Origin of the sequence: Paenochrobactrum sp. BZR 201-1, from assembly GCF_044987585.2 — a bacterium.
Taxonomy (GTDB): domain Bacteria; phylum Pseudomonadota; class Alphaproteobacteria; order Rhizobiales; family Rhizobiaceae; genus Paenochrobactrum; species Paenochrobactrum pullorum.
In genome coordinates this window covers 1-95,647 of record NZ_JBJDRZ020000021.1, presented here as the reverse complement: position 1 = coordinate 95,647, position 95,647 = coordinate 1, and the positions used below count along the sequence as shown (strand labels likewise).

Below are 95,647 nucleotides of genomic sequence, written 5' to 3'. Positions count from 1 at the left end.
TTCACTCGTATATTCATGACGCTGCTCAACAAACATGCGAACAGCACGCTCACGAAGTTCGGGCGGATAAGGTTTTGTTGTCTTTTTATATTCCATAATATCCACTCTACTTGGAGCTAAACAATCCGGTAAACTCGGGGTGGTTCAAATGTTTACTTTAAACAAGAAGGGTTAAATACCATTTTACAGTATTTTTAAAGTAAATTCAGGAAAAATGGCGTTTATATAGTACAGAAAATCGCATAAAGAGATAATTTTTAAGCGAGTTTAAAAATGCACTGTATTCCGATTGTCTTGGCAACGACCACAACAATCATGACAGCTGCTGGTGTTCCGATCGTCACAACGACCATAGCAAAAATGTTTGTCGTGCCAGAACCAACATATTTTTTAAGTAATAATTCGACTCTTACAATGAATAATTAACTAACTATATTTTATCTTCAGTTGATTTTTTAGGTATTGATGATCATTATGTAATTTTTTTACCAAAATATATTTTGATTAATTATTTTGAAGAAGACAAGGAATGGTATAACTCTGTAGCTACAACCAAAATCACTTGGAAAAACCACCTGAGTTTAAATATGAAAACCGTTAGGATAAATAAATAAATATCTATATTAAATTCTCTTATCAAGGAGGATTTACTTATTTATAAATATAATTCAGATCAGTTGAGATATTTTCATCTTGCAATTTTCACGAAACTGGATTTTCTTACATATTGACATATTGTTGATGCAGGTAAAAAAATCACCTTTTATTGGTGGTTATTTTTACAGGTATCATGCCTTGCTGCCTTTCAAAAGGACGATGACATATGGCACAGAATGAAGCTGTCGACGATACATCTCCAAACACACCACTTAGAATTAAAGACATTACAGTTATCGACAATGTAAAGCTCAAAAAAGCGATTACAGCTGCCGCTCTGGGTAATGCTATGGAGTGGTTTGATTTTGGGGTTTATGGTTTTGTTGCTTATGCTTTAGGAAAAGTTTTCTTTCCTGATGCAGATCCCGGCATACAAACGATCGCAGCACTTGCCACCTTCTCTGTTCCGTTTTTAGTTCGTCCTTTAGGTGGTGTCTTTTTCGGCATTATGGGCGATCGTTTCGGTCGTCAAAAAGTACTTTCTATAACCATCATCATCATGGCAGCCAGTACTTTTTGTATCGGCTTGATACCTTCACATGATACAATTGGTATCTGGGCACCAATTCTATTGCTCATCTGTAAACTCATCCAAGGTTTTTCAGTGGGCGGCGAATATACTGGTGCAGCGATATTTGTATCAGAATATGCTCCCGATAGAAGGCGGGGCTTTCTTGGCAGCTGGCTCGATTTCGGTTCAATTGCAGGCTTTGTTTTGGGCGCGGGCGTGGTTGTTTTCCTTTCCTCCATTCTGGGAGAGGATACGTTTTTAGATTGGGGCTGGCGGATACCATTCATGTTAGCCGCACCACTCGGCTTGATCGGACTTTATTTACGACATGCGGCAGAGGAAACGCCAGCATTTACCGAGCACCTGGCACGTATGGAAAAAGAAGACCGTGACGCCGTTGAAAATCGTCCGATGGTTTCAATTTCAGAAATTCTCCGTGAATATTGGGGCGCACTGTGTGTTTGTGTCGGTCTCGTCTTAGTTACCAATATTACTTATTATATGTTGCTGACTTATATGCCGACTTATCTGTCACAAAGTTTAGGTTATTCCGAAGACCACGGCGTATTAATTATTATCGTCGTTATGATTGGCATGCTGTTTGTCCAGCCGGTTGTTGGCTTTTTGAGTGACCGTTTCGGGCGCAAACCATTTATTCTTATCGGCAGTATCGGATTGTTGGTTCTGGCCATACCCGCATTCAAATTGATTGCCAGCCGCGAAATTGTTCTTATTTTTACCGGGCTTCTTTTATTAGCAGTCACGCTTAATTGTTTGACGGGTGTCATGGCTTCAACCTTGCCTGCCATGTTCCCTGCCCGTATTCGCTATAGTGCGTTGGCCACCGCTTTTAATATATCGATTATTGTTGCCGGTCTGACACCAACTGTAGCAGCTTGGTTGGTTGAAACGACCCAAAATCTCTATATGCCGGCTTATTATTTAATGGTAGCCGCCCTTATTGGCTTAATCACTGCATTTTTTATGACCGAGACGGCCAACAAACCACTGCACGGAGATACGCCAAACGCGTCCAATAAAGCAGAAGCAAAAATAATTATCAAAGAACATTATACCAATATCGAAGAGAATATAGAGGAAATTAATAAAAAAATTTCGTCACTTGAAGCTGAAATCGCCGATTTAAATGAACAAAAAAATCTGCTGACAGCACAACACCCTAAATTATCTGATAGCGCTTCGTGATGAAGCGCTATCAGAGGTCATTCATTTTAAGCCTGAATGGCATATTGATATATAAACCGCTTAATTAGACAGAATGACAGTTTAGCCATATTTGCGTCTTATTTTAACGATCATTTAAATAGATCAAACGAGCGATAAGCATTCTGCCAATGTACTCCCATCACCTGCCAGCACAACAAAATCAAAAAAACGATGCGTTATATAATTATCCCATCGCTTTGCGCGAGCAGGTCGTTTCATCACCAAAAGCGCCAGGCGTTTATACTTTCCATTCAGACGATTATAATTATCCACTTTATATCGGCAAAAGTATTAATATCAGAGCAAGACTTCTTTCACACTTACGCTGCACAAAAGAAGCTCGTCTGCTTAAACAAACATCCCGGATCAGCTACATTTCAACCGCCGGGGAGATCAGCGCTCTGCTGTTAGAAGCGCAAATGATTAAAGAGCAAAAACCATTATTTAATCGAAAACTGCGCAAAACAAGAGATACATGTTCCATTATTTTTGATGAAAGCGGCTTCAATATTATTTACACAAATGATTTGAATTATATTCCTTCAATTGATCATTTCGGACTGTTCAAAAATAAAAATGCCGCAAAACAACGTTTGCGCGATATTGCTGATCAACACGGTTTATGTCTAAGTATTCTAGGTATTGAACCTCATGTTAAAAACCGCCCGTGTTTTCGTGCAATGATCCATAAATGTCATGGAGCATGTTGCGGAAAAGAGGATATCGAAAACCATAATGCACGTGCGCGCATGGCACTGGACGCATATAGAATTGCCGCTTGGCCATATAAAGGCGCTATAGCGCTAAAAGAAACTTTTGGTCGTTTGAAACAATATCACATCCTTCATAACTGGCGTTACTATGGCAGTTATCGATCTCGTATTTCCTTAAAAAATTACAGTTTGCCGCAAAATACTTTATTTGATGCAGATATGTACAAAATTTTAGTGCGTCCGATTATTTATGAGAAAGCAAAAATCATCGAACTTGAATGACCGTGATAAAATAAGAAATAATTACGATATTAACGCGTATTATAAATCAATCATATTTCCATATGCGCACAAAATTTGTAATTTCATATGACCTTATTGATTCAACTTTGGTATTAATTGCAGAATTCGATTCTATAACTTAGCCTCTTTTTGTGAAGAGCTGCCATGCTCATCGCTCTCCAATTAAGAGCGATCCGAGGAGGAAATAAGTATAAATAAGGATGGACATCCTCAAAATCCGAAAAAACTAAAAGTGTTTATAGCGCTCGTTCATGATACGTGGCTCAATATAATCCAGCGTTATCTGCCGATGTTTCTTCTAAACATCTTGTTTATATTTAAGAATCTGCACAGAAGTTATACCCTCATCATACCCTTCATGGGTGAACACGGCTTTTTTAGTCCTGCTCATAAATTTATGATTAAACAAGGAGAATACCATGACCCGCAAAGCTTTTATAGCTGCATTGCTCGCCACGGTTGTTTCAGCTGGCACTGCCTCCGCGAAGGATATTCGTATCGGTCTCAATGAGGATCCGGATTCTCTTGATCCAGTACGTTCGCGTACCTTCGTTTCCTCGATTGTTTATGAGCCGCTTTGCAATCGTTTGTTTAACACAGATGAAAATATGCAGATCATTCCTGAACTCGCAACCGAGTGGAAATGGTCTGATGATGGGCGCCAGTTAATTTTACAATTGCGTCAAGGTGTTCTCCATCACGACAAAACCCCATTTAATGCAGATTCTGCGCGCCGCGTTCTTGAACGCAACATGAATTTTGAGCTTTCCAATCGTAAAGCTGAATTAGCATCCATTGAAAAAGTGGAAGCAACCGGTGAACATGAACTCACCATCACTTTGAAATCTCCCGATGTCACCCTGATTGCCCAGCTTGCGCATCATGCGGGACGGATGTATTCACCGGATGCAGCCGATGCAGCGGGCGAAAATTTTGGCCAGAAACCTGTTTGCACAGGCCCTTATTCTTTTGTCAGCCGTGTTGAGGGTGATCGTATCGTATTGGAAAAATTCCCGGAATATTGGGAGGCTGACAAATACCACTATGACCGCGTCATTTTGATGCCAATCCCTGACACCACTGTTCGCCTGGCGAATGTGCGTGCAGGTGATCTCGACATTGTAGAGCGTACCGCTCCGTCCGACGTGCCAGCTATCCGCACCGATGATCGTTTGCAATTGTTTGAAGTGCCAAATATCGGCTATCAAGGCATTATGATTAATGTCGGCAATGGCCCGAAAGCCGAAAAACCTTTAGGTTCCAATCCTTTGGTGCGTCAGGCACTTTCATTGGCAATTGACCGTGAAGCACTCAATCAGGTCGTGTTTGAGGGGCTGTATGTTCCGGGCAACCAGTGGGCAACACCCGGTTCGACTTATTATAATGAAAAATTCCCTGTTCCTGCCCGTGATGTTGAAAAAGCCAAGCAACTTCTCGCTGAAGCTGGCGTTGAATTGCCGGTCAATATTGAGATGAGCACTGGTAACGATCCTGTTTCGCAACAGCGTGCTCAGGTCATTCAAGCAATGGCCGCGGAAGCAGGTTTCAACATCTCGTTACGCGCTACTGAATTTGCAACCATGCTTTCTGAAAATGCCGTTGGTAATTTCGAAATGTCGTTGCAAGGCTGGTCAGGCCGTATCGATCCAGATGCCAACATCCATTCGTTTGTGCATAAAACCGGCTCCAACAATGACGTGAAATATTATAACGCGGAAGTCGACAAACTACTTGATCAGGCACGTGCAGAACCCGATCCGAAAGTTCGTAAAGAACTTTATGACAAGACCACCGAAATCTTGCAGCATGATCTGCCGTTATTATACCTCTACCACATCAAGTATTTCTATACTTTGCGTAAAGGTATTGAAGGCTTCGTACCTTATGCTGACGGTATTATCCGTCTGCGTAATGTCACCAATTAATAGACTACTCTGCCCGATGCTAAACACATCGGGCAGAGCTTTAACCAAGGAGACGCAACACAATGCTGCGCTATTTCCTCAACCGTCTTCTGGTAGCAATACCAACGCTTTTTTTGATCTCAATTTTCGTGTTCATGCTGCAAAAGCTTTTGCCGGGTGACCCGATCCTCGTGATGGCTGGTGAAAGCCGTGACGCAGAGACAATTGCATTCTTGCGCGAAAAATACCGCATGAATGATCCGCTGATCTGGCAATATATTTATTGGCTCAAAGATGTTTTACACGGCGATCTCGGCACATCCCTACGCACCGGTCTGCCGGTTACAGAGCTGATTGCGCAAAAACTTCCTGTCACAATCCAGCTTGCTGTAATGGCAATGTTTTTTGCAATCATTTGCGGTATTCCGGCTGGTGTCATTTCAGCTGTCAAAAAAGGCACCGTCTGGGATTATCTGGCAAATTTCGTTGCGCTTTCCGGTCTTTCTGTTCCTAATTTCTGGCTCGGCATCATGCTAATCCTGCTTGTTTCCGTTAATTTGGGCTGGTTGCCTGCTTCCGGTTATGAAACGCCATTCAATGATCCGTGGCGCAGTCTGCAAACAACGCTGATGCCAGCCTTTGTGCTTGGCACCGCAATTGCGGGTTCATTGATGCGTCATACACGTTCTGCAATGTTAAGTGTTTTACAACAAGATTATGTACGTACAGCGCGCGCTAAAGGTTTGCGTGAAAGGATTGTCATCCTGCAACATGCTTTCCGCAATGCATTGCTGCCAATCATTACGCTTTCAGCGGTCATGTTTGGTGAATTGCTGGCAGGTGCTGTTCTCACCGAACAGATTTTCACTATTCCGGGTTTTGGTAAGATGATCGTAGATGCTGTCTTCAATCGCGATTACGCAGTTGTGCAAGGGGTCGTATTGGTAACGGCGACATCGTTTATTCTTATCAATCTTCTCGCCGATCTACTTTATTTTGTTCTTAATCCGCGCATGAGGGCCAGCCTGTGACCACTGCCGTTAATACTGCCGCAGCCCCTGAGCCGCGCAACAAAAGCCGCGTCTGGGCAAAATTTAAATCCAACCGCAGTGCAGTGCTCGGTGGAATTGTTGTCCTGTTCTTTATTTTGGTTGCAATCCTCGGCCCGTTGTTTCCGCTTGCCGATCCGACATTGACAAGCTGGACTGCCATCCGTCAGCCACCATCTGCTGCTCATTGGCTTGGTACCGATGAACTGGGACGTGATATATTTTCACGTATGATTTACGGTGCAGGCGCTTCTCTTCAGGCCGGTGTCATCTCTGTCATGATTGCGGTGGCACTTGGATTGCCGCTTGGTATGCTGGCCGGCTATTTTGGTGGCTGGACAGATCAGGTGATCGCGCGTGTAACTGATGCATTGCTTGCAATGCCGTTTCTCATCATGGCTATTGCACTGGCAGCCTTTATGGGGCCAAGCCTCACCAATGCAATGATTGCGATTGGTGTGTCTGCCATGCCGGTTTTCATTCGCCTCACCCGCGGACAAGCCATGTCGGTCAAAACAGAAGAATATGTTGATGCAGCCCGCGCCATTGGTCTAAGCCATTTGCGTATTATGGCACGCTATATTTTGCCTAATATTTTCGCCCCTGTCCTCGTGCAAGCCACACTGACCATTGCATCAGCCATTATTGCGGAAGCATCATTGTCTTTCCTTGGTCTTGGTCAGCAAGCGCCTGCTCCAAGCTGGGGTTCAATGCTTGCAACAGCCAAGAATTTTATGACACAGGCCCCCTATATGGCCGTTTGGCCGGGACTGGCAATTTTCTTGGTCGTGATGGGTTTCAACCTTTTGGGTGACGGATTGCGTGATGCACTTGATCCGCGTGATAACAGCTAAAATTATCAGCTATTTAGCTGCGCTTGTTTGAATTGCATAAAACAAGCGCAGTTCACAGGAAATGACATAAATCCGCATCCAAGCCTTAAAAAGGTTATCAGATGATGCGAGAGGAGAAATACGATGAAAGGCGCGATTGCCTCCACCCATAATCTGGCAACCCAAGCGGGTGCTGACATACTTAAACGCGGTGGTAATGCTTTTGACGCTGCCGTCACAGCCGGTTTTGTCCTGCAAGTGGTTGAACCGCATCTGAACGGCCCCGGTGGTGATCTGCCTGCCATTTTGTGGAAAGACGGCAAAGCCCAAATTTTATGTGCACAAGCCCCTGTTCCTGCTGGTGCAACTATCGAGCATTACAAAAAAGAAGGGCTCGAACTCATTCCCGGTGATGGCCTGTTGGCAACTGTTATTCCCGGCGCATTTGACGGCTGGATGCTGATGCTGCGTGACCACGGCACTATGGAGCTTGCCGATGTCTTGAAGCCTGCGATCAAGCTTGCCGGTGAAGGTCATCCGATCCTTGATCGCGCTGTTGATACGATTGCAGGTCTTGCAGACTTCTTCCGTAAATATTGGCAGGGTTCAGCGCACCTCTGGTTGCCGGATGGTGAAGCACCCGCAAAGGGCAGCCTTTTTTGCAATCCGGAACTCGCAGCAACATGGCAGCGCGTTATTGAAGAGGCAAAAGGCGATACCCGTGAAGCCCGCATTGATGCGGCACGTGATATTTTTTACCGCGGCTTTATTGCAGAACGCATTGGTGAATTTTGTGCTGAAATGCAAGCGATGGATGCCAGTGGCGCAACCCATCACGGCGTGTTAACAGCACAGGATATGGCCGGTTACAGCGCTTCCTATGAAGAGCCGCTCACCTTTACCTATAATGGCTGGACAATTGCCAAAACCGACGCATGGGGACAAGGCCCTGTTTTACTGCAAACCCTGTCGCTTCTAGCCGGTTATGATTTATCCTCGCTTGATCCGCTTAGTGATGAGTTTGCCCATCTGGTTCTGGAAGCCGAGAAATTGGCTTTCGCAGATCGTGATACCTATTATGGTGATCCGGCAGGTTCATCTGTTCCGATTAAAGAAATGCTGGAACCTGCTTATGTCGATGCACGTCGTGCCTTAATTGGTGACAAAGCCGACAACGACCTTAATCCGGGCACACCAACAGGCTTTGAAGAACAGCGTGCGCGTATGCTTGATCTGTTTGACAGATTGAGCCGTCCGGCCGGAGCGGTTTATGAGCCAACAATGGCGCATTTGCGCCGCACACCAAGCGGCGATACCGTGCATCTGGATGTGATCGACCGCTGGGGCAACATGGTTTCAGCCACGCCGTCAGGCGGCTGGTTGCAAAGCTCACCGACTATTCCGGGTCTGGGCTTCTGCCTTAACTCACGTGCACAAATGTTCTGGCTGGAAGAAGGCCTCCCAACATCGCTTGTTCCCGGTCGTCGTCCGCGCACAACGCTGTCACCAAGCCTTGGCTGGCATGAAGATGGCCGCCGCTTGAGCTTCGGCACTCCGGGCGGTGATCAGCAGGATCAGTGGCAATTACTGTTCTTCCTGCGTTATGTTCACGGCAATATGGATTTAAAAGCAGCGCTTGATGCGCCGATGTTCCACTCAACCCATATGCCTTCAAGTTTTTATCCACGCTCGCGCGAACCGGGTGGTGTGGTTGTCGAAGCAGACCTTCCGGAAGCAACGATTGAGGCACTGAAAAAACGTGGCCACAAAGTTCAAGTTGTGCCTGCAGGCAGTATTGGCCGCGTCAGTGCGGCGCTCTACACGCCCGATGACAAAGTGAAAGCAGCCATTACGCGACGCGGCACTTATGGCGGAGCCATTGTACTCGAATAATGTGCAATAATTTACCTGAAAGTCGCGCAAGCGTCCTGTCATGTAAGACGAGAGAAAAGAAAATGACCAGCCATACCAAACCTGTACTTTCAATCCGTGATCTTAAAACGTCCTTCTTAGTAGATGGCGAATGGAAAGAAGTCTTGCACGGTATTTCTTTCGATGTCTTTCCCGGCGAAACAGTTGCAGTTGTTGGTGAATCCGGCTCCGGAAAAAGTGTCACCTCACTTTCCGTTATGGGACTGTTATCCCGTAAAGGAACACGACTTTCAGGTTCGATCAAACTCAATGGCCGCGAGCTAATCGGCCTTGAGGAAAGTGAAATGCGTAAACTTCGAGGCACTGAAATGGCAATGATCTTTCAGGAGCCGATGACCTCGCTCAATCCGGTTTTCACCGTTGGTCGCCAGATCGGCGAAGCACTGACAGCACATCGGGAAATGTCACCGGCAGATGTGCGCTCCGAAACTATCCGATTGCTTGAAAAAGTACGCATCCCCAATGCGGCACAGCGTCTTGCGTCCTATCCGCATGAATTTTCCGGCGGTATGCGCCAGCGCGTGATGATTGCCATGGCGCTTGCTTCCAATCCGAAATTGCTGATTGCCGATGAGCCGACCACCGCACTGGATGTAACAATTCAGGGACAAATTCTGGATTTGATTAAAACGCTTCAGGAAGAAGAGCATATGGCCGTGCTCTTTATTACGCATGATATGGGTGTTGTTGCTGAAGTATCTGACCGCACCGTTGTCATGTTCCGCGGCAATGCAGTTGAAAGTGGCTCCACCGCCCGGATTTTCGATCATCAGGAAAATCCCTACACCCGTGCACTTCTTGCAGCTGTGCCGCGTATGGGCTCAATGGCCGGACATCCATACCCGCAACGTTTTGGCATTGTCGACAAAGAAACCGGTATCGCGGGTGAAGAAATATCACTCGATGCGCCGGTTGATATGACCGCTCCGATTTTGCAAGTGCGTAATCTTGTGACCCGTTTTGATGTCACCGGCGGCTGGCTGGGTCGTAACACCGGTGCTGTTCACGCGGTTGAAAATGTATCCTTTGACCTTTTCAAAGGCGAAACATTGGCACTGGTTGGTGAATCCGGTTGCGGAAAATCCACTATCGGACGCTCGATCATGCGCCTCACCGACAGTCGTGAAGGTGAAATCTTGCTTGGCGGCAAAAATGTACGAACCATGCACAAGAATGAGCTGACGGCCATGCGTCGTAAAGTTCAGATGATCTTTCAGGATCCTTTTGCAAGTCTCAATCCGCGTATGTCCATTGCATCTGCGCTCACTGAGCCTTTCATCGCCCATGGTCTTGGCACCCGTCAGCAGGCTCGCGATAAAGCTGCCAACTTGATGGAACAGGTGGGGTTGTCGGCCGATATGCTGCGCCGTTATCCGCACGAATTTTCAGGCGGCCAGCGCCAGCGTATTTCAATCGCGCGTGCTCTAACGCTTGATCCAAGCATAATTATTGCCGATGAATCTGTTTCGGCTCTGGATGTTTCCATCAAAGCGCAAGTGGTCAATCTGCTGCTTGATTTGCAAGAAAAACTTGGTCTTTCTTATCTTTTCATCAGCCATGATATGGCTGTTGTCGAGCGCGTCAGCCACCGTGTGGCAGTGATGTATCTAGGTGAAATTGTTGAAATCGGCCCGCGTGAAAGTGTGTTCTCCAATCCGCAACATTCGTATACCCGCAAGCTGATGTCGGCAGTGCCTGTTCCTGACCCAGCCCGCCGCCATTTGCGCCGTCCGGTCAGTAATGATGAAATCCGCAGCCCGATCCGTCCGTTAAGCTACATACCGCCTGCCCGTATTTATCAGGAAGTCAGCCCCGGTCATATGGTGCGCATCGACGAGGCTAAAACTGCCGGAGCAGCTTAAAGCAGAGCCTTGCTCAAACAGCTAAAAGTCTGATTTCTTAAAAAATCAGACTTTTAGCGCTCAATCTCAGGCAGAAAGATGTTTGATTGCCGGATATATGGCACGATAATGCTGATATGCATCTTCATAAGCATGTCTCAGACCGGCCACCGGTTCAACAATCCGTCCAATTAATGGTGACGTACAGACAGCAAGCGGATCAAGCTTATGGGCTGCAATCATGCCGAGACGTGCAGCTCCAAATGCAGCGCCATAATCGCCGTCTTGGGGTATTTCGAGCGGAATATCTAAAGCCGTAGCAATGGATGCAAGCCAGTAATGCGAGCGCGAACCTCCGCCGATTGCAGTGGCGGTTTGAATAATTGTACCAGATGACCGCAAAGCTTCAAAGCTATCGCGAACAGCAAAAGCTACGCCTTCAAGGATGGCTTGTGTGAGATCAGCACGGCCATTATCATGTGAAAGCCCCATAAAATTACCGCGCACCAAAGCATCATTATGCGGTGTGCGCTCACCTGACAGGTAGGGCAGAAAACGGACATTTTTCGGCGCTTTTAGCTCTTCGCCCAATTCAGCAGTCAATTCAGCGGCTTTTTTCTCATTGATTTTAGCAAACCAATTTAATGAATCTGCTGCCGACAAAATGACGCCCATCTGATGCCAAGTGTGTGGCAGTGCATGACAAAAACTATGAACGGCACTATCAGCATTTGGACGATACCGATCATTGGATGCAAATAAAACGCCGGATGTACCGAGCGAAATAAACGCGCCATTGGCATTAACCGTACCAACACCACAAGCAGAAACAGCATTATCACCGCCGCCCCCTGCAACAATCACGCCGGCAGGCAAGCCCAATGATGCCGCCACATCCGCACGCAAGCGCCCTGCCTGATCAGTTCCCTCAACCAATGAAGGCATTTGGGTGATATCCATGTCAGTGCTTGCAAGTAGTTCTTTTGACCATTGACGTTGCGCGGTATTAAACCATGCAGTGCCGGAGGCATCCGACATATCGGATATATATTCACCGGTCAGCCAGAGACGCAAATAATCTTTAGGCAGCAATACTTTGCGGATTTTGGCAAAAATCTCGGGCTCGTTCTCTTTCACCCAAGCCAATTTTGGTGCGGTAAAGCCTGGAAAAACAATATTGCCGGTAATGTCGCGGAATTGCGGATTTGCATCCAATTTAGCGGCTTGAACATGGCTTCTCGTATCATTCCACAAAATTGCCGGGCGCAATATGTCGTCATCAGCATCCAACAGCACTGCGCCATGCATTTGCCCCGACAAACCGATACCCTGTACCATAGCCAATTCTCGGCCATGAGATTTTCTAAGGGATTCCAGCGCCATTTCGGTCGCCCTACACCAATCCTTTGGATTCTGCTCCGCCCAGCCAGCGACGGGACGTGAAACAGACAATTCAGCTGTAGCAGAAGCAATTACCGACTGATCGTCACGGATAAGCAAAGCTTTAATCGCCGAAGTTCCCAGATCAAGACCAAGATACATAAGGAATGACTTTCTTTGATTTATTAAAATGCCCACGATCCGTAAGCACCCTCATTAACGAAGCAAAACACAAAAAATCGCACCCGATTGCCAAGCTTTTATGCATTTTGATTTGTTATCATCATTTGGAAACTGATCATAAAATTTAACAATAATCAGTTATATATTTTAGTAGCAAGCACCACCCTTGATAAAGCTGAAATAAAGTTGAATTTTCCATATCCGACGCAAGGACATTTAATTAATCAAACGGCGGCCAAAATTTTGGAAAATAAACTGACCGATATAAGCAGCAATAGCGGCTTTGATCAGGTCACCTGGTACAAAAATAAGATCACCGATCACGGCATCTCTTGGACTTAATCCCGTATAAGCAATCAGCCAAGCCACACCAAAAACATGGTCAATTATCATACCAACGGTTGCAGCAGCCATCAATCCTGCAAAAATTTGCCAATTGCTTTTAGATGTTAAAGTAATTTTGCCAGCAATCCAGCCGGTCAAAAATGCTGCTGGTAAAAATCCGATCAGATAGCCGGCTGTCGGACTGAAAAAGACAGCTAGTCCACCCCGCCCACCTGACAAGACGGGCAGTCCGATAGCCACAAGCGCAATTAATAAAAGCACGGATAAAGTTCCACCCCGTGCGCCTAAAGCAACACCTGCGAGCAAAACACCTAAACTTTGTGCATGGATCGGCACAGGAATAAAAGCCAGCATAATGGGCGGAATGAAGCCCAATACCACAATAATCGCTGTGAAAAGTGCAATCATGACCAGTGATTTAGTTTGCATGTTCCGTTCCTTGCATATTTTCTTTATTGCCCCGAATATTACGGGCATCAATGGCATCGGCGATATCTTCTGCACTCTGCAACGTACCGATAACCATAGGTACAATGATTGTTGAAAGGCGCAATTTTAAACCGCGCGCACGATGGGCTTCGGCAACAGCGCGATATCTTTCCTGCACATCGGGCACAAAACGTATGACTAATCCAATCGCCAAACCGATGTCACGGGCATTGACCATCCCTGTCCGCTCTAAAGGGCGCGCAAATCGGGTGATTGTATCAATAAACTGTCCAATGCTGGTAGTCACTGTCACTATCGTTGCAAACAAGCTTAAAGTGGCAAGCCGCAATAAAACGATGAGAGCGGCTTGCGTTCCCACTGCATAAGCCGTCCAAAGGACAACAACCGCAATAGTCAGCAACAGCACCCAAGTTTGTATCCATTGCTTAAAGGCAATACGACACATTATAATGGCTGTTACAAAAATTATACCTGCAGTCACTGACAAGACAACAAGCGAATTCGTGGCAAAAAGCAGGATGCTTAATGCAAATAAAAACAGCAACTTATATGAAGCGGGCAGTTTATATAAAAGCCTATGCCCCTGCACCGGCCGTTGAGCTGCAAAATTAGTCATTGGCAATTTTCAGATAGGTTGCAATCACAGTGTCCGCCAATCCATCAGCAACAATCTTTCCTTGATGAAAAAGGAGGACACGCTCAAATCCTTTAAGCAATGATAAATCATGCGTAACGACGATGACATCTTCCGGGAGATCTTCAATAGCGCGCTCAACCATATTGCGATTTTTCAGATCAAGCTGATTGGTCGGCTCATCCAAAATCACAATATCGGGTTGCGTAACCAGCACTGAAGCCAAAGCAGCCAGTTGGACTTCACCACCTGATAATTCATGTGCTCGCCGTTCTGCCAAATGTTCAATGCCAATTCTTTGCAGAATATGACTAACAGCCTGATCAATTTCGCTTTTATTAATGCGCCTTGCCTTTAAACCAAGCGCGATATCATCTTTAATCAACGGCAAGACGATCTGATTAGCGGGATTTTGGAAAACATATCCGACACATTCTCGAACTTTGGTTACATCCTGTTTAGTGTCATATGTATTTGTTATCACTTGGCCACTGCTCGGCAGCACCAAACCATTGATCATACGCGAAAAGGTACTTTTACCTGAACCATTAAGCCCGATAATACCAATACGTCTTTCCGTCAGGCGCAAGGTCAAAGGTGAAATCACCTGCCTGTTTGCAAAACATACCGATGCCTGATGAAAGGAAATATCCAATTTTAATCCAGCTTCAAATATTGGTATTCTTCAAGGATTGAAGGTTTCAGGTGAGCATTCCAGCTTGAGCGAACAGTGACAAACTTTAAAAAATCACTGATTTATTAAGGATTTATATTGCGAACAATAAGTGTCGTTATCAGAGCCCATTGCCGTTGCAATGTCTTTGATTGAAACTATCTGCGCCCCGTCGTAACCATTGCCTTGAGCACCTTCAGCTTCGTATTTATCGCTCAAGCTTTTGTCGGATGCAACGGGAAGAACGGCCACCATTTTTTGAAAGGCGGTCACAGCTTCAGCTGGCAGATGCTCATTTTCAGTACAATATTTGATCAGTCCCAACTGATTTCGGGATGTATTGTAAACCTGATCGCGCTGTTGATCAGCAAAAGAAATGCAACTCATAAGCGGAATGAACACCAAAGCTGCACTTACAGATGCTGTGATTTTCGCTTTCATGACAAATTCCCAGAGTGAAACATAGAACCGTCTTTATTCAGATTTTACGAACTTAGCAATCATTCCGGTTGAGTTGATAAGCGTTAAATTTATTGAAAGACATCAAGAGTGAATTGCAACATTCCATTGATCAAACATTGGCCAGTCGCTCTGCAAGCTGAGGGGGCTGATCGGCATGGTATTTTTTGCCGTAATCCGTAAAGGATTGGAATCTGTCTTTTTCCTTTTGGAAATTTTCCTGCAAAGTGAAAACCATCACGCTCCTCTTGTCGCTTTCCTAGGCCTTGCAGTTTCCTTGAAACCGGAATTTGGAACCATTTGCAGCCGGTGTTTTGTTTTATTATGTCAGCGTCAACAAACCTGAAAACAGGGATGAAACACGGATTAAAATTGAGATGGGCACCAAAGTATGCGACCCGATGATATTGAAAGCTGCGACTGCATTGAATATGGCTTGTAGGAAAAGAATTCGAACGAATATCTCTCCACTTTGCGTGGCAAACTTGGCCTGAACTAATTTATCAAGCTTTTAAAAAACTAAAACGCCACTTTAACAGTGGCGTTTTTTATGCCCACAACAAAAATGCGTCACCGTACGGCAATAATTGCTGCCCATTCTGTTGTTTTTTTATCATAAGCGCTGCCCTGCCATTGATCCAAATTGATTTGAGACCACGCAGCATTTTTTTGCCAAATATCCAGCAAATCGGGAACTGATAAATAATTATAAAACCTTCCCAGAGCATCACTGCCCTCAGCACCACCGGTTTTAAAACTAGCCCAAACAACCCCACCATTTTTAAGTGCTTTATGGATTTTTTGAATGATAACCCCAAGTTGATTGCGCGGCGCATGCGTTAACGCTGCACAGGCATAAATTCCATCATAGGTTTCAATTGCATCCAGCTCATTAAACATCATTTGACGAACAGGTTGTCCGATAAAACGCGATGCAATCACTGCAAGTTCGCAGGAACCATCAGTCGCATCGAGTTGAAACCCAGCATCGATAATAGCCCGCGCATCCACACCAGAACCCGTTCCCATTTCCAAAACATGGCCACCCTTTTTGCATTTATCAAAGAAGATCGACAATTTGGGGTTTGGTGACTGGCCGTCAGCAGCATATGCAGCAGCATTAGCATTGTAGAAATTAAGCGTATTATTTTGCACAATGATACAATCCCTCTGACCGGCAATTTTTGTTCAAGCTTTCACTGATGCCAGTCATCTCAGATGATAGGTCTTTTAAACCTTATTTAACAAAGCTTGTTTCATTCTTGCCAAGGCTTCATCAACAGTCGCGCGCGGACAACCGAGATTAACCCGCATGAAGCCATGCCCTTTTTCACCAAATTTTGGGCCACGGTCAAACCAGACCCGCGCCTTGGTCAGAAAGAACTTTTCCAGTTCCTCCACCGTCAAATTAAGCCCGCGGCAATCCATCCATACCATATAAAGAGCATCATTATTAAAAACTTTAAGCTGCGGAAAAAACTGCTGCACTATGGATGAAAAATGCTGCCTATTGCCACGAATATATGTCAGCAACGCCTCCAGCCAATCCTCACCACCACGATAAGCTGCCTCACAGGCAATTGCTCCAAGCGTATTGACGGCGTTTAATCCTGTCCGTTCTAATGTACGTTTAAACAATTCTCTCTTGGATTTATTGGCGATAAAAAGATTGGAGCAGTGCATCCCCGCCATATTGAAGGTTTTACTTGGCGCAGTACATATAATCGAATTTTGTGCAAACTCCTCGCCCAAAGATGCGAAGGGAATATGTTTAACACCTCCGTTCAAGATCAAATCCTGATGGATTTCATCGGAAATTACCAAAATATTATGCTTCAAACAAATGTCGCCCATCAGGCGCAAGTCATTTTCTGACCAGACATTGCCGGTTGGATTATGCGGATTGCAAAGAATGAAAATTTTAGTTGCCGGTGTGATGACAGCTTCAAACACATCAGGATCAAAACTATAAGATGCGTCATTTTCGGTTAAAGGTGCTTCAGTAATCTGACGGCCATTTTCACGCACAGTACTGAAAAAATGCCCGTAAACGGGTGGCTGAACCAGAATATCATCGCCTTCATTCGTGAATGTCTGGATCAGCATGTTAAGCGCTGTTACCACACCTGGCGTTTGCACCAGCCATTCCGGCTGCACATCCCAGCCAAAGCGACGTTTTTGCCAACCGCAAATGGCTTCATCATAGCTCTGACTGCGCAGACGATAACCAAAAATAGTATCACGGACAGCTTTTTCCAGCGCTTCCAACACCACCGGAGGAGAACGAAAATCCATATCTGCCACCCACATTGGCAGCGGACGGGCCGCGGCCTCGTCCGGCGACAACATGTTATATGCGCTTGACCATTTGACTGAACTGCTCTTGCGGCGGTCAATCACCTTATCAAAGTCTGTAATCACATCCAATTCCTCTCAATTGACTGAGAGGATAAAACAATTTGGATTGGCAATAATAGTCTTTTTTTCAAATATTTATGGTGTATTCGTGACCAATAATAAGCTAAACATGAGGCAATATCCCCACTTATTATACCTCACTGATAAGGTGCCAAAACTATGCATGGTGAATATAAAGTCCACGGCGGCAAAATGGTTGTCATCGATTTGGAAGTTCGGGACAACAGGTTGCATGAAGTACAGGTTGCTGGTGATTTTTTCCTTGAACCTGCAGAGGCACTGGATGACATTCGTGATGCGCTGAACGGATTAACCGTTACCGCATCCGCTGAAGAAATTGCTGAAGCGGTACGAAAGGGTTTGCGTGAAGATGCAATGATGATCGGCTTTAGCCCTGAAGCCGTTGCGATTGCAGTTCGTCGCGCACTTGGTGTTACCAAAACATGGCGCGATTTTGAATGGCAAATCATCGACATTCCGGCTTTGTCACCCGCTATGCATGTAGCGTTGGACGAAGTGCTTGCACGTGAAGTGGCAGCGGGCCGCCGCGCCCCTCTTTTACGTTTTTGGGAGTGGGAGCGCCCTTCGATCATTATTGGCGCATTTCAATCCTTACGCAATGAAGTGGACATGGAAGCCACAAAAGAATTGGGCGTCGAAACCGTGCGCCGTGTAACTGGTGGTGGCGCAATGTTTGTGGAGCCGGGCAACACCATCACCTATTCGCTTTATGCGCCGGGTGATCTGGTGCGCGATATGAGCTTTGCCGACTCTTACGCTTTCCTTGATGACTGGGTGTTAAAAGCACTGAATTCACTTGGTGTTGATGCCTTCTATAAACCACTCAATGATATTTCGAGCTCCAAGGGCAAAATTGGCGGCGCAGCACAAAAGCGTTATGCCGGCGGCACGGTTCTGCATCATGCAACAATGGCCTATGATATGGATGCCGATAAGATGGTAAAGGTTTTACGCATCGGCCGTGAAAAACTTTCCGACAAAGGCACCACAAGCGCGGTCAAACGCGTTGATCCGGTGCGCAGCCAAACAGGCTTACCTCGTCGTGCAGTGATTGATCGGATGATTGAAACATTTGTTGCCATGAATGGCGGCGTCAAAGGCACCATTACACCGGAAGAATTTGCCGAAGCTGAAATACTGGCAGAAGAAAAATTCTCCACAAAAGAATGGCTGCACCACATTCCTTAAAATGCTGCAATTAAAAAAGGAGGGCATATTAATCCATGCCCTCCTGTTGCAACCATGTTTATATCAGCGTAACTGCCCACTCATTTTGGTTGCCATAATCGGAATAATCGTCAGGATCAAAACGCCGAAAATCTGGATCCATGTCGACCAGTACCAGCTCAATTCCGGCATGGTTTGAAAGTTTTGGCCATACCAGTTGACGAGTGCTGTACCGGGCAAGAACACCGTCCACAAAATCGTAAATATCTTGATGACGTTCAAATCACTCGTCGCTACAACTTGCGCGGTTTGACGAGCGTGAAAGCGTTGCCTGTCGACAACAAACTGCACGCGGCGCAACGAAGATTCACCATCAGCAATCAGATCATCCATATTCTGGCGACTGATTTCATCGCTATATTTTGCTTCACGACGTAAAATGCGTGCGCATTGCACTAATTGCCCAAATGCGTGTGCCACATGTGAAAGTGCCTGTGCGATGGTGGTCAGTTTATCATCAAGTTCAGGTAGATCGCTCACGCCATGCGAATTCACCTGATCTAGGCTTAATTGCATATGGCGTACCGACAAACGGATATCGTCAAAATGCGTTTCCACCTCATCAAGAATTTGCGTGGCAGCATCATAAGCGGCTTGAATGGCCACGTAAAAAACGGCCGTTTGCTCTTGCTTATTGAGATTTTGACGGCGCAAACGATCACCCAGATCATTTAAAAACGGTAAGCCATCACCGGTCTCCACCGTGATCAGGTTTTTACCGTCATTGGCAATGATGAGATCGGCCAATTCAATTTTGCCTGAGCGCCAATAGGCCACTTTTAAAATTGCGGGCATGAATAATGGCTGATTGGCATGCGGGCGCAGATCAATGCCGGTCAAACGCTCAGCTTGTGCCAAATCATTGGCATTGGACACAAATATACGTGTCCATGCCCCGTTGGTGATAAGTTTTGCGGTCATCTCAGCCAGCCCTTCTTTTTGATATAGAGCATCGGCACCAGTGCAAAGAAGGCCGTAGCGGCCATAACTGTCCATTCACCCCATGCGAAACCAAGCTCCGGCATATAGGCGAAATTCTGCCCGTAATAAGCGGCAATCAAAGTTGGCGGCGTGAAAACAGCCGTAACAATCGTAAAGATTTTGATGATCTGGTTTTGCTTCAAATCCAGTGTTGTCATCAAAGATTGCTGAACATTGCGCACTTTGGCGTGCTGGAATTGTGCATGACGACGGCTGCCCTGAATATCCGACAAAATGATTGATGTGTCGGTATAATCAGCTTTCATGGTGCGGCGCACCCAGCGTACCGCACGCGCCAGCATCAACTGACCTTCAACTGTATGGGCAATCAGCTCTTCCGCTTCCCCCAAGCCGATCGCCGTATCGGCAATATCTGCAACGCCGACCTGTCGCCCCTGAAGATCAAAGCCGCCACTGGTTGCCAAAGCTTCCTGTGCCAGATTATCCAGCGCCAGCGAAATATGATTAACCGTTTCATGGGTTGTATCAATCAGGGTTTCAATCAGCATCAACACCATATCTTTGCTGCTGATTTCTTCTGATGACAATTTCACCCGCGCTTCCACATCATCAATTGGTGCAATGCCGCTTTCCGGCTCCAATGTGATCAATACATCAGAGCTCAGCGCCATCAAAAAACGCACCGAGCGAAAATGCTCCCCTATCAATACCGGCATTTCAACCGGTAATAAAACAAAACTGTTTTCTTCGACAGCATGGGTGACTTCCTGTTCAAGATCGACACCATAAATCTGCTGCACTTCGGAAAGCGCTTTCCTGTTATGGGATTTTAGACGGATCCAACCTTTTTGCGGTTTTTTCTTATCAGATTGACTGACCGTTGGATTTACAAAATAATTCATATCAATTGCTCACGCTTTTGATGCAATTGCGCATAAATGCGCCTCAGCTATTTCTTTATTTTTGTTTCGTGCCTGCTTCAACCAAGCGCAAAATGACCATAGAGATGAAGACCCGCAAAGGTTGCGATAATAGCGCTATAAAGTACCACAACTGCCCAGATAATTTCGCGCTCGATGCGGGCAGTTCGTGGACGCGCAGCATTGATCTGACGGATTGCCTGTTCGCGTTCATTGACGCCTTCGGCAATAATGCCGTTCATGGTCAGTTTGGAACTCCATGTCAGACCGCGATTGTCCGCAGCGCCCGAATGTTTACCCAAGGAGTGTTGGTTTGGTGTATGCGTGTAAGCCATTTGAAGCCTCTTTAATTTTTGAATTTTGGGAAATTTTTCTGTCAGAGATGCGTGAAAATCAACGCAGCCAGCCACGATGTTTAATGTAAAACAGCGGCATCAGCGCAAACAGGAATGTCAGGATCATCACCAGTGGTTCGCCATATTGCCATTCCAAGATCGGCATATATTCAAAGTTCATGCTGTAATAAGTCGTCACCATCATAGATGGCAGAAATACAGCCGTAACCACGGAGAACACTTTAACAATCTGGTTTTGCTTCACATTGAGCGCCATATTGTTAATCTGCTGCAAAAAACGCACACGATCATGAACAAATTCAACATGTTCTTCGATGGCTTCAATATCTTGAATGAGCGTATCATAAAACACGCGAACGTCGCTACGCTCGGTTGAGATGCGTGCACGCATATGGCGCACAGCACCCACTAACACCATCTGGCTTTCCATGCAGTGAGAAAGCAATTCTTCCATATCGCCCAAATCCAATTGGGTTGAAGCGATATCAGTCACACCAAAGTCACGGCTTTTAACTTCCAGACTTTTCAAAATGGCGTTGGTTTCAATCATCACCTGTTCGGTCATGTCGTTAAGTTGGCCGATGATGTAGTCAGTACGATCGGCAATGGCTTGAAAAATATCGACAACAATCTCAAATGGATCTTCGCTATCGCGTCCGTCACTGTTCATGCGCTGCAAGGCAAGCTCCATCGCAGCAGGTACTTGTTGCGGCTCCAATGACACAACTACATCATCGCTGATCGCAAATATCACCCGCACGGCATTAAATGCCGATGCCGATGTGCTGTCACTTGCTGATGTATCAATGAATGTAATCGGCAAATAGCTGAATTTATTCTGCGCAGTCGCGGATTTATTCCCAGCATGACGAAAATCAGCACCTGTTTTCTTTAAGATGAAATCAAGTGTTTCTTTCTTGTCGCTGCTCACACGCAGCCAACGACCATTGTGAATAGACTTAACACCTTCGAAAAGAACGGCGCTACTCGCTGTCTGTGTTTTCATCGGTTTCTTCCTTGAAGTTAATATGAAAAGACAAGAACCTCTTTCAGGCGCAAACAAATGCTGCACCCGTGATTAACTTGCACGTTGATTGATTATTTATTCAGCGCCCTGATCGGCCTCTTCGTCAGAAGATTCATTGCTGTCCGTGTCTTTATAAAAGCTGGAATGGCTGCCCGATGTGGATGAACTGCGTGTTTCGAGATCGTAATTCCACCAATGCAAACCGGCTGTTACAGCAAACATCACGCCACTGAGCAAAAGCACCGTCACCAGTGATAAGCGCTCATAGCGCGACCAGCCTCTTGAGGTCTTCCGGCCAGCCTGCCCTTTGCCGGTACGCAATTTGATCGACCATGCCGGTTGCAGTGTTTGTGATGACGTGCCTGAGTAATGTGTTTTGTTTACCCTGCTCGCAGGATCAGTAAAAGCCATGATAAGCCTACCTTTTTCAAGTACAGGTAGATGAATGATTAAAACAAAATAAAACTGAATTTCCATTCAATCTTATCTTTTTTAAAACAATCATCAATTTTTCTGTCGGCTTATTGACATTTTACACTGTAAATTAAAAACTGTATTAAGTTCATCAAAGCTATACCTTGGTATATTTTTCAAAATTACTTATAATTCAGCTTCAATATACCAAAGTATATCGACCATATACGATATATATCAATGCATATTCATCACTATGCTGGATTTATCAATCCGTTCTTGCTAATGCCGCTTTATCAATTGTCACATCCAATGATGATGCTGACCAAAATATATGAAGATCAAACATCTTCACATTCAAACCACTAGCTTAAGGACAAACAATGCCTGGCGACCCTTCGAGTTGCAGTCAACAAGCCTTACAAAAACAAACTTAAGCCGGTCTGCCTGTCTCCCACAGCCTACCGGCTGAGGAGACTATCATGAACAATCATTTCGCTATTTCCCATCACAACAATCGCACTTTATCCGTCAACCGTCCGCAGCCAGTGCGCGCAAACAGCCCAAAACTGCGCGATTATATCATTAGTTTTTGCGCTTATATTGCCATGCTCATCATGCTTGGCTTCGTTATTGCTGCTGAAACCAATGCTTTCAGCCTATGAGCCATAGGCACTTTATTTTCAATCATGATATAACAGAGCGGCACGGGCATTGATGCACAAGGCCGCTCCAAGGCAGGCATTTCATGACCTATCTGGCACCCGCAGATAATCTGCTTCATGCAGCTCTATGCCTTGCAGGCGCGTTTCTGCTTGGCGGCATCATCGGAATCGAACGCCAATGGCGTCAACGTATGGCAGGCTTACGCACCAACACATTAGTGGCTGTGGGTGCTGCAAGTTTTGTACTTTTTGCATCCCTTGTTCCCAATGATGCAAGCCCGACACGCGTGGCAGCGCAAGTGGTTTCCGGTATCGGCTTTTTAGGTGCCGGTATTATCTTTAAAGAAGGCATGAATGTGCGCGGCCTCAACACCGCTGCAACGCTGTGGTGCTCGGCAGCAGTTGGCGTCATGTGTGGCGCCGGCTTCTTCTTTCATGCCATGATCGCCAGCTTTTTCATCATTGCGGTCAATGCTTTGCTGCGACCGATTGTCAATTTGCTAGAACCACAAGACCACATTGCCGCAGAAAACGGTTATAATTACGGTATAAGCATTGTATGCCATGGTGATTATGAAGCCCATGTGCGGGCCTTATTGCTGCGTGATCTTGGTGACGAGCTGCATATTCACCGGCTGGAAAGCAAAAATATTGAAGATTCCAACCGTGTTGAGGTTAGTTCCGTCATTCATTCCGCCAAAAAGAATGAACGTAAATTAGAACATATTATCGGTCGATTAAGCCTTGAGCCTATGATTACCTCCGTTCGCTGGTATATTACCGATCCAAAATGGATGAATGCTTCAGACTAAAATCTTCTATTTCCTATGCAAATTTATGTCAGGCCATTTCAATGAAAGACTTTTTACAAAGCCGCTTACGCGTCAGCCAAGCTTCATTGACGGTGTTGATTTTGATTACAGTTATGCTTGGCATTTTTGTCTTCGACACTGTCACCGATTACGCTATAGCAGCGGCCAGCTTTCATATTTGCATCATATTGATTGCGGTACGTCTGTTGTCGCGCCGCACCGTGATCTGGTTTGCATGGGCTTGTGTTTTTTTGACGATTATCAGCTTCTATCTCACCAGATCCGGTGATTTTGAAGTGGGTTTAATCAATACAGTCATCAGTATTATCGCCATTATCATCACCACTTATTTAGGCCTGCTGGTTGTTTCTGCGCAAGCTACAGCCCATAAAACGCGCGAGCATTTGCTGCGTCTTGCACGTGTGACAACACTTGGCCAGCTGACAGCTTCCATTGCCCATGAGATCAATCAGCCGCTTGCAGCCATTGCCACCAGTGCCAATGCCTGCAATCGCTGGCTTTCATTTGATCCTCCCAATGTCGAAAAAGCCCAAGCTGCCGTCGAGCGCATTGCCGATGAAGCCCATCGCGCCAGCGAAGTGCTACAACGGATGCGCTCACTGGCACGCGGCGAAGAAACCAAGAAAACAATCTTTGATTTAAACCAATCAATTGTAGAAATTGTCAGCCTTTCGCAACGCGAAATCGATAATCTCAAAATTGAAACAGAATTGTCGCTGCCGCAAAATCTTAGCTTAGCCTATGCGGATAAAATCCAAATTCAGCAAGTATTGGGCAATCTCATTCTCAATGCGCTGGAAGCGATTGCACAGCACAATCCCGAACAAAAACTGCTGGAAATTATGGTAGCGCAAGAAAATCAGCGTTTTTTATCCGTGACCATCAAAGATAATGGCACCGGCTTGTCACAAGACGCACAAGAGCAACTTTTTGATGCATTTTACACGACAAAAGCAGGCGGCTTCGGCCTTGGCCTCACCATTTGCCGCTCTATCATTGAGGCCAATGGCGGCCAGATCAATGTTTCTTCAACGTCTGGCCACGGTACTGAAATGAAATTCACTCTACCCGCCGTCAAAGGATAAGATCATGAGCGAACATGGCACAAAACCAATCGTCTTTGTCATTGATGATGATGCATCAATTCGTATTGCTATAGAGGACCTGCTGGCATCCATCGGGCTGGAAGCAGTCACCTTTGCATCTGCTTCGGAATTTCTGGAATATAATCGTGAAAAAACACGCCCGTCCTGCCTGATATTGGATGTACGGATGCCTGGACAAAGCGGCACCGATTTTTATCGCTATACGCGTGAAAACGGCATCAATATTCCAGTTATTTTCATTACCGGCCATGGCGATATCAGCATGGGGGTCAAAGCGATCAAAGACGGTGCGCTCGAATTTTTAACCAAACCCTTTAAAGATCACGAATTGATTGAAGTCGTGCAACGCGGCATTGAATTGGAAACCACTAAGCTTGCCACAGAAGAGGCGCAAGCACAGCTTATCAACAAAGCGAAAACTCTCTCCCAAGGCGAGAGCGATGTTTTCAAGCTAGTGGTGGCAGGTCTTCTCAACAAGCAAGTTGCCGGCGAACTCAATATCAGTGAGATCACAGTTAAAGTGCGCCGTGCAAAACTGATGCACAAAATGGAAGCCAATTCACTCGTTGATCTGGTACGGATGTATGACGCGCTGCATCAAGAAAAGTAATCACTTCTCCCATTTCGGACGGAACATTTCATAGACCTTATCAGTGGTGGTAAAATCCATATAACCAAGGCGCGAAACTGGTTGTGACTTGGTAATATCGATAAGGCCATCAACCAAAATCGCCTCATCAATATGAACGCCGACAACCTCGCCGATCACCATATAGGATTCTACCAAAGCACCATCCTTGCCGGACAAGCGTTTAACTTCCACAGCCACACACTCCAGTGCGGCATAGGCTTCAGCAACACGTGGTGCTTTGATCATTTCACAAGACGCAGGTGTTAAACCTGCATACTCAAATTCACTGACACCACGTGGTGAGTTTACCGATGTCGCATTCATTTCTTTTGCCAGATGCGCCCCGACCATATTGGCGGTAAACTCACCTGTTTCCTCCACAAAAGCAACACTGTCTTTGTAGCCGGAGGAGCAAAACATCAACAGTGGCGGGTTGTCACAAATGACGTTAAAAAATGAATATGGCGCAAGATTGAGAGCGCCCTCTTTGGAGCGTGTACCAATCCAGCCGATAGGCCGTGGCGTAACAATAGCTTTGAGTGGATTATGCGGAAGCTGGTGTCCGTTTTTTGGTTGATAAAACACTTTAAAATCTCCGCAAGTCTCAAGCCTTCAAAGGCGTTTTGAATTTTCACGGAGTTTTAACCTGATGATCGCAGCATAAGCAATAAGCTTTAAATACATAACATGTGGCGCGTTGATTTCGCGCCACATGCAGATCAAAAAAATCAGAATTTTGCAGTCAAACTTGCACGGAAGGTACGCCCCGGCGACGGCATCAAACCAAGTGTCAGAGCATCCATGTAATATACGTCTGTGAGGTTATCCACGTTGAAATCAAGGGTTGTGTCATCATTGATTTTATAGCTCGCGAATAAATCAACCAATGTATAGGGTTTCCATGCAATCGTGGTTGTCTGACTGCCATTAGTTATATTGAGCAGCTCTGTTGGCCGTTTGCCTGTGTAACTAATACGGGTACCGACATCCAAACTTTCTTCAAACATACGCGCTCCCAATGTAATGGAACCGCTTATCTTTGGCTGGACATGTAATTGCGAATAACCGGCAGGATTACCATCAGAGAAACAATTTTGTCCTTTAAACTCTTCATCCATACAAAATTGTGTATCCGTGTAATAAATGCCTGACGCCTCCGTATAAAACGCCCCCATATTGTAACGACCAGATAATTCAAAACCTTTGAATTTTGCTTGTTTAAGGTTACGCATAGACGTTCCGCCACGTTGATCTGCACGGATTCCACGCGTCAAATAATCATCAATAGTATTGTTGAAATAGACTGCCTTAAGACGCAATTCATCACCGGTATCAAAGACACTATCCATGCTGAGATTGGTACCAAACTCCCAATTTTTTGCATGCTCGGGCTTAATGGCTATAGACGGTAGTGCGCTTACTGAAAAACCTGTCGTAGATTCAAATAAGCTTGGCGCACGGATTGCTTCGGCATAACGCACATAAAACTGCAAACCATCTAAAGGCTCTACAGTGACCGCTACAATTGGGGTGAAACCCGAACTACGTTCCTCTTTATTTTGCCAAGGAGCCGTATCATAATTTTCATCTGGCTTCGGATCCTGGATTGGTTTGCGATCATAAGAATGGGTCTTAGTATAGCGTAAACCTGCATCTAATTTAAGCCAATCCAATGGCTTCCACTCACCGCTGATATAGCCACTACTCTCTTTGCGCCAGCCATCTCGTGCCGCTTCAATAGTGAGGCCGGCATCCAGAACTTTATCAACATCGCTTGGTGGAGCGAGTGTTTCATAAGTATAGGAGCCGCCATAACTGAGTGTTAAATCACCCATGCTGTATCGAATTTGCTTTCATTGGAAAGGTCAAAACCGGTGCGTTTTGCAATATCCCAATAGCCTGTAGGCATCTCCACGGCACCAAATTTATAAGGAGTCATAATGTGGGTGTCTGTTTTCGTGTGCCAGAGATTAGCCGTCAGATTGAAAAACTCGTTATCTTCAGGATTCCAATTATAGCGTGCCGTATAGGTATCTACACTTACATGGCTTAATGGCGCCTGCTCTGCGCCATCAAAACGAATAATCATTGACGGCATCAACTCGCCAAAATCACTTTTATATTTCATAAAACCGAGATTAAGCGAATGACCATCACCAAGCATAAGTTTGCTTTTAAGCATATAAGAAGTGTTATCCTGTGATGTATTCAGCACTTCCTCACCTGTTCTGTAACGGTTTAAACCACCAATACTGATATCTGTCCATTCATTGTAATAATCCGGTTCTCCGGGTGCACCCAGCCATGAATCTCTCGTCGTCGTGGTAATGAGTTTGTCAGGAATGTCACCATGTTTTCCAGCATGATAGTTACCGGTTTTACGTCTGGTATATCCCGCGACAAGCTCCAGATTTTCCCAACGACTGGCAAAGGCCACACTACCGGAACCTGAAGTCGGCTTTAAAAAGCCCGGTCGATCCATCCCCTGCGGCGCACCAAGTTTAGAAATATCGATATTTAAATCTTCCTCCGGAATGGTCTGTGGTGTACATGCCCAGCTACAACCCGTCAGATAAGATTTGGAATATTGATCCAAGCCACCACGCGTACCTTCTGGCGGCGGCGTAGAAGTATTGCCGATCATACTACCACGCACTCGGAAGCCGTAATTCTGACCATCCTTTATAATATCGTCGGCATTCAACGTACGCATGACCGCAACACCACCTGTTGCACCGACACCATAAACGCCAGAAGATGGCCCTTTGACAATTTCCACTCCGCCGATCATATCCGGATCAATATAGTTTCTCGAAGCAACGCCTGAATAACCGCGGTAAACCGTATTTTGCTGCTGGGCACCATCAACAATAACCGGAACACGGCCAAAGCCTTGCATACCGCGAATATTAACATCAATCGCGCCACTGTTGCGGTTGTCGCCGGTCATTACACCTGCTTCGCCTTTGAGAAAATCTCCCGCCGACATACCGCGGAAACGTTCAATCTCTTTTTGTGGAATATAGGTTGTGGAAGCAGCATTCGTGTAAGTCGCATCAAATAGTTTGTTCGCATCATTGGTGACTGTAATAGTATCAAGTATGATCGAACCGTCAGCACTTAGCGACGGCATGGTTGCTTCATTCACATGCGTGACAGATACGGTTGTTCCATTGATAAATGAAAACCGCAGACCTGAACCTTGTAAAATATGTGTCAGAGCTGCCTCTGAACTCATTTTGCCATTGACGCCCGCACTGGTTTTACCTGCAGTCATGGAGGCTAAAAAGCTAACCTGCAAACCAGCTTGCCGCCCAAAAACTGTTAAAGCTAGATGTAAAGAGCCGGCAGGAACCGAAAAGCTGACTTGTGACTGCGCTTGTGCCAAGACGGCAGGTGCATATGCCATATTAAAACCCAAAGCTGTCGACATCATCAATGTCGCAGCGAGCGCCTTGCTCATGTTCATTTCAAAAATCGTTTTGCGCGATTTAGGTCTCATAATCTGCACTGCTCCGTCTGTATTTTTCAAAGTTCGGAGCAGCCATTCCTGCATGGGTAAATGCAACTCCTGTTACTAATACAATCGGGCAACAGATATTTTCACTCAATTACTCAAGTTTTTTTTCATAAAGGTGAAATAATTGTCAGCGTACTGGTGAGCTGGTAAACTTTTCCACCAGCAGGATTAACGACCGCCTCAAGTGCAACAAGCGGATTGCTCAAATCAAAAATGCCGCTGATGCGCTTTCTGCCAATAGACGGATCAGCAATCACAATGCGTCCGTTATGCCACCGGCCAATACGGGCAACCAGTGATGACAATTGCTCTTGTTCGGCAATCAGATAATTATCCCGCCAACTGGCAATCTGGTTAGCACTGCGTTCACTGCGTTCAACTGTCTGCCTTGCCGGATCAAATACAAGCCATTGCCCTTGCTGTAATCTTTCGCCCATGCTTAATTCACCGCTGGCGCGCGCTTCAACAAGACCATGATCGACACCCACAGTGATAATTCCGGCATCATTCGATACTTCAAAAGCAGTGCCCAGCGCTGTAATCTGAGTATTATCGGAATAAACCGTGAAGCTGCGCTGAGTATCGCGCGTCACTTCAAAATAGGCCATACCTGCCAATAATTTGACTACTCGTTGCGATTGTACGTATTCAACCGCAATAGCGCTATCAGGGCCTAAGGTTACCTGACTTTGATCTTCAAGCCTGATATGACGGATTTCTCCTTTGGCTGTGATATAATCAGCGCGCTGCCTCATCAAGATAGAAGGACCCGCAGTATAGAGAAATGTCCCGCCTCCCAAGAATAATAATCCGGCCAATAAAACATTGCGGCGAGACATAACTGTATAGCGTTCAGCACGTCTTTGGTAATTGAGAACCTGCCCACTCGCACCATAAAGTTTTTCAATACGGCGCCATGTCTGCTCATGCAGCGCACTTCGACCACACCAAGCATTGATCATTTCCGCAGTCACTGGATTTTCCGGATCATTTTGCAAACGAATAATCAGATCCACTGCTTCATCAAGCAAAATATCCTGATGTTGTTTGCTCTCGTCCAATTTCATATTTCCTGATGACCCAAAGCTGCAATAAATAACTTTCGCCTATATATATTACAATCGAACAGCTCATATTTTCCAAAAATAAAAATAATTAAAAATCATCCACATGCTTGAGCAGATGTTTATAGGCATCGCGGATCAGAGCCCATGCTCGCGTTGTTGAAATATCCAGTTCCTGCGCAACTTCCGCAAGCGTTCGCTCACCAAGGCGGTGCATCTCGAAAGCCTGTCTTGTACGCTCAGGAAGCTCATTCAACGCCTGATAAGTTTGCTGCAGGCATTGTCTGGAATAAACGATCATTTCCGGAGAAGGTGCAGGATCAGGAACATTTTGACCTGTTTTATCTTCGATATCGATCGTTTCAATTAATGCTTCACGCTTTTGATGATTAATACCAAGATTGCGTGCAATTTTAAACAAATAAGCTTTAGGATTATGATTGCCGCTCGCCTCATGAGGGGGGCGCAACAAAACACGCACAAATGTATCTTGTGTGATATCTGCCGCATTCTCTTCAGTCAAACCACGGCGCTTGAGCGAACCGGTAATTTCGCGCGAATGACGGCGAAATAACATTTGTATGTCCCAGCTCATAAGCTCTCAAACCTTGCTAGAAGATGAAAATCAAAGATGGCCATGTCTAATTCGCGATATAATAAGTACACAATTTGCCTCGATATGCACGAGTCGGACAGCTTTGATGTTGCCTTACATCCTCTACGCTTTATATAACATGATTAAAATTATCAAGTTATAATGAACCCTGATCACGCATAACGTTCGGCCTCAAATTCAAATTTTTAAGGTGTTACTTTTTATATACAGACGATTTACAAATTTTGACGGGCTACTTGCCATTTAAAATAAACATGAGTAATTAAGTCTAGTTAATTCATTATGGCCTCCCATTTCACCCTCAGGATTTCAATGCCCTCCATGAATGTTGTTTTTGAACGGATTTATGTCAGGGAACGACTCCGTCTGAAAAGGCTGGCATCCAGCATTCTGGGAAATGCGCAGGATGCCGATGATATCCTGCACGAAACCTACGTAAAATTATCGAAGCGATCATTGACAGAAAATGATGGCGGCCTTGTTGTACATACAGTCACCACATTGGCTTTGGATCATATCCGCAGTAGAAAAACACGCCCTGACAGGCTCAATTATGGTGATACCTATCAGGTACAAAATGATACGACAGATTACATTCAGCCGGAGAGAATTGTAGAAGCACGCCACGAGCTTTCTGATCTGTTGAATGCGATCAATGCTTTACCTAAACGTCGCGGACAGATTTTTCTTCTGGCAAGAGTTGACGGAATGACCTATCAGCAAATTGCACGCCATTTAAAAATTTCGTTGAGCACGGTTGAAAAAGAAATGGCAGCGGCCATTTCATCTTGTCATAAATGGCAGCAAATGCGGGAGGAGAAATGATTTTGATACGTCATCATCATTTCAAAGGTTTATATTTGGCGGGTGGAAAAAACTGTATTCTATGCTGAAAGAGAAACGCTCTGAAAAGCTGACTGAGACAGTCATTGAAGAAGCTGCGGATTGGTTTGTGCGCATGAACAACCAGCCAGTAAGCAATGCTGTCCAGCGCTCTTTCAACGCGTGGTGCGAGCAAAGTGCACAGCACAAACTTGCTTATCAGCGAACTGCCGATCTGTGGGGCGAGTTAAAAGCGCCAGCTCTTGAGGCCGCAAAAACCGGCTGGCACAGACGTTATGCAACACGCAACTCTTCATTTGGAAAATTTATTAAATGGAGCACGGTTGCAGCCAGTCTGGTAGCAGCAATAAGTTGTGGAGCTCTTTGGCGCGATGCCGGTTTGTTCCAGCGCCATATTTCAGATTATGCTGCTGCACCCGGACAACAATTAGAAATTACCCTTCGTGACGGTTCCCGTGTCTACCTTGATGGTGACAGTGCACTGAATGAATATTTTACTGATCAAGAACGTAAAGTTGAACTCGTACGTGGACGCGCATGGTTTGATGTTGTGCGCAATGAAAACCGCCCTTTTAAAGTTGCAGGAGGCTTGGCAAATATTCAGGTTCTCGGCACAGCCTTTGCAGTCGAACTTGAACAGGATTTAACAAAAGTAACAGTTGAGCGCGGTCTTGTTGCCGTTTATGGCCATGATGCATCGCACGGCATCAATCTGCCTGCAGGTAATAGTGCAGCCGTCTCAAAAGATAAAATTGAGCAGGTTGACGGTGATGATGCAGAAGCGCGCCTTGCATGGCGACGCGGCCTGATCATGATGAACCAAACACCATTAAAATCTGTTTTGCATGAATTATCCAGATATTCGTCAGGACGAATTGTGCTGAATGATCCGGATTTGGAAAATCTTCCAGTATCAGGTGTCTTTCAGGCCAATAATCCCGATGCAGTATTTGATGCACTGCGCAATACGCTCAATCTCAGCGTGGTGCACGTGCCTGGCCTGCTGACAATTATCTCTCGATAAAATTATTTTTACGGGTTTTTCTTGCCGCAAACGTTCTTTCATTAAGGGACCGACATCCTTGCATTTGAACAGGAAACGTCAAGAATGAAGACTATCAGAACCGCGTTCACCGCCAGTGGTGTTTCGCTTATTGCGCTTATGACTGCCTGTCCGGTGGTCGCAATGGCACAAGCCACTCCGACTGCGCAGGATCAAGCCAGTTATAATTTTAATATACCTGCAAAACCTTTGCTGACAGCCTTGGCAGATTTTACTGCCACAACCGGTATTCAGGTTGTGCGTCGCAATGGCAGTGCCATTTCGGGTCAGTCCGCGCCTGTCATCGGTCGTCAATCACCAGAAGCAGCGCTTAAAAGGGTTCTGGGAAATTCCAATCTTCGTTATCGCTTTGTCGATGCCAAAACAATCAGCATTTACGCACCGGAAGAAGCCAATGCTGAAGCTGCCGGTATCAATCCGGCAGATGGTTCTGTTTTGTTGAACACCATCACCGTCAGCAAACCTTCCGGAGCTGCCGCCGTTTACTCAGCTCCACGTTCAACCGTTCATTTATCTGCCGAACAGATGGCACGTTACGGTAATGTTTCACCTTCCGACATGCTGAAAGGCTTGCCGGGCGTACAGGTTGGCGACAGCCGTAACGGTGGCGGCCTTGATGTGAACATTCGCGGTATTCAGGGGCAAAGCCGTGTAGCTGTGACTGTTGACGGTTCCCAGCAGTCGCTCAACGTTTATCGCGGTTATGGCGGTACGCAGCAGCGCAGTTATATTGATCCTGATCTGATCAGCGATGTCACCATCAATAAAGGCCCTGACTTAAGCCCTGCCGCGGCTGGTGCCATTGGTGGCGCCGTGAATATGACCACAATCGGCGTTCAGGATATCCTCAAGGATGGCAAAAACTTTGGCGTGCGCGTCAAAGGCGAAATCTGGGATAACGGTGTCAAACAACCTCATCGCCCTGATTATATGAAAAACGGTAGCGAGCTGGAAGCAAATGTTCGCAGCGATCGTCCGAATATCTTTAATTCAGCAGCCAAATCAGGCAGCATTGCCGCTGCTTATAGCAGCGAATATTTTGATATCGTTGCCGCCTATGCCAAACGCAAACAAGGTAACTATTTTGCAGGTAAACATGGCCGTGAAAAATACCGTGAATTTGATAAATACGGCTATGAGCAAAACAGCGTCGCCAAATCTTATAAAGCCGGCGAAGAAGTTCTCAACTCTTCCGCCGAAACAGACTCTGTCCTCTTAAAAGCGACCATCAAACCAACAGATGAACAATCGCTGGAACTTACCTATCGTTATTATGATGGTCGTTTCGGTGAAGTCATGCCATCCGATATTTTCCGTTTCGGTACTGCAGGTCTTTATCAGTACCCGACTGGCAGCGTTGTTATCAACTCCGGTACGGCACGCTATCATTACGATCCGGCAGAAAATGATCTGCTCGATTTCAAAGCAAATTTCTGGGTTACAGATTCCAGAACAGACCAAATCAACTCCACCAATGGCCCGACATCACAGCAGGTTTATAACAGCCCTGACCGCACATGGGTGCGCATGGATGACGTTCGCGTGGGCGGTGATGTCTCCAACCGTTCAGAATTCAAAACTTCAGCCGGTGCATTTGCTTTTGATTTCGGCGGTTCATTCCAATATGAAGATATCCGTCCTCAGAAGGATGTCTTAATTACAGAACATGATATCAATATGAACCGCCACTTACGTGATGGGCGTCGTTCTGAAATCAGCCTCAGCGGTAAAATTGAATATGAACCGCAGGAAAACTTACAGTTCTGGGCAGGTGGTCGCTATGGCCGCTACAGCTCCCATGACCGTAATACGCCTTCAATCGCCAAGCGTGAAAACCTCTATGGTAAATGGATCGCTCTTTCCCGCGGTCCGGGCACATGGGACAGCATGTTCTGGCGCGCTGATGAAAATGGTGAATTCACTGATGCCACTGATCCGCGTCTGAATAACGGTATTGCCGCTTCAAACACCAACAATCCGTTTGATGGTACACCATTTGATGAATATGGCACACCAACATATATGAGTGTGGGCAATGCTGGTTATTCCAGTGTCGTGACCGGTTTCGAGCGCGGTGAGAAACTCTCCGATAAAAGCAGCAGTTTCACGCCAGCCTTTGGTTTGAACTACGAAATCATGCCGCAGACACTGATCTATGCAAGCTATACGCAAGGCTATCGTTTGCCATCTTTGTTTGAAACCACACTCGGCACATTGCAGGTTGATCCGGCGAAAGGACTACGTCCGGAACGTTCGCGCGCCATTGAAATCGGTGCGAGCACGACCCAAAACAATCTCTTCATGACTGGTGATACGGCGTCATTCAAACTTGCGTATTTTGATAATAACATCAAAAATTACATCACGCGTTACTATGATCCTGAGTCCAATGGCGGCATGACTTTCAGCAATGCTGATAGTTACAAAGCCAATGGTCTCGAGTTCCAGTCGAGCTATGATAATGGCCGGATTTTTGCAGATCTTTCTGCCACTTATTACTTCAAAACAGAAACCTGCGACGCTAATTTTGCCGCCCGCTTGCGTGCAACCGCCGATCAATATCAGAAAACCGAAAACACACCAAATTGCACACCAGGCAGCTTTATGGGTTCCTTTACGAATACCCAGAACCCGCCTAAATATTCGGTCAATCTGACACTTGGCAGTCGTTTCCTTGAAGAAACCCTCACAGTTGGCGGTCGTATGACCTATACAGCTGGTCCGGTTGAAACCATCGACAAGCCATGGCAGACAGGTGCAACAACGCCGCAGATCCACTATAAGCCGGTTACATTATTTGATGCTTTTTTGACCTATAAATTGCGTGAAGATACTGTTCTGAATGCATCGGTTCAAAATATTGGCAACCGTTATTATCTGGATCCTCTGGCGCAGAGCTATATGCCTGCACCGGGCCGCACCTTCCGTGCCGGTCTGACAATGAAATTCTAAAATAAACAAAGGTCGTCTGGTTACGATTCAACCGGAAGACCAAAATTTAGATATAAAAAATGTGCGGTCTGAGTTTCAGACCGCACATTTTTTTTCAAACACTATTATGATCAAATATTTGCATATTCAACAAACCGCGGATCGAAGGTCTGCGAGAATTTCAGATCACTATCGGCCAAATCCGGATCAAGTTTTTTCAACATGTCATACATGCTTGCGAAACCATCCTCTGCCACAAAACCTTTTTCAGAATACATGGCGCGTGATTTCTCAAAGCCTGTCTTATAAAGCTCGCGATCGCCGAACAAATATTCTTCCGGCACGGCATCGGCCACTTCATCAGGCGTTGCATTATGAATCCAGTTCAGCGCTTTGACAAAAGCATTGACGACACGTTGTGTTGTCACCGGATTGGTATCAATAAAACTCTGCTGCATATAAACGATAGCTGCCGGATTTGTACCGTCGAACAAAGCACGGGTGCCTTCTTCTGTACGGGTGTCGAGCAGAATTTTAATGTCACCGTCAACTTCCAGTTTGGTAATCACCGGATCCAAATGTACCAATGCAGCGATGTCGCCTTTTTTAATAGCAGCAACGGCACTGGCGCCACCGCCAACACCAATAATCGATGCATCATCAGCCGCCAGACCATTTTTGATCAGCGCATATTGCAAAAATAACGAGGTAGACGAACCAGGTGCGGTCACACCAACATTGCGTCCTTTCAGATCAGCAATGGTTTTAATCTCGTCGGCCAAATCACTACGCACCGCAATACAAATGCCCGGCAAACGACCTAGCTCGCAAATCGCCTTAATATCCTGCCCGCGGTGCTGCATACGCAATGTATGCTCATAAGCACCGGTTACCATATCAACCGATCCGCCAATCAAGGCCTGCAATGATTTGGCACCACCGCCAAAATCATTCACAGTGACGTTAAGTTCCTGCTCTTCAAAGAAGCCCAACCGCTCGGCAATTGTCAGCGGCAGATAATAGAACAAAGGCTTGCCGCCTACACCCAGCATCAGGTCGGTTTTTTCAGGCTTTGCATCAGGATCTTGCGCAAAAGCCGGTAGCTGTGCAGCAATATTCATCAGCCCAAAAGCAGCTGCGCCAAGCATTAAATCGCGACGTGTTATATGCATGATTATATTCCTTGAATGATAATTTAAGCACCATTTGGCCCGACAGTCTTGGGACGCCAGACAAGCAAGCGCTCTTCTGCAATGGAAACGACCCAATCAATCAACAAGACAAAAGCCGTCAAAACGATCATGCCGGCAAAAACACCGGTGACGTCAAACACGCCTTCAGCCTGATGGATGAGATAGCCAAGACCTGCGGAAGAGCCCAGATATTCGCCAACAACTGCACCAACAACTGCAAAACCAACGGCAGTGTGCAAACTTGAAAACATCCACGACAAAGCAGATGGCAGATAGACATTACGCAACAACTGACGCTCATTCATGCCAAGCATACGGGCATTGGCAAGCACGGTCTGGTTAACTTCCTTGACGCCTTGATAAACGTTGAAGAACACAATGAAAAAGACCAGCGAAACACCAAGCGCAACCTTGGACCAAATTCCCAAGCCTAACCAGAGCATGAAAATTGGTGCCAGCACCACACGGGGCAATGAATTGGCAGCCTTCACATATGGATCAAAAACCGCCGCCAGCATCGGCTTGCGGGCAAACCAGAAGCCGATCAAAATACCACCAACGGAACCAATGACAAAAGCAAGCATCGCTTCCACCAGCGTAATGCCGAGATGATACCAGATCGTGCCTTCAGCAAACCATTTATAAATGCGCACCGCCACTTGTGTCGGTGTTGCAAAGAAAAACTTGGCGTTGGACGGATTGCCGAACAAATGCGTTTCGGTGAACAAATACCAGACAAGGATCACAAACACAGCCACGCTAAGCTGCGCTAAAAATAAGAGAGGCTTGTTCATTTGCGCACTCCGCTTGTCTGCTGATAGCCTTTAAGTACTTCTTCTTTCAGCGCACCCCAAATTTCACGATGGATTTCATGAAATTGGTCATTGAGGCGAATTTCAGAAATTTCGCGCGGACGTTCCAGCGGAATTTGATATTCAGCCAGAATATGAGCGCGCGGCCCCGCAGACATAATCACCACACGATCAGCCAATGCGATTGCTTCTTCCAGATCATGGGTCACGAACATCACAGCTTTGCGATCCTGCGACCAGAGGTCCAGCAAAAGATCGCCCATGATAACGCGGGTTTGTGCATCCAAAGGCCCGAAAGGTTCATCCATCAGCAAATATTTAGGATTGCGGATAAGCACCTGCGCCAAGCCAATACGCTTGCGCTGTCCACCCGACAACATATGCGGATAGCGGTCACCAAAATTAGCAAGGCCTACACGCGCCAGCCAAGCTTGTGCTTCTTCACGTGCTTGTCTTTTCGGTATACCGGCAATTTCCAAACCAATAGCAACATTTTCGAGCACGGTTTTCCACGGCATCAATGCATCTTGCTGGAACAAATAACCAGACTGACGATTTAAACCACTTAATTGCTTGCCGCTGATTTCCACAGTGCCGCTTGCCGGTATCAAAAGACCTGCCACGGCATTCAACAGAGTGGACTTACCACAACCTGTTGGCCCGACGATGGCAACAAATTCATTGTCAGCAACTTTTAGATTGCTTTCAGCCACTGCATCATACCGGCCGCCATTGGCCAGATTGAATGAAATTGCTACATTTTTAAGCTCAATAACTGTTTTTGGGGCATTGTCCGGCTGAACAACATTGGTCGTGGCATTCATTGTCTTTCCCCTTTACAGACAAGACAAAGCACCATGCGAGAATGGTTCATAAATTTCAGTCCTCCGGAGAGATGCTCGGACGGCAGAGCCAGGAATTTTAAAAATCCGCCCAATTTTGCTCGCTAAATTAGTGCACTCTTATAATGCTCTAAGCCGATTACGCAATCAAAAAGCATCCCAAAACGCAAGATTTATCCACAAAAGATCACTTCACGTAATATTATTGCGCGAAGTGATTTTCATGGTTCAAAGCACTCTATACTGGTGAACAACAACCAACCCCAAAACCTTAACTTCAATGGCCAATGCTATGAATAATCACTGATAGATATGATGATAGATTTCCCGTAAAATATTCTTTTGCACTTTACCCATTGTGTTACGCGGCAATTCTTCAACGAAAATAATTCGTTTGGGTAATTTATAACGGGCAAGCTTTTCGGTTAGCGATGCAATCATGTCATCTTCATTCAGATGAGCATCTTTTTGCGGCACAACAATAGCCGTAACACCTTCGCCAAAATCCTGATGAGGCACGCCAATAACTGCACTTTCCACCACACCATCAATCAGGTCGATTTCGCCCTCCACCTCTTTCGGGTAAATATTATATCCGCCGGAAATCACCAGATCTTTACCGCGCCCGACAATATGCACATAGCCTTTGTCATCAATCAGACCCAGATCGCCAGTGATGAAAAAACCATTATCCCGCAGCTCTTCTTTCGTTTTTTCTGGCATGTTCCAATAACCCTTAAAAACATTAGGCCCACGCACTTCCAGCATCCCGGTTTGACCATTAGGCAAAGGTGCGCCCGTTTCCATATCCATAACTCTGATTTCCACGTCTGGCAGAGGAAAGCCCACCGTTCCAGCGATACGCTCACCATTATAAGGATTGGATGTATTCATGTTGGTTTCGGTCATACCATAGCGCTCAAGAATGGCATGACCGGTTTTTTCACGGAATTTTTCATGGGTTTCGGCTAATAGAGGTGCAGAGCCCGAAATAAACAACCGCATTGATACAGTGCTTGGACGGTTAACCCGTTCATCTTGCGCCAAACGTACATAAAATGTTGGCACACCCATAAGAACAGTGGCCTGCGACAGACGTACGATAATCGCGTCCGGATCAAATTTCGGTAGCAAGAACATCGAAGCACCCGACACCAGCACACAGTTGGTTGCCACAAAAAGTCCATGGGTATGGAAAATCGGCAAAGCATGGATGAGCCTATCAGCCGAGGTAAATTGCCAATAGTCACGCAAAGTCAGTGCATTTGACAACAGGTTATTATGGCTGAGCATGGCGCCTTTTGAACGTCCTGTTGTGCCCGATGTATAAAGAATTGCAGCCAGATCATCGGCGTTACAGACAACATCAATAAACGCAGCGGAAGCTTTAAACGCTTTTTCCATCAAAGTGCCATCACCATGATCACCCAAGCTTTCCATCACTGCACCGCAATCAGCGATCAGCGATCAGCGCGGATAATTTCTCAGTATTTTCAGGGGCAACAACAATAAGTGCAGGTTTCGCATCGTTAAAGAAATATTCAAGCTCAGCGACGGTATATCCGGTGTTCAGCGGCAGATAAACCGCGCCACAACGCACACAAGCCAGATAAAGCATCAGGGCTTCAGCGCTTTTTTCCACCTGAACAGCAACACGATCGCCCTTTTTAACGCCTTCATCAACAAGTACATTGGCAAATCGGGCTGAAAGATCAAGCATATCGGCATAGGTCAAAATATGACCGTTTAGCGTCTCAATGAAAGTTGCCCCTGGATTTGACATAAAACCGCGAAAAGCATCGAACAGATGATTAGTCATTCATTCTTCCCCTATTATTTTTATGATTTTATTTGTTGTCTGACTTAGCTGCGAGCTTGATGATTTCAGGTGCAGCAATCACTTCGCCACGTTCGGCATAGGCCTCATGATTGCGCTCGATATCATCCAGCTTGTAGAGATAATTGACCATCAAACCATGTGATTGATGCAAAGCCCTTTTTGATAGATCTCCCATGAAATTAAGCCTCTCCAAACGCGCACCATTGCCAAGATGGAAACGAGCAACCGGATCAAGCACCCGCTCGCGTTTATCGCGCACATTGATAAAATAATGTGCCGCGATGCGATCGAACAAAGGTTCGATCTCTTTGATACATACGTCATCTTCATACCAGTCAGGTCTGGCGATTAGCGTTCGTAGATGATCAAGTTGCAACTTTCCATCTGAATCACCAGCCTGTTTTAACCAATGCGCTAAAGCCGGTACCGGCGAGAGTGTCACAAAAGTTTTGAGTTGCGGCAAATCCCGCCGCAGTTCCTCCACGACCTGTTTGATCAAAAAATTGCCGAACGAGATGCCACGCAAACCGTCCTGACAATTGGAGATGGAATAAAAAACCGCCGTATCGGCATCTTTAAGATTAAGAGGCTCGCGATCATCATCGAGCACATCGGCAATGTTATCCGGTGTCGAACGTGTGAGTGCTACCTCAACAAAAATCAGCGGATCATCCGTCAATTGCGGGTGGAAGAATGCAAAACAACGGCGATCGGCAGGTGCCAATCGACTGCGCAATTCATTCCAATTTCCAATCGCATGCACAGCTTCATATTGAATGATCTTTTCCAGAATATGCGCAGGCGTTGTCCAATCAATCGAACGCAATTGCAGGAAACCACGATTGAACCATGAAGTAAAAAGATGCGTAAAATCTGCATCAACCGCCTCCAATTCCGGTATTTTCTGTTGTAATTTAAGCAATTTCTCGCGCATTTGCACAAGCTTGGCAGTGCCTTTTGGCGCAGCATTCAAACGCCGGATCAGTTCTTGTCGTTTCGGCTCAGCGCAAAGATGTAACCTGGCCAGATTTTTGGGTGTTTTATCCGTTTGATAGCTAGTGATTGCCCGTTCAATCCGCTCATCATCTGCACCAAAGCGCTGCAACAGCATCTGCATAAAAGCAGTTTGTTCCTCGTCATTAAGATTTTGCCATTGGGTTAAAATATCATGGGCTAAAGCGAGGCCAGATGCTTCACCACGGCTCGACAATAAATGCTCGCACTGAGCCGCCAATTCATCGGTTGTTGCATGTTCTTTTGTGCTGCGGGGAGCGATTAAAATCAATCGCTGCCCTCTTTCAGCGATGGCATCAATCATATCGCGGAAGAAAGACAAACTACTCAAAGCTGCTCTCCTGATGTCTGAAGCACACGATAAGCCCTGCGGGAACAGGGCTTATCTGCCATATTTATGCTTTTCCGGCGGCTGGTTCGCCTAAATCCCAATAAAGCCCTGCCATCATGCCAAGCGCTTCACGCGCAATGGATAAAGGCATATGTTCGTTAGGCGCATGTTGCGAGCAGCCCGGATAAGAATGCGGCACCCAAATCGTCCGCATGCCCAATATATCAGAAAAACTGTCATTAGGCAGAGACCCGCCCAGATTAGGCAATAAAGCAGGCTTTTTACCGGTTGTTTTTTCAAGTGAATTAAGCGCCCATGTGACCCATGGATCCTCCGGATCCAGTCTTGTCGCAGCAAAAATCTCTTCCTTCGACAATTCAACTTTCACCATTGAAAGTCCTTGGCGTTGCAAATGTTTACGAACGGTCGGCACAACATTATGCGGATCAACACCAACCACAAAACGCAATTGCAAACGCGCCCACGCGCGCGGCGGGATTGCATTGACCGGCGTGCGTGGATTACCCGCTTCCATGGCAAGCACTTCCAGCGAACACCAACCAAAAACCCGCTCTTCGGTTGTCAAACCCGGCTCCCCCCAGTCGGGATCAACTTCCGGCCCGTCTATACCACCATCAATTTTGCAATCTTTCAGTGCATTACGCACTGCTTGAGGCAGGGCTTCCGGCACCAATTCAGGTAATCGCACTTGGCCCGTCGGCCCCACCAGACTTGCCAAAGCATGTGCCAATTGTACTGCCGGATTTGACAGAGCACCGCCCCAATTACCGGAATGATGCCCGCCCTCACGCGCGTCGATCGTGAGATCAAAAGTAACGCCACCACGAGAGCCTAAAAAAATCGTCGGGCGATCCATATTAAGCCTTGGCCCATCGGATGCGATCAGCAGATCAGCCTTCAGCTTGTCTTTATATTTATGGCAAATTTCACGCAAACCCGGTGAACCGCGTTCCTCACCCATTTCAATCAGATATTTGGCGTTGAACCCTAATTTGCCACGTGTATCGAGAACTGCCCTCAAACCCGCCATATTAATCTGGTGTTGGCCTTTATTATCAACTGTCCCTCGGCCGTATAAAAACCCGTTTTTCTCTTTCATTTCCCACGGAGACAAGCCATCTGCCCACTCATCATCAAGGCCGCGAATGACATCGCCATGCCCATAACCCAAAACGGTAAGCAATCCCTCGCCTTCAATCCGCTCGGCATAAAGAAAAGGCAGATCGAGATTATCGTGATAGATAATTTCGGTCGCAAATCCCATTTCTTGAAAAGCAGGGATCATTTCATCATGCAAATAAGCATGAAGCGCATCCAATCGCTCACTATTCTGGCTTTCGGTCGGGATAGCAACACGACGGGCTAAATCTTCTTTAAACTGACCATTATCAAAATAGTTGGTCGCAGCAGCAATACTGGCTTCACGGCTCATGAGTGCATTTCCTTCATTGATATATGGGAGCGTTGTCCAGCCAGAAAACAAGCTACCTCGCGTCCGTCATGACGGATTAGAGGCGGTTGATCTCTGCGACATTGTTCTGTGGCCAGATGACAGCGCGGATTGAATACGCAGCCCAATGGTGGATTAAGCGGATCGGGAAAAGCCAAACCAAGCCCTGTGTCAGGTATCGGCAGTCCGGGCACCGGTGTCAGAACGGAACCCAACAAAGCGCGTGTATAAGGATGCTGCGGATCGCTGAACAAACGCGCTGTGTCAGACAGTTCAACTACTCGCCCCAGATACATCACCGCAACGCGGGTCGCGATATGCTCGACCACGGCCAGATTATGGCTGATGAAAACATAAGTAAGGTTCAGCTCGTTACGCAAATCCATCAAAAGATTGAGAATTTGAGATTGTACCGAGACATCAAGCGCCGATGTCGGTTCATCACAAATGATCACATCGGGCCGCATGATCAAGGCACGGGCAATCGCTACACGCTGCCGCTGCCCGCCGGAAAGTTCTTTTGGGTACCGATCAGCAAAACGTGCAGGTAAACCAACCATATCCATAATTTCAAGCGTCTTTTTTCGCCGCTCTTGTGTTGTTCCAATCCCATGGACTTCCAGCGGGAAAGCAACGATAGAAGCCACCGTACGGCGCGGATTGAGCGATGAAAAAGGATCTTGAAAAACCGGCTGCACCTGTTTGGCCATCGCTTTGCGGTCCAGTTTGGCCAGATCGGTCCCGTTGAAGGAAATATGGCCGGTCGACGGTGGCATCAGCCCCAACAACATGCGTGCGAACGTGGATTTACCACACCCGGATTCACCCACAATTCCCAGAACCTCGCCCTTTTGCAAAGAGAGACTGATGCCGTTGACCGCGTGCAAAATACGCTGTTTTTTAAACAGGCCGGCGTTGATTGCAAAAGAACGCGTAACATTATTAACTTCAATGAGCGTTTGCATGTACCGCCTCCTTATAAATACAACGCCAGTTATGCTGAGCGAACTGATTGACCGGCGGATTTTGATGACATTCAGTTTGCGCAAAAGCACAACGATCACGAAAGGCACAGCCTTCGATTTCACCGATAAGAGAAGGCACAACACCCGGTATAACACCAAGCTTGCCGCCCGGCGCAGTTTTACCGGGTAGCGGGATGCAATTCAGCAAGCCGTTAGTATAAGGATGACGAGGATCATTGAAAATATCGGCGACTGGCCCCTCTTCAATGATCTGCCCCGCATACATCACCGCCACACGATCAGCGATACGGGCAACCACACCCAGATCATGGGTGATCAGTATAAGTGAAATGCCGAACTCTTCACGCAACTCACTCAACAACAGCAGAATTTGTGCCTGAATAGTCACATCAAGTGCAGTTGTCGGCTCATCGGCAATCAATAATTCGGGCCCGCACATCAGTGCCATTGCAATCATCACGCGTTGACGCAAACCGCCCGATAATTGATGCGGATATTGCGACAAACGCTCACGCGCCGAAGCAATGCCCACTTTATGCAGCAAATATTCCGCCCTCTCCTGCGCTTCTTGCATGCCGCTTTTTCGATGACGCTTATAACCTTCAGTCAGCTGGTCGCCGATAGTATAAGCCGGATTAAGCGCTGTCATCGGTTCTTGAAAAATCATCGACAAACGATCCCCGCGCAAAGCAGCGATCGTTTTCTTTTTGTTATGCAGCTCCATATTATCGAAACGAATTTCGCTGGCATTGCGACTTGCAGCCTTGGGCAATAAATCCATAATCGCCAATGAGGTCATAGATTTACCGCAGCCGGATTCACCAACAATGCAAAGTGTTTCACCCCGTTTGATCTCGAAGGAAATATCACGCACCGCATGAAGCGTACCCGAAGAGGTTCGGATATCCACACTGAGATTGCGCACCGTTAAAAGATTATCTGTCATATCAGCGCTCCTCCGGTGCAAAGATGTCTCGCAAACCGTCACCGGTCAGATTGATCGACAGAACCAGAATACCAAGTAAAGTTCCGGGCAATGCAATCATCCAGAAAGCAAAAAACATGTAGTTTTTGGCTTCTGAAATCATCAACCCCCATGAAGGTATCGGCGGCTGCACCCCGAGCCCCAAGAAGGACAAGGATGCCTCCAGCAAAATAGCACTTGCCGCTTCCAGCGTTGCCACCACGATCAGATGAGGCAACACATTGGGCAGTACTTCTCCGAGAATGATACGAGGCGTGCTGGCACCGATGGCCTGTGCCGAGGTGACATAATCCATCGAGCGCGCTTGTTGTGTTGCACTACGCATCACCACTGCAAATCGATCCCATTTCAAAAGACCCAAAACCAGAATAATAATCGGTAATGAACCACCGAACAAAGCGACCACTGCCAGCGCTACCAGCATCACCGGCATGGCTAGGCGGGTTGTGACAATAAAAGTGACAACGAGATCGGTTCGCCCGCCAAAATAACCAGCAAGAAGACCAAGCGCGGAACCAATAATGCCTGAAATGACCATCACTGACAGGCCGATCAGCAGCGAAATACGCGTGCCGTAAACCAGACGCGAATAATAATCCCGCCCCAGATTATCTGTGCCCAAGATGTGTTCGAATGTGCCTTTAGGATACCAGACCGGCGGCAGGCTTCGCTGCGTCAAGTCCTGCACATAAGGATCATGGGTTGCCAATAGAGGTGCAAAAATTGCGATTAAAATCAGCAGCAATAAAACGCCGCCGCCAAGTAACAGCGAACTTTGTCCGAAGATACGCTTACGTAAACGAGCACCGGCGCTGATTTCAGTGGTTGTTGGCAAAGCCATTGAAGTCGAATTTGTCATATTTATTGCCCCCGCAATCGTGGATTAAGCCACGCATTGGCGATATCCGACAATAAAGTGAGCAGTACATAGACAACCGACAGGATCATTACCACAGACTGGATGACCGGAAAATCTTTATGAATAATGCCCTGATACGCAAGGAAGCCAAGGCCATCGAGGGCAAAGATGGTTTCAATCACTACCGAGCCACCAAGTAGATAGCCGAGTTGAACGGCTGTTAAAGCCACCACCGGCATCACCGCATTGCGTAATGCATGTTTGAAAATCACCGAAGTCGATGAAAGCCCTTTGGCGCGTGCTGTCCGGATATAATCCGATGACAGAACTTCAATCATGCCCGCACGTATCAGCCGCATAAAAGCCGGCGTTACATAATAGCCAAGCGCAATTGTTGGCATGATATAATTCACCCAACTGGCGCTGCCGGAAACCGGTAACCAGCGTAGATTAATTGAAAAAATCATTACCAAAATCAGTGCGAAGAAGAAGTTGGGCAGTGCCTGACCAACAACGGCAATGGAGAGACACAACCGGTCAACCCATGTATTGGAATAAACAGCAGCTAATACGCCAAGCGGAAATGAAATAAGCAAGGCAAAGGCAATAGAAAAAAGGCCGAGGCTCAAGGTAATCGGCATTTTCGCTGTAATTAACGGCAGAACATCTGTTTTATAAAAAACAGACTGACCAAAATTACCTTGCAAAATTTGCCCGAGCCAAAAGAAATATTGCACAAGCAGCGGCTGGTCGAGACCATGACGGACACGCGCCGCCTCGATATCAATATCACGCGCGCCCTCGCCTGCAATAGCAATAGCGGGATCACCTGAAACACGGAGCAGAATAAAAGCGATAGCGGATACAGCCAATGCAACAAGCAATGCCAGTCCCAGTCGCTTTAAAATAAAAAGCGCCATTCTGACCTCATAAAGCTGACAGAGACTTCCGCAGTGATGCGGAAGCTCTATGCGTTAGTGAGTTAAATGTGAAATGCCGGTAAAAGCGGAAATTAATTCCAGCTCATTTCCCAGAAACGTGGCATTTCATCGGGATAGGCTTTGAACTCCAAATCTGCCGTCGTCACATAATAAACCGGCAGGGAATAAAGCGGCAGAACCAGTGCTTTATCTGCAATTAAATTCAAAGCTTGCTTGTAAACAGCTTTTCTTTCTTCCGGATCAATGGTGGTATCACCCTTTTTCAACAGATCACGCACTTCCGGATCACGGACGATATCATCACCCTCAAAGGCCATATAAACCGGCGTTGAAGCGGAGACATCATTGACCGAGAATGAGCCCCATGTCTGATGGGTAAGGCCAACTTTATCACCGCGCACCAGTTCACGCATCGCTGCATATTGCAGGAAATGCAGATTGACATTGATGCCGACCGCTTTGAGATAATTGATCATAGCCTCTGTCTGATCACGTTCACGATAGGCTACAATTTCCAAGTTCAGCCCCTTACCAAATCCAGCTTCGGCGAGAAGTGCTTTCGATTTTTCCGGATCATATTCATAAACAACCGCACCCTCATCTGTGCAGCCAAATTGTGAAGGGAAACAGAAAGTGTTGAGCACACGTGCACCCTTGCCAACTATCTGTTCGGTCATGGTTTTACGGTCAATTGCATGGCTGATTGCCTTGCGTACACGGATATCCTGCAACTCTTTATTAGGTGTCGTTTCACGCGAATTCATCTGCATGAAAGCAATACGCATCGTTTCACCGGATGTTACTTTGAGATGCGGCACAGCCTCCATCTGCTCGGCCTGATCTTTCGGCACATGCATGATAAAATCAACACCGTCGGAAAGTACTTCCGCCGCTTGGGTCTGGCGGTCAGGGATAAAACGGATATCAACCTTTTCGATCACGCCTTGTTTTTTAGGTGAATCGGCAAAATAATCAGTGTTTTTCTCCAGTGTAACAGATTTACCCATATCGTAACTGGTCACTTTAAACGGACCGGTACCCACTGGTTTTTCATTCATTCCCTTTGGGCCAGCCTCGGCATAATATTCATTCGGATGCATGACGACGGGGCCGGAAAGATATTCAATAGCCGCCGGGAACACTTCCTTGGTCACAAGGCGGACGGTATATTTATCAACCTTCTCCGCATGATCAATCCAAGATACATTTTGCTGGGTGATCACGCCATTTTCAGGTTTTGAAACAAAATTAAGCGTGAAAACAACGTCGTCAGCATCAAACTCTTCACCATTATGAAATTTGATGCCTTCACGCAATTTGAACTCAATTGTTTTATCGTCAATCTGCTTCCAGCTTTCAGCGAGTTGACCTTTATACTCACCGGTATCAGGATCACGATAAACTAAAGTATCCCACACATGCTGGCCGATAATCACGCCAATGCGGACATTATTAAAATAGGGATCAAGACTTTCCGGTGCCTGATCATAAGCAAAGCGTACAGTATTATCCGCTTTTCCGGCAAGAACCGGACTGCTTAAAGCTGCAATCGAAATAATGAGACTTGCTGCCGCAATACCAGCTTTTAAAAATCCTGAATTCATCTTTCCCTCCCAATAGAAATATTATTTTTATAATTAATTTAATTCCCGTTTTTTATAGCACTGATCATGTGACAGCTTGCCCCTTGCTGCAATATCAATTGTGAGAATATTGTATTGCTGAAACGGCAATGGACGGGGGAAACATATGCTGCCAAACAGTTTGAAATATTTCTTGGAGGTCGCAAAAACCGGCTCTGTCAATGGCGCTTCAGAGCAATTAAATGTTGCAAGTTCTGCAATCAGTCGCCAGATCAGCTCGCTTGAAGCCAAACTGAAGTTGCAGCTTTTCGAGCGCGGCTCATCAGGCATGACCTTAACACCGGCAGGTGAAAAATTAGCCGATTATACCCGTAGAGCTTTGCTTGATTCCGATGAAATCATCAGTGATCTGAGCAATCTGCGACAAGATTATTTCGGTAAAATCAGGGTTGCTGTCAGTGATGGTATTGCCAATGCCTTGTTAGCGGAAGCTATTTTTAATTATAGGAAACAGCATGCAGCCATAGAGTTTGAGGCATTTGTCGCCTCACCTTCCGATGTTGGCCGCCTGGTACGTGAAGGTCAGGTTGATGTCGGCATTACATTTGCACTTACCAATCTTCCACCCGTCAATATTGTCAAACGCTTCAGCATGCAAACCATTGTGCTTGTACATCCGGAACATAAATTGGCAAACTACGAATATGTAACATTACAAGACATCCAGCCCTATAGTGTTGCACTTCCTGATATCTCGACCTCACTGAGGAAAATCATCGACATCAGGTGCGCGGCAGAGGGCATAAGATTGAATGTCGCTATGACATCGCCGCACAGTGCCAGTTTAATACACTTTGCGCGTTTAGGCGGAGCTATTGTATTCTGTGCCCATATTACCGGCATTACATGGATTAAAGACGGCTATCTCGTCGCCATTCCGTTTCGTGAAAATGCAGGGATGGACCGAAGTATCCTTGCCATCACAATGGCAGAGCGCCAACTACCTAACCGGATATCAGCTTTCATTGACTGCATTGATGATTGCATGCAAGATTATTCTAAAATCAAGGCTGCGGCAGTGAGATGAACCTCTCTGCCACAGCCTTGATTTTTATAGATAAATATGATTACCCGAACATCTGCTTGACCAGCTCATGAACACGCTTGAACGCAGCTTCTGCACCGGCAACAACCTTGCCTTCTTCATCTTCACTTAAGTCAATATCATCAAGTGCTTGCGTAAATGTACGCCAATGCAGGCCACGACCTTCAGGCGCGCCGGCCAAATGACGGGCACCAAATTCTTCTGAGAGTTCAATCTTCTGTGCAGCCTTGAGCAAGAAAGCCGCGCCCATATTGGAGCCTTCAGCAACATAGAGCCAGCCCAAAGCAGTCGGGAGATCTACATCATTGCTATTTGCAAAAGCCGGTGCATCAGATGTTTCAGGAACAGAAACTTCCAAGTCAGCCAAATCTTCGCCAATCAATCCAAAACGACGGCGACCTTTGAGATCAGGCAACAATGCATCAAGTTTTTCATTGTCATAAAGCGCGTCAATATCGCGATGAAACAGATGCTGAACTTTCAAAAAGCGCGAATATCTTTCGCGATCCTTAAATGGTTCACCCGCCATGATCGATTTATCCAGCGTATCGTGCGTGCCGGTTGTTACGGCCTTCAAACGCTTGGAGCGCGGCAAATCTGTTGCGGTTTCAAGAGCAATGGCTTCACTCATAACAAGGCTTTCTAAATTTAAGAATCAACTCGGATAAGAGTTGATACTATCCTCATCGTGCAAAAACTAGATTTATTTTATCACCATTAAAGCAGACATGCCATTTCAGTCACAACAAGATTTTTGTTCGTCTGTTTATCTCATGTTTTCATCTTGATAATTCAAAACTAAACACCGGCAATCCAAGTACGACGCACTTGAAGCTGGTCATCAAGATGAACCAAATCCGCGCGCAAACTTGCCCGCACATAGCCACGATCATTAAGCCTTAAAAAACGAGCCGGATAGGATGTCGCCATGGCAAGTGATGTGGCAAGGCTCAAGTCCAGCCTCTCGACGCCAAATCGCACAGCCGATGCCATATCAAGATCGGAGCCGGCAAAGGTGCCATCATCAAGGGTCAGCTTTGGTAAACCTTCGCCAACACTGCGGCGCACAATGCGACCATGCAGATCAAAACTGTTTTTATCCGAGCCAACCAAGCCCATAGCATCGGTGACGAAAAACAATTTTCCCTCACCCATATTGGCATGTTTGGCACGAATGGCCACCCGCAAACTCATCGGGTCAATATGATGACCGTCCGGAATAATGCCACCCCAAACGGATGGATGGTCAAGCGCTGCACCAACCACACCCGGTGCACGGCTGCCAAGCTGGCTCATCGCATTGAACAAATGCGTCACACCACGTGCGCCAGCATCAAAAAGCTTTGTTGCAGCTTCGGCTGTCGCATCCGTATGGCCAAGGCAAACGATCACGCCATTGGCCGATAGTTTTTCAACCTGCGTAACGTTTACCTGCTCTGCTGCCATCGTGACCAGCAAAGCGTCAATATGGTTTGCAGCTTCTACCATTGCCGCCACATCATCATCGCTGAGAGGGCGCATGAATTTCGGCAAATGCACACCCTTACGGGCTGGTGCAATATGCGGGCCTTCCAAATGCAAACCCACAATACCTGCATCATCATTGGCAAGTGTGATGGCTGCTTCAATGGCTCTAAAAGATTTTTCCTGCACGTCGGTGATCAATGTAGGCAACATGCTGGTCGTGCCGAATTGGCGATGCGCTTTAGCCATAATGCGCATATTTTCTGCGGTTGGCGCATCATTGAGCATGATACCACCACCGCCATTGACCTGCGCATCAATAAAGCCCGGCGCTAAAATGCCGCCATCCAGATTGATTTGCGGCAGGTTTTCATCAATCTCATTTTCAGCAACAATGGCTTCAATGCGCCCATCGCGAACAATGACAGCCTTATGATTAGCCAAGCGTTCGCCGTCAAAAATTCGTGCGCCTTTTAAACTATAAGCATTCATCAGACTGTCTCCGTCATTGTTTTATGCCATCCCTTGTATTTTAAGCGTAAGCGCTTCAAATACATATTGACAGAAGGCGATAAAAGCCGCCTATGCTCTCGCTATTCTCTTGAGCATTAAGCTCATTTTCATTCTTATCGGACAACCGGAATGACCACAGAATTTGAAGTGACCGCCACACCTTCTGCCGATGATCTTGCCTTTGTGGGCCAACAATTATCGGCCTTCAACGATGCCGATGTTGGCGCCTCAGATCGTAAATCGCTTGCCGTTTTCGTGCGTGATGAGAATGGCAAAATACTGGCTGGTATTTCCGGATATACAGCTTGGGGCTGGCTTTATATTCAATGGCTTTGGGTCGATAGCTCCTTGCGCGGCCAACGTATAGCTGGAAAAATGTTGCAGGCTGCAGAAGACGAAGCGCTGGTACGTCACTGCCATGGTGCGCTGATTGATACATTCAGCCCTGTCGCCAAAATTGCGTATGAGCGCCAGGGCTATCAGGTCTTTGGCGAGTTGCCCGATTTTCCAATCGGACGCACCCGCAGTTTCCTTAAAAAACGTCTCGCGAACGCCAGCTAACCAGATGATTAACCGGCCAACCGGCCGCCGGTCATAGGTGCCGGCACGCCGGTTGTGCCCGGATAGCTGATCGGCAGCCCACGTAATGCGCGCACAGCCAGAAATGCAAAACATTCTGCTTCCACAGCATCACCGCGCCAGCCAAATGTTTCCGCTTGCACCGCTTCAACACCTGCACGTTCACCCAGCATCTTCATCATCGCCGGATTATGACGACCACCGCCACTGACAGCCAGACCCTTCGGGCGATGCGGCAATAAATCCAGCGCTTTACCGACAGCACTTGCAGTGAAAGCGGTAAGCGTGGCAGCACCATCTTTCAATTCCAAACCTTCAGCCATCTTTGCGCCAAAGTCAAAACGATCCAGTGATTTTGGATATGGGGCGGTCAGATATTTGTGTTCCAGCAATTTGGCCAGACGTGTCTCATCAACAGTGCCTGCAAGCCCCAATGCGCCATCACGATCCATATCAGCGCCGGTGTGAGCTTTGATAAAATCATTCAGCGGTGCATTGGCAGGGCCGGTATCAAAAGCAACAACTGCATCTACACCATCCCACCAAGTTACATTGGCAACGCCCCCCAAATTAAGCACAGCTGTGTCACCGCTGGCATCGGCAGATTTCAGCAATGCCGCATGATAAACGGCTGAAAGCGGCGCACCCTGCCCACCTGCACGCATATCGGCACTGCGGAAATCATAAACAACTTTAGTGCCGAGCAACTCACTCATCAAAACACCATCGCCAAGCTGGCGGGTGTCGCCCAAACGATCTTTAGTTGGGGCGCGATGCAGCACTGTTTGGCCGTGAAAACCAACCACGCCGATATCAGCCATCGTCAGGCCGCTTTCATTGACCAGTTCACGCACGGCTGCGGATTGTGCTCTGGTCAATGCTTCTTCAGCCGTTTTAAAAATTTCCGGCTCCGGCCCGTCAAAACTCCATTTCAGTGCCTGCGCTAAGGTTTCTTCCAACAGATCACGGATTTCCTGCGGATAAGGTTTAAGCGCATAGGCACCAAACTCGGTGACGGTCTCGCCGTCAGTTTTTAAAAGCGCCACATCCACATTGCCATCAAGAACAGTTCCGGTCATCAGACCAGCGGCCCATACAGGTTGTCCAATAGGTTGCATGGCTTAAACTCCTAGCCTTGAGAGATAAGATCGCCGACAGCAATGCGCAGCGACACAATTTGACTGTCAAAATGACGGGTAGGATGAATACGATTGGTGAGCAATGTCCATGCCCGATTTTTTTCAAAATCAATCCATAAACCAGTGCCGGTAAAACCGGTATGGCCGATTGTTTCTGCCGAACAGGCAGAGCCACCAGACCAGCCTTGATGCGCCCGTTCAAAGCCATGCGTACGGCTTGATGATAAAGGTGTCCGCATCCAGTCAATCACCTGTTTGCTGGCGCCGCGCCCATTCAACAAGCCTTCGCCGAAATCGAGAACGGATGCCGCAGTGCCAAACAGACCCGCATGTCCTGCTCCTTGCAAGGCGGAGCAATTGTCATCATGTACTTCGCCGCAAAGCACACGGTGGCGCCAAGTGCAATCTTCGGTCGCAGCCGCCATATCGGCATCAATCCCCCAAGCAAAACCAGCACCCGATTCCATTTCACGGATAGTTTTGCGTGCAAGACGCTCCAGCACGAAGCCCAACAAAATGAAATTGATGTCGGAATAAACCGGCGCACCGGCCTTCCATTCGCGCTGCATGATGAAAGTGCGCAGTAAATCCGCATCACGACCATAAGTATAAATGGGTTCGACCGCCGGAAAGGGTGTCTGATGCCCCAAACATTGGCGGAATGTTACCTTCCGCTCCCATGCATTGGCATTATATTGGCGCAAATCCGGCAAATGGCTTATCAGAGGCGCATCAAGATCAATGACGCCTTGTTCTGCAAGTTCCAGAATATGCGGCGTGGTGAAAAGCACTTTGGTGAGTGATGCCAGATCAAACCATGTATCTTCATGCATGGCGCGTTCTGACGGCTCAATTTGCGCCCGCCCGATGGCTTGAATTTTGCGCCTGCCATCAGCTTCAACCAGACCTAAAACGGCACCTGGAATCCGGCCGGCAGCAACCGCTTCTTCAACAACACCAAATGCTTGGGCAAAAATTTTGCTCATCTTATGCCTCAGCTCTCGCCTTATGATCGGCACCGTAATTCAGCCAATGAGCCGCTGGCGGTTCATAGCCTAACGGGCGCACCAATGACGGCACCTGACGTGAATCCAGCGTAAAATGCTCGTTGCGCTTGGTAATACTCGGCACGGCCGAAATCAAACGCTTGGTATAAGAATGTTGCGGCTTGGAAAGCACAGAAGACGCATCACCGATTTCAACAATCTGACCAGCATAAACAACCGCAATGCGATGTGCGATACGTTCCACAACAGCCATATCATGCGAGACAAAAAGATAAGCAAGGCCATATTCTTTTTGCAAATCGACAAGTAGTTCAAGCACTTTTGCCTGTACGGACACATCAAGCGCAGAAACGGCTTCATCAAGCACCAGCACGGATGGGTTGAGCATCAACGCGCGCGCAATACACAAACGCTGACGTTGCCCACCGGAGAACTGGTGCGGATAACGCAGCAAACTATCTTCCGGCAATCCAACGCGCTTTAGCAACGCGATCATCTTGGCCTTCACTTCTGGTGTGCGGCTGCCGCCCGCGGCAATAACCGGTTCAGCCAGAATTTCATCAACACGCAGACGCGGATTGAGCGAAGCATAAGGGTTCTGAAATACCATTTGCACTGGCTCATCAGCATTGCCATGCGCTGTTTTCACCACATTGGTTTCAAATGTACCGCGCGTTGCTTTGACAAGCCCCAAAATGGCACGTGCAGTGGTGGATTTACCCGATCCACTTTCACCAACAATGGCCAGTGTTTCACCCGGCATCAGGTCAAAATCGACGCCATCCACCGCGTGTACATTGCCGGTTGTGCGTGAAAAAAGACCGGACTTGACCGAGAAACGAACCGTCAGGTCTTCCACTTTAAGGGCTGGCTTTTCTGTGTCTTCTTGCGGACGATGATAATCGTGGCGTACGGCAGCACCGTTTTCAAAATGCGGTACAGCCTGCAAAAGATGCTGCGTATAGGCATGTTGCGGACGATCCAGTACGTCAGAGATCGCGCCCTGCTCAACCACCTGACCGGACTGCATCACCATAACTTTATCGGCAATTCCAGCCACAAGACCAATATCATGCGTGATGAAAATCATCCCCATATTGGTTTCGCGCTTCAATTCACTCAGCAAGGCCATGATCTGTGCCTGCACAGTTACATCAAGCGCAGTTGTCGGCTCATCAGCAATCAGCAAGCGCGGGTTACAAGCCAGCGCGATAGCAATCATCACACGCTGCAACATACCGCCGGAAAACTGGTTCGGGCTATATTTCAAACGGCGCGCCGCATCCGGAATACGTACCCGATCAAGCGCGTCTTTTGCAGCCGCATGAGCCTGTTTACCCGTCAAACCACGATGAAGACGGAAGGATTCCTCAATCTGCGTCCCGATGCTCAAAACCGGGTTAAGCGAGGTCATCGGCTCTTGAAAAATCATGCCGATTTCCGCACCGCGGATTGTCGTCAGTTCTTTTTCCTGAGCCGTTGCCAGATCAATGATCGAGCCGTCAGCATGCTGGAAAAGCATCGAGCCACCAATGATGCTGCCGCCGCCAAAATCTACCAGACGGTTGACCGAAAGCGAGGTCACGGATTTACCCGAACCACTTTCGCCGACAATCGCCATTGTTTCACCGGCGTTCAAATCAAAGCTGACACCGCGGACAATCTCATTGGCTTTTGGATCACGCCCGAAACCGACGCGCAGGTCTTTAACAGAAAGAAGAGCACTCACGATGCAGTCCTCCGCGTCTTTGGATCGAGAATATCGCGCAGCGCATCACCGAGCAGGTTGAAACCGAGAATGCCAATCATAATGGCAAGAGCAGGGAAGATCAGCAGCCATGGAGCGCTTTCCATCAGGTTTCGCGCATCGGCGAGCATCAGGCCAAGTGATGAGGCCGGAGGCTGTGTACCAAGGCCGAGGAAACTCAAACCGGCCTCTGTCAGCAATGACCAAGCCAATGCCAGTGTGATCTGTACGGTCAAAGGCGCCACCAGATTAAGCAGCAAATGGCGCGTTAAGATGTAAAAACGACTACTGCCAAATGTGCGCGCGGCATCGACAAAATCACGCGAGCGCAGTGACAATGCAGGGCCACGCACAACACGGGTGAAAATCGGCGTATAGACAATCGCAATGGCTGCAATGCTGGTGCCGACACCCGGTCCCACCACGGTGATGATCAGAAGTGCAAGCAAAATCGCGGGAAATGCCAACAGCACATCCATCAAACGCATAACAGAGCCATCCCACCAACGGCCAAACCATGCGGCGGTCAAACCCAGCACCGTTCCTGCAAAAGCAGCAATAGCGACAGCCGCAAAGCCTACCATAAAGGATTGCGTGATACCGGTCATCAAACGGCTCATCACGTCACGACCAAACAGATCAGTGCCCATCCAATAAGCACTATTCGGCGCTTGCAAACGGGCAAGACGATTTTGCAGCAACGGATCATACGGGGTCAATCCGACATAGCCCATCACGGCGACGATCAAATAGACGAGGATAATAATCCCACCGATGCGTCCGCTCGGATGGGAAAAGATCGAACGAAGAAGTTGCATCAGCGTTCCTCCATCCGGATACGCGGATCGAGTGCCACATAGGCAAGATCAACAAGCAAATTAACAATCATGAAATTGAAAGCGATAAACAAAACTGCACCTTGCACCATCGCATAATCACGCTGCAAAATAGCTTCAAGAACCATGCGGCCAAGCCCCGGAAGCGCATAAATCTGCTCGACAAGCACTGCGCCACCCAAAAGATAGCCAAATTCCACACCACACAATGTCACCACCGGTATCAGCGCGTTGGGAAGTGCGTGGCGCCAGATCACTTTGCGCGCAGGTACACCTTTACTGCGTGCTGTACGCACATAATCATCGCTCAAAACATCAAGCATAGCAGATCGTGAAATGCGCGTGACTGCCGCGGCAAATGCAAAACCAAGGGTCAAAGACGGAAAAATCAGTTGACCAAGATTGGATATCGGATCAACCCAGATCGGCACAAATTCACCCATTGTCGGCAAAACACCGAAGCCCGCAGACAATACATAAATTACCAAAAGACCAAGTACAAAACTTGGAGTGGACTGACCAATCATCGCAACAATACGTACAATCAAATCAGATGGGCGCTCATTGTGGGTTGCCGCATAAACACCGGCAGGCAAGCCAAACGCCAAAGCAATGATCATCGACATCAGCGCCAATTGCAGCGTCAGCGGAAAGCGCTCCAAAATGACATCAAGAACAGGCTTACCATAAGTAACCGATATTCCCATATTGCCTTGCAATACGCCGGTCAGCCAATGCCAGTATTGCGCCAGCCAGCTACGGTCAATGCCGAAATATTCTGCCAATGCCTGACGTTGCTGCGGCGTCAGAAGCCCTGCTTCTGTACCCAGCATCGCAGTGATTGAATCCCCCGGCACCATGCGGATGGAGACAAAAACCAGAATAGAGACTCCGACCATGACCAATGGAAATGTCACTAGCCGCCGCGTCAGGTAACTCATAGTGGCAGACCTTATCAATGGGAAGATCACCCGTCCGGTTATCTTTAAAAGACAACCGGACGGGTGATTTTACGTTTATTTGTCCAGTTTAATCTTGGTCACACCAAAAATAGAATTGGTGCGGCGCGGCTCAAAACCGGTTACATTCTTCTGGAATGCAGCATAATTGTTTGACGTATAGAGCCAGATCCATGGCGAAACTTCCGCAATATGCTTCTCAAATTCCGAGAAGATTTCTTTGCGTTTTTCCAGATTGGTCTCTGCACGCCCTTCTTGCAGCCAACTGTCCAGCTTATCATCAGAGAACTGTGCAACCTTTTGCAGGTTACCATTTTTCGTCCAATAACGGTTATACATAGTGTAAGGATCTGCACTGCCAGCGTTGAGCGCGACCGCCATGTCAAAATCACCTTTCAACCAGGTATCGACATAGACGTTAAGTTCCATCATTCGGATATCAAGCTTGATACCGATTTCAGCAAGCTGCGACTGGATAACCTGTGCTTCGGATGCTGCAGTCGGTGGCTCACCGGTTGCAGCAATAACCGTTGCAGAGAAACCATCTTTAAAGCCGGCATCAGCCATCAGTTTCTTGGCTTTTTCCAGATCTTTTTCATAGCAGAAAAGGGTCGACGGATCATTGGCAAAAGCCGGTGAAGTTAATGGACCAGTGACAGCGCCTTCACCAAGAGACGCTGTTTCCAAGACATCTTGACGATCAATAGCACAGGAAATCGCCTGACGGACAGCCAGTTCGTTCATCGGTGCACGCGATGGATTGAGCTGCAAAACATGATATGCAAGACTTGGCGTACGATCGAGCGTCACATTGGCTTCACGATCAACCATGGTGGCGACCATTGGATCGTTCAGCACGGCAAAATCAATTTGCTTGGCGCGCAAAGCTGCCAGAATTGCTGTCTCATCCGGCAGAACGCTGATGTCGATACCATCGATTTCAACTTTGCCGCCAGCCCAATCCGGGTTGGTTTTCAAAACTTCCTTGGAGTTCGGGTTCCAGCTTTCCAGAATGAAAGGGCCTGAACCAACCGTTTTGGTACCAATAGTACCGGCTGCAATTTCACTTGCTGGCAAAATAGCCGCATTAATTGAAGTCATTGCAGTTAGCAGCGGAATATCAGCCTGTTTCAGCTTGAAAATAACTGTTGCATCATCCGGTGTTTCGATTGTTTCAATAGACTGGAAGTTGGCGCGCGCTGCTGCACCGGTTGCTTCATCCAGAATACGCTCGAAAGAAGCTTTCACATCCGCAGAGGTGACATTTTCACCATTCTGGAATTTTGAATCTTTATTGAGCTTGAAGGTCAGTACCTTACCATCATCGGAGAATTCCCAGCTTTCTGCAATGGCAGGTGCTGCCAAAAGCTGTGCGTCGGAGCGAACAAGCGGCTCATAAACCAGCTCCAGCAAACGCTGCGACGAGAATGCCGTCTGCTTGTGCGGATCAAGGCCGGTGGCATCCTGCGACCAAGCCATGCGCAAAGTTTGCGCCATTGCATCACCGGCCATCACCGGCGAATACATTGCCAAAGCTGCAACGCAGCCCAGCAGTTTGATTTTAAATGACGTTTTCATTCATGCTCCCCTTAACGATCCCTAAATCCATCGCGGAATTGTGCTTAGTCTCAAACTGATTTTACATGTATTGCCGGTCTTAAAAAGCCGTTCGCTTCATGCAGTGCGCGTCGTGCTTCTTCAACCCCTGTCTCATTCATTACAACAAGAATCGCAAGCTTGACATCATTGTTTGTCAGACGAAGCGCTTCCTCGGCAGTGCGCTCGTCACAACCACTAGCCTGCATAACAATACGAACGGCACGGGCAACCAGTTTTTCGTTGGTTGCAGACACATCAACCATCAGATTTTGATAGCTTTTTCCGATCCTGATCATGCTCGCAGTGGTCAGCATGTTAAGCACCAGCTTCTGAGCTGTACCGGATTTCAATCGCGTTGAACCAGTGAGAACTTCCGGCCCTACAACCGGCGAAATCGCAATATCGGCAAGCGCTGCAATGGTGGATTGCGGGTTGCATGAAAGCGCAACTGTTACCGCACCCAATGATTTGGCATAATTTAATGCACCAATCACATAAGGCGTACGCCCGCTGACAGCGATGCCGACAACCACATCATACGCACTCAATTGAATATTGCGCAAATCCGCCTCACCTTGTGAAGCATCATCTTCCGCGCCTTCAATTGCGCGCAACAAGGCCTCGTTTCCACCGGCAATCAGGCCAACAACCATGCTTTCCGGCACCCCGAATGTGGGAGGACATTCGGAGGCATCCAAAACACCTAAACGGCCGCTTGTACCGGCACCAATATAGATGAGACGTGCGTTTTTGCGAAAAGCTGCAACGATGGCATCAACGGCTTGCGCCACTTCCGGCAGCACTTTTTCCACCGCCAGCGGCACGATCTTGTCATCATCGTTGATTTTGCGAACAACGGCGAGACTGTCGAGCAAATCAATATCCATTGTCCGCGGGTTGCGCCCTTCGGAAACCAGCCCGTCCAGCTCTGACAATAATTCTCGCTTCAACATGCGGATCGCCTTAAAAATCGCATCTAGAGCATGTCTCCCAAAAGTGGGCCCCGGTTTTGGGACAAAGACATGCGTAAAAACAAACCGCTAGAGCGAGCACAGTGGATACGGTTAAGTACGACACGCTCTAGAATTCACCTGTCCGGCCAGCCATCAGAGCGAGGACACAAATGCAACGCATCCCTCGCCAAATGCCTGACTTCATACAAAATCTAAGTTTAAATATTCCATATGTCAATAAATTATTGGAATTTATTATTCCAATTCACAGTATGTCAGGAATTACTGATTTTTCGCCTCTCCTTCACGCCTGGCTAAAATGATCGCACCTGAAACCGCATCGCCATCAGCAGGCTTCAAACGGCGGCGCACATCAGGCGCGAGCCATGCCAAAAGCGGCGTGGCAAGCCCGCCAAGCAACGAGACGCGCGGCGCGCCACGCTCAAATAGAGCACGCACCAATGCATCCACATGACCGGCAGCCCCTTGCACAATCCGGCGTGCGGCAGCGTCCCCTTGATCTGCATGACGCATCACCATCGGCGCAAGTGTCGCATATTCAGTGGCAGCGGCCTGATCCATCCACGCCACAACTTCCATCGGATCATTGCTAAAACGTTGCATCACCTCCGATAGCAGCGCTGTTTTTTCTAAACGTCCATCATGCGCACGCAATGCATGCTGGATGGTTTTCAGCCCCAAATAAGCACCACTCCCCTCATCGGAAACTGGAAACCCATATCCGCCAACGCGCAAATCTTCGCCTTCAACAAAACCAAGCCCCACCGAGCCTGTGCCCGCAATCACAATGGCTCCATCACGGCCGGAATGCGCACCCAAACACGCCCCCTTGCCATCATTGACAAAAGCAATTGACGCAAATTGATGCGGAATGGCCTGCAAAGCCTGTAACGCGCCCTTGCGACCAAGACCGGCAAGCGCAATACCGACATGAATTTGGCTATATTCTTGAGCAGTTAATCCGGCTTCCTCAATCGCCGCTTCGCTGGCGCGCATGACTGAACCCCATGCCGCTTCTATGCCAAGACGCGTTGTGGCTGGGCCCGATAGACCCTGTCCTAAAACATGACCTAGCGCATCCTCAATCCGCGCACGGCAACCGGTTCCGCCACCATCAACACCAAGAAAATAGGCTGAAATTTGTGACATGATGACACTTACCCTTTCAGCCGTTCAATATCAGCACCGCATTGGCGCAGCTTTCGATCAAGCTGCTCATAGCCACGATCAAGATGATAAACGCGATTAACAATGGTTTCGCCCTCAGCCACAAGAGCGGCCAAAATCAGCGAAACAGAAGCACGCAGATCTGTCGCCATTACCTCTGTGCCGTAGAGCTTCCCGCCGCCACGCACCAAGGCCGACGTACCTTTAAGCGTAATATCAGCACCCAATCGGCAAAGCTCCGGCACATGCATGAAACGGCTTTCAAACACTGTTTCACGGATCAGTGACGCACCATTGGCACAAGTTGCCAGCGCCATAATCTGCGCCTGCAAATCAGTCGGAAAGCCCGGATAAGGTTCTGTTGTCAGATCAACCGGTTTCAATGCGTCGTCACGAGAAATGACAATGCCGCGATCACTCGGCCAGACATTGACACCCATCATTTCCAAAACCTGCACAGCTGATGCCAGATGATCAAGCCTCGCATTGGTGAGTTCCAACTGGCCACCGGTAATGGCTGCCGCCACCGCGTAAGTCCCCGCCTCAATCCGGTCAGGGATACTGTGATGACTGGCTTCACGCCAGGATGTCTCGCCATTAATCAAAATGCGATGCGTCCCAGCCCCCTCAATTTGCGCCCCCATTGCTGTCAGACATGCTGCCAGATCAGCGAGTTCAGGCTCGCGCGCCGCATTGAAAATTTCTGTCTCGCCGTTTGCATAGGTTGCAGCCATCATCGCCGTAGCGGTTGCTCCTACCGATGGTGCCCCTAAAACAATGCGCGCACCACGAAGGTTGCTCTTCAAAGATGCCGCAATCACACCGCGGTCAATTTCCACATGCGCGCCCAATGCCTGCAGCGCTTTGACATGCAAATCTACTGGTCTTGCACCAATGGCACAACCACCCGGCATCGAAACCCTCGCTTGTCCGTTGCGCACCAAAAGGGGCGCGAGCACCAGCACAGTCGCGCGCATTTTACGCACAGTTTCATAAGTTGTATCAACCGCAAGCAACTCGTGAGCTTCAATTGTCGTACCCTGCGCCGTGTGATTGATTACTGCCCCTTGCGCTTCCACCACACTCAACATGGCTTGAACATCGGTTACAACCGGCAGATTTGTCAGTTCCAGCGGAAACGGGCTCAATAGCGAAGCTGCGATTTGCGGCAGTGCCGAATTTTTTGCACCCGCTATGCTGACAGCACCTTGAAGGCGTTTTCCGCCGACTATTCGTAATTTATCCATGGAACAAACTGCCTTGTTGCTATAATGGGCTGCTATGATGGACTTGCATTGACTATGAATTCAGCAGTACCATGTGTCAATTGATTTGGAATAATATATTCCTCACCCCATCCTATTGTGAACAGCAATTAAAAAAAACATAGGATAGCGGCAATAATAGAATAGATTTGGGAGATCACCAGTGTCGGTATTACAGATGATCAGTGTCAGATTAACAGACATGGCACCTGCCGACCAGCAGATCGGTGAGTTTATTCTCGAGCGACCAGAGCAAGTCGCCAAGCTATCTTCTGCCGCATTGGCTCAAGAAACAGGGCGTAGCCAATCAAGCGTAGTCAAATTCAGCCAAAAGCTGGGCTTTGCCGGATATCAGGAACTAAAACGCGCAGTTATTGAAGCCAAAGCGCAAGAATGGCGCGTGCCTGCCGGTGTTATTCACGGTTCCATTGAAAAAGACGATGGCTATCTGACCATTTTGCAAAAACTGATCGGCAGCAAGCTGCAATCCATGCAGCAGACCGTTGCGGTCAATAATGAGGATGATATCGGCAAAGCACTATCAGCCCTTGATGCAGCTCGTCGCATTCATCTGGCAGGCGTTGGGGCATCATCACTTGTTGCGCGCGATTTTTCCTATAAAATGATGAAGCTCGGCCGCAATGTCTTGCACAATGACGACAGCCACATTCAAATGGCCAATGCTTCCACGTTGAGCAGTCATGATGTGTTGGTTGCTTTTTCGCAGTCGGGTGCCAGTATTGAAACATTGCGCATTGCAGAAGCCGCAAAAGAACGCGGAGCAATGGTAATTTCCGTTACCGGTTTGAAAGAAAACAAGCTGGCTTCCAATGCCGATATCAATCTGTATACGGTTGCGGATGAAGAAAAAGTCCGCTCATCCTCGATCACATCGCGCGATGCACAGCTTATTCTGACCGACCTGCTTTTCATCTTGCTAATTCAAAAACAAAGTGACGCTTATGATTATATCCGCAACAGTGAACAGGCCGTCACCACGCTTAAAAATGGTTAAATGCTTTTAAAGCTGATCAGATAAGCAACGGCTTCACCCGTAATCTGGAGGTTACTTGTTTCTTCCACATCGAAACGCGCACAATCTCTGGCAAACAGTTTTTCTTCATGTTGCGCGTTTTGAATACGTACCAATCCGCTCGCAACAAACAACAGGCTCTGCCCTTTAATTTGTAAATGAACTGGCGAACCATCCAGCACAATGCGGGTCACTGTGTGAGCATAAACCCCGCGTCGCGTCATCATATTCAAGTCCGTGATTTTTCCGTCAATCAGACAGGCACTGGTGGGTGCATCACCCGCAAAGCTATAAGGCTCACTTGCTTGCGTGAGTTTCGTCTCCACACCGTCAACGGACAAGACAATACCGTTCCCGTCCAGCACTGCAAGCGTCCGGTCGATATCAGCAAAAACTGAGAAAGCACCGTCTTCAGCCACCTTTGCGGTAGAAATGCGCCAATCGAAATTATCAACTGTTGCATCCGCCGGATGAATGGCAATTTCAACCGTCACACCACCACCGTTTTTCCACGGCATTTGTTTGTGATCATCGCTGCGCAAAATTTTCATCGGTATTGCCTCTTATAATAAATCTCCCGCAAGTGCGATACTTGCGGGAGAAAAGACAAGTTAATTGCCAAGAATTGCAGGCAAGCGCAGCCCCTGCTCTTTTGCCCAATCCAGCGCTATATCATAACCTGCATCGGCATGGCGCATTACACCGGTTGCCGGATCATTCCAAAGAACACGGCCAATGCGCTCGTCCGCATCTACCGAACCGTCACAACAAATCACCATGCCGGAATGCTGGCTGAAACCCATGCCGACACCACCGCCATGATGAAGCGAAACCCATGTTGCACCCGATGCCGTGTTGAGCAGCGCGTTAAGCAACGGCCAGTCGGAAACTGCATCCGAACCATCTCTCATAGATTCTGTTTCACGGTTTGGCGAGGCAACCGAACCACTATCCAGATGATCGCGACCGATCACAATCGGTGCTTTTAATTCGCCATTACGCACCATCTCGTTGAAGGCAAGACCGAGGCGATGGCGATCACCCAAACCAACCCAGCAAATGCGCGCCGGAAGCCCCTGAAACTCAATGCGTTCTTTCGCCATATCCAGCCAGTTATGCAGATGCTTATTATCCGGCAGCAGTTCTTTAACCTTGGCATCGGTCTTGGCAATATCCTCCGGATCGCCGGAAAGCGCTGCCCAACGGAAAGGCCCGACACCACGGCAAAACAATGGGCGGATATAGGCTGGCACAAAGCCCGGGAATGCAAAAGCATCTTCCAAACCTTCTTCCAGCGCCATCTGACGGATATTATTACCGTAATCAACTGTTGGAATACCGGCATTCCAGAAGTCGAGCATGGCCTGAACCTGCACTTTCATCGAAGCGCGGGCAGCTTTTGCAACACCTTTCGGATCGCTTTCCTGTTTCGCGCGCCACTCAGCAACGCTCCAGCCAATCGGCAAATAGCCGTGTACCGGATCATGCGCCGAGGTCTGGTCGGTAACAATATCAGGACGTACACCACGCTTGACGAGTTCAGGATAGATTTCTGCCGCATTCCCGATCAGCGCAATGGATTTAGCTTCTCCCGCCTTGGTCCATTCGTCAATTCTTGCCAATGCTTCATCAAGGCTATGGGTCTTTTCATCGACATAACGGGTGCGAAGACGGAAATCCGCGCGGGTTTCATCGCATTCAACAGCCAAACAACAAGCACCTGCCATCACGGCTGCAAGAGGCTGTGCACCACCCATGCCACCAAGACCACCAGTTAAAATCCATTTGCCTTTGAGGTTGCCACCATAATGCTGGCGACCGGCCTCGACAAAGGTTTCGTAAGTGCCCTGCACAATCCCTTGCGCGCCGATATAGATCCACGAACCGGCAGTCATCTGGCCATACATGGCAAGACCTTTTTTATCCAATTCGTTAAAATGATCCCATGTCGCCCAATGCGGCACCAGATTGGAGTTGGCAATCAACACACGCGGCGCATCTTTGTGAGTACGGAAAACACCAACCGGTTTACCCGATTGTACCAGCAGGGTTTCATTGTCTTCCAGCGTTTTCAGTGTAGCAACAATCTTGTCAAAATCATCCCATGTACGGGCGGCGCGGCCAATGCCGCCATAAACCACCAGCTCATGCGGACGCTCGGCAACATCCGGATCAAGATTGTTCATCAGCATACGCAATGGCGCTTCAGTGAGCCAACTTTTAGCATTGAGTTCAGTGCCGCGCGGTGCGCGGACATCGCGCTCATTATGACGTGGATTGGACATGGTTTCCCCTTTTCGATCTTTATAATTTGGCTGCCGCAGCTTCGATGCGCTGCAAGATAGTTTTCAAATGAACGCGCAAGCGCTCTGCCTTTGCTTCATCATAGGCAAAGGGCAAGTTTTCAGAGACTAAATGCGTCTTTTGCGCCAATTCCATCTGGATGGCATGCACGCGATTTTCCGGCTTGCCGTAATGGCGCGTCGTCCAGCCGCCTTTAAAGCGACCATTTAAAATCGAAGTATAACCTTGCGCTTTGCTGACCACATCAACCGCAATGGCTTCGATTTCCGGTGCACAGGTTTTGCCCATATCGGTACCGATATTGAAATCCGGCAAAATACCCTCAAACAAAAACGGAATATGAGAGCGGATGGAATGGCAATCGTAAAGAATTGCGATGCCGTGGATCTTTTTAACCCGCTCGATTTCAGCAGCCAGTGCATCATGATAAGGCTTGTGAAAACGGTTCAAACAATCTTCAATATCATCTGAAGTTGGCTCTTCGCCTTCTTTCCAAATGGCCAGTCCGTCAAAATCCGTGGTCGGAATAAGTGTCGTCGTGTTTTGCCCCGGATAAAGGCTGACACCTTTTGGGTCGCGATTGGCATCGATGCAATAGCGATGAAAGGTGGCCCTTATCACTGTAGCATCTTCCAACAGTCCACCATAAAGATGATGAATATGCCAGTCTGTATCGGCCAGATTACGACCATTTACATTGAGTCTTGCTTTAATATCATCCGGCATATCTGTGCCGGTATGGGGCAGAGCGATGATCACCGGCGATGAGCCAGATTTCAGTTCAAAGGCTTGCATTTAAGCCTCCAAACTTGGCAAAATGCCGTTGCTGATGCTGATATTGAATGAACCGTCAGCAATGACCATGCTGGCTGCTTCAAGGTCATTGGCCATGTAACGGTCAATCTCCAAGGTCAGCACTTTTGCACGCAGTGCTGCAATGGCCTTCTTCAGTTCCGGACTGGTTTCAAGTGGCTCACGCAACTCCACACCGAGAGCACCAGTAAGTGCCTCGATACCGATAATCGCATTAAGATTATCAGTCATTTGCAACAAACGCCGCGCACCATGACACGCCATCGAGACGTGATCTTCTTGGTTGGCGGAGGTTGGTGTTGAATCCACCGATGCCGGATGCGACATTTGTTTGTTTTCGCTCATCAAGGCGGCAGAGGTCACTTCCGCAATCATTAGGCCAGAATTAAGACCCGGTTTTTTGGCCAAAAATGCTGGCAAGCCGAACGAGAGCGCTGGATCCACCAAAAGCGCAATGCGGCGTTGTGCAATGGCACCGATTTCGCAAATAGCAAGAGCGATCTGATCGGCAGCGAAAGCCACAGGTTCAGCATGGAAATTGCCACCGGAAATCACACTATCATCGGAGAGTACAAGCGGATTATCGGTCACCGCATTGGCTTCAATTTCAAGACTGCGGGCAGCCTGGCGCAAAATATCCAGACATGCACCATCCACCTGCGGCTGACAGCGGATGCAATAAGGATCTTGCACGCGCTGATCGCCCTCTAGATGGCTGTCACGAATAACAGAGCCGTCAAGCAGCTTACGCAGAGCAGATGCTGTATCAATCTGTCCCTGATGACCGCGCAATGAATGAATATCCGGATGGAATGGTGCGGTCGACCCCATGGCAGCATCGGTGGAAAGTGCACCGGTAATCAATGCTGCTTGCAAAGCGCGATGTGCACGGAACAATCCCGCAAGCGCCAGCGCCGTTGAGGTTTGTGTGCCGTTAATCAAGGCCAGACCTTCTTTGGCCGCCAGCACCACTGGTGTCAGTCCTGCTTTTTTCAAAGCATCTGCGCCTGAAAGACGCGCACCTTGATAAAAAGCCTCACCTTCGCCGATCATCACCGCTGCCAAATGGGCAAGAGGTGCCAAGTCACCGGAAGCGCCAACCGAACCCTTGGCAGGGATCATTGGTGTCACGCCTTTTTCCAGCATGCCTTCAATCAGATTAATGAGTTCAAGGCGTACACCAGACGCACCACGGCCGAGCGAAATCAGCTTGAGTGCCATAATGAGACGTACGATTTCTTCGCTCAAAGGCTCGCCCACGCCGCAGCAATGCGACAGGATCAGGTTACGCTGTAGGGTTGCAACATCTTCCGGCGCAATACGAATGGAAGCCAGCTTACCAAAACCGGTATTAATGCCATAAACTGGAGCATCACCAGCTGCAATTTCCGCAATACGATTGGCAGCTTTTTTAATCGCGCCATAAAAAGATGTATCAATACGCACACTCAGTTTTTCGCGATAGATTTTCTCAAGAATTCCAAGAGAAACACTGCCGGGCTTTAGAACGAGAGTCATCTGTTGCTCCATCGGGGACAAAGCCCACGGGTTATGAAAAAATTAAATCTGGCCTTTGAAAATCCGCTTCCACAGCGGATTGAAACCAATGCGATAAACAAGCTCTGCCGGACGTTCGACATCCCAAATGGCAATGTCTGCATCTTTGCCAATTTCCAACGTGCCGGTTTGCTTTAAAATTCCAAGCGCCCGCGCCGCTTCGCGGGTCACACCGGCGATGCATTCATCAACCGTCATACGAAACAATGTGGCGCCCATATTCATGGTCAAAAGCAGCGATGTTAATGGTGATGTGCCCGGATTATTATCAGTGGCGAGTGCCATTTTCGTGCCCGCGGCACGGAAAAGCTCAACGGGAGGTTTTTGCGTTTCACGAATGAAATAATAAGCACCTGGTAGCAAAACTGCGACAGTGCCAGCCTTTGCCATCGCCTTGGCACCTTCTTCATCGGTATATTCCAGATGATCGGCAGACAGTGCCTGATAAGAAGCAGCCAATGCAGCGCCATGCAAATTGGAGAGCTGATCGGCATGAAGTTTGACCGGCAAGTCATAGCTTTTAGCGGCATCAAAAACGCGCGCCATCTCATCCGGTAAAAAAGCAATACCCTCACAAAAACCATCAACTGCATCAGCCAAATTTTCTGCCGCAATACGGGGAAGCATTACATCAATAATTTTATCAAGATAGGCTTGCTTGTCGCCATTCATCTCAGGCGGCAGTGCATGAGCGCCAAGGAAAGTGGTGCGTACCGCAACATCACGTATTTCGCCAAGTTGGCGTGCGACACGCAAGGCTTTTATTTCATTTTCAGTGTCCAGCCCATAGCCGGATTTAATCTCGATTGTCGTCACACCTTCGGCAATCAAAGCATCAAGGCGTGGCAATGTCTCATGGATCAGATCAACTTCGCTCGCCGCTCGCATATTTTTAACAGAAGAAATAATACCACCGCCCGCATGCGCCACTTCTTCATAAGTTGCGCCATTCAAGCGCAGTTCAAATTCATGCGCACGATTGCCCGCATGAACCAGATGGGTGTGGCAATCGATCAAGCCCGGCGTGATCAATCGGCCCTGACAATCAATTGTTTCAAAATCAGTATATTGGTTGCCGAGTTCTGTTCGCGCTCCGGCATAGGAAATTTTGCCGTCTTTTACGGCAAGAGCTGCATCTTCCACCAGACCCAAACCGCCCGCATTTTCTGCAAGCGTAATCATACGCGCATTGGTTAAAACGAAGTTGGATTTTTCTGCCATCAGCATTTTCACTCTTCCCCTGTTTGCATATAATGTATATACATAATAATCGAGCCGCCAAGAGGAAAAATGCTTCAAAATGCATTTTGTTGAAAAACAAACGGGAAAACCAAGCGGCAAGAGGAGTTAAGATTTATGGCGGCAGCGCAAAAAAACACGCAAATAATCCATGCCAAACAAGCGCTTTTACCGAACGGCTGGGCAGAAGATGTGCGCATCACCATTGTCGACAGAAAAATTAACGCGCTTGAAAAGAGCGTTGCCGCTAGAGCCGATGACGAGTGCCATGATGTAATTTTGAGCGGTATGCCGAATATTCACAGCCATGCTTTTCAATATGGCATGGCAGGACTTGCTGAAAAACGCGGCAGCTCCGCTGACAGTTTTTGGAGCTGGCGGGACATCATGTATAAGTTCGCTCTCACCATGTCGCCCGATCAGGCGCGATCAGTTGCTGTGCGGCTTTACATCGACATGCTTGAAGCTGGGTTTACCCGTGTTGGCGAGTTTCATTACCTCCACCACAACCGCGACGGCAGCCCTTATGATAACATCGCTGAAATGGCCGATCAGATTATCGATGCTGCAAAAACTTCCGGCATCGGGCTGACTTTACTGCCGGTGTTTTATGCTCATTCCGGTTTTGGCGGAAGCGCTCCCAATGAAGGCCAGCGCCGCTTCATCAACAATGAGGCAAGCTTTGGCAAACTTATTGAAGGTTGTCAGAAAGCATTATCCGGTTTCGATGGTGCGGTTTTAGGCGTTGCTCCTCATAGTTTGCGTGCTGTCACGCCTGACGAATTAAGTTTTGCCGCGCAATTATTACCGGACACACCGGTGCATATTCACATCGCCGAGCAAGTTAAAGAAGTTGAAGATTGCATTATGTGGTCTGGTCAACGCCCCGTTGAATGGCTGTTGGAAAATCAAAATTTTTCCTCGCGTTGGTGCCTTATTCACGCAACGCATATGACAAATGCCGAGACAACAGCAGTTGCAAAATCAGGCGCAATTGCAGGACTTTGCCCTGTGACAGAAGCTAATCTGGGTGACGGAACTTTCAACGCCACATGTTTTCATGAGCATCAAGGTCAATTCGGCATTGGCTCCGATTCCAATGTGCTGATTGGTATTGGTGATGAATTGCGCCAATATGAGTATTCGCAACGTTTGCAACATCGCGCCCGCAATGTGCTGGCACACAATGAAGGCTCTACCGGCAGAGCCATGTTTGATGGCGCGGTTAAAGGCGGTAACATCTCAATGGGACGCGCAGAAGATGGCCTCAAAGCCGGTGCGTCCGCCGATTTTATCTCCCTTGATACAGCGCGCCTTCCTGACACCAAAGGCGACACCATTCTTGATGCATGGATTTTTGCAAATCGTGCAAAAGTGTCAGATGTCTGGGTACACGGTATCAAACAAGTCGAAAATGGCCGCCATGCTAAACGCGACGAAGCTGAGCGTGCATTCCAGCAGACAATTCGTGAATTGCTGAACTAAGTTCAGGAGTTGACTTGCGGGAAGGAACCGAGATTAGAGGTGAACACACCTGTAATCTCGTGTCCGAGACCGGGATAGATAATATCCACATCGGTAATCAATTCCGAGCGATGCCAAGTGCGCCGGTTCAATTTCAAACAAGCTGCATTGGTCTCAATACCAAGAATGCCCGCCAATGTTGTGTCTGCATTGATCGCGCGAATGGTGTGCTTGGCCTCATTCCACGGGATATGGCCAAGCAGCCATGTTCCAGGCGGCGTTTCTTCAAAAAACTCAACCTCTACTTCCGGTACTTTGGTCAAAGAAATAATACGATCTTCATAAGCTTCCGGCTTTTCATTGACGATATGAAGGCACAAAACGCGCAAAACCATATGATCGGCTTTTAACTGCAATTCTTTGGCTTTTGCAGGTGCTATGCGCTCTTCTCTGCGTAGCAAAATTTCATGCCGATATTGCTGGCCCGTTTCCTGCGCCTCTTTGGCAAAGTCGCGGATTTGCATAAACATCACGCTATCGGCTTGCGGCGCAGAAACAAAAGATCCAGCTTTGCGGCGACGATTAATCAATCCACGTTCAGCGAGGCGCGATAAAACACGATTAACCGTCATGCGGGAGCATTGATATTGCTCCATGAAATCGCTTTCACTTGGAATTTTGTCACCCGGCGCCCAATGTCCGTTGATGATATTATCTTCGATATCTTTTTGAATTTGCTCAGAAAGACTGACCGGAGCATTATTTTCTTGGTTCAAACAGCACCCTTGTCACTTTCAGCAAAATACTGACTTCCCATACAAAATAAAATCACCTTGCATTATGTCGCATAAAAAGATGATCATTTCCTTTTTGTATAGACTTTTATGATTGATGCAAGAGACATCGGATATAGAAAAAGCGGCCCGTAAAGACCGCTTTCAACTTAAAGACCATTATTTGGCGTCAAGGCGATTATATTTTTTCATCACCTCGACCAAACGATCATGCGGGATCGCGAAAGACACATTGTCATCGCGTCCTTTCATCGTTTCCGCTGCAATCATAGCATTCACAATTGCTTCTTCGGTTGCCAAAGCAGCTGCCTGAATAAGCGGATCCATCTTGTTGTTTGATACCATCTCAAGCTTGGTATTTTCTTCACGGCTATAAGCTTGCGGGTTACCGGTTGAGAAGCTGATGAAAATATCACCACTGCCATTGCCGCCGAAACCACCAACACGGCCGATACCAATCGGCACACGACGCGCCAGACGCTTCAACTGCTGTGGCAACAATGGCGCATCCGTTGCAACCACGACAATAATCGAGCCTGCCTCTTCACGCGTCCATGATGTATCCGGCATCATATCGGTGATTTCCTGACCAACCGGAACACCTGCGATCAACAAATCTTTGCGCGAACCAAAATTGCCCTGCACCAGCACGCCAACCGTATAACCGCCCTGCTCATCACTTAATTTACGTGATGATGTACCGGTACCACCTTTAAAATTAAATAGGTTCATACCAGTACCGCCACCGACATTGCCTTCTGCAATCTTGCCGCCGATCGCATTATCGAGAGCTGCATAAACATGTTCTTTTTTGACATGCATGCCGTTAATATCGTTAAGAATTCCATCCCAAGTTTCGGCAACGACCGGCAACAACCAATAGAGATCTCTGAAATGCGGCCCTGTCAGATCGTTGTCCGCAAGCCATGAGACGACAGAATCGCGCACAACACCGACACTATGCGTATTGGTGATGGTAATCGGGCCTTCAAGAAAACCACTTTCCTCCACCCATGTTGTACCGGTCATTTCGCCATTACCGTTGAGCGAATACCACCCGGAAAAAACCGGATTGAAGCTTTTACCACGCGGTAAAATCGCGGTCACACCGGTACGAACAGGCCCTTTGCCAACCTCAATTTTGCCTTCACCTTCAATAATTGTGGAATAACCAACGGTTACGCCTTCTACATCAGTAATTGCATTATTAGGGCCTGTTTCACCTGTAAACGGTATGCCTAAATCACGTGCACGCGGTTTTTCTTGTGCGACGGCAGCAGAAAAAGTACTCACCAAAATAGCTCCATAGACTGCACTTAAAAGTGCAGACTTCATCTTGAACATGGTAACTCCTCCCATTGATGGCTGCACTTTAAAATGAATATTATGATCAGCAGCCACTGCTATTTAGACACTACTGTTGAGTCTGCACAATTGCTTAAATTATAAAAATTAAACCTGTCGCTTCAATGCGTTTACTGCGCATTTGAAACGACAGACCGTAAGCTAAGAATAAGAATAAGAATAAGAATAAGAATAAGAATATTTGCAGCTAACAAGACAATACAAATAATTATGCTCGCCTCAATTCATAGATTAGTTATTTTGCTCAGCCTCAGGCAGGACGACATTAACAGCATCATTTTTTTCGTTTTCAACCGCACCTTGTATCATTTCATCCGTAACACGTAACTCCGCACCAACGGGTGAATAAGGTGTTGCCGGTGCAAAAGGTGCCGCTGGCGTAGACTCCGGACGCGCACCACGTCGCCACATAAAGAAGCCAACCATCAAAAGATTGAGAAGACTTAACGACCAGAAGAGCCCAAGCGGCCCCATCAGTGCCATTACCGGAGAAATAATCACAGGACTGATTGCCGAGCCGACTGAATTGATCAATAACAAACCTTGGATCATACGCACCAATGCGTCAGATGAAGTACTGTCGGCCGCAAAACTAACGGCAACCGGATAGATGGCAAAAATAGCGCCACCCAGCAGAAAGAACACCACGATCAATAATGGCGAAGTCTGGGGCAATGCAATCACCAGCGCTGAAAGCACCACACAGGCAATGCTCAGCGTTATCAGCACAATGCGGCGATCCTGCCTGTCAGACCTGCGACCGACCGGATATTGCAAAACCATTGCACCAAAAATGACGCTCGCCATCATTGTACCCACTTCACTGATGTCACGCCCAGTACGCTGCAAGTAAAGTGGCAGCAATGAATATACCGCAGCAATGGCAATACCCGAACCAAAGCAACCAATCACGCCACTGGGCGTCATACGTAGCAAATCAAAGGGATTGAGTGCCTCGACACGCTCAACAACCGGCGTTACTTTCGGCAAGATCACAATCGGCAAAACGGAAAGTGACGCAAGAATGGCTGCCGCCATAAAGGGAATAACCGCCCCCATAGCATCGACAGTTCCAAGCGCGATCTGACCAAGCATACCAGAGCCATATAAAGCGATCATGTAGAGCGCGAGAATACGCCCGCGAATTTTTTGATCAGCCGCCAATAATAGCCAACTTTCAATGACTAGAAAAATACCAATCGCCGCCCAGCCATAAAGAAAACGCAAGCTCAACCAAAACCAGACATCGAAATACATGCCTTGCAACAAAACAGTTACGGTAATTAGAGAGGCAAAGCTGCTATAAGCACGAATATGGCCAATACGCGCAATCAATCGATCATGGAAAATAGCGCCGACTGTCAGACCAATAAAATAAGAGGACGAAACGAAGCCAATCATCGTCTCCGATACGCCTGCACTATCCAGACGCAAGGTTGTCAGTGAGGACAAAAAACCATTGCCAATGCTGACAATGAACAAGCCTAAGACGGGAGCGAGTATCATCGCAATCACTTGCGCAGACATTTAAACCTCTAAACAGGCATTATGCCTGAAAAATGAACGCTATATTACATGGCAATTGATACAGATCATGTGATAAATCAAGTCACAAACTTTGTGTATGCATATAAAACATTATTGCCTTAGAAACCGAGTTATATCTGCCTGATGAGCGAATTAAGAACTTTCTGCACCAGATTGTTTTTTGGAAGCGGTGAGACAAAAATACCGCATTTTTTTCAACATGCGGTATCCCTGAAACTTGATCGGCAAAAATGACTTAGCTTTGCGAGCCATTGCCCCCGGCAGCAAGATAGCGTTCGGCCAACCGTGCCCAAAGAGCTGCACCAATAGTCAGATTTTCGTCGTTAAAATTATATTTCGGATTATGTAAAACCGCAGAATTCAAACCATTGCCAAGGCGAAAAAAGCTACCCGGTTTATGTTGCAGAAAGTAAGCAAAATCCTCACTGCCCGGAAGAAGAGGACAGGTAGAAACATTACTCTCCCCAATCAATTCACTCGCAACTTCAGTGGCAAATATCGTTTCGTCATCGGAATTGACCACCACCGGATAGCCTAACTGATATTTAATTTCCGCACTCGCACCATAGGCCGCAACATGCTGTTCGGTCAGTTCGCAAACACGCTTTTGCAATAATTCCCTGATGTCGGGCGAGAAAGAACGGATACTGATTGCCATATCCACATGTTCTGAAATAACATTGGAAGCTTCGCCGCCATGAATACTGCCAACCGTAATCACCGCCGTTTCCGTCGGATCGATATTGCGGGAAACAACGGTTTGCAAAGCCATAACCAGACTGGAAGCGACCATAATCGGATCAACTGTCAGATGTGGGCGCGAAGCATGGCCACCTTTGCCAATCACACGGATCAGCGCTGTATCTGAAGCGGCCATAATAGGCCCTGAACGCGTCAACACAGTTCCTTCCGGAATGCCCGGATGGTTGTGAAGTCCGAAAATTGCATCCACCGGAAAGCGCTCGAACAAACCATCGGCAATCATCGCTTGCGCGCCGCTCCCCTCACCGGCTTCTTCTGCCGGTTGGAAAATCAAAGTCACCGTGCCTATGAAATTCTTGGTGCGCGCCAGATATTGTGCCGCGCCCAGCAACATGGTTGTATGGCCATCATGGCCGCAAGCATGCATCTTGCCATCAATCTGGCTTGCATAGGCAAGACCGGTTTTTTCTTGAATCGGCAAAGCATCCATGTCGGCACGGATAGCAATATTGCGTCCGCCGGTACCGACGGTTAAGCAACCGACAACACCGTGTCCGCCAATATTTCGGGTAACTTCATAGCCCCAGCTTTCCAGTTTATCAGCCACATAAGCCGCAGTTTTCTCTTCTTCAAAAGAAAGCTCCGGATTGGCATGCAAATGATGGCGAATATCTTCTAACGCTGTCCGTTGTGGTTCCAAATCAGTGATGCGGGCAAAATTATCTGGCTGGGTCATGCTCTCCACCCCGTCATGATGAAACGGGGACTCCTGTCACGTTATAAATATTTTACATTTAACAGGACTACACAATTATATCAGCTTTTCAATCTTATCTTATTTGATGAAATCATTATGAAATAATAAAATAAATGCAATAGTTTCACCTATATGACCAACAAAATTTTAATCCGGAAACTTTGTCACTTAATTTTCATTCGTGCTGGACTCTTCCGCATTGTAAGGTGCAAATCCCGGCCAATAAAAAGCATCCGCTGTGGGTCTGGCACCAAATATTGCCTGCCCTACCCGTACAACTGTCGCACCTTCTTCAATAGCGATTTCATAGTCGCCCGACATCCCCATCGAAAGCTGGCTGAGACCGGAATGAACCTTTATCGCTTCATCGCGCAAACGTCGCAGCAAACGAAAACATTGCCGTACACGCTCCTGATCCTGACTAAAAATTGCTAAAGTCATCAGTCCTTGCGGCTTAAGGCGAGGATAATCAGATAGACGCTCTACGAAAGCCGTGAGATCATCAGGATGCAGGCCATATTTGCTTTGCTCTCCAGACGTATTGACCTGAACAAAAACATCCAAATCCCGCCCCATATTTTCAAGCCGGCGATTGAGTTCTTCAGCCAAGCGAAAACTATCAAGTGCATGAAATTCCGATGCCAAGCGCACCAGATATTTCACCTTATTGGTCTGTAAATGCCCAATAATGCTCCAATTGATTGCAAGATCACTTAAAACTGCCTGTTTATCACGCGCTTCCTGCAGTTTATTCTCGCTAAAATCATGAATACCGGCGGCATAAGCAAGTCGCAGAACATTCGCCGGAACCGTTTTCGTCACCGGTAAAAGGCGCACATCATCAATGTTGCGCCCGCTACGCAGGCAGGCAGCTGCCATCCGTTCTTGGACGTTGAACAAATTAGCGACAAAGGATGATTTCGGATCATGACCAAAACGGTCTATATCAGCTTGCGACAATGTCTTCTGATCATGCACATTCGCCATCTCCGCCAATTGATCAGGACGTTCAGAAGTCGCAAACATGATATTTCTCCTGCAACAATCAAAGCTTTAAATAAGCAAAAGCTAGCATAAAGCAGACGCAAGCAAATCAGCCACTTGAGAATAAACTAACAGGCCGGCAAGTTGAAAATTAAATCGTTTAAAAATCATAAGATCTTGCTATATCCTATCAGCGAACAGAGACGTTGTGTTAAAAACAACATGCAATATAACGGCTTGCAAAAACTGTCTGGCAGCAATAATTCTGTTACCAATGATACAGCGATGAGCCTTCTGGTTAATCGCTTTTTTTACACATGATAATGCAAGCCTTGGTGCTTTAGATACAGAAAGAAGTTAGACGTGAAAGTTCTCATTTGTCCTGATCGCGATGCAGCGATCGAGCGCGCCAAAGGTATTATTATTGATCACGTTCATGCGCAGCCAAAAGCCGTTCTCGGCCTTGCCACTGGTGGCACCATGGTGCCTTTATATGAACAGCTCGTCAGTGCTTATCATGCAGGCAAAATATCCTTTGCCGATGTGACAACTTTCAATCTTGATGAATATATCGGTATCCCGCCGGAACACCCATGTTCATATCACACTTATATGCGTGACATTCTCTTCCGGCACATTGATATCGACCAATCCCGCACGCATCTACCACATGGTTTACCCGATAATGTTGACGCGGAAGCCGATCGCTATGAAGCAGAAATCGCTGCTGCCGGTGGCATTTCACTGCAATTATTGGGAATCGGCAAAAACGGCCATATCGGTTTTAACGAGCCATCCTCATCGCTTACCTCTCGCACACGCGTAAAAACGCTGACGGAGAACACACGCGCTGCCAATCGCCAATATTTCCCCGAAGGCGAAGAAACACCTCGTTTCGCACTGACCATGGGTATCGGTACAATTTTGGATGCACGTAAGTGCTTGCTGATTGCAACCGGTGCCGATAAAGCGCAAGCAGTCGCTGATATGGTTGAAGGCCCTGTTTCTGCTGTTTGCCCAGCATCGGCGCTACAATTCCACCGCCATGCAACCATCATCACCGACCGTGAAGCGGCCGCTAAACTGCGCCTGACTGATTATTATCAGTATGTGCATCCGGATGGGAAATAATCCTTATTTATATTAACGATAATAAAAATGGCCTGCATGATGAGATCGTGCAGGCCATTTTTATATGTCCTTAATACTATGCCTTATACTCGGCGTTCAACCGCTTCGATACTGGCTTGCAGGAATTCCTGCGTATAAGTGGCACTCGCACGTGAATGACGAAGGTCATCATCCGTCAGTTCTTCCAGAATGACGCCCTTGTGCATCACGCCGACGCGCTCGCAAATATGCGCCACCACCGCCAGATCATGGCTCACCATCAAATAAGTGAGATTTCTTTCACGGCGCAGCATTTTCAAAAGATTGAGAATTTCCGCCTGTACCGAAACGTCCAATGCTGATGTCGGTTCATCCAGCAACAGCACATCAGGCTCGATAATCAAGGCACGTGCAATGGCCACGCGCTGACGCTGCCCGCCAGACAATTCATGCGGATAACGGTATAAAAAGCTTGGACCTAAACCAACCGCTTTCAACACGTCCAGAATACGCTCTTCTTTGCGATCCATTTTGTGAATGGCAAGGCTCTCCGCCAGCACTTTATGCACCTGTTTGCGTGGATGCAGCGAGGCGTAAGGATCCTGAAACACCATCTGTACACGGCGGAAAAAAGCCTTGTCGCGTGTCTGTGGCAATGTCACTTTATCAAAGACAACATCACCCTGATAATGTGGAATAAGCCCTGCAAGCGCACGCAGGATTGTCGATTTACCGCAACCGGATTCACCAATCAAACCATAGGCTTCACCACGTTCAATGTGGAAATTCACCTGTTTGACAACGCGGGCGCGTTTGCTTCCCTTGCCAAAGCTGATGGAAAGATTACGCACATCAACGAAAGGAGCTCGTGTCATATCTGTCATTTATTTGCTCCAGCCAAAGTTGGTTCGGTCAGCCAGCTTGGATCACGCTGCGGCACTTCCAGCATATCAACCGGCTCGTTAAGACGCGGCAGACTGGCAAGAAGCGCTTGCGTATAGGGATGCTGCGCTTTGTACAGTTCTTTAGCGGGCAAGTCTTCCATGATACGTCCGGCATACATCACCAGCACGCGATCACAAAAATCCGCAACCAAGTTCAGATCATGGCTGATAAACATCAAACCTGTGCCTGAACGGCTGACCAGTTCATCCAGAACTGTCAAAACCTGACGGCGTACAGTGACATCCAGCGCCGAGGTTGGCTCATCGGCAATAATCATATCCGGCTCAGGGATCAGCATCATCGCGATCATCACGCGCTGCCCCATGCCGCCGGAAATTTCATGCGGGAACAATTGCATGACACGTTCAGCATCGCGAATATGCACCGCTTCCAGCATATTCAAGGTACGCTGGCGCGCTTCTGCTTTGTTGACCTTGTGATGCAGGCGATAAGCTTCCATGATCTGATCACCGATGCGGATCAGTGGATTGAGCGAATATTTGGGATCCTGCAGGATCATCGAAATCTTATTGCCGCGCACTTTGCGCATGTCTTTCTCGGAAGCATTGAGCAAATCCGTTTCGCCAAAACGCATGGTTTTGGCGCGGATTTTTGCAGCTTTAGGGGTCAGTTTCAGCACCGAGCGGCCAGTCATTGATTTACCCGAACCGGATTCACCAACAATGCCGACCTTTTCGCGGCCAATCGAAAAACTGATACCGCGCACGACATCAAAATCCCGATCAACGCCTGGAAAAGAAACCCACAGATCTTCAACTTCAAGTAAAGGCTTGGTCATTTTATTATCCATTCCGCGGGTCAAGAACATCACGCAAACCATCGCCAAACAGGTTGAAGGCAAGGCTTGAGAGCAAAATGGCGCAACCTGGAACAGCGGCCAGCCACCATGATGTCATCATGAATTCACGGCCACTTGAAAGCATCGCGCCCCATTCAGGGCTTGGCGGTTGTGCACCAAGGCCGAGAAAGCCAAGACCGGCAGCGGTCAGAATAATGGAAGCCATATTCAAGGTGATACGGATCACTACAGAAGGAATGCACATCGGCACGACATGGCGCAAAATAATACGCATGCTGGATGCACCCTGCAATTTGATCGCCGCGACATAATCGGATGAGCGAATGGTCAGGGTTTCGGCTCGCGCCAGACGCGCAATCGGCGGCCAGGAAGCCAGCGAAATGGCAATCACAGCATTTTCAAGACCGGGTCCAAGGGCTGCGGCAAAGGCGAGCGCCAATACCAAACTTGGAAAGGCCAGAAAAATATCGACGATACGCATCAAAGCTGTATCAACCCAACCACCCATATAGCCAGCGGTGGTGCCGACGATCAAACCAATCGGCGCGGCAATAATGGCGGTCAGTGTTACAATATAAAGCGTTATGCGCGAGCCGAAAATCAGACGACTATATATATCACGGCCGATTTCATCAGTACCGAAATAATGCTGCCATGAAGGCGGCTGCAAACGATTGGCCAGATCACTGCTATAAATATCATAAGGCGCGATATAAGGCGCAAAAATTGCAATCAACACCAAAGCGAAGACGACAATCATACCAAACATCGCCGATGTATTCATGCGAAATTTGAGCCATGAGCGATAGGATTGCTGCACCCGTGACTGGAAAGCGGAAGCAGCAACAGGTGCGCTCAGCCATGCGCGAAATGCCGATTGTTTGCGCAATGGTTCAGAAGCGGAATGATTACTCATTGTCATATTTCCTTATCTGGTGCGCGGATCGAAGACGCGATAGAGGAGATCGCTGATCAGATTGATTGCAACAAAGAGAATGCCGATCAGCAATGTACAGCCGACAACCGCATTCATATCACCAGCCATCAAGGCATTGGTGAGATAGCGGCCAAAGCCCGGCCATGCGAATATCGTCTCGGTCAGAACCGCACCTTCCAGCAAGAAAGCATAAGAAAGCGCAACAATTGTCACCACCTGCACAGCAACATTGCGGAAAGCATGTCCCCATACGGTACGCGACCATGAGAGACCTTTGACGCGGGCGGTAATGATATATTCCTGATTGAGCTGCTCAATCATAAAGCCGCGGGTCATACGGCTGATATAAGCCATCGAACCAAAAGCCAAAATCAATGCCGGCATGATGATGTGGCTGAAAGCATTGCGGAACGCTTCCCACTGGCCTTGCATCGCCGTATCCAGCAGCATGAAACCGGTTTTGTTTTCAAACGCATATTCATAAATGAAATCAATGCGTCCCGGCCCACCGATCCAATCGAGCCTGGCATAAAAAATAATCAATGCCATCAGACCCATCCAGAAATTCGGGGTCGAATAACCAAACAGGCTGATAATACGCACGCTGTGATCCAGCGGCGAATTACGATACATGGCAGAATAAACGCCGAGCGGAATACCAAAAGCCGTTCCGATGATGATCGCGACCGTTGCCAATTCTATGGTCGCCGGAAACACGCGGGCAATGTCTTCCAGCACAGGGCGACCTGATGTCAGCGCCTGCCCGAAATCAAACATCAGCGCATTTTTGACATACATACCATATTGCACAATCAGCGGCTGATCGAGGCCAAGTTTACGATACATCATATCATAGGTTTCCTGCGAGATATTGTCTCCCAGCATGGCAATGATCGGATCCAGCGGCAAAAGGCGGCTGATAAAGAAAGTGAGCGTAACCAATCCCAGAAGCGTAATCGCGATGGAAATGATCAGACGCGCGGCGGCGGCGAGAAACTGAAGCGCAGGGCTAAGTTCTCGTTCAACCTCCCCATCTTCAATGATTTCATGCGTCGTCATCGGCAGTTATTCCTAAAAAATAAGAGCAAGATTTTATACAAGTGAGGGCGTGTGCTTGTCATAAACAGGGTTGAAAAAATATCCTGTTCTGCCGGCAAAAGACCGGCAGGACAGTTTTTGAACACTTATTTTTCAGCCAAGTCGTAATAGGCGCGAAAACCATTCCACTGCCAATTTTTCATCGCCTTGCTCAGGCTTGCAGTGGTCAGGCTCTGGAAAATATAGGCATGCGGGCCCTTTTCCAGCATTTCTTTCTGCAACGCATGGTAAAGCTCTTTACGCTTTTCCTCATCACGTTCGAGCAATGCCTCATCCACTTTGGCATTGACTGCTGCATCAAAATAAGATGCGCGCCAGCTCGGATACATCGACTGCTTGGCTTCTAAGCGATTGTCCGGATTGTAAATCTGGCGTGACGCATTACCATGTGCGTCCGGAACTGTGGTTTTCCATCCCAGCAATGTGGTTTGGAATTCACGACCACGAACACGACTGAAAAGCTGCGATGATGCCATACGCTCAATCTTGATTTTTACACCCACTTTGCTTGCCGCATCCTGAATGGACTGTGCAATCGGCGCTGCATAAGGCTGATTGGTAATCAACATGGTTGTTTCGAAACCATCAGGATAACCGGCTTCAACCAGCAATTCTTTGGCTTTTTCCACATCCAGTTTAAACGGCTGACCTTCTTCTGCATCAAGCGCACCAAAGGCACCAAGCTGGGCAAACGAAGCGCGCGGTACACCACGGTTTTTAATAATCGTGTCGGCAAATCCCTGATAATCAATCAGGTAACGCATTGCCAAACGCACTTTTTCATTGGCGAAGACAGGATCGCCATTATTGAGGTTCCAATAGAAGATCGACGGATTGAGAATGCGCGAAACATTAATCTTGTCCTGCTTTTCCAGATCGTCCAGATCTTCAGGTGTGAGATCGCGGGCAACGTCAACATCGCCTTTTTCAAGCAGAAGACGCTGGGTACTTGCTTCCGACACATGACGGATCAGTACCTGCTGCAGTTTTGGCGCTTCACCCCAATAATTATTGGTTGCCTGCATGATGACAACTTCGGCAGGGTTCCAACGCACCAGCTTGTAAGGGCCGACACATTCCGAACGGGTGGTGAGATATTTATTGCCCATATCGCCATCAACCTGCTGTTCCATCAGCAGTTTCTGGTTGAGAAGCGAAGCGACACGATTAGCGGCAATCGCCGACATAATCAAATTGATTGGATAAGCCTTATCAAGCTTCATCACCAATGTATTGTCATCAGGTGCCGAGATGGTGTCATCAATGGTTTCTTTAACAAAGCCATATTCGTTCAAAGTAGCGGCATTACCGAAACCAAGTTTGACCGCACGCTGTAAGGACCAAGCCATATCTTTGGCGGTTGCTTTGTCACCATTTTCAAATTTCAGATCGTCGCGCATATGAAAGGTGATCTGTTTGCCGTCTTCCGAAACATCCCAGCTTTTAGCAAGCTTTGGTACAACCTTGCTTTCATCAGCCGGATCGACATCCACCAACGGATCGCAAATATTTTGAATAATTTCGTTGGTAGCGGCTTCCCCGATCTGCGCCGGATCAAAGGTGCTGATCGCGTCAATATTCCACGCCATCACTAAAGTATTGGGTGGTGAGGCCGCTTCAGCTGCAAAGACTGCGCCAAAGCCTGCGCCGGCCAAACCGGCAGCAATGGCAACTGCACTGCTGCGACCAAGAATTGATTTCATTGTTAAGGTCATGATGTCTCCCACTTTATTTTTTGATTTAAAACTAACGGTTTCATCCAAGCCGCATGTGGAACGAAACCGGATATGACATGTACTTTGCTTATACCGCCCTTTACTCGGCAGGACGTGGCTGCAGAGGCGGATTAACCTCTGGCGGAATCGGACAGGTGTAAGGCATTTTCGCAGTGCGCGCTTTATGGTCTGCTTTTGCCTCCGTCATGATTTTTTCATCTTCCATGACATCAATCGCTGTGCCGGCCATCACCTTGGCGGCATAAACCATACCCTTATGCGCGGCAGGCATTTTGCCCTGCGCCGTAATCTGCCACGAATGCCCCGGTGAGCCGATAGCGTGCGTTGCAACACGAGCCTGTACGGTAGGAACAATCCAGCTGACATCGCCAAGATCAGTCGAGCCAATCATCGGCACGCCTTTTTGTTCACGCGGCAACACATAGTCGCAAAGCGGCGAATTGGCATCATAGTCCTGACCAACGCGCAAATAGTCGGTTTCGATATCTTCCTGCGAAAGTGTCGCCTGAATTTCACGTGCAAATGCACGGTCTGCATCATCAAAAGGCACACCGCCCAAACGATCCATATTGGACTGCATGGCGATTTCCAAAGGTGTGTTGCCAAGCAGATTGGAAACCGCACTCATGATGGAAATATCAACCGTGGTGTCGGTCATCATGGCAGCACCTTGTGCTACTTTTTTAACGCGTTCATTCAATGCAAACATGCCAGCCAGATCGGTTGCACGGATAGCATAACGTACTTTTGCTTTGGCTTGCACCACGTTTGGCGCAATGCCACCGGCATCCAGATAGGCATAATGCAAACGGCAATCGGCAGGCACATGCTCGCGCAAATAATTGCAACCAACGCTCATCAACTCAACCGCATCAAGCGCCGAACGGCCAAGGTGCGGTGCTGCCGCCGCATGGGATGCGCGGCCGGTAAATTCGAAATCCATACGGGTATTAGCCAAAGATTGTGCATCATCGACTTGCGTAAACGATGCCGGATGCCAGCAAATGGCAATATCCACATCATCAAATGCACCGGCACGTCCCATAAAGGATTTGGCAGCTCCGCCTTCTTCAGCCGGGCAACCATAGTAACGCACACGGCCTTTTTTGCCGGTTGCTTCAAGCCAATCTTTAACAGCAGTTGCTGCCAGCATCGCAGCCGAACCCAGCAGATTATGGCCGCAGCCATGTCCATTGGTGCTACCTGCCATCGGACGTGGTTCGGCAATGCCTGCTTCCTGGCTTAAGCCCGGCAGTGCATCATATTCACCCAAAATTGCAATAACAGGGCCGCCTTCACCGGCTTCACCCATCACAGCCGTTGGAATACCGCCAACATTTTCGGTAATGCGAAAGCCCTGCTCTTTCAGCATTGCGGTATGTTCAGCGCAGGACTTATATTCCGTATATGCGATTTCCGGCATCCCCCAGACGCGGTCGCTCAAAGCTTCAAACTCAGCCTTTTTAGCGTCCACGTGATCCCAGATTACTTCACCATTCTTCACGGTGCTCACTCCCAGTCATAATTCCAGATATTAAGATTTTAAAGATTTTCACTCATGAAACGTGCCAGCTCGCTAAAAACCAGACGACGGTTTTCAACACGGGCAAAACCATGGCCTTCATGCGGAATGCGCAAGATTTCAACCGGCTTGCCAAGACCACGCAGACATGAATAAACCTGCTCACCCTCACATGGTGTCACGCGCGGATCTTCCAGCCCGTGCACAATCATCAAAGGTGCCTGCACCTGATCCATTTTATTGATCGGAGAAAAACGCTCTAAATCATCGCGCATGGTTTCCACGTCCCCATATTCGATGGCACGCAGTTGTTTGCGCCAAGGGCCAGTGGTGGTCAGCAATGTGAGGAAATTGGCAATACCGTAAAATTCAACGCCAAGCTTCCACAAATCCGGATATTCGGTCAGCGCTGCCAGCACCATATAGCCGCCATAAGAGCGGCCAAAGACGCCAATGCGGCTTTCATCCACATCTGCGCGTGCCCCTACAGCCATACGCACAGCTTTCAAATCCGCCACACTATCAAGGCGCAGTTCGCGGTCATCCAGATGCTGATAGGCACGGCCATAACCGGTACTGCCACGAATATTGGGCGCAATCACCATGATGCCCTGCGCCAGCATATATTGAATGTCAGCGCGGAAATCCGGTTTCCATTGTGCTTCAGGTCCACCGTGAATGATGATCATCACCGGATAACCGTTCTCATCAGCTGGTACCTGTGGCTGATAGACAAAATAAGGAATATCCAGACCATCAAAACTTGCAACACTCGTGACTGTCGGCTCCAAAAATGCAGGCAAAGCTTTTTTAGCCTTTGGCGCATCGCTCACTCGTGTGAAAACACCGGTCTCGACATCGCAGCTCCAGATGTCTGATGAATGTGCCGCACCTTCAATCGGCATCACCAAAGATTGGCCGTCTTTTGACCAAATGAGTGAACCGACAACACCGGCAACCGGCATCTCATAGCGCTTCAGCACCTCACCTTGACGGCTGACTAATACGATATCATTCCAGCCCTGGCGGTTGAGGACGAGTGCGAACTTGTCCTGTTCAGGCGAGAGCACCAATGCTTCCACATCCTGGTCCTCAAAAGCTGCAACTTCCTTCAGAACATCTTCATTGGCAGGTTTGAACATGACAGAAAGATATTCACGTTCCTGATCGCTGATCATCAACAGCCCGCTGTCATCTTTCAATGAGCGGATAGCCTGATAACGTGCACGTCCCTGATGCGGCAAAATCTTTGTATATGTCTTGGTTACAATATCAAGCAGGCAGAAATCCTGATCGGTCATAGCGCGGGTACAATCATTGACCATCAGCGCCTTGCCATCACCGGTAAATGCAGCAGGGGTGCGCCAGCCAATGCCTTCGTAGACACAAACAGCTTCTGCAGAAGCCACTTCCATTACATATAAATCCATGTCGGATTTGTTGCGATAATTGGCAGCATAAGCGATATGCGTGCCTTCCGGCGACCAGCAACCCCATGCATGCACAACCGTTGTATCGGTGGTGAGCGGGTGCGGCTCGCCCTGCAAATCCTTAATCAGCCACAGCTGATGACGCTCATCACCACCGCAGTCAGTGGTAATGAGCAGATCATTGTTTTTCGGGTTAAAAGCCATTGCACCGACAGGTTCAGGCATATTGGTCAACTGGCGTGGCTCCCCACCTGTCGCCGGCTGCATCCACACCTGCATCATTCCGCTTTGATCACTCAAATAAACCAGCCACGCACCATCGGTTGAAAATGCCGGTTTAACCGCCTTACAAATATCCATGTAATCGGTCATCGAAATCGATTTGTCGCCGCTAGCCATAACTACCCTACCCGTTTTTATAAAATTCTGTTTTGCGGCTTAAACCGCTGCATCTGCATTCGTGGTTTGTATGATATTGACAGCCAGACGTGCTGTTGCTTGCGTCAAAGCCTCCAGCATCGGCCCGACAGTGGCTTGATGATTAGCCAATGTCACAATGGTGAAATTTGCCTCCGGCCACGCTTGTTTCAGCTTCCATGCGGTCATCATCGGCGTCACAGTGTCATAACGCGCTTGTACAATTTCTGCCGGAATGTGACAAATCTTGTCGATATTATCGGTCAGATAATTAGCTGACAGAAAGGCACGATTGATGGAGTAATGCGTGAAAATGCGCGAGACAGCCAAAGCAGCCTTCGGATCAAGCAATTTTGCCACATGATCGGAACTTGGCTCCAAAGTCTGGGTGCGGGCAGAAAATCCGCGCAAAGCTTGCGCCGCCGCCATTTCCAACTCCGCATCACCAGAGGTCAGGCGCTTGTAATAAGCGGTGAGCAGATCGCCACGTTCTTCTTCTGGTACAAATTCCGCAAATTCCTGCCAAAAGTCTGGGAAAATCGCACGGGAGCCATGAAACCACCATGCCACATCTTCATCACCGGCCAGAAAAACACCATGAATGCGAAAGCCCAAACATCTTTCCGGATGTGTAATTCCGTAGGCCAATGAAAGACATGAGCCCCATGAGCCACCGGCGACAACCCAGCGATCAATGTTTAAATGCTCACGAATAGCTTCAATATCGGCAATCAGTTTTTGGGTGTTGTTATTTTCAAGTTCGGCAAAAGGTGTGGACTGACCACAACCGCGCTGATCGAAGGTCACGACATAATAGGTTTCTAGATCAAAACTTTCGACCGAACGCGTAGATGCACCTGCACCCGGGCCGCCATGCAGAAATACCGCCGGAATCCCTTGCGGATTACCATATGCGTAAACAGCCAGCTCATGCCCATCACTGACGGCAAGACGAAATTCTGCATTTGGTAATGTCATTTTGTCCCCCAAAACCGATCTGTAACAACCAGATCTGCCGCATAAATCACTCTTGAGCTTCAAAGCTCAGGCCTCCACCTGAAACAAAGAGTGCCTTGTTTAGTGCCAATAAAATTTTGAGAATACCAATGCAAAATCAGACTAGTTATTCCAATTCGGAATAGTGAGGATTTTAATCCGACAATAGTCATCCAAAGCGAGCTAAATGAAACAATCATGACAAAATTGAAAAATCTGCATTCAATACTCGTGCATGTAACAGGTGGAATTTAAGTATCTTATAATTTAATCAGCAGATATCATTGAGTTACAGTTTTTTGTGTTTTAGATAATTCATTCAAACACCAATATAGCCCGTTTACATATTCTAATTTTGCATGAGTCCATCCGTTCTTTCGCTAAGATCGAAACGAATTGCAATTGTTCACCCATCCACAAAGAATTAAACTGAAAATAGCAACAGTGCCCAAATTGAAGTGAGAAAGAATGGAACTAAAGTGGCTGAAAGATTTTGTTTCGCTTGCACAACATTCCAGTTTTTCCCGCGCTGCTCAGGATCGTAATATAACCCAATCGGCTCTGAGCCGTCGTATCCGCCAACTGGAAAGCTGGGTGGGCATGCCGTTGATTGACCGCAGCAGCAATCCGGTCAAACTAACCGCAGCAGGTGCAAGCTTTTTGCCATCAGCCCATGATGCCATCGACCTTCTGACCAATGCCCGCAAATGGCTTTATGAGCAGTATAATCCGGTGTGGGAAGTGCTTTCCTTTGCCACGCTCAACAGCCTGTCTTTAAGTTTTTTTCCGCTATGGATGGCGGATATGGAAGCATCAGGCGACGAATTTCGTGTGCGTTTTACCGATCCGCATGCTTCATTTCTGGGCAATGTTTCAACGCTTGTACATGGTCAATGCGATTTTTTTCTAACCTATGCACTTGATAATGTTAAACAAATGGAAGACTTGAAAAAGTTTCCTTATTTGTCTGTCGGTCTGGAACGCGTTATTGCCGTCAGCGCGCCCAACCGCGATGGCACGCCTATGCATAGCCTCGTCAATAATTATCAGCCAACCCATTTTTTAAGCTATCGCAGCAACGCCTTTTTCTCACTAGCTTTGCAGCATTTAATCGAAAAACGGCAATATAATCTTCATTCCGTTTATGAAAACGGTATGTCGAGTGCGCTCAAAGCAATGGCTATTTCCGGCCACGGCGTGACATGGGTACCGCAAAGTCTGGTCAGTGATGAACTCAGCCGCAAATTGCTGGTACGGGCTGGCACAGCTGAAGATGACTTGCTGGTGGAAATCCGTATTTACCGCACGCTCAGTTTCCGCAACCAACAAGCAGAGAAATTCTGGCGCCGCGCATCATATTTGACCGCTTTGAAAGCCGCAAAATCGCAAACCAGTAAGTAAAAATCGGGGCGGATCATTAATAATCCGACCCGATTTCATTAATTAAGCCATATTTTCATAGGCTGCATCAAAGAATGCAAGTTCAAGTTTAACAGCGCGCTGGAAAAAATCTGTGCAACGCATTGCATCCTGTTCGCCGACACGATCAAGTTCAGCACGCAAAAAATCAACAAAATCTCGAAAAAAACCGTTGTCATGCAATGTGATCCATTCAGCATGCACAAAATTTTCCGGCAATATTTTCGTGGTCGTTGATGCCCATTCCAGATAAAGCCATTCAGCCACATTCAACACCGATAAAATCACCGGATAGGAACGCGTTTCCGCGGCTTCACGCATGATCGCTTTAAAACCTTTTGTCGGCTCACTATCAGCAATTGCCTCTCTGGCTTGATCGCTCACGCCCAGCGCTTCAAAAGAGCGTAAAAAATAAGTATTCTCGTCACTAGAAACCATACCTGCAAATTGTCCGAAGCGTAAACGCGCTTCAAACCTATCAGCCGTGGCAAGGGCGGCGCCAAGAAGCACCAAAAAACTGTCCAGAAAGCGATGATCTTGTATCAGATAAGATGCCATAACATCGTCTGAAATAGTTCCGGCGCATAGTTCATGTACAAAGCGATGCTCAACCGCATTGTCCCAGACCGGCTGGCTGTTATTTTTCAAAATATCGGTAAAACGATCAGTCATTGCTTTGCCTTTTCATGGTTGGCTGCAAGACCGGTAAATTTCTTATTCATAAAACGGCCTCGCAAAGAGGCCGGCAAAAGGCAGGTTTGTCTTCCCATCCCTTCGCCGGCATGATCCGGATCAGGTTCGAAGGGTCATTGCGCCTTTAAAAAAACAGCAATATCTCAGCCCCTTGACGGGACACCCCTTGGTCTATCCATGAGTAGAGGCACTATGACGGTCAGTCAACTAGCAAGATAAGATTTCGCCTTACTGGGCCGATGGCGGGGTTTGCAACGGTGCGCTGACATCAGGCACCTGATTATCATTGGCGAATGAATTATCATTTTCCGAAGCATTACGCCCATAAATCTCGACGCCGACCCACACAAGCACTGTCAATAAAAGACTGCATAGTAAAACGACAAGCACAGGAACACCTTTGCGTCCTTGTCGTGCATCTTGTGCCGGTACTTTTTTCATCACCATCTCCTGTTTTTACCCCTCAATTTTAAAAATGGCCGGGAAAAGTGCATATTTAACGCGCTCTCTTCCCAGGCCATTTTAATTATTATGCTGGCTCAAGCCATCGATCTCAATATGCAGTTATCGCATGGTGAGAAGTTTTTGACGCTCTAACTCTACGTCTTCCGGCGTATAAGGCGCCGATGTGTGATCAAAGTGCTCCCAACCCTGCTCGCGATAATATTGGCGACGGGCATTAATATCGACACCACCTGAATCGGCCAAAATGCGTTGCGCGACAGGCACCTTTTCATCATCGACCTTAACCGAAACCAGTGCGCCGCCGCGCCGCACGCCTTCCGCATAAACATGTGCCTCCTCATCCGGCACACCACTATCAATCAAGGCGCCAATCAACCCGCCGGCAGCTCCGCCCGCCACTGCACCGCCAAGTGCACCGGCAAGTGTTGCAGACAACCAACCGGCAGCAACAACAGGGCCAATTCCCGGAATGGCAATCATGCCCAAACCGGCCAGCAATCCGCCACCTGCTCCAATTGCCGCGCCAACACCTGCACCGACGCCCGCACCTTCACCGGCTTCCGTTTTGTTTTCTGCATGATGTGAAACAATGCTAATATCTTTATAAGGGATACCCGCTGCTTCAAGTTGAATAACCACACTTTTTGCGGTGGTGTAATTATCGAATAACTGATTAAGTGTTTTCATAATATTCGCCCTTTTTCATTATCCTGAAGTGACATTACCTTGATAATCCATCTTGATCATCACGGGTGTTCCGTCCTTTTCGCCGGCAGCGTGCCAGACACCATCATCGTCAAGGGTCAACCCCATAACATTGGTGAAACCGGCTTCTTCCATCCGGCTTTTTGCCTGTTCTTGGGTGAAACTGTTTTCGCCTTTTACCGGAGCGGACGGGTTGGCTTGATCCGGCATGACAACCGCAGGTTTATCTGTAGTCGGCGTTGTTTGCGCCTGTGAAATCGTAGGCACGCATATACAAGCAGCTACAAGCGTCATCGTTTTGATATTCATGATCAGCTCCTGTGTTTGTCACTGTATTTCAGTGATATTGAATAAACACATGAGAGAGTGAAAACGTTCCGTTCTTTTTATTCACAACTCGTTACATAAACAAAAATATCTTTATTTTATATAGAGTTACAATTTTTATCAAAATAATATGAACCATTTTCAAGTTCTTACGTTGTTTTAGTATCTTTATAAAACAAAGGAGAAGATTAATGGATTGGAACCGTATTGAGGGTAATTGGAAGCAGGTTAAGGGCAAGGTAAAAGAGCAGTGGGGCAAACTCACCGATGATGATCTTGACCAGATTCAAGGTCAGCGTGAACAGTTGGAAGGCAAAATTCAAGAACGTTACGGTGTTGAAAAAGACCGTGTTAAGCATGAAGTAGACAGCTGGTATAACAACCAGAAATGGTGATCAGATGATGTGCGCCTGATGGCGCACATCATCTTTTAAAGGCGAAGCAGATGATTATGACCGTCGATAGAGAGCGCCATGAACTACTCATAAAAAGTGTAATTTTGTCTCATCTCCAGGATCAGACAAAAACAGGCTCTGATGGCTTTAAAATTCTTTCGGATTTTCTTGAAGCAGCAAAATTTTGCCGGATGAAAGATGAGAACGTTTCCTGCAATCTTACTGATGATCAAAATACACATGCCCGCGCCATTAAACTACTCATGAAGCGGCTTCTTCATGATGGGGCAAACCATCATGAAATCAGTGAGCATATTATAAATTATACAGGAGCTTTGCTAAAAACTTATCAAGGTGAATATCCAGAACAATCATAAAATGATGGAACAAAATAAGATAAAAGCAACAGTGCTGAATTCAGCACTCTTTCTTGATGTAGATGGCACGCTTCTTGACATAGCAAATACGCCCGATGCGGTGAAAGTGCCGCCGAATTTACCCCAAACTTTAGCTCACTTGTCCGAATGTTTCAAAGGGGCCATTGCTTTGATAACCGGTCGTGAGATTGCATTTATAGATACACTTTTTCCCAATTTGAACCTACCAGTTGCGGGACTTCATGGTGCGGAACTTCGTCTTGAAAAGAATAAAATCCGACGCCAGCAATTAAGTGAAAACTTTCTCAAAGCCAAAGCCTATTTAAAACAAGCGGCCGATGATCTGATGGGGGTCGCCTTTGAAGATAAAAACATGGCTGCTGCCTTGCATTATCGAAATGCCCTTTCCATGCAGGCCATTGTTAAAGAACAGCTGGAAAAGGCTGCACAAATTGCAGGCACGGGTTGGGCTGTACAGCATGGCAAAATGGTTGCCGAACTACGTCCTGCCGATTGTGACAAAGGCACTGCCCTATTGCAGATCATGCAACTCCCCGCTTTTATAGAGCGCAAACCTTACGCCTTTGGTGACGATCTTACCGATGAACAAATGTTTTATGCTGCTGTTCAATCGGGCGGCGCGGGGATCCGTATTGCTGAAAATACTGAGAATTCAGCTGCGGCTTTGTCCATATCTTCGCCTGCAATACTACGGCAATGGCTGCTTGAAACCACTCAAAAATCATCCAACGAAAACATCTTCAGTAATATTTTTTGAGAAAGGCACAAAACCCGACTGAATTCACATTAACAGAGAGGGAAAAATTGTGAGCAGATTAATTGTCGTATCAAACCGTGTACCCTTACCGGAGAAAGACGGTAAAATACCAGCAGGCGGCTTGGCCGTTGCACTCCACGCAGCGCTTGAAACTTATGGCGGAATTTGGATGGGGTGGTCTGGCAAAACAATTTCCAATCATCAGAATCCTGAGTTAAAAATCATCGAGAACGGCAAAATAAACTATGCAGTTCTTGATTTGAACCGTACTGATATTGATGAATATTATGCCGGTTTTGCCAACAGAATGCTTTGGCCGCTATGCCATTACCGTTTGGACCTGATTGATTATACCCGCAAAGATATGGCCGGATATTTTCGGGTCAATCGATTGTTTGCCAAACAATTACAAAATCTGCTTCAACCTGATGATATTATCTGGGTTCATGATTATCATCTCATCCCTCTGGCCGCGGAACTCAGACAATTAGGCGTAGAAAACCGTATCGGTTTTTTCATGCATATTCCTTGGCCATCAGCAGATGTTTTTTTTACACTTCCTGTCCATGAAATCATAATACGAGGGCTTTCGTCTTATGACTTGGTGGGCTTCCAAACAGATTATGATGTGGAAAATTTTATCGGTTGTTTAAAACGTGAAAAAATCGGTCAGCCTGTCGGCAATCAAATCTTCGATATTGATGGACACAGACTGAAAGTTCAAAAATTCGGTATCGGCATTGAAACAAAAAAATTCGCCGAGATTGCAGCAAAGTCGGCCAATAATGTCACTGTCAAACGTATGAGCGAAAGCATGCTGGGGCGGAAACTCATCATCGGCGTTGACCGTCTTGATTATTCTAAAGGTATCCCAAACCGCATCGAAGCGTTTGAAGAATTCATTGTCCAAAACCCGGAGCAACAAAATAAAGTTACTTTCTTACAAATAACGCCAAAATCTCGCTCGGCAGTGCCGGAATATATTGAAATGCAAAGTATGGTGGCCGAGCTTGCCGGCCGTGTTAACGGCGCACTCGCAGCCGTTGACTGGACACCGATCAGATATATTACCCGCTCATTAAACAGAAACACATTGGCAGGCCTTTATCGTCAGGCGCAGGTAGGATTGGTTACCCCATTACGTGACGGGATGAATCTTGTTGCCAAAGAATATGTGGCGGCACAAAATCCGGACAATCCCGGTGTTTTGGTTCTGTCCCGCTTCGCAGGTGCTGCACGCGAGCTGGATGGTGCCATTTTGGTCAACCCTTATGACAAACAATCCATCTCTATTGCTTTACGTACAGCTTTATCAATGCCGTTTGATGAGAGAAAAGAACGTTTTCAGACCATGATGGATTTTTTAATGGATAATGACATTCATCATTGGTGCCGCGACTATATTGAAGAACTAAAACTTCGCCATTAACCCAACCGACAGTAAAATGCCGCCTGTAACAGGCGGCATTTTTATAGATTTGTTATATTATTATTTTTCCCAGCGACCTTCATATTTAAATTCCGGTGCTTTTTCGATTTCGTCTTTGGTAGCGCTCATCGTTGCCTGCCATTTTTTATCGTCAGCAACATAAGTAATATTAACTGATTGCGGGCTGACGATCACATATTTCTCACCAATACATAGGATGTGGAGCTGATCAAACAACTGTCTTTATTGAGTGTTTTTATTGATTTTTAGGTTTTGACAGTAGAGAGGCTTATTATGAGCGATCTTTTCTGGCTTTCAGATGCTGCATGGAATGCAAGCGAACCACATTTACCCAAGAACCAACCCGGAGCTCGACGTGTCGATGATCGGCGTGTAATTTCTGGTATCTTGCATGTTCTCAAGGTCGGTTGTCGCTGGCGTGATGTTCCGGCCCAATATGGTTCTGCAAAAACCGTCTGCAACCGATATCACCGCTGGGCACAACGGCCTATTTGGCATCGTATATTTGAGACGATGGCAGCCAGCGGTCCGGTTCCACAAGAGCTTTCCATAGATAGCACACACG

Annotated in this window: 87 protein-coding genes, 1 pseudogene and 1 riboswitch; of the genes and pseudogenes, 26 read left to right on the top strand and 62 right to left on the bottom strand. The window is 47.5% G+C overall.

The window, feature by feature from the left end; translation table 11 throughout:
• The first annotated feature begins 823 nt into the window (after nt 1–823).
• The 7 genes from proP to ACI0FR_RS12820 all read left to right on the top strand — a co-directional run bounded on the left by proP (nt 824) and on the right by ACI0FR_RS12820 (nt 10,991).
• A complete protein-coding gene (gene proP / locus ACI0FR_RS12850) occupies nt 824–2,374 on the top strand; it encodes a glycine betaine/L-proline transporter ProP (protein WP_374833162.1) in 1,551 nt (516 codons plus the stop codon).
• Between the two features lie 149 nt (nt 2,375–2,523).
• Entirely contained in the window at nt 2,524–3,390 is an 867-nt protein-coding gene (locus ACI0FR_RS12845; protein WP_404907932.1) for a hypothetical protein, read from the top strand.
• Nucleotides 3,391–3,830: 440 nt separating this feature from the next.
• Nucleotides 3,831–5,336, top strand: a complete 1,506-nt coding sequence (locus ACI0FR_RS12840; RefSeq protein ID WP_374833158.1) for an ABC transporter substrate-binding protein — start codon at nt 3,831–3,833, stop codon at nt 5,334–5,336.
• Between the two features lie 62 nt (nt 5,337–5,398).
• A complete protein-coding gene (locus tag ACI0FR_RS12835) occupies nt 5,399–6,346 on the top strand; it encodes an ABC transporter permease (RefSeq protein ID WP_404907936.1) in 948 nt (315 codons plus the stop codon).
• Entirely contained in the window at nt 6,343–7,218 is an 876-nt protein-coding gene (locus ACI0FR_RS12830; protein ID WP_404907938.1) for an ABC transporter permease, read from the top strand. The genes ACI0FR_RS12835 and ACI0FR_RS12830 overlap by 4 nt, the downstream gene beginning before the upstream one ends.
• A 123-nt stretch (nt 7,219–7,341) precedes the next feature.
• On the top strand, nt 7,342–9,090 hold the full coding sequence (locus ACI0FR_RS12825; RefSeq protein ID WP_404907941.1) for a gamma-glutamyltransferase family protein: 1,749 nt from the start codon (nt 7,342–7,344) through the stop codon (nt 9,088–9,090).
• A 62-nt stretch (nt 9,091–9,152) separates the two neighbouring features.
• The gene (locus tag ACI0FR_RS12820; protein ID WP_404907944.1) at nt 9,153–10,991 is read left to right on the top strand and encodes an ABC transporter ATP-binding protein; all 1,839 of its coding nucleotides are present in this window, start codon (nt 9,153–9,155) and stop codon (nt 10,989–10,991) included.
• Nucleotides 10,992–11,057: 66 nt separating this feature from the next.
• Here ACI0FR_RS12820 and xylB read toward each other — a convergent pair whose 3' ends face one another.
• The 7 genes from xylB to ACI0FR_RS12785 all read right to left on the bottom strand — a co-directional run bounded on the left by xylB (nt 11,058) and on the right by ACI0FR_RS12785 (nt 17,515).
• On the bottom strand, nt 11,058–12,512 hold the full coding sequence (gene xylB, locus ACI0FR_RS12815; RefSeq protein WP_404907946.1) for a xylulokinase: 1,455 nt from the start codon (nt 12,510–12,512) through the stop codon (nt 11,058–11,060).
• A gap of 237 nt (nt 12,513–12,749) precedes the next feature.
• Nucleotides 12,750–13,307, bottom strand: coding sequence for a biotin transporter BioY (locus tag ACI0FR_RS12810; RefSeq protein ID WP_404907948.1), 558 nt, complete (start codon nt 13,305–13,307; stop codon nt 12,750–12,752).
• Nucleotides 13,297–13,944, bottom strand: a complete 648-nt coding sequence (locus tag ACI0FR_RS12805; protein ID WP_404907950.1) for an energy-coupling factor transporter transmembrane component T family protein — start codon at nt 13,942–13,944, stop codon at nt 13,297–13,299. Before ACI0FR_RS12805 ends, ACI0FR_RS12810 begins: the two co-directional genes overlap by 11 nt.
• Nucleotides 13,937–14,617 (bottom strand): energy-coupling factor ABC transporter ATP-binding protein, encoded by a 681-nt coding sequence (locus ACI0FR_RS12800; RefSeq protein WP_374833142.1) that lies wholly within the window; start codon nt 14,615–14,617, stop codon nt 13,937–13,939. The genes ACI0FR_RS12805 and ACI0FR_RS12800 overlap by 8 nt, the downstream gene beginning before the upstream one ends.
• A gap of 93 nt (nt 14,618–14,710) precedes the next feature.
• Complete coding sequence (locus ACI0FR_RS12795) at nt 14,711–15,076, bottom strand: hypothetical protein (RefSeq protein WP_374833140.1); 366 nt, start codon at nt 15,074–15,076, stop codon at nt 14,711–14,713.
• A 588-nt stretch (nt 15,077–15,664) separates the two neighbouring features.
• The gene (locus tag ACI0FR_RS12790) at nt 15,665–16,249 is read right to left on the bottom strand and encodes a methyltransferase domain-containing protein (protein ID WP_374833136.1); all 585 of its coding nucleotides are present in this window, start codon (nt 16,247–16,249) and stop codon (nt 15,665–15,667) included.
• 75 nt (nt 16,250–16,324) lie between these two features.
• Nucleotides 16,325–17,515 (bottom strand): MalY/PatB family protein, encoded by a 1,191-nt coding sequence (locus ACI0FR_RS12785; protein ID WP_404907954.1) that lies wholly within the window; start codon nt 17,513–17,515, stop codon nt 16,325–16,327.
• A 156-nt stretch (nt 17,516–17,671) separates the two neighbouring features.
• Between ACI0FR_RS12785 and ACI0FR_RS12780 the strand changes: the two genes are divergently transcribed.
• Nucleotides 17,672–18,721: a lipoate--protein ligase family protein gene (locus ACI0FR_RS12780; RefSeq protein WP_374833132.1), complete on the top strand. Its 1,050-nt coding sequence runs from the start codon at nt 17,672–17,674 to the stop codon at nt 18,719–18,721.
• A gap of 63 nt (nt 18,722–18,784) precedes the next feature.
• Here the strand turns inward: ACI0FR_RS12780 and ACI0FR_RS12775 are convergent, their stop codons facing one another.
• The 5 genes from ACI0FR_RS12775 to ACI0FR_RS12755 all read right to left on the bottom strand — a co-directional run bounded on the left by ACI0FR_RS12775 (nt 18,785) and on the right by ACI0FR_RS12755 (nt 22,416).
• A complete protein-coding gene (locus ACI0FR_RS12775; protein WP_374833130.1) occupies nt 18,785–19,681 on the bottom strand; it encodes a CorA family divalent cation transporter in 897 nt (298 codons plus the stop codon).
• The gene (locus tag ACI0FR_RS12770; protein ID WP_404907957.1) at nt 19,678–20,604 is read right to left on the bottom strand and encodes a CorA family divalent cation transporter; all 927 of its coding nucleotides are present in this window, start codon (nt 20,602–20,604) and stop codon (nt 19,678–19,680) included. Before ACI0FR_RS12770 ends, ACI0FR_RS12775 begins: the two co-directional genes overlap by 4 nt.
• A gap of 77 nt (nt 20,605–20,681) precedes the next feature.
• Nucleotides 20,682–20,957 (bottom strand): hypothetical protein, encoded by a 276-nt coding sequence (locus tag ACI0FR_RS12765; protein ID WP_404907960.1) that lies wholly within the window; start codon nt 20,955–20,957, stop codon nt 20,682–20,684.
• 58 nt (nt 20,958–21,015) lie between these two features.
• A complete protein-coding gene (locus ACI0FR_RS12760; RefSeq protein WP_404907962.1) occupies nt 21,016–21,984 on the bottom strand; it encodes a magnesium transporter CorA family protein in 969 nt (322 codons plus the stop codon).
• A gap of 96 nt (nt 21,985–22,080) precedes the next feature.
• Entirely contained in the window at nt 22,081–22,416 is a 336-nt protein-coding gene (locus ACI0FR_RS12755; protein WP_404907965.1) for a hypothetical protein, read from the bottom strand.
• A 485-nt stretch (nt 22,417–22,901) separates the two neighbouring features.
• Between ACI0FR_RS12755 and ACI0FR_RS12750 the strand changes: the two genes are divergently transcribed.
• The 4 genes from ACI0FR_RS12750 (at nt 22,902) to ACI0FR_RS12735 (ending at nt 25,633) form a co-directional block, all read left to right on the top strand.
• Nucleotides 22,902–23,084 (top strand): hypothetical protein, encoded by a 183-nt coding sequence (locus ACI0FR_RS12750; protein ID WP_404907967.1) that lies wholly within the window; start codon nt 22,902–22,904, stop codon nt 23,082–23,084.
• 83 nt (nt 23,085–23,167) lie between these two features.
• Nucleotides 23,168–23,896, top strand: coding sequence for an MgtC/SapB family protein (locus ACI0FR_RS12745; protein ID WP_404907970.1), 729 nt, complete (start codon nt 23,168–23,170; stop codon nt 23,894–23,896).
• Nucleotides 23,897–23,937: 41 nt separating this feature from the next.
• Complete coding sequence (locus ACI0FR_RS12740; protein WP_404907972.1) at nt 23,938–25,002, top strand: sensor histidine kinase; 1,065 nt, start codon at nt 23,938–23,940, stop codon at nt 25,000–25,002.
• A 4-nt stretch (nt 25,003–25,006) separates the two neighbouring features.
• On the top strand, nt 25,007–25,633 hold the full coding sequence (locus ACI0FR_RS12735; RefSeq protein WP_404907975.1) for a response regulator transcription factor: 627 nt from the start codon (nt 25,007–25,009) through the stop codon (nt 25,631–25,633).
• Here the strand turns inward: ACI0FR_RS12735 and ACI0FR_RS12730 are convergent, their stop codons facing one another.
• The 5 genes from ACI0FR_RS12730 to ACI0FR_RS12710 all read right to left on the bottom strand — a co-directional run bounded on the left by ACI0FR_RS12730 (nt 25,634) and on the right by ACI0FR_RS12710 (nt 30,815).
• Nucleotides 25,634–26,239 (bottom strand): flavin reductase family protein, encoded by a 606-nt coding sequence (locus ACI0FR_RS12730; RefSeq protein ID WP_374833113.1) that lies wholly within the window; start codon nt 26,237–26,239, stop codon nt 25,634–25,636.
• Nucleotides 26,240–26,382: 143 nt separating this feature from the next.
• Complete coding sequence (locus ACI0FR_RS12725) at nt 26,383–27,489, bottom strand: TonB-dependent receptor domain-containing protein (protein ID WP_404907977.1); 1,107 nt, start codon at nt 27,487–27,489, stop codon at nt 26,383–26,385.
• Nucleotides 27,477–29,156: a TonB-dependent receptor gene (locus tag ACI0FR_RS12720; RefSeq protein WP_404907980.1), complete on the bottom strand. Its 1,680-nt coding sequence runs from the start codon at nt 29,154–29,156 to the stop codon at nt 27,477–27,479. The genes ACI0FR_RS12725 and ACI0FR_RS12720 overlap by 13 nt, the downstream gene beginning before the upstream one ends.
• Before the next feature lie 125 nt (nt 29,157–29,281).
• On the bottom strand, nt 29,282–30,241 hold the full coding sequence (locus ACI0FR_RS12715) for a FecR family protein (RefSeq protein ID WP_461667947.1): 960 nt from the start codon (nt 30,239–30,241) through the stop codon (nt 29,282–29,284).
• An 88-nt stretch (nt 30,242–30,329) separates the two neighbouring features.
• A complete protein-coding gene (locus tag ACI0FR_RS12710) occupies nt 30,330–30,815 on the bottom strand; it encodes a sigma-70 family RNA polymerase sigma factor (protein ID WP_374833107.1) in 486 nt (161 codons plus the stop codon).
• 360 nt (nt 30,816–31,175) lie between these two features.
• Here ACI0FR_RS12710 and ACI0FR_RS12705 point away from each other — a divergent pair, with 360 nt between their 5' ends.
• The 3 genes from ACI0FR_RS12705 (at nt 31,176) to ACI0FR_RS12695 (ending at nt 35,712) form a co-directional block, all read left to right on the top strand.
• Nucleotides 31,176–31,679 carry an RNA polymerase sigma factor gene (locus ACI0FR_RS12705; RefSeq protein ID WP_404907987.1) on the top strand — a complete coding sequence of 168 codons (504 nt, stop codon included), beginning with the start codon at nt 31,176–31,178 and terminating at the stop codon, nt 31,677–31,679.
• A 61-nt stretch (nt 31,680–31,740) separates the two neighbouring features.
• Complete coding sequence (locus ACI0FR_RS12700) at nt 31,741–32,721, top strand: FecR family protein (RefSeq protein ID WP_404907989.1); 981 nt, start codon at nt 31,741–31,743, stop codon at nt 32,719–32,721.
• An 84-nt stretch (nt 32,722–32,805) separates the two neighbouring features.
• The gene (locus tag ACI0FR_RS12695; RefSeq protein WP_404907991.1) at nt 32,806–35,712 is read left to right on the top strand and encodes a TonB-dependent receptor; all 2,907 of its coding nucleotides are present in this window, start codon (nt 32,806–32,808) and stop codon (nt 35,710–35,712) included.
• Nucleotides 35,713–35,822: 110 nt separating this feature from the next.
• Here ACI0FR_RS12695 and ACI0FR_RS12690 read toward each other — a convergent pair whose 3' ends face one another.
• From ACI0FR_RS12690 to ACI0FR_RS12640, 11 genes and pseudogenes are all read right to left on the bottom strand, one after another.
• Nucleotides 35,823–36,863 carry an ABC transporter substrate-binding protein gene (locus ACI0FR_RS12690; RefSeq protein ID WP_404907994.1) on the bottom strand — a complete coding sequence of 347 codons (1,041 nt, stop codon included), beginning with the start codon at nt 36,861–36,863 and terminating at the stop codon, nt 35,823–35,825.
• Nucleotides 36,864–36,886: 23 nt separating this feature from the next.
• Nucleotides 36,887–37,678 (bottom strand): ABC transporter permease, encoded by a 792-nt coding sequence (locus ACI0FR_RS12685; RefSeq protein WP_374833097.1) that lies wholly within the window; start codon nt 37,676–37,678, stop codon nt 36,887–36,889.
• Nucleotides 37,675–38,520 (bottom strand): ABC transporter ATP-binding protein, encoded by an 846-nt coding sequence (locus tag ACI0FR_RS12680; protein ID WP_374833095.1) that lies wholly within the window; start codon nt 38,518–38,520, stop codon nt 37,675–37,677. The genes ACI0FR_RS12685 and ACI0FR_RS12680 overlap by 4 nt, the downstream gene beginning before the upstream one ends.
• 318 nt (nt 38,521–38,838) lie before the next feature.
• Nucleotides 38,839–40,357 (bottom strand): annotated as a pseudogene (locus tag ACI0FR_RS12675) (malonate--CoA ligase).
• A gap of 28 nt (nt 40,358–40,385) precedes the next feature.
• On the bottom strand, nt 40,386–41,723 hold the full coding sequence (locus ACI0FR_RS12670; RefSeq protein WP_404907999.1) for a malonyl-CoA decarboxylase: 1,338 nt from the start codon (nt 41,721–41,723) through the stop codon (nt 40,386–40,388).
• A 64-nt stretch (nt 41,724–41,787) separates the two neighbouring features.
• A complete protein-coding gene (locus ACI0FR_RS12665) occupies nt 41,788–43,176 on the bottom strand; it encodes a M20 family metallopeptidase (protein WP_404908001.1) in 1,389 nt (462 codons plus the stop codon).
• Nucleotides 43,173–44,159, bottom strand: coding sequence for an ABC transporter ATP-binding protein (locus tag ACI0FR_RS12660; RefSeq protein WP_374833087.1), 987 nt, complete (start codon nt 44,157–44,159; stop codon nt 43,173–43,175). The genes ACI0FR_RS12665 and ACI0FR_RS12660 overlap by 4 nt, the downstream gene beginning before the upstream one ends.
• On the bottom strand, nt 44,143–45,126 hold the full coding sequence (locus tag ACI0FR_RS12655; protein WP_404908005.1) for an ABC transporter ATP-binding protein: 984 nt from the start codon (nt 45,124–45,126) through the stop codon (nt 44,143–44,145). Before ACI0FR_RS12655 ends, ACI0FR_RS12660 begins: the two co-directional genes overlap by 17 nt.
• A gap of 1 nt (nt 45,127) precedes the next feature.
• Nucleotides 45,128–46,024 carry an ABC transporter permease gene (locus ACI0FR_RS12650; RefSeq protein WP_404908008.1) on the bottom strand — a complete coding sequence of 299 codons (897 nt, stop codon included), beginning with the start codon at nt 46,022–46,024 and terminating at the stop codon, nt 45,128–45,130.
• Between the two features lie 2 nt (nt 46,025–46,026).
• A complete protein-coding gene (locus ACI0FR_RS12645) occupies nt 46,027–46,944 on the bottom strand; it encodes an ABC transporter permease (protein WP_374833081.1) in 918 nt (305 codons plus the stop codon).
• A 92-nt stretch (nt 46,945–47,036) separates the two neighbouring features.
• Nucleotides 47,037–48,569: an ABC transporter substrate-binding protein gene (locus ACI0FR_RS12640; protein ID WP_404908012.1), complete on the bottom strand. Its 1,533-nt coding sequence runs from the start codon at nt 48,567–48,569 to the stop codon at nt 47,037–47,039.
• 145 nt (nt 48,570–48,714) lie between these two features.
• Here ACI0FR_RS12640 and ACI0FR_RS12635 point away from each other — a divergent pair, with 145 nt between their 5' ends.
• Nucleotides 48,715–49,635, top strand: coding sequence for a LysR family transcriptional regulator (locus ACI0FR_RS12635; protein ID WP_404908015.1), 921 nt, complete (start codon nt 48,715–48,717; stop codon nt 49,633–49,635).
• 40 nt (nt 49,636–49,675) lie between these two features.
• Here the strand turns inward: ACI0FR_RS12635 and ACI0FR_RS12630 are convergent, their stop codons facing one another.
• Entirely contained in the window at nt 49,676–50,284 is a 609-nt protein-coding gene (locus tag ACI0FR_RS12630) for a biliverdin-producing heme oxygenase (RefSeq protein WP_404908017.1), read from the bottom strand.
• Nucleotides 50,285–50,451: 167 nt separating this feature from the next.
• Entirely contained in the window at nt 50,452–51,609 is a 1,158-nt protein-coding gene (gene nagA, locus ACI0FR_RS12625) for an N-acetylglucosamine-6-phosphate deacetylase (protein ID WP_404908019.1), read from the bottom strand.
• A gap of 150 nt (nt 51,610–51,759) precedes the next feature.
• Between nagA and ACI0FR_RS12620 the strand changes: the two genes are divergently transcribed.
• On the top strand, nt 51,760–52,191 hold the full coding sequence (locus tag ACI0FR_RS12620) for a GNAT family N-acetyltransferase (RefSeq protein ID WP_374833071.1): 432 nt from the start codon (nt 51,760–51,762) through the stop codon (nt 52,189–52,191).
• A gap of 8 nt (nt 52,192–52,199) precedes the next feature.
• On the opposite strand, the gene ACI0FR_RS12615 is transcribed toward ACI0FR_RS12620, so the two are convergent.
• The 9 genes from ACI0FR_RS12615 to murA all read right to left on the bottom strand — a co-directional run bounded on the left by ACI0FR_RS12615 (nt 52,200) and on the right by murA (nt 62,884).
• Complete coding sequence (locus tag ACI0FR_RS12615; RefSeq protein ID WP_404908023.1) at nt 52,200–53,327, bottom strand: anhydro-N-acetylmuramic acid kinase; 1,128 nt, start codon at nt 53,325–53,327, stop codon at nt 52,200–52,202.
• 11 nt (nt 53,328–53,338) lie between these two features.
• Nucleotides 53,339–54,334: a serine hydrolase domain-containing protein gene (locus tag ACI0FR_RS12610; RefSeq protein ID WP_404908025.1), complete on the bottom strand. Its 996-nt coding sequence runs from the start codon at nt 54,332–54,334 to the stop codon at nt 53,339–53,341.
• Nucleotide 54,335: 1 nt separating this feature from the next.
• Nucleotides 54,336–56,084 (bottom strand): ABC transporter ATP-binding protein, encoded by a 1,749-nt coding sequence (locus ACI0FR_RS12605; RefSeq protein ID WP_404908028.1) that lies wholly within the window; start codon nt 56,082–56,084, stop codon nt 54,336–54,338.
• Nucleotides 56,081–56,920 carry an ABC transporter permease gene (locus ACI0FR_RS12600; protein WP_374833063.1) on the bottom strand — a complete coding sequence of 280 codons (840 nt, stop codon included), beginning with the start codon at nt 56,918–56,920 and terminating at the stop codon, nt 56,081–56,083. Before ACI0FR_RS12600 ends, ACI0FR_RS12605 begins: the two co-directional genes overlap by 4 nt.
• On the bottom strand, nt 56,920–57,879 hold the full coding sequence (locus ACI0FR_RS12595) for an ABC transporter permease (protein WP_404908031.1): 960 nt from the start codon (nt 57,877–57,879) through the stop codon (nt 56,920–56,922). The genes ACI0FR_RS12600 and ACI0FR_RS12595 overlap by 1 nt, the downstream gene beginning before the upstream one ends.
• Nucleotides 57,880–57,954: 75 nt before the next feature.
• Nucleotides 57,955–59,475 (bottom strand): ABC transporter substrate-binding protein, encoded by a 1,521-nt coding sequence (locus ACI0FR_RS12590; protein ID WP_404908034.1) that lies wholly within the window; start codon nt 59,473–59,475, stop codon nt 57,955–57,957.
• Between the two features lie 50 nt (nt 59,476–59,525).
• Nucleotides 59,526–60,449 (bottom strand): N-acetylmuramic acid 6-phosphate etherase, encoded by a 924-nt coding sequence (gene murQ, locus ACI0FR_RS12585; protein ID WP_404908037.1) that lies wholly within the window; start codon nt 60,447–60,449, stop codon nt 59,526–59,528.
• Between the two features lie 282 nt (nt 60,450–60,731).
• A complete protein-coding gene (locus tag ACI0FR_RS12580; RefSeq protein ID WP_404908039.1) occupies nt 60,732–61,619 on the bottom strand; it encodes a glucosamine kinase nucleotide-binding domain-containing protein in 888 nt (295 codons plus the stop codon).
• An 8-nt stretch (nt 61,620–61,627) separates the two neighbouring features.
• Nucleotides 61,628–62,884, bottom strand: coding sequence for a UDP-N-acetylglucosamine 1-carboxyvinyltransferase (gene murA, locus ACI0FR_RS12575; RefSeq protein WP_404908041.1), 1,257 nt, complete (start codon nt 62,882–62,884; stop codon nt 61,628–61,630).
• 181 nt (nt 62,885–63,065) lie between these two features.
• Here murA and ACI0FR_RS12570 point away from each other — a divergent pair, with 181 nt between their 5' ends.
• Nucleotides 63,066–63,917: a MurR/RpiR family transcriptional regulator gene (locus tag ACI0FR_RS12570; RefSeq protein WP_404908044.1), complete on the top strand. Its 852-nt coding sequence runs from the start codon at nt 63,066–63,068 to the stop codon at nt 63,915–63,917.
• Here the strand turns inward: ACI0FR_RS12570 and ACI0FR_RS12565 are convergent.
• From ACI0FR_RS12565 to hutI, 5 genes are read right to left on the bottom strand one after another with little or no spacing between them, the layout of a single operon-like run.
• Nucleotides 63,914–64,486 carry a HutD/Ves family protein gene (locus ACI0FR_RS12565; RefSeq protein WP_404908047.1) on the bottom strand — a complete coding sequence of 191 codons (573 nt, stop codon included), beginning with the start codon at nt 64,484–64,486 and terminating at the stop codon, nt 63,914–63,916. The two genes, ACI0FR_RS12570 and ACI0FR_RS12565, sit on opposite strands and share 4 nt — an antisense overlap.
• A gap of 60 nt (nt 64,487–64,546) precedes the next feature.
• Nucleotides 64,547–66,220: a urocanate hydratase gene (hutU, locus tag ACI0FR_RS12560; protein WP_404908049.1), complete on the bottom strand. Its 1,674-nt coding sequence runs from the start codon at nt 66,218–66,220 to the stop codon at nt 64,547–64,549.
• Nucleotides 66,221–66,239: 19 nt separating this feature from the next.
• Entirely contained in the window at nt 66,240–67,034 is a 795-nt protein-coding gene (gene hutG / locus ACI0FR_RS12555; RefSeq protein WP_404908052.1) for an N-formylglutamate deformylase, read from the bottom strand.
• Nucleotides 67,035–68,570 carry a histidine ammonia-lyase gene (hutH, locus tag ACI0FR_RS12550; protein WP_404908054.1) on the bottom strand — a complete coding sequence of 512 codons (1,536 nt, stop codon included), beginning with the start codon at nt 68,568–68,570 and terminating at the stop codon, nt 67,035–67,037. It lies immediately after the preceding gene.
• A gap of 42 nt (nt 68,571–68,612) precedes the next feature.
• The gene (hutI, locus tag ACI0FR_RS12545) at nt 68,613–69,830 is read right to left on the bottom strand and encodes an imidazolonepropionase (RefSeq protein ID WP_404908056.1); all 1,218 of its coding nucleotides are present in this window, start codon (nt 69,828–69,830) and stop codon (nt 68,613–68,615) included.
• Between the two features lie 135 nt (nt 69,831–69,965).
• On the opposite strand from hutI, the gene ACI0FR_RS12540 reads away from it, so the two are divergent.
• Nucleotides 69,966–71,333 (top strand): formimidoylglutamate deiminase, encoded by a 1,368-nt coding sequence (locus ACI0FR_RS12540; protein WP_404908058.1) that lies wholly within the window; start codon nt 69,966–69,968, stop codon nt 71,331–71,333.
• Between the two features lie 2 nt (nt 71,334–71,335).
• On the opposite strand, the gene ACI0FR_RS12535 is transcribed toward ACI0FR_RS12540, so the two are convergent.
• The 5 genes from ACI0FR_RS12535 to ACI0FR_RS12515 form a co-directional block, all read right to left on the bottom strand.
• Nucleotides 71,336–72,088, bottom strand: a complete 753-nt coding sequence (locus ACI0FR_RS12535; protein ID WP_404908061.1) for a UTRA domain-containing protein — start codon at nt 72,086–72,088, stop codon at nt 71,336–71,338.
• Nucleotides 72,089–72,265: 177 nt separating this feature from the next.
• The gene (locus ACI0FR_RS12530) at nt 72,266–73,450 is read right to left on the bottom strand and encodes a DmpA family aminopeptidase (protein WP_374833037.1); all 1,185 of its coding nucleotides are present in this window, start codon (nt 73,448–73,450) and stop codon (nt 72,266–72,268) included.
• A gap of 252 nt (nt 73,451–73,702) precedes the next feature.
• Nucleotides 73,703–74,998 carry an MFS transporter gene (locus ACI0FR_RS12525; protein WP_404908064.1) on the bottom strand — a complete coding sequence of 432 codons (1,296 nt, stop codon included), beginning with the start codon at nt 74,996–74,998 and terminating at the stop codon, nt 73,703–73,705.
• A gap of 256 nt (nt 74,999–75,254) precedes the next feature.
• Nucleotides 75,255–76,457 carry a M20 aminoacylase family protein gene (locus ACI0FR_RS12520; protein ID WP_404908066.1) on the bottom strand — a complete coding sequence of 401 codons (1,203 nt, stop codon included), beginning with the start codon at nt 76,455–76,457 and terminating at the stop codon, nt 75,255–75,257.
• A 189-nt stretch (nt 76,458–76,646) separates the two neighbouring features.
• Nucleotides 76,647–77,465 carry a YggS family pyridoxal phosphate-dependent enzyme gene (locus tag ACI0FR_RS12515; protein ID WP_404908097.1) on the bottom strand — a complete coding sequence of 273 codons (819 nt, stop codon included), beginning with the start codon at nt 77,463–77,465 and terminating at the stop codon, nt 76,647–76,649.
• A 360-nt stretch (nt 77,466–77,825) separates the two neighbouring features.
• On the opposite strand from ACI0FR_RS12515, the gene nagB reads away from it, so the two are divergent.
• Complete coding sequence (nagB, locus tag ACI0FR_RS12510) at nt 77,826–78,593, top strand: glucosamine-6-phosphate deaminase (protein ID WP_404908068.1); 768 nt, start codon at nt 77,826–77,828, stop codon at nt 78,591–78,593.
• 83 nt (nt 78,594–78,676) lie between these two features.
• Here nagB and ACI0FR_RS12505 read toward each other — a convergent pair whose 3' ends face one another.
• The 8 genes from ACI0FR_RS12505 to pip form a co-directional block, all read right to left on the bottom strand.
• Nucleotides 78,677–79,447 (bottom strand): ABC transporter ATP-binding protein, encoded by a 771-nt coding sequence (locus ACI0FR_RS12505; RefSeq protein WP_374833174.1) that lies wholly within the window; start codon nt 79,445–79,447, stop codon nt 78,677–78,679.
• 5 nt (nt 79,448–79,452) lie between these two features.
• Complete coding sequence (locus ACI0FR_RS12500) at nt 79,453–80,316, bottom strand: ABC transporter ATP-binding protein (RefSeq protein WP_404908070.1); 864 nt, start codon at nt 80,314–80,316, stop codon at nt 79,453–79,455.
• 4 nt (nt 80,317–80,320) lie between these two features.
• The gene (gene nikC / locus ACI0FR_RS12495; RefSeq protein WP_404908073.1) at nt 80,321–81,259 is read right to left on the bottom strand and encodes a nickel transporter permease; all 939 of its coding nucleotides are present in this window, start codon (nt 81,257–81,259) and stop codon (nt 80,321–80,323) included.
• Nucleotides 81,260–81,265: 6 nt separating this feature from the next.
• Nucleotides 81,266–82,333, bottom strand: coding sequence for an ABC transporter permease (locus ACI0FR_RS12490; protein WP_374833025.1), 1,068 nt, complete (start codon nt 82,331–82,333; stop codon nt 81,266–81,268).
• A 125-nt stretch (nt 82,334–82,458) separates the two neighbouring features.
• Nucleotides 82,459–84,087, bottom strand: coding sequence for an ABC transporter substrate-binding protein (locus ACI0FR_RS12485; RefSeq protein WP_374833023.1), 1,629 nt, complete (start codon nt 84,085–84,087; stop codon nt 82,459–82,461).
• A gap of 100 nt (nt 84,088–84,187) precedes the next feature.
• Nucleotides 84,188–85,612, bottom strand: coding sequence for a M20 family metallopeptidase (locus ACI0FR_RS12480; RefSeq protein WP_374833021.1), 1,425 nt, complete (start codon nt 85,610–85,612; stop codon nt 84,188–84,190).
• Nucleotides 85,613–85,650: 38 nt separating this feature from the next.
• Nucleotides 85,651–87,459, bottom strand: a complete 1,809-nt coding sequence (locus ACI0FR_RS12475; RefSeq protein WP_404908077.1) for a S9 family peptidase — start codon at nt 87,457–87,459, stop codon at nt 85,651–85,653.
• A 39-nt stretch (nt 87,460–87,498) separates the two neighbouring features.
• Entirely contained in the window at nt 87,499–88,455 is a 957-nt protein-coding gene (pip, locus tag ACI0FR_RS12470) for a prolyl aminopeptidase (RefSeq protein ID WP_404908080.1), read from the bottom strand.
• 486 nt (nt 88,456–88,941) lie between these two features.
• Between pip and ACI0FR_RS12465 the strand changes: the two genes are divergently transcribed.
• Nucleotides 88,942–89,874 carry a LysR family transcriptional regulator gene (locus tag ACI0FR_RS12465; RefSeq protein WP_404908082.1) on the top strand — a complete coding sequence of 311 codons (933 nt, stop codon included), beginning with the start codon at nt 88,942–88,944 and terminating at the stop codon, nt 89,872–89,874.
• A 42-nt stretch (nt 89,875–89,916) separates the two neighbouring features.
• Here ACI0FR_RS12465 and ACI0FR_RS12460 read toward each other — a convergent pair whose 3' ends face one another.
• The 4 genes from ACI0FR_RS12460 to ACI0FR_RS12445 form a co-directional block, all read right to left on the bottom strand.
• Nucleotides 89,917–90,564, bottom strand: a complete 648-nt coding sequence (locus ACI0FR_RS12460) for a TenA family protein (protein ID WP_374833013.1) — start codon at nt 90,562–90,564, stop codon at nt 89,917–89,919.
• A gap of 80 nt (nt 90,565–90,644) precedes the next feature.
• Nucleotides 90,645–90,762: riboswitch (TPP riboswitch) on the bottom strand.
• A 51-nt stretch (nt 90,763–90,813) separates the two neighbouring features.
• On the bottom strand, nt 90,814–91,026 hold the full coding sequence (locus tag ACI0FR_RS12455) for a hypothetical protein (protein WP_374833011.1): 213 nt from the start codon (nt 91,024–91,026) through the stop codon (nt 90,814–90,816).
• A 123-nt stretch (nt 91,027–91,149) separates the two neighbouring features.
• Nucleotides 91,150–91,737 (bottom strand): hypothetical protein, encoded by a 588-nt coding sequence (locus tag ACI0FR_RS12450; RefSeq protein ID WP_374833009.1) that lies wholly within the window; start codon nt 91,735–91,737, stop codon nt 91,150–91,152.
• An 18-nt stretch (nt 91,738–91,755) separates the two neighbouring features.
• Entirely contained in the window at nt 91,756–92,064 is a 309-nt protein-coding gene (locus tag ACI0FR_RS12445; RefSeq protein ID WP_404908085.1) for a PepSY domain-containing protein, read from the bottom strand.
• A gap of 209 nt (nt 92,065–92,273) precedes the next feature.
• Between ACI0FR_RS12445 and ACI0FR_RS12440 the strand changes: the two genes are divergently transcribed.
• From ACI0FR_RS12440 to otsA, 4 genes are read left to right on the top strand one after another with little or no spacing between them, the layout of a single operon-like run.
• Nucleotides 92,274–92,477, top strand: a complete 204-nt coding sequence (locus tag ACI0FR_RS12440) for a CsbD family protein (protein WP_374833005.1) — start codon at nt 92,274–92,276, stop codon at nt 92,475–92,477.
• Between the two features lie 50 nt (nt 92,478–92,527).
• Nucleotides 92,528–92,854, top strand: a complete 327-nt coding sequence (locus tag ACI0FR_RS12435; protein WP_404908088.1) for a hypothetical protein — start codon at nt 92,528–92,530, stop codon at nt 92,852–92,854.
• Between the two features lies 1 nt (nt 92,855).
• Nucleotides 92,856–93,632, top strand: coding sequence for a trehalose-phosphatase (gene otsB, locus ACI0FR_RS12430; protein WP_404908090.1), 777 nt, complete (start codon nt 92,856–92,858; stop codon nt 93,630–93,632).
• A 49-nt stretch (nt 93,633–93,681) separates the two neighbouring features.
• Nucleotides 93,682–95,061, top strand: a complete 1,380-nt coding sequence (gene otsA / locus ACI0FR_RS12425) for an alpha,alpha-trehalose-phosphate synthase (UDP-forming) (RefSeq protein ID WP_374832999.1) — start codon at nt 93,682–93,684, stop codon at nt 95,059–95,061.
• Between the two features lie 60 nt (nt 95,062–95,121).
• Here the strand turns inward: otsA and ACI0FR_RS12420 are convergent, their stop codons facing one another.
• Complete coding sequence (locus ACI0FR_RS12420; RefSeq protein WP_404909783.1) at nt 95,122–95,256, bottom strand: hypothetical protein; 135 nt, start codon at nt 95,254–95,256, stop codon at nt 95,122–95,124.
• Nucleotides 95,257–95,355: 99 nt separating this feature from the next.
• On the opposite strand from ACI0FR_RS12420, the gene ACI0FR_RS12415 reads away from it, so the two are divergent.
• A partial coding sequence (locus ACI0FR_RS12415; RefSeq protein WP_404908095.1) for a transposase occupies nt 95,356–95,647 on the top strand: 292 nt, incomplete at its 3' end.

What these genes read in the sequence shown, in the direction of transcription:
- ACI0FR_RS12600 (WP_374833063.1), bottom strand. Translation starts at nt 56,920, where the DNA reads ATGCAACTTCTTCGTTCGATCTTTTCCCATCCGAGCGGACGCATCGGT.
- ACI0FR_RS12445 (WP_404908085.1), bottom strand. Translation starts at nt 92,064, where the DNA reads ATGAATATCAAAACGATGACGCTTGTAGCTGCTTGTATATGCGTGCCT.
- ACI0FR_RS12455 (WP_374833011.1), bottom strand. Translation starts at nt 91,026, where the DNA reads ATGAAAAAAGTACCGGCACAAGATGCACGACAAGGACGCAAAGGTGTT.
- ACI0FR_RS12635 (WP_404908015.1), top strand. Translation starts at nt 48,715, where the DNA reads ATGCTGCCAAACAGTTTGAAATATTTCTTGGAGGTCGCAAAAACCGGC.
- ACI0FR_RS12540 (WP_404908058.1), top strand. Translation starts at nt 69,966, where the DNA reads ATGGCGGCAGCGCAAAAAAACACGCAAATAATCCATGCCAAACAAGCG.
- ACI0FR_RS12610 (WP_404908025.1), bottom strand. Translation starts at nt 54,334, where the DNA reads ATGAGCAAAATTTTTGCCCAAGCATTTGGTGTTGTTGAAGAAGCGGTT.
- ACI0FR_RS12530 (WP_374833037.1), bottom strand. Translation starts at nt 73,450, where the DNA reads ATGTTCAAGATGAAGTCTGCACTTTTAAGTGCAGTCTATGGAGCTATT.
- ACI0FR_RS12720 (WP_404907980.1), bottom strand. Translation starts at nt 29,156, where the DNA reads ATGAGACCTAAATCGCGCAAAACGATTTTTGAAATGAACATGAGCAAG.
- ACI0FR_RS12735 (WP_404907975.1), top strand. Translation starts at nt 25,007, where the DNA reads ATGAGCGAACATGGCACAAAACCAATCGTCTTTGTCATTGATGATGAT.
- ACI0FR_RS12825 (WP_404907941.1), top strand. Translation starts at nt 7,342, where the DNA reads ATGAAAGGCGCGATTGCCTCCACCCATAATCTGGCAACCCAAGCGGGT.
- ACI0FR_RS12705 (WP_404907987.1), top strand. Translation starts at nt 31,176, where the DNA reads ATGAATGTTGTTTTTGAACGGATTTATGTCAGGGAACGACTCCGTCTG.
- ACI0FR_RS12450 (WP_374833009.1), bottom strand. Translation starts at nt 91,737, where the DNA reads ATGAAAACACTTAATCAGTTATTCGATAATTACACCACCGCAAAAAGT.
- ACI0FR_RS12835 (WP_404907936.1), top strand. Translation starts at nt 5,399, where the DNA reads ATGCTGCGCTATTTCCTCAACCGTCTTCTGGTAGCAATACCAACGCTT.
- ACI0FR_RS12755 (WP_404907965.1), bottom strand. Translation starts at nt 22,416, where the DNA reads ATGGCTTTTACTGATCCTGCGAGCAGGGTAAACAAAACACATTACTCA.
- ACI0FR_RS12820 (WP_404907944.1), top strand. Translation starts at nt 9,153, where the DNA reads ATGACCAGCCATACCAAACCTGTACTTTCAATCCGTGATCTTAAAACG.
- ACI0FR_RS12640 (WP_404908012.1), bottom strand. Translation starts at nt 48,569, where the DNA reads ATGAATTCAGGATTTTTAAAAGCTGGTATTGCGGCAGCAAGTCTCATT.
- ACI0FR_RS12715 (WP_461667947.1), bottom strand. Translation starts at nt 30,241, where the DNA reads ATGAAATTGGACGAGAGCAAACAACATCAGGATATTTTGCTTGATGAA.
- ACI0FR_RS12660 (WP_374833087.1), bottom strand. Translation starts at nt 44,159, where the DNA reads ATGCAAACGCTCATTGAAGTTAATAATGTTACGCGTTCTTTTGCAATC.
- ACI0FR_RS12700 (WP_404907989.1), top strand. Translation starts at nt 31,741, where the DNA reads ATGCTGAAAGAGAAACGCTCTGAAAAGCTGACTGAGACAGTCATTGAA.
- ACI0FR_RS12490 (WP_374833025.1), bottom strand. Translation starts at nt 82,333, where the DNA reads ATGACGACGCATGAAATCATTGAAGATGGGGAGGTTGAACGAGAACTT.
- ACI0FR_RS12780 (WP_374833132.1), top strand. Translation starts at nt 17,672, where the DNA reads ATGCATGGTGAATATAAAGTCCACGGCGGCAAAATGGTTGTCATCGAT.
- ACI0FR_RS12485 (WP_374833023.1), bottom strand. Translation starts at nt 84,087, where the DNA reads ATGACCTTAACAATGAAATCAATTCTTGGTCGCAGCAGTGCAGTTGCC.
- ACI0FR_RS12630 (WP_404908017.1), bottom strand. Translation starts at nt 50,284, where the DNA reads ATGAGTGAAGCCATTGCTCTTGAAACCGCAACAGATTTGCCGCGCTCC.
- ACI0FR_RS12665 (WP_404908001.1), bottom strand. Translation starts at nt 43,176, where the DNA reads ATGAGCCGTGAAGCCAGTATTGCTGCTGCGACCAACTATTTTGATAAT.
- ACI0FR_RS12805 (WP_404907950.1), bottom strand. Translation starts at nt 13,944, where the DNA reads ATGACTAATTTTGCAGCTCAACGGCCGGTGCAGGGGCATAGGCTTTTA.
- otsB (WP_404908090.1), top strand. Translation starts at nt 92,856, where the DNA reads ATGATGGAACAAAATAAGATAAAAGCAACAGTGCTGAATTCAGCACTC.
- ACI0FR_RS12435 (WP_404908088.1), top strand. Translation starts at nt 92,528, where the DNA reads ATGATTATGACCGTCGATAGAGAGCGCCATGAACTACTCATAAAAAGT.
- ACI0FR_RS12745 (WP_404907970.1), top strand. Translation starts at nt 23,168, where the DNA reads ATGACCTATCTGGCACCCGCAGATAATCTGCTTCATGCAGCTCTATGC.
- ACI0FR_RS12685 (WP_374833097.1), bottom strand. Translation starts at nt 37,678, where the DNA reads ATGAACAAGCCTCTCTTATTTTTAGCGCAGCTTAGCGTGGCTGTGTTT.
- ACI0FR_RS12590 (WP_404908034.1), bottom strand. Translation starts at nt 59,475, where the DNA reads ATGAAAACGTCATTTAAAATCAAACTGCTGGGCTGCGTTGCAGCTTTG.
- xylB (WP_404907946.1), bottom strand. Translation starts at nt 12,512, where the DNA reads ATGTATCTTGGTCTTGATCTGGGAACTTCGGCGATTAAAGCTTTGCTT.
- ACI0FR_RS12775 (WP_374833130.1), bottom strand. Translation starts at nt 19,681, where the DNA reads ATGACCGCAAAACTTATCACCAACGGGGCATGGACACGTATATTTGTG.
- ACI0FR_RS12760 (WP_404907962.1), bottom strand. Translation starts at nt 21,984, where the DNA reads ATGAAAACACAGACAGCGAGTAGCGCCGTTCTTTTCGAAGGTGTTAAG.
- nagA (WP_404908019.1), bottom strand. Translation starts at nt 51,609, where the DNA reads ATGAATGCTTATAGTTTAAAAGGCGCACGAATTTTTGACGGCGAACGC.
- hutU (WP_404908049.1), bottom strand. Translation starts at nt 66,220, where the DNA reads ATGTCCAATCCACGTCATAATGAGCGCGATGTCCGCGCACCGCGCGGC.
- ACI0FR_RS12840 (WP_374833158.1), top strand. Translation starts at nt 3,831, where the DNA reads ATGACCCGCAAAGCTTTTATAGCTGCATTGCTCGCCACGGTTGTTTCA.
- ACI0FR_RS12750 (WP_404907967.1), top strand. Translation starts at nt 22,902, where the DNA reads ATGAACAATCATTTCGCTATTTCCCATCACAACAATCGCACTTTATCC.
- hutI (WP_404908056.1), bottom strand. Translation starts at nt 69,830, where the DNA reads ATGGCAGAAAAATCCAACTTCGTTTTAACCAATGCGCGTATGATTACG.
- hutH (WP_404908054.1), bottom strand. Translation starts at nt 68,570, where the DNA reads ATGACTCTCGTTCTAAAGCCCGGCAGTGTTTCTCTTGGAATTCTTGAG.
- ACI0FR_RS12595 (WP_404908031.1), bottom strand. Translation starts at nt 57,879, where the DNA reads ATGAGTTACCTGACGCGGCGGCTAGTGACATTTCCATTGGTCATGGTC.
- hutG (WP_404908052.1), bottom strand. Translation starts at nt 67,034, where the DNA reads ATGCAAGCCTTTGAACTGAAATCTGGCTCATCGCCGGTGATCATCGCT.
- ACI0FR_RS12465 (WP_404908082.1), top strand. Translation starts at nt 88,942, where the DNA reads ATGGAACTAAAGTGGCTGAAAGATTTTGTTTCGCTTGCACAACATTCC.
- ACI0FR_RS12615 (WP_404908023.1), bottom strand. Translation starts at nt 53,327, where the DNA reads ATGCAACCTATTGGACAACCTGTATGGGCCGCTGGTCTGATGACCGGA.
- ACI0FR_RS12810 (WP_404907948.1), bottom strand. Translation starts at nt 13,307, where the DNA reads ATGCAAACTAAATCACTGGTCATGATTGCACTTTTCACAGCGATTATT.
- ACI0FR_RS12500 (WP_404908070.1), bottom strand. Translation starts at nt 80,316, where the DNA reads ATGACCAAGCCTTTACTTGAAGTTGAAGATCTGTGGGTTTCTTTTCCA.
- ACI0FR_RS12515 (WP_404908097.1), bottom strand. Translation starts at nt 77,465, where the DNA reads ATGGCGAATGTGCATGATCAGAAGACATTGTCGCAAGCTGATATAGAC.
- ACI0FR_RS12650 (WP_404908008.1), bottom strand. Translation starts at nt 46,024, where the DNA reads ATGACAAATTCGACTTCAATGGCTTTGCCAACAACCACTGAAATCAGC.
- ACI0FR_RS12770 (WP_404907957.1), bottom strand. Translation starts at nt 20,604, where the DNA reads ATGAATTATTTTGTAAATCCAACGGTCAGTCAATCTGATAAGAAAAAA.
- ACI0FR_RS12795 (WP_374833140.1), bottom strand. Translation starts at nt 15,076, where the DNA reads ATGAAAGCGAAAATCACAGCATCTGTAAGTGCAGCTTTGGTGTTCATT.
- proP (WP_374833162.1), top strand. Translation starts at nt 824, where the DNA reads ATGGCACAGAATGAAGCTGTCGACGATACATCTCCAAACACACCACTT.
- ACI0FR_RS12725 (WP_404907977.1), bottom strand. Translation starts at nt 27,489, where the DNA reads ATGGGTGATTTAACACTCAGTTATGGCGGCTCCTATACTTATGAAACA.
- ACI0FR_RS12655 (WP_404908005.1), bottom strand. Translation starts at nt 45,126, where the DNA reads ATGACAGATAATCTTTTAACGGTGCGCAATCTCAGTGTGGATATCCGA.
- ACI0FR_RS12620 (WP_374833071.1), top strand. Translation starts at nt 51,760, where the DNA reads ATGACCACAGAATTTGAAGTGACCGCCACACCTTCTGCCGATGATCTT.
- ACI0FR_RS12505 (WP_374833174.1), bottom strand. Translation starts at nt 79,447, where the DNA reads ATGACACGAGCTCCTTTCGTTGATGTGCGTAATCTTTCCATCAGCTTT.
- ACI0FR_RS12765 (WP_404907960.1), bottom strand. Translation starts at nt 20,957, where the DNA reads ATGGCTTACACGCATACACCAAACCAACACTCCTTGGGTAAACATTCG.
- ACI0FR_RS12690 (WP_404907994.1), bottom strand. Translation starts at nt 36,863, where the DNA reads ATGCATATAACACGTCGCGATTTAATGCTTGGCGCAGCTGCTTTTGGG.
- ACI0FR_RS12845 (WP_404907932.1), top strand. Translation starts at nt 2,524, where the DNA reads ATGTACTCCCATCACCTGCCAGCACAACAAAATCAAAAAAACGATGCG.
- ACI0FR_RS12520 (WP_404908066.1), bottom strand. Translation starts at nt 76,457, where the DNA reads ATGACCCAGCCAGATAATTTTGCCCGCATCACTGATTTGGAACCACAA.
- ACI0FR_RS12740 (WP_404907972.1), top strand. Translation starts at nt 23,938, where the DNA reads ATGAAAGACTTTTTACAAAGCCGCTTACGCGTCAGCCAAGCTTCATTG.
- ACI0FR_RS12645 (WP_374833081.1), bottom strand. Translation starts at nt 46,944, where the DNA reads ATGGCGCTTTTTATTTTAAAGCGACTGGGACTGGCATTGCTTGTTGCA.
- ACI0FR_RS12565 (WP_404908047.1), bottom strand. Translation starts at nt 64,486, where the DNA reads ATGAAAATTTTGCGCAGCGATGATCACAAACAAATGCCGTGGAAAAAC.
- ACI0FR_RS12525 (WP_404908064.1), bottom strand. Translation starts at nt 74,998, where the DNA reads ATGTCTGCGCAAGTGATTGCGATGATACTCGCTCCCGTCTTAGGCTTG.
- murQ (WP_404908037.1), bottom strand. Translation starts at nt 60,449, where the DNA reads ATGTTGAAGCGAGAATTATTGTCAGAGCTGGACGGGCTGGTTTCCGAA.
- ACI0FR_RS12680 (WP_374833095.1), bottom strand. Translation starts at nt 38,520, where the DNA reads ATGAATGCCACGACCAATGTTGTTCAGCCGGACAATGCCCCAAAAACA.
- nikC (WP_404908073.1), bottom strand. Translation starts at nt 81,259, where the DNA reads ATGACAATGAGTAATCATTCCGCTTCTGAACCATTGCGCAAACAATCG.
- ACI0FR_RS12580 (WP_404908039.1), bottom strand. Translation starts at nt 61,619, where the DNA reads ATGTCACAAATTTCAGCCTATTTTCTTGGTGTTGATGGTGGCGGAACC.
- ACI0FR_RS12460 (WP_374833013.1), bottom strand. Translation starts at nt 90,564, where the DNA reads ATGACTGATCGTTTTACCGATATTTTGAAAAATAACAGCCAGCCGGTC.
- murA (WP_404908041.1), bottom strand. Translation starts at nt 62,884, where the DNA reads ATGGATAAATTACGAATAGTCGGCGGAAAACGCCTTCAAGGTGCTGTC.
- ACI0FR_RS12440 (WP_374833005.1), top strand. Translation starts at nt 92,274, where the DNA reads ATGGATTGGAACCGTATTGAGGGTAATTGGAAGCAGGTTAAGGGCAAG.
- ACI0FR_RS12475 (WP_404908077.1), bottom strand. Translation starts at nt 87,459, where the DNA reads ATGGCTAGCGGCGACAAATCGATTTCGATGACCGATTACATGGATATT.
- pip (WP_404908080.1), bottom strand. Translation starts at nt 88,455, where the DNA reads ATGACATTACCAAATGCAGAATTTCGTCTTGCCGTCAGTGATGGGCAT.
- ACI0FR_RS12710 (WP_374833107.1), bottom strand. Translation starts at nt 30,815, where the DNA reads ATGTTATTTCGCCGTCATTCGCGCGAAATTACCGGTTCGCTCAAGCGC.
- ACI0FR_RS12695 (WP_404907991.1), top strand. Translation starts at nt 32,806, where the DNA reads ATGAAGACTATCAGAACCGCGTTCACCGCCAGTGGTGTTTCGCTTATT.